We start from the raw sequence: 115343 nt of genomic DNA, 5'->3' as shown, positions 1-115343 counted from the left end.
TCAAAGGCCTTTGCGCTTCAACAGCGCTTCTGCTTGCCAGTGTTTCCATGGCAGGCGCGGCAGAATACACTTTTAAGCTTCACCATTTTCTAAGCCCGAAGGCACCGGCACAGACCAAGATGCTGGAACCATGGGCAAAGGCCGTTGAAGAGAACTCCGGTGGTCAGGTCAAAATCGAGATCTACCCATCCATGTCACTGGGTGGTCGCCCGCCTGAGCTGGTGAACCAAGCACGTGACGGCGTGGTTGATCTGGTCTGGACCCTGAATGGTTACACACCTGGCCTGTTCCCACGCACTGAAGTGATGGAACTCCCGTTTGTTTTCCTTGATGACCCTCGCGCTGCAAACCTTGCGCTCTACGACATGTTTGAGAGCGATCTTAAGGCTGACTACAAAGGCCTTGAAGTAATGTTCCTGCACGTGCATGCGGGTAATGGCTTGCAAACACGTGATAAAGAAGTGCGCAGCCCGGCAGATATGGCTGGCATGCGCATCCGTACGCCATCGCGCACCGGTGCATGGGTGATTGAAGCGCTTGGCGCATCCCCAGCTGCAATGCCGGTTCCTGAACTACCGACTGCTCTGCAGAAGGGCGTGATTGACGCGGCGTTCATTCCTTGGGAAATCATCCCACCGCTGAAAATTCAGGAACAGACCGAATACCAGATCGAAGGTGCTGGCAAAGCACGCTTTGGTACTTCTGTCTTCCAGGTTTCCATGAACAAGGGCCGCTGGGAAGGCCTGCCTGCTGACATTCAGAAAGCTTTCCGCGATGCGTCTGGTCCTGAGTGGTGGGCAAAGGTTGGTGAAGTTTGGCGCGCGACAGATGACTTTGGCATCGGCCTCGCAGTAAAGTCAGGCAACAAACACATCACTCTTTCTGACGAAGAAACAGCTGTCTTCAAAGAAGCTCTGGCTCCAGTGGTAGAAAAGTGGACCTCGGAAGTTTCCAAAAAAGGCATTGATGGCAACGCGATGGTTGCAAAAGCACAGGCATTGATTTCCAAGCACAGCGAGTAGCTATGGGCGCCTTTCAAAAACTCGGACGCACCGGCATTGCCGGTGCTTTCGAAAAACTTATTGTAGCATGGGCACTTGCCGGTGGTTTGGTTCTGCTGGCAGTTGTCGCAGTCAACATCTACTCCACCCTTGGCAATATGTGGGCGGCTCCATTTCCCGGAGATTTTGAGCTCACCGAGATCGGCGTTGCTATCGCAGTTTTTTCCTTCCTGCCGTTCTGCCAGATCACTGATGCCAATGTCACAGCGGACATTTTTACCAGCAAAGCAGGACCGCGTTTAAAGGCGCTTCTTGCATTGATCGCATCTGTGATCGCGTTTGGATTTGGGCTGCTACTGTTGTGGCGCATGTACTACGGTATGTCTGATCAACGAGAATACGAATACACCACCGCAATTTTGCAGATCCCTGTTTGGTATGCGTATGTACCTGTTTTGATTTCGCTTTTCCTGCTGAGCGTTGGCGCGATCATCACCTTGAGTGAAAACTCCAGAGATCTGATCCGGAGAACCTGATGGCGGCTAGTCTTTTTATGGGCTTCGGCGCCCTCGCCATTTTGGTGTTCCTTATTGTTATCCGTATCCCGATTGCTTACGCCATGATCCTTGTCGGCGGGGTTGGGATTGCGCTGATCAACGGCCCGATGCTGCTGCTTAGCCAGTTGAAAACATTAGCTTATGGCCAGTTCGCCATTTACGACCTTTCCGTCATTCCGCTGTTTATTCTGATGGGGGCGCTCGCCTCAAAAACTGGTTTGAGCCAGTCTCTGTTCAGAGCGGCCAATGCGTGGCTGGGCTGGATGAAGGGCGGTACTGCAATGGCCGCCATTGCTTCCTGTGCTGGGTTTGGTGCAGTTTGCGGATCCTCGCTCGCGACCGCCTCGACCATGGGCAAAGTGGCTCTGCCAGAGCTGAAGCGTTACAATTATTCAGGCGCTTTGGCGACAGGAACGCTCGCCGCTGGCGGAGTTCTGGGCATTCTCATACCACCAAGCGTTGTTTTGATCATCTATGCGGTGATCGTGGAAGCGAACATCGTTACTATGTTCGTTGCTGCGTTTATTCCGGGTATTTTGGCCGTTCTTTTGTTCTTGGCGGTCATTGCGCTCTACGTTTTCGTTAGCCCCTCCTCTGGTCCTGCTGGCGGTGCCGGAACACGTGAAGAGTTCCTCGCAGCCTCCCTCGGCGTGCTGCCTGTGCTGACGGTTTTCGGACTTGTCATCGGCGGCATCTACTTCGGCTTCTATAATCCGACACCAGCTGCTGCGGTTGGTGTTTTCCTCGTGATGATGTTCGGCCTGCTCCAGCGCAATCTGGCATTTGGAGACATGATCGAAGCGCTGAAGGAGACAGCAGCCACTTCAGGTATGATCTATCTGATCCTGCTCGGTGCTGAACTGCTCAAGATCTTCATGTCTCGCATTGGCCTTCCGCAAGAGACCGCTGCCTGGATTGCGGGGTCTGGTCTGGAGCCGATGACGGTGATGCTCCTGATCCTGTTGGCTCTGATAGCACTTGGCTGCCTGATGGACAGCATGTCCATGATGTTGCTGGTGATCCCGTTCTTCTGGCCGGTTCTGATGGAACTGAACGGCGGCATGTATCAGAGCGCAGATGGCGCCGGGTATGGCATGAGCACGGAAGACCTGAAAATCTGGTTCGGTATTCTGGCGCTGATTGTCGTCGAGCTCGGGTTGATCACGCCGCCAGTGGGCATGAACGTCTTCGTCATCTCGGCTCTGGCCAAAGACACGCCAATGAGCCAGACCTTCAAAGGCGTAGCACCTTTCTTCGGAGCCGAACTGGTACGCGTCGCCATTCTAGTCAGCTTCCCAGCCCTAACCCTCTGGCTACCAAAGCTGCTTTCTTAAAATTCGCTAAGCCACCGACGATCAATATGTTAAACGAACTGATCCTTTTGAGACACGGCGAAAGTGAGCATCTGCTGCAAGGTGTTGTGGGTGGTTGGACTGATACCGCCCTAACACCTCATGGCATTGATCAGGCAAAGCGAACGGCTGAGTATCTGGCAGAGGATGCCCGCTTTCTTTCCGCTCCTATTTTTACGAGTGACTTAAAGCGCGCATCTCAGACGAGTGAATGGATAGCCGCGAGAACTGGTGGCCCACTCGTCAAAACCCCAGAACTACGTGAGCTGAACAACGGGGTAGCAAAGGATCTGCCTAAAGCTAAAGCCGATAAAATCCGAGTTCCTCCAACTCAGCCAATCTTTGATTGGATTCCGTATGATGGCGGAGAAAGTTGGAGGATGCTGTACAGCAGAGTTGAGCAGTACATGAACCATCTGGATGCGGCCAATATTGAGAGAGCAGTGGTTGTTAGCCATGCAAACTCGATCATTTACATGATCAACTGGTGGCTTGGTCTTTCAAGTGACACCCACCTGCAGAACATTATGTATGACATCAAGCCCTGCAGCATTACACATTTAAAACGTGATGAAGATGGCTGCTCAAGAGTGGTAAGGCTCAATGATGTTTGCCATCTTCAAAGGTCAAACTAACATCGAGAGCACCTCATCAATTTCCCAAAGGCTCACATAGCAATTTCGCTATGATTTTTGCCGATAAATCAATTTTACATAGCAATCATAAACGGCAACACTGAGCACTATTCAAACGTGTATTCGCAATCCATTTTACTTCTGACTTAGCGCATATCCCAATTGCCGCGACCTGACAGATGTTTTGAACCTAAGGAATTTTTCATGACCCACCATAGAGATCGTACTCAGGTTGCGATTATCGGCGGCGGTCCGGCTGGTTTATTACTTTCTCACATCCTGAGCGAAAACGGCATCGACAGCATTGTTCTGGAACAGCGCACCAAGGATTATGTGCTCTCCCGCATCCGGGCGGGTCTGCTGGAAACAGGCACTGTGCAGCTGCTGCGCGATTACGGCTTGGCAGAACGCATGGACAAAAACGGGAAGAGCAAAAAAGGCTCATGGATTACGCGGCAGGGCTTCCCGAGCCATTTCATTGATACGCACAAATGGACGGGCAAGGAGATGATGGTCTACGGTCAGACCGACATCACCGAAGATTTGTATGACGCACGTGAGAAAGCGGGCGGCAATGTCATCAACGAAGCTGCAGATGTGGCCCTGCATGATGTCACAGCAGCCGCGCCTTATGTGACCTATGTGAAAGACGGGCAAACGCATCGTCTGGACTGTGATTACATTGCAGGTTGCGATGGCTTCCATGGTGTGAGCCGCAAGACAATCCCAGCGGACATCTTGCGCACTTATGAGCGTGCCTATCCGTTTGGTTGGCTGGGTATCATGGCGGAAGTGCCACCGCTGCCGGATCTGGTTTATGCCTATCATGAGCGCGGCTTCGCCCTTGCCTCACAGCGCAACCGGCTGCTGAGCCGCTATTACATTCAGTGTCCGTTGACAGACAGCGTTATGGACTGGTCTGATGAGCGGTTCTGGGAAGAGCTTCTGGCCCGCTTCCCGGCGGAAGTCGCATCAGAGATTGTCACCGGCCCTTCCATCGAAAAGTCCATCGCGCCGCTTCGCAGCTTCGTGGCAGAGCCTATGCAGTACGGGCGTATGTTCCTTGCTGGAGATGCAGCGCATATCGTGCCGCCAACAGGCGCGAAAGGACTCAATCTGGCAGCTTCTGATGTGTTCTATCTCTCACGCGGGTTGATTGAGCAGATCAAGAGCAATCGCTCGACCCATCTGGAGCGCTACTCAGAACTGGCCCTGCGCCGGGTCTGGAGCTCGGAGAACTTCTCCTGGCGGATGACACAGCTGATGCATGTATTCCCGGAGATGAATGGCTTTGATGCCAAGATCCAACAGAACAGCTACGAGCTGCTGCTGCAAAACGAGACCCAGCAGAGGGCTTTGGCAGAAGAGTATGTTGGATTGCAGTTTGAAGAGCTGGACGCGCTGACCTTATCAGCTGCCTGATCCAGCGATTGGAGAGAGGCCCATCCCTCTCTCCCCACCCTTGTGGCGAAGCTTAGGGCTCTGTCCGGTCTGCAATCTCAATTATCGCTGCCGCGAACGCCTCCGGGCTTTCCTGAGGCAGATTGTGGCCCACGCCATCAATCACACGGGCATCATAGTATCCATTGAAGTTGGTTTCATGCCCCCGGCTTTGGCGCGGCGGACTTACACCGTCATCTGCACCAAGCAAAGCAATGGCTGGTACGTTGATCTTGGGCTGTGCAGTCAGCAGAACCTCAATCTTCTCATAGGCCGGATCGCCCTCTACGAGGCCAAAGCGGTGCCGGTAAGAATGGATCACCGTATCCACGAAATCCGGGTTATCGAAGCTCTCGGAGGTTTCACGGAACGTGCGGCGGGAGAACTCCCAGGTCGGGGACCACTGCTGCCAGAGCAGCCGTGTTAGGTCTTCCCTATTCTCAGCCAAACCATTGCGCCCACGCTCGGTGTGGAAGTAGTATTGATACCACCACAGATGCTCATCTTCCGGCGAAGCTGGGCGATAGGCTGCCGGGATGTTCTGGATGTTGTAGGCTACACCGCCACTGACCAGCCCCCTCACCTTTTCCGGCCACAGAGCCGCTGCGATGCAAGCTGCACGGCCACCCCAGTCATACCCGGCTAGGATCGCCTGCGGAATCTCAAGAGCTACCATCAGCGAGCGCAGGTCAAACGCCAACGCTCCTTGTTGGCCTGAACGAGGAGTCTGAGGGGAAAGATATTGCGTCGGACCATAGCCGCGCAGGTAAGGCACGATGCAGCGGAAACCGCGATTGGCGAGGATAACGGAGACTTCATCATAGCTGTGCACGTCATAGGGAAAGCCGTGGAGCAGGATGGCAGGAACACCTGATTTCGGTCCCACATCCATATAGGCAACGTTCAGCACCCCGGCTTCAATAAATTTCATCAGTCCCATCCCTCATATGGTGCAGCAGCTCTTTGAAATACTATAGACCAGAGCTACAGGGAGAAAGCCATTCTTCAAACTCAGACTTAAGGCGTGTCACCTCTTCCTCATTCAGCAAGAAGCAGTCAAAACCGCCATCATAAGGTGCCAGAATCCGCGAGCTCTCGCGGTTCATCAGCAAGAAGCGTTCGTCATCATGTGCTGCATCTTTAAAGGCGCCTCGATAGACCTCAGGAAACCACCGGACTTCATTTCCATAGAAGCCAATTGTCTCCTGCTCACCGAAGGGGTCTTCCTCATACTTCCATTTGAACCAGTACTTCAGCCGGAACTGATCAAGCAGTTTATGGCTGTAGGGCAAAGGGTATTCTTCAAAGTTGGGAAAGTACTCAACGAAGAGGCATTTTTGCCCCTCCTTCAAGATCCGGTTGCCCAGAATGCGGCCCCGGTCGAAGACGATCGCTTCTTCTTCCGGTGTCTCGGCATAGCGCTTGGCATCTGGTAAGGCGTGGAACCTGACCCACCTTTCAGGCATCACATTGCGGAGATAATGGCTGTAGGGAGGTAAGTCCCCAAAATAGCCCTTCCACTCGTCAATGAACCTTTTCACAATGATACAACCCTGTCTCAACCACTCAGCAGAACAATTGGGTGATCCGATGAGACTTAGTGGAGATTGGTTCGAATTCTCCTAGGTATTTTGATGCAATCCTCTTTGAATTCGCAGGAATTACAGAAAAGCCTTCACCCGTTCTGTGCATTGCATGACCTCAGCAAAGGCTGCAAAAATGCGCGTTGATACCGGATTGTTTACCGCCTCGAACTCCGCATGCCATTGAATGCCAAGGAAGAACTCCTTCTCTGGATGATGAAAGGCTTCAATCACCCCATCCTCAGAAGTCGCATCCAGCATAAGGCCTTCCCCCAACGTGTCCACGGCCTGCTCATGCAGTGAGTTCACGTGGTGGGTGCCATCCCCCAGGATGTCGCGAAGGAGCCCGTTCTCTTCAAGGCAAAGCTGATGGGCTGCACCGTACCGCTGCTTTGGTGGCAGCTTGTAGTCGATGGGGCGGTGCAGCGCGAAGGCTTCGTTTTCATAAAGGTCGTTGCGGATCGTGCCGCCAAAGGCCACGTTCATCTCCTGCATGCCGCGGCAGATGCCGAGCAGCGGGATGTTCTTTGCAAACGTAGCACGGATCAGCGCAAAGGCTGCTCGATCTCGTTTGTCATCAAACGGGCCATGGCTCTCAACCGTACCACCGCAACGGTAATAAGACGGCTGAATGTTGGAGGCATCACCTGTCAGAATAACGCCGTCCACCAGTGACAGGACATGCGCCAGTTCTGCGTCACTCAGCAGTGTTGGCAGGATGACTGGGACAGCTCCAACGGCCTGCATGGCGGCAGTCAGGTACTTGTCGTCGATGGTCTGCGTTGTCAGACCGGCCTCTTCGGAGGAATTCGCCAGGATGCCGACAATAGGTCTTTTTTCAGCAACCGCACTCGGCAGAGTGGTGATGCCACTGTTATTTGTCATGAGCGTATCCCTTCAGGGCACTAAATATCTGCGCAGTCGCGCTCTGAAATCATTGAAAGTATAGTTATCGCTTCAGCGATTTGGCGTAATGGTTTTCGATCCGCTGTTGCACAAACTCCAACATAACGGACATCACCCAGTAGATGATGGAGGCGGTGATCAGCATCTCCAAAATCTTGAAGTCAGATCGCCCCTGCGTTCTGGCAATGAACATAATGTCCCAGACCCCAACCACGGAAACCAGCGAGGAATCCTTGAGCATGGCTATGAACTGGTTGCCCGTCGGCGGCACAATAACCCGCATGGCTTGAGGCAGAATGACTTTTCTGAAAGTCAACAGGCGTTGCAATCCAAGCGCATCTGCAGCTTCCCACTGACCGACAGAAATCGACTGAATGCCAGAGCGGAAAATCTCAGTCATGTAAGCCCCGTACACCAGCGACAGCGCAATGATGGCGGCTGGCACCGGCGAAATCACGTATCCAATCTGTGGCAGGCCGAGGTAGATCAGGAAGAGCTGCACAAGCAGCGGCACACCGCGGAAGTAGGAGGTGTAAAACGCCCCCACACCTTCAATCACGCCAATGCCTGAGAGTTTCGCCGTGGCGCCCATGAGCGCAAACGCAAAGGCCAGCGAAATGGAAATGGCAGAGACGTAGAGTGTAGTGAAGGCTCCCGTACCCAGCAGGAAGGGCAGTTTTCTACCGATGAACTCAAAGCTCAGCTCAAAACTGAGAAAGAAGCCCAACGCCCCAGTCGCCAGCAGCAGCCAGACTGTTATCAGCTGTGCTCGGCGGGACAGGCTCAGGACCAGATAGCCGAGGCTTGAGACTGCCAGGAAAATCACCATGGATACAGAAAAGCGCCCCCACCAGCCGGAGAGTGTTTCCTCGCTCATTGCAGGGCGAAGGAACGAGCCGATCAGGCCTTGATTGAAAGCCAGAGCAAACGCCAGCACGAAGGCCAGCAGTCCGAGCGTTGCTGCAGCTTTCAGGCGGGCTGGCCCCTGCCTGAAAGCACCATTGGTGAGTGTGATCATGGTCTTACTTAACGCTTACCAGATCCGCACCGTGCCACTTCTTGGAGAGGTCGGCCAATGTGCCGTCGTTCTTCATCTCATCCACGATAGCAGCCAGCTTGTCGTTGAGTTCCTTGTCGCCCTTGTCGATTGCAATCGCCAGTGGCTCGTAGAAGATCGGATCACCCAGCTGCTTGATCGGCAGGCCCTTCTTCATCGCCTGCTGAATGACAGGAACGGACTGCGCCAGCGCGTCCAGACGCACACCGTCACCAAGGGACAGCTCGTCGAACTCATTGATGTCGCTGTAAAGTTTGATCTCACCCGGTGTCACAGCGTACTCAAAGGATGGCGCACCAACCGCATCAATCTCAAGCTTGTGCTCCAGATATTTGTGGTAGGTGGAGGAGCCTACAACACCGATAACCTTGCCGTTCAGATCCGCCAGTGAAGTGGCTTTGGAGTTCTTATGAACCGCAAACGCTGCCGGGGTGTAATAGTAGACAGCCGGGAAGTCCAGCACTTGCGCGCGGGCCTTGGTTGGGGTCATGGAGCCAACCACCATGTGCCATCTGCCGTGCCAGCGCCCGGCGGTCATCACTTCCCAGCCTGGGGTAACGAACTGCACGTCCACGCCAAGACGCTTAGCGATCTCTTTGGAGACGTCAATGTCGAAGCCCTGCAGCTGGTTGTCATCTCCCATGAAGGCGTTCGGGCGATAATCGGAGTTTGATCCTACGACCAGCGTCTTGTTCTTCATGATCGCGTCCAGAGCCTCTCCAGCCTGCGCGCTCAGGCCAACAACGCTTGCAGAGACAAACAATGCAGCACCAATGATGGCTTTTCCGGTATTTTTAAACATCCCAACCCCCAATTTCGTCATTCTGACGGACAATTTTCAAAATTTTGGGCAGTTTAAAGGTGTGGTTCAAAGCAAGACAAATCAGTCTGATTGATCCATGTATAGAAAAACTCTATATATAGCCCATGGCTATCTCCCGACGTTTCGTCCCTACCCTTCAGGAATTACGCGCACTGGATGCTGTTGCTCGGCACAAATCCATCTCTGCTGCTGCGCGGGAATTGAACGTCTCTCAGCCAACTATTTCATATCATATCAAACAGTTAGAAGAGCGTTGGGATGTCAAACTGTTCCGCATGAACGGACGCAATCTGGAGCAGACGGAACTGGTGCAGGATATTCTTTCGGAAGTCTCTGCAATCAACAATGGTATAGAGAATCTCTCATACCTGCTCGCCAGCCAGACAGCGCGAAAACAGCTGACAATCGGCATCGCGCCCTCTTTGGCCTCCATTATGCTCGTCCCACGTCTGGCCGAGTTCTCCGCTCTGCATCCCAACGTGGCCATCCGCATCAGCGCTGCGAACCGCTTCGTTGACTTCGCGGAGGAGAAACTGGATGTGGCTCTGCGCCTGTTGCCGAAGACGGAAGGGGATCTTGGGGCCTCCCCTCTCATCCCACTGCCACAGGAACGGATGCGGGTGGTGTGCGCGCCCAGTTATCTGGCAGCACTAGCAGGCGAGCCGATAGCCCCGCATTCGGCCCCCGTTGAGCTGTTCGCGGAGGCGGACTTTATCCATGAAGACGAGGCGTTTCACTGGCAGAAGTATCTGGAAGCCTATTGGCCAGACTTCTCCGGCCAGATGGTCCCACAACTCACCTTCAACAACACCGACCTGATCCTGCAAAGCGCCATTGCCGGGCGTGGCTTTGCCATCCTTAGAGATCTTTACGTCATAGACGCGCTGAATGCAGGCACGCTCATCGAACCATTCCGGGAAACGCTCCCTTGCCAGCGGGCCTTCCAGTTCGTGCTGCCGGAAACGTCCATTCCCTCAGCTCAAGTGTGGGATTTCATCAACTGGCTAAGTGCTGAAATGCAGGCGATGCATATCCGCTAACAACAGATGTGCCGGGCTTATCAAAGCCCTTGGATAATCTCTGAGTAGATCACACAGGCCCGCAAACACATTGCCAGTTGTGTGCTGCGAAAGCCGTCATTTCGTCAGATGCATGATACTTTTTTGAGCAAATCGCCCTAACAAACTCAAGAATAAATTAGAATTACTCTAAGTGATCATCAATATTCCACTTTGAATCTATACAATATTCTGAAGTCATGTATTGTCATATTAAATAGATAAATCTCATGTAGTCATAAAAATAGATTTTTACATGGATGAACATAATAAAATTAAAATCACTAATCGAAATTACGGAAACAAAACTGCGTAGATGATGGTAATCACTCAAAATATTCATCAACACCACAATTTATTTTACTTATCGCGATGGAATCAATCCGCGTTCACAATAACCGGCACCCAATCTGCCTGCAGGTTCCTCACAGCGAAGCTGGAACCTCACCCGTTTCGGAGCACGTCCCCGAAAGTAGGCTTGGTGTAGCTGCAGAGTTATCGTAGGCTGATGACAGGGCATACCCTTTTAGCGGGAGCCAGCATACTAGCCCAAAGCCAACGGCTGAGCACAGTTATTGTCCTTTTCAGAGCCGAATACGTTCAAGAGACTCTTTTCTTATTGGAAGGAAAAGGATGGACATTCATCAACTCAAAACCTTTGTGACGGTTGCTCGTGAGGGCAGCATCACCAAAGCTTCTGAACTGCTTTTTCGAAGCCAACCGGCTGTTAGTGCGCACATAAAAAACATGGAAGAAACGCTGGGACTCACCCTGTTCCAGCGCACCCCAAGAGGCATGGCGGTGACGCCAGACGGGCAGCGTTTGCTGAACGAAGCCCATCAGCTGCTCGACAGGCATCAGAAGTTTCTGGAGGAAGCCTCCCGGCTGCGCGGCAGCCTTGCAGGTCAACTCTCACTCGGCGCAGGCCGCAATTCCAGCACCGGCGTGGTCAGCAACCTTCTGGCGGCTATGTCCCAGGAGTTCCCAGAGGTGGAGGTGGAGCTCCAGCATCGGGCTTCTGTCAAAGTGCTGGAAGGCATCCGCAATGGTAGTCTGGATGCAGGGTTTTATACGGAAACCGGCGAGGATGATTCCGATCTCTCCACGCTGGAGATCTCCAACTTCTGCGTTTACCTCGCTGCACCTGCCAATCTTGTGCCGTCGGCTTCTGAGGTCAACTGGAAAACGTTGGAAGACGTGCCATGGATCTACCCCAGCTGCAACTCCTGTTGCGGACGGTTGGCGCGTGATCTGTTGGAAACGCACGGTATCCGGCCAAAACGCGTGATCAACGTGGATGACGAGGGGGTCACCCGTGCTTTGATCGCCAGCGGCGTTGGCATTGGCCTTGTACACGCCAACTCAACCAACCCTCGAGAGCAGGAAGGCGATATCGTTCTGCTGACACAGGTGCAAAAATCAGCCCGCGTGCTGTTTGCGCATTTGTCCTGCCGGATCGACGATCCTGTAATCGCGGCAGTGCGCTCCATTCTGGCAACGGACAACTGCACAAGCATTCCGTTTCAGGGTGACCAAAACATAGAGGCGGCGCTAATCGCCTCCTGATCTTTTCAAGAAAACAAACACGCACGACTTCAGTCCAGCTTCTGGGCTGAAGTCCGCTGCACATTGCTTTCCGATTGGGTGGATGGCTGCTCTCCCCAGTTGGCGTCAAAGACTACAACAATCTGGAATACTGAGGAATTTTTCATTTTAATTCTCATCGGGAGAAGCCACATGCAAAGAATTCTATACAGCCTCAGCGGTGCCTCCGGGCAGCACTATTCCCCGCATGTCTGGAAGATCATCATGTCCCTGAAGCACAAGGGACTCGCGTTTGACCTAAAGCCCGTTTCCTTCGGCGACATTTCCAGTATCGAAGACGGTTCTTATAGCAGCGTGCCCGTGCTCAACGATCAGGGTACTTTACTCAGCGACAGCTTCGAGATCGCGCAATATCTGGAAACAACTTACAAAGACACGCCGACCCTATTTGAAGGGGACGGCGGCCTGCAGCTCTCGCGTTTCGTAGAGAGCTATTGCAAAACAGTTCTGCACCCGACATTGGCCGTAATTGCTGTGATGGACATGTACAACATCATGAGTGATGCAGACCGCGCTTACTTCCGTACTGCACGTGAAAAGCGGTTCGGAATGCCGCTGGAAGACGTCTACGCTAACCGTGATGCAGAGCTGGCAACCTTGCCGGAGAAGCTCAATCCGGTGCGCGATCTGCTGGCGACGCAAGACTGGCTTGGCGGCGAGAAAGCCATGCATGCTGACTATGTTTTGTTCGGCACGCTGCAGTGGTGCAACGTCTGTTGCGCAGATCCATTTTTTGCAGCAACGGACCCTGTCCAGATGTGGTTCGAACGCATGCTCGATCTTCATGATGGTGTGGGCCGCAAAGCGGTCAGCGAAGCAGTCACAGCCTAACGCTGCACACTCTTCAGGCAACGCAAAATCCATAAGATGTTCAGAAGGTATCGCATTTTCTGCGATGCCTTCTTTTTGTGCAAGTCATTGTATTATCAATAATTTAACAGAGATAAAGTTTGCTGAAGGGTGCCTCATCTATCCTGAGGGAAGCCATCAGTATTTTCATCTTGTTCTTAGCAATCCTTTCCGGCTCCATAGGGCCACACGAAAAAATATTATTGGACGCGAGGGACGAAACTTACCTCACAACCGGCAGTGACACAGCGCAGATTCGACCGGGTCTGTGAACGCTCTTTCTCTGCCCACGCATAACAAAAATGACAAGCCAACGCAGTTTGTCAGGGGCCGCGCTAAGCGCATCTCCTGAACCGGCATTTTTCAGATTTTCTTTCCAGGTGAAGGATCAGAGGATTTATGGATGCACATCTTGAAACACCGGAATATTTGGCAAAAGGAACAGCCCCACTGTCCTTTGATTGGGTCCGACAAGTGCACACACTTGGACCCACCGGCACGAACTGCGAGAGAGCTGCCCTGAGGTGGGCTGCACGCCATTGCAAGAATGCTGAGGTCTTTCTTCATGCCACGATGGAACTGGCAGCAGAAGCCGTCGCGAAATGCAGAAAATCCGTTCTGCTGAGCGTGGTGGCCTACCCCCATCTGCATTCCATCATTTACGAACACATCGGCGAGCTGAAGCTGATGGACGTGTTCATCATGAACACCGACAACATGGTTCTAGCGTCCTCTACTGGCGAAACACCCAAGGTCTGCGCCACACACCCAGCACCTGAAAAGCTGATCCCGGCCTCTATTGAGCGCAAGTTCGTCACCAGCAACGCACAAGCAGCTGCTGTCTGCGCCAGAGGCGAAGCGGATGGCTGCATCACCACGCTGTGCGCCGCCAACGAGTTTTCTCTGACAATCCTAAGAAAGCACGGTCCTGTGCCCATGGGCTTCACTATTCACGGCCCGTTACAAGCCACCCCGGCCTCCCACCCATCGTTTACGAGTGAATTTCAAAACCCCAACAGGAGGGAATTTCATGACACAGAAAGCTTATGAAACACCAATCGAAATCCGCTACCGCGATACTGACTCTATGGGCCATGTGAGCAGCCCGATCTACTACGATTACATGCAGTCCGCTTACTTAGAGTACATGCATGATCTGCTCAAACTGCCAAAGTCTGAGAAGCTGCCACACATCATGGTGAAGACCTCCTGTGACTACGTTTCTCAGGCGCTCTATGGCGATCGTCTGGTGGTGCTGAGCCGCGTGACCAAGTTTGGTGGCAAGAGCTTTGAAATGCAGCACGAAATGCGTCTGGATGATGCGGATGGCCGTGTCGTCGCCAATGCCTCCTCCACACACGTGATGTTCGACTACGAAAAGCAGTCAACCTATCCGGTGCCGGATGACTTCAAGGCTGCAGTGGCTCAACTTCAAGAACCTGTCACCATGCACCAGCCAGCATAAGATCTGTCACTTTTCTCGAAATCTGGAGATCTCTGATGGATCTACAATGGAATGAACGTCAACAGGCTCTGCGGGCAAAGTATGCCCAAATTGGCAGCCAGGTTGACCACTCCGCACTGCATGCTGGCAGACAGGCTTTTGATCAGGACACTTGGGACCGGCTTTTAGAAGCCGGTCTCTGGAAGATCATTGTGCCTGCCGAATATGGCGGTGAAGGCACCGATTGGTGGGACTTTACAGCAGCACTGGAGGGGCTTGCTTCCTCCGTGCGCACGCCGGGCATTCTGCTTTCCGTCATCGCGCAGGCGGGCATGGTGCATGCGCTCAACTTGTTTGGAACGGAAGCGCAGAAGAGGGATTATCTTGGCCGCATCCTGAAGGGCAAACTAAGCGCAACAGCGATTGCCGACCCGGACACTGGCACGGATGTGCGCTCCACATCCTCTGTCCTGACACCGGGACCGAACGAGACTTTCGTGCTCAACGGCGCCAAGTACAACATCGCCCATGCACCCGTGGCGGACTTTACGCTCGTGGTGTGCAAGCTGGATGGACATGCCCGCGATGGTATCTCGCTGATCCTGCTAGATGCTGGTACCCAAGGCCTTCAGGTTGGTGAATACGACCAGAAGCTCGGCAATTTGGATCTGCCAACAGGGCCAATGAAGTTCAACAATATCCCACTTCACTATGGCGACCTTCTAGGCGTACCCGGCAAGGGCCTGCGCAATCTCATCACCTTCGTGTCTCTGGGCAGACTGTATTACGGCCTTGTGTCTGCATGGCTGGTGGAACCAATGCTGAAAGCAGCCATGAGCTATGCGCAGCAGCGCCAGACCTTTGAGGTGCCGGTGCTTGAGTTCCAATACGTACAGAAAAAGCTGACTGACATGCGCATCTCTGCAGAAGCTGCAAAGTGGACCGCCTATGGCGCGCTTCAACAGTTGCTGGCTGGCGCACCAGAAGCAGGCATGACTTGCTCTATCGCCAAACTAGTTGGCGCAGAGGCGATCACCAGCAGTGCGATTGATCTTCTCAAGCTTTACGGCACCAAAGGCTACCATCAGGGCGAAGTTTCCACCTTCCTCCGTGATGCACTTGCCTTCTGCGCTGTGGGTGGCACCGAAGAGATGCACCGCCGCAACATCATCAGCCAGATGAAACGACTGGAAGCCAAGGCTGCGAAAGAAGCAGCAGAGCCACCGCAGGAGCGCATTCTGGAAACAGCGTGATACCAGGCAGGCCCCGATATTGCCGGGGCTTTGCTCTTTCTTTGAGCTCACAGGAGTTACTAATGGAATTTGCCAAAGTCGCACTTGCGGCCACTCTTCTGGCAGCAACAACCACAGCACCTGCACTCGCTAAAAACGGCGTAGAGCGGGTGCCAACTGCTATTGACTGGTCCGCCGCCAAGATTGCTGCAAAACGGTCGCTGGCACGTGATCCGGAAGCCGTCGAAAAGTTCGTCGCCGCCGCCAACGGAGCACTGCGAACCGTTGAACTGCCTGTCCTGATTTTCGGCAGCGATGCCAAGATGGAAACACCACAGTTCGCCAACCAGAACTCAGCCTATGTCGCCTTCTACACATTGGAAGGCGCGCAGGTCAGTATTCTGGGGTCGCACACCGTGCTGACAGGAACTGAGGATCTGACTGGCCATCATCAGGCCGTTGCTTATGAAAGCATCGGCAGCGGTGCGGATTACAACCTCAACCGCTACGGCGCGCATTACACCATCCGCCTGACCTGCGACAACCCAATCAAGGATGTGCGGTGTCGTAAGCCGGAGTTCCTCAACAGTATCGTTCAGACCCTTCTTGTCGTGAATGGAGCGGCCCAATGATGCGTTTTATCTCTCTTTGTCTGGCACTGGCTTTCAGCTTCTCCGCTCAGGCCGACGACACATCCCGCTTCATGATGCCGGGAGATCTGATTGAAAACACCGGTCAAGGTGTTGCCAGCCACGCCATCTACTTCCCGCAGATGCGCTTTCCGGTGGAGTCCGGGCCAGCCTACGCCAACTCCCACGCTTATGCGCCCGGCGGGTTCAAGGGCAACGGTGGGTCTGAGTGTGATCCGGCCAACTATTCTTATCCATGGCGCGATAACTTCTGTGAGTTCCGCAAAGCTGATCTGCCGCTGTGTGCCTCAGGTGGTCACCAGGGACAGGACATTCGCCCCGCATCTTGCGAAGCCAGCAAGCATTGGGCAGTGTCAGCCGAAGATGGCATCGTGGCTCATGTGGGCCGGTTTGGTGTGACCATCCAGAGCCCGACCGGCACACTGTATCGTTACGTGCATCTGGATATGAAAACACTTCAGGTAAAGCCGATGGACAAGATCGCCAAGGGCAGCCGCATTGGCAAGATCTCCAACAACTGGCTTGGCCCGCTTCCGATCCATCTGCACTTCGATGCCAAAGATACGATCATGCTGAATGGTGAGCCAAAGGCCGTGTTCTTGCCGCCTTACACCAGTCTGGTTGCCTCTTATCAGTTGATCATGGATTGATCCGGCAGACCACGAATACCAAAGGGCGCCTCACAAGGTGCCCTTTTTGCTTTTCCGTTGAACCCTGAAAGGGAAATGAAATGACCAACATTCTCTGGGTCTTTGGCTACGGCTCCCTCATCTGGCACCCCGGTTTTGAGCCTGTTGAGCAGGTGCCAGCGCGTCTGGATGGCTGGAAGCGGAGGTTCTGCCTTTGCTCCCTGCGCTACCGCGGCACCTTCGACCATCACGGCCTCGTCCTTGCCCTTGATGCGGCACCAGAATCCTATTGCAGCGGCGTTGCCCTGGGCATCCCGCAGGACAAACAAGAAGAAGTGCTGGAAGGTTTGCGGGCACGAGAACTATTTAATCCGGCTTACCGGGAGATCATCACAACACTTCAGCTGCAAGATGGACGGCAAGTGGAGGCGCTGACCTATGTGGTGAACCGGGAGCATGAGCAGTACGGCTCCTTCAACGCTGAGGAGCAGGCGCAAATCATCGCCACAGCAGCGGGCGAGAAAGGTCCTAACTGCGATTACCTCTGGAACACCGCGGATCATCTACGAGAGCTGGGCATTGCTGATCCGGATCTCGACTGGTTGTCAGATCGTGTGCGCACCATCCAGGCCTCAGAAGTCATCACAGCCTGACAAACCCGGCACGCCAATTTCAGCGGCGTGCTGGCACTTTTCAACTCGCCACATTCGTTGCAGGTGCCTCACTGCAAATGAGAGAGCCCTGCTCCAGATGGCATACTTTGTCGGCAAGAGATCGTGCAGCAGCCTGATCATGCGTGAAGAGAACCAGCGCCGTTTTGCGATTGCGCATCACACCCCGCAAAATCTCCAGTACATGACTGCGCGCCTGCATATCCAGTGCGGATGTGGGCTCATCTGCCACTAGACATTGAGGACGTGTGGCGAGTGCGCGGGCAATCACCAGCCGCTGTGCTTCACCGCCAGAAAGCTCACGCGTTTTGCGGTTGAGGAAATCGGTATCTGTCGGCAACCCCACCCGGTCTAACAGCCGGTTCGCCTCTGCCTGATCTCCGCGAGACAACATCAGCGCTTCTTTCAGCACATCAGACACCGAGAAGTGGCTTGCCATAGCGCGGTGAGGGTGTTGCGGGATCAAAGCGATGACAGATTTTTCGCGCTCCGTTCCGTTCTGCCAGTAAACGTAGCCTTCCTGCACTTTCTCATAGCCACTCAGCAATCGCGCCAGCGTGGTTTTCCCGCTTCCGCTGCCTCCCAGAATAGCAAGGCAACTCCCTGCAGGCACAAAGGCGGATATCTTGGAGAGTAGCCCTCTGTTCTCAATGGAATGGCTGAGCTTATCCATGACCAACCCATTGCCAGAACGTACCTCCAACGCGGGATTGTCACCGCTGGAAGAAATCGGCAATGGCACCGGATTGCCGGCATTGCGGCGAAGTTTGAGGAGCTGCTGCGTGTAAATGCTGCGCGGCCTGTCTAACACGTCTTCAGAGGGGCCAATCTCCGTCAACCTACCTTTGCGCAACACACCAACATGGGTGGCCAAACGTCGGGCCAGCTCGATGTCATGGGTGATCAACATCTGACAGCGCTGCTCAGAGCCGTTTTGGAAGGAGCGGATCGCTATCTCCCGGTTAAAGCTGTCCAGCGCTGCTGTTGGTTCATCCATAATCAGAAATTCAGGAGAGTTCGCTAAGGCAAGCACGGTCAGCACCCGCTGTATTTCGCCTCCACTCAAGGCAGTGGGATAGCGCGGCAAGAGCCTGTCAGGAATGTTTCCAATGACGCATTCTTCGCGGGCATCCCTCTCACTCAAGCCGTGCGCCCTTAACATCTCCTGCACATGCTGCAGTACCGTCAGGTGCGGATTGAGGGCATCAGAAAGTGCCTGCACAATAAGGCCTGCCGACCGCCCACGCATCGCTTGCAGTTGAGCGCGGGAAGAACGCAGCACGTTCATCTCACCAAGCCACGCGTCACCGCTCCAGCTGAAATGGTTGGAGGGTAGCGGCTTTTCTTGCGCCGCCAGTCTGCGCCCCTGGATCAATCCCATCAGCGATCGGGCAAGGCTCGTCTTACCACCGCCCGGCTCACCAATGACCGCAAGCGTCTGGCCTCGGCCAATCTCAAAGGATACATCCTGCAATAAAGGACGCTCTCCGAAAAACAGATTCAGCTGCTCAACCCGGATCATATTGTTCCTTTCCGGTGAGCCCGCCGCTTTGCGAGTACCCTTCACCAATTATGAGGATCCCGATGAGAAAGAGAGACAGCGCGCCTGCGGGGGGCAAAAGCAACCATGCCCAGGCATCTGTATAAAGATGCTCCATCGCATCCTGCATCATGCTGCCCCACGTGAGCAGGCGTGGATCAGTCAGGCCGAGGAAGCCAAACCCGGCGCTTTTCAAAGCAGCCTGTCGCACATTTTGTAAAAATAGTCCCACAATCGCAGGCCAAATGGCAGGTAGGATGTGATGACGCAGACAGTAGGTGCGACTGGCGCCCATCCGCCGTGCGAAATGCACGTTCTCGCGTGTCAGTTCCCGCAGCAGGATCGGCAGTGCCACACGAACATCCTCATGCCATCCCGTCAGTGCGAGCAGCACCACAAGCCCAAGGAACCCCGGCTGTATCCAGGCCGCCAAAAGCAGCAGTAACAAAATGGACGGGATCACTTGCAGCACATCCACCACGCGCAGAACTGCACCGCGCGCCGCCGGGCCACCAAATGCCGCCAGACTTGAGGCTGCCAAAGCCAGCGCCAGAGCAGCAGTTGCTGTCACCAAGGCAAGGAAGATTGTGACAGGCGCGGCACGCACCAGACCGATGAACACATCCTGCCCGATCCCGTTGGTACCAAGCCAGTATTCCGCGCTGGGAGGATGCAGCACATCCGGGCTGGTTTTGTAAGCAGGTAGGCTTTCCGACAGTGTGAAGCCAGCCATCATCAAAATGACGGAGGCAGCTAATGCGCCTTTGGAGACAAAGCCTGCACTTTGGGTAATCGGAGACCAGTAACCAAGCATCAGCTCATCCTCTCCGCGCCAGACTTGTTGCCACTGCATCGATGATCCAGTTGAGCAGCAGCACAAGCCCCGCCATCACAATCACCGCCCCCTGCAACAGCACATAATCACGGTCCAAAATGGCGTTATAGATCAGGTGCCCTGTGCCCGGATAAGAGAAGACGATCTCAACAAACAACACTGCCCCAAACAACCCCGTCAGCGAGTCACTCATACGTGCGAGAAAGACCGGAAACAGGCTTCTTCCGTAGTAGGCTATCCGCAGCCGCCAACCTTTGATGCCGCGGCCACAGGCATTGATGATGAAAGGCCGCTGAGACAGCGTGATCGCTTCACCCCGCGCCAGAAAATAGAAGCGGGACACCTCATGCAGCGACAGCGCCAGCACGGGTAGAACGGCGTGGCGGGCAACATCAAAGTCGCGCTGCAAAGGGTTATCACTGGGAAACAGAGGCTCCGCTCCACCTGCAGGCAACACCGGACACAATATGCCAAAGGCCAGCAGCAATAGGACTGCAGCAGTAAAAGGCGGAATACTGGCAATTACAGTAACAGTGCCCGTGGCGACACGATCAAACAAAGCCCCCGGCGCTTTACCTGCTTCGATTCCTCCGGCAGCTCCTGCAATCAAAAACAGAGGCGCTGCGCAGGCAATCAAAAGCAGTGTCCAGGGGATCGCTGCTTTGAGCAGTTGAGAGACAGGAGCCGCATGGGGGACGGAGTACCCCAAATCACCGACAACCAGATTGGATAGGTACTCCCCCAATTGCTGAAGCCAGCCGCCAGCCACACCAAATTGGGAGCGCAACTCTTCCGCTTCACTTCCGCTCAAGTCCCGCGAAAGGTCGGAGGACAGGAAGATTGCAACAGGATCACCCGGCAACAAGCGCGGCAGAATAAACACGAGCATAACCAACAGGAAGAACACCAGCAAACGGACGCTAAGACCGGACAGAAGATTTATAAGTATCGGGGGAACCACAAGAACGGCCTACCTGTTTTATGTTTGCCTTTTGCCAGCTGCACAAAGGCAGCTGGCGTTGGGTGAACCAAGCTGGTCAGTTAACCAGATAGGATTTATGCAAAGCCGAAGGCACGCCAATCGCAACGCCGCCCGGCATGAACTCAAGAGAGGAAAGCTTGTCGTTGTACGCTGTCACCATGTACGGGTTGGCGATGGCATAGGCTGGCAGCTCCTGCGAGTAGACTTCCTGAAACTCATTCAGAATATCCTGCCGCTGCTGGCGAGAGGTCGCCACGGATTGAGCATCCGCAAGCGCTCTCAGCTTTTTGCCGGAGTATCTGTCGCTGGCCCACTTCTTCCCAAAAACGCGGCGCAGAATGCCGTTTGGATCACCAAGAGTACTGGACGCATAAAGCGCCAGATCATAGTTGCCCTCGCTCAGACTGTCCTGCAAAGCCGCACGCTCCATGATGCGCACATCCAGTTTGATGCCGAACGTCTCCAATTGCTCTGCCAGAACCTTCGCCGCCTTGGTCTCTCGCTTGCTGGCCAGCACGCGCAAAACAACCTGCTCACCATCGATGTACCAAAGCTGATCCTCTGCGCGGGCCCAACCCTGCGCTCTTAGCAGATCTGCTGCCTTACGTGGACTGAAGGCATACGGCGGGTGAACATCATCAGAATGCCAAGGTGATGCTTCCTGAAAGAAGCCGGTATCGGCCACGTCTGCTGTGTCCTGATAAGCCGTCGAGATCAGTGCTGGCCGATTGATGGCATAGGCAATGGCGTGACGTAGGTTCTTATTTCCAAACCGGCCTGCATGATTAAAGCCTAAGCGAACAGAGTGATTGCTAAACGCCTTTACGACATTGAGGCCGTTCTCTTTGGCTTGTTCCAACCGCTCTGGAGGCAGGTAGGAGATAATATCAATCTCTTCGGCCTTGGCTGCCCGAAGCGCGGCGTCCGTTGCCATCTTCACAATTGCGATGCGCTTGAACTTAGGCGTGCCGAGGTAATAGTCAGCGTTCGCTTCCAACACATAGCGCCCCTGTGCCTTGTTGTAGTCCGCCAGCTTATAGGGACCACTCCCGATCACAGCCTCTGGCTCCGCAAAGCGCTGCGGTTCTGCAATATCTGCATACACATGTTTGGGCAGGACAGGCATGGAAAGCAGCATGCCGGTCAGCAACCCGGCATCCGGCTTTTTAAGCTGCAGACGCAGGTGGTCGTGAGAGAGTACTTTCGCCTCCTTCACATTCCTTACATCTGCAAAAACATAAGGATGTTCCTGCATATAGCTGAAGGTGAAAGCAGCATCTTCTGCCGTTACCGGCTCTCCATCATGCCAATGGGCACGCAAGTCGATGTAGATATCGCAAATGAGACCGTTGCGGGAAATAGTCCAGCGTTTGGCCAGAGCAGGTGTCACATCCCCGTCTTTCTTCTGGCTCAGCAGACTGTCAAAAACGTAGGTAGTGTAAAGATACCCGATGCCGTTTTTGCCATGAATGTAGGGCGCCAACATACCACGGTCGCCACGGGCATCGGTGATCACCAGCTGGCCAACGGGTCCGGCCATGGCCGCTGCAAGAGTCAGCAATAAAGCTGCGAGAGTCGCGGCAGCAACGCGCACAAGGGGTTGATGGATAAGGTGCATGTCTCAGACTTTCTGAGCGGGACGCACGGCAACATGCGCATCCTCAGGTTCCTGATCATGGCTGCCACGCAATCTGCGCGGTTGGCTGGTGGTCTTCTATAGGGACATAAGGTTTCAGGTCCAGAATGGGGGTGCCATCAACACAATCCATTCCACTCACCGTCAAAACGTTGCCGTCCCGTCTAATCAATTCAACCGCACTGAGCCCGATCGGGTTGGGTCGGTTGGGTGAACGGCTGGCAAAAACACCACGGGCAGCTTCATCTCCACGAGGCCGCCGGATCAGAGCAGTCCCGTCAGAATGATGCAGCCAGTACAGCACCCACAGATGGGAGGCCATGGTGATGTTCAAAAGCGCATCCGCATAAGATGAGGAGATGTCCAGCTGACATTGGTCAGGATTACGTCTGCTGGATTTTGGACATTGGCGCACCTCTGAAAAACCAGTTCGGATGAAACCAACCGGGTTTAGGGAAATGCTGGAAGACATAGAGATCTCTTGCTGATTACTCATTTTTTGAAGCCGTAATAGGTTGCAAAATTAAACACTTAACGCCCCCAAAGCCAAAGCCCGCCTCAACACCAGATCGATACTTGGTGACGATATCCGAGTAAATTCGATTTATCCGATAGCCTACCTCAGAATTTCTGAGGCGTCCTTGATCAGCATATTCGAAAATGCTGAGGCTATGCCTCTGATAAATCGATTGGATTATTGGCAGCGGCAAAAAACATAGTTCTGGCACCTCATTAGGATTAACTCAGAATCACAGGTCGCTATGACAGATCACACCCAGCACAACCCGCAGCCGGCCTCCGGCCTTCAACCTGCACCGGAGACCGTCAAATCCCCCTTTAACAACAAGCAGACCTGGCAGTTCATTGGCGTCGCCATTGCCGCAACGCTTGCTGGCTTTCTCGCTTCCGCCTACCTGCCCGCTGGTATGACTGTTGCTGCGGTCTTATCCGTTGGCTGTCTGGGCCTTTGGGCCACGGGCGTGGTGCCGGAATACTGGACGGCACTTGCCTTCTTCTTTGTGGCAATCGTCATAGGCATCGCGCCGCCGGATGTGGTGTTCTCCGGCTTTCAAACTTCCACTTTCTGGCTGTTGTTTGCAGGCCTCGTGCTCGGCGCCTCCATCAAGCACACCAAGCTTGATAAACGGGCTGCAGTTTTGCTGATGCGGTTGCCGCTTAACAGTTATGCAGGTCTGATCTCCAGCATCGTGGCCTTCAGTGTGGCGCTGGCATTTGTGGTGCCCTCTTCCATTGGCCGCATCATGATCCTGTTGCCAGTGATCTCAGCCCTTGCCGCGCAGATCGGGTTCAAACCCGGCTCCAACGGACGTACTGGCATGCTCTGCGCAGCTGCATTCGCGACCTTTGCGCCTGCCTTCACAATCCTGCCGGCCAACGCCCCCAACATGATCCTCGCAGGGATGAGTGAGAGCCTGTATGACCTCAGCATTTCCTATTGGGACTACCTGCGCCTGAACTTCCCTGTTCTGGGTATCCTCAAGTCCCTCATTCTGATCGGGCTGACGCTGGTCCTCTTCCCGGACAAACTGCCTGAAGATGCCCATGAGGATCCAGAGGAGGCAACGCCGGTTAGTGTTCAGGAGCGGCGCTTGATGATCATTCTGGCGCTGTGTCTGCTGTTCTGGCTAACAGATAGCCTGCACCCGATTGGTCCTGCCTGGGTTGGTCTAGCTGCAGCACTGGCGTGCTTCTGGCCGAATGCGAAGCTGACCTCCAAAACCTGCATCAATCAGGATCTCAGCTACGGCTCTTTGATGTTCGTGGCAGGTATTATGGGATTAGGTGCGGTGATCTCCGTCGCCGGTCTGGGAGAAGCAATTGTTCAGACCATTGGCGGACAAGCAGGCTTCTCAGAAGACAGTCCAATCTGGAACCTCTCCGTCCTCACCGGCCTGTCAACGCTGGTTGCTATGGCAACAAACTTACCCGGTGTGCCTGCTGTGATGACGCCGGTTGCAGGTGATCTGGCAGAGGCGACCGGCCTTCCCTTGCAGACCGTTTTGATGACGCAGGTAATGGCGTTTTCCAACGTGTTCCTGCCGTTTCAGGCCCCTCCACTGGTAGCCGCCATTCAGGTTGGCAATCTGCCACCGAAGGCCGTGATCAAGCTGTGTCTGACGCTGTTTGTCATCAGTCTGTTTCTACTCGTACCCATCGATCTGATGTGGTGGTACCTGCTCGGATTTCTTTAGGTCTCGGCAGGCGGGCCCACACAAATTCTGAGGCCCGCCTTCCATTCTTTCGATTTGTGCAAACCGAATTTCCATCCCTAGCTATAGCCGTTTTCAAATTGCGAGGTTTTAGTATGACCACCCGATTTACATGGTTGAAGACAATTGCTTACAGCGGCGCTCTGGCGCTTGTGATTACCGGCGGAGCCGCCAAGGCAGAACTGGCTGCCGACTGGCAGGGCACCGCCATTGAACTGTTCAACGCTGAGAAATGGCCGGGCGCCAAACGTCAGCGCACATTGGCTATCTTGCACACCGCCATGTTCGACGCAGCAAACGCAGTCGAAGGCATCTACACCCCTTATGCTTACACCGGCCCAAACAACCCGGATGCGTCCGCTGAAGCAGCTGTGACCCAGGCTGCCGTTCATGTGCTCTCTACCTTGATGCCAGAACGCAAAGACGAGTTGTTGGCCGCTGCTAAACAACGCCTCGCAAACCTGAAGAACCCACAGTCCGGCATGGCATTAGGGCAAGCTGTTGCTGAGCAAATTCTGGCAGCGCGTGCATCAGACAACGCCGACTTCTCGACCGAGTACACTCCGGGTCCAGCAGAAGCTGGCGTCTATCAGCGCACCTCCTCACGCGAGATGGTAGCTCCGAAGATCCGCGAGATGACACCGTTTGTTCTGGCATCCGCAACTCACTTCCGCGTGCCACCTCCGCCAGCGCTGGACAGCATGCAGTATCAGCGCGGTTTGAGCGAAGTGGTTGAGCTGGGTGGCAAGGAAACACAGACCAACGAAGAGAACGTCTTCATTGCCAAACTTCATGCGGGATCCGGCTCCGGTGCGTGGAACCAGATTGCACTTAAAAGCAGTGCGTCCTGTAATCTGTCCATGCTGGAAGAAGCCCGCACCCTCGCGCTTCTCAACCTGGCGTTGACAGACGCTCTGGTGGCTGGTTTCAACGCAAAATATGAGTACGCGCTATGGCGCCCGCAGACAGCTATGGAAGCACTGGGCAAGACCTACAAGCATCCAACTCTGAAGACCAATGTGGAGTGGAGCTCGCTGGTGCCTGCACCGATGCATCCTGAATATCCATGCCAGCACTGCACCAGTGGCAGCGCGGCTCAGGAGGTTCTGGAATCCGTCTTTGGCGATGGCGAAATGGCCTTCACTTTCAACGGCAAAGGTGGCCTTTCCAAGGATTATGTCAGCTTCCAGCAGTTTGCAGAGGAAGAGTCAGAGTCCCGCGTTCTGGGCGGTGTTCACTACCGCCGTTCCAACGCTGTAGGCGACATGCTGGGCTATCAGATCGGCTCCTATGTGGCTGAAACGGCTCTGCAACCGCTGAAACCAATCAACACAACAAACAAATGTGCAAGCAGCCGCTAAGTCAGCTCCTCCTGACTTAGCTTGCACTCGCAGGCCGCACTCCAATCCCCTCGCGGCCTGCTTTTTTTATCACCCCAGAAAAGGGAGCACATGCAAGCGCCACTTCCGGCAAAGCACCCGCAGATCTAAAGGAACAGGTACTATGGAAAATCGAACAGGTTTAGCACTCCGCATTCTCTTTGTTGGCATTGGCGCCACGCTCTTCATGGATATCTGGGCCGTAGCAGCAGATAGCCTTTTTGGCATCCCGCAGAGCAACTTCTCGGTCGTGGGCCGCTGGATGGGGCATATGCTGGATGGGCAGTTCACGCACGAAAGCATCCGCCGGGCCGCTCCCATTGCGGGAGAAAGCGCCATTGGCTGGACAGCACATTACATCATCGGTGTCATCTTCGTGGCCGCGTTTGTGATGATCTTCGGCACACGTCAGTTACAGAAACCGTCTTTGATCCTGACCATCCTGTTTGGCGTAGCCATGATTGTGTTTCCGTTCTTCATCATGCAGCCAGCGTTGGGCGCAGGCATCATGGCGTCCAACCGGCCAAACCCGGACTTCGCCCGACTGAAGAGCCTGATGACGCATTTCTCATTCGGATTGGGAATGTACGTGGCGTTTTGGATCCAAACCAAGGTTTTCAAACCAGTTGAAACCCCTGTTTCCTCCGCACCCTGATAGTTTCAGGATCACGAGAAAGCCCGCCGTTCTTCGGAACGGCGGGCTTTTTGTTGGTCACATCCAGCTCTTAACTGAGCTCAAGTTCTCTACGCACCTGATACTGCGGCAGGTGCTTTTTGACCTGCTCCACCACCACCTCAGGATCAGGTAGTGACTGGTGGCCGTGGATCTTGCCCATATGCGGATCAAAATTCTCGCGCCATACCGGATCACACACCTCGTAGCCATCCTCGCGGATCTGCGCCACGTTGCGTTTCACAGAGGCCTTCTTCCACATTGGACCGCCCATCACCGGGAAGAACAGCACTGGAAACTCCGCTGCCAGAATGACTGTGGTAAGACGGTTCAGAGAAGAACCATGCGCCACGGCAGAGAGCGTGTTCGCAGTGGCTGGCATGACGGCGAGAATGTCGTGCTCCGCTGCAATTCGGCCTGGCTTGTCTGTCGCCCAGTCCTTCGGATCATCACCGCAAATCACCCGATCCACAAACAGCGCGATGCTGTCCATGTTCACAAAGTTGATGGCATTGGGGGTGAACATGGCGGTGAGCGTGCAATCAATCGAATTCTTGATTTCTCGTAGGTAGTTGGGCAGCAGTGTTGCATCCAGAGATGCGCTGGCACCGATCAAAATGCGGGCTTTGTCGGGAGTCTCATTGGTGACCATGGAAATATCCTCTCTGTAGAAATTCATTTCAAAATGATGGAGGTCCCGCGCGATTGGCGTCATTGCGGAGTCTGCTGAACCCTAGGGGAGGTTGTTGTACAGCTCAGCCAGCTCATCGCGCGGTGTCTTTTTCTGGGGTCAGATGACCTCAAATCAGGCCTGATATTCCAATTGTTTCTTTGAATTGCTCTCCTCAGGTTTCTTGAGGGCGTGCCCTCAGCTCCTCTGATACCCAGCCTCAGAACTTCCTATGTGCAATGAGAATGTAGTGCTGGCACAGTTCCGCTCAGCAAGAGCCGCGAGGCTGCTGGATCTGGAGGGTTTGATGTCGAAAGCGGAAGTCAAAACCATTTGCATAGCAGGCGCCAGCGGGTTGGCCGGGGCCTATATGGTCAAAGAAGCCCTTGCTCGCGGCTACCGCGTCAACGGCACCCTGCGCGACATCTCCCAGCTCGATAAAGTCAGTGGCTTGATGCGTTTGCCCGGCGCAGCAGAGCGGCTTCACCTGTTTTCGGCAGACACCTCAGAGCCTGAGAGCTTCGATGCCCCGTTAACGCAGGCTGAAGCCGTGTACATCGCCTGCATTCCAACACTCAAACACGGAGCAGATGGAACGCCTGCCGCTGAGCTAGATCGTGAGCGCGGCATGAGCGAGATCATTCGCCCTGCTGAGCAAGCCTGCCTAAACATCCTGAAAGCCGCACAGAGACAAGGGGCAAAGACTGCTGTTCTTTGCTCCAGCACCGCTTCTGCAGAGCCAGCCACACCGTCTTTTGAAAAGCACGAGGACAGAGACATTTCTGACGCTGAGATGCAGATCCAGCAGAAGAAGTATGCTCAGGCCCAAAAGACCGTGATGGAGGCAACCGCAGAAGCCTTCACCGAAGAGCATGGCATGCGGCTCTGCACGTTTTTGCCAAGCATGATGGTCGGAGCTCCGCTTCTGCCATCCCATCTGAAAGGCCATGTTCTCAGTTTTCTGGCAAAACTGCGCCACGGCAAAGCCGGTTGGCACAGCACTGTCCCGGCTGGCTCCATGTCGCTGACCTCACCAGATGATCTGGCGAAGATGTCCCTGGCTGCACTGGAGAACCCAAAGACTGCAGGCCGTCACTTTGCGCTCAGCGGAAGCTGGAGTTGGGCGCGGATTTATCAGGAGATTGCGGAGTACGTGCCACTGGAGGCACTCCCTGCTCCGCTAGGCAAAGACCCGGAGCCACCGACGCACTTTGACTTCAGCAAACGCGACAGCCTAGGGGTTCCGGTGCGAGGCATTCAGGAGATGTTCGCTGAGTTTTATGAAACCTATGAGCACGTCAGGCTCGCACCGCAAGCCTGATCTCTCCTACTTCAACGGGATGCGTGCTTTCTGCACGCTGTTGCGCCAAACAAACTTGGCAGGCAGTTTCACCGTCTCGGTATCTGGTTGCTCTGTGGTGCACCATTCCAGACACTTCTCGATGATCTGATCCGTCGGCTGCGCAAAGGTGGTCAGGTCATAGCCTTCCCATTCTGCCTGCGCGATATCGTCAAAGCCGATGACAGATAGATCATCCGGCGTGCGCAGGCCAAACCGTTGGCGTGCAGCATCAATCACACCGCAGGCAATCAGGTCAGTGGTACAGAAAATACCGTCCGGACGATCCTCTCTATCCAGCAGCGCAGTGCCCAGTTCCAGACCGGCTTGATAGGACGTGAGCCCTCCTACTTCGCTCAGAACTTCAACCCCAGCTTCTTCAGCTGCATCCACAAAGCCTTTTTGGCGTTCAAGGATGCTCCAGGTAGCGTTTGCCGAGATTGCAAGGGCGATTCGCTTGCATCCTGCACGCAAAAGAGCCTTCAGTGCGGTCTTGCCAGCTGCCCTGTTATCCGGCCCAATCTGCAAAGAACCGGGGAAGTCTTCCTCACGGTTGATCAGCACCAGCTTCATGCCATTGCTAAAACATGTATCGGCTAAGGAAGGGTCCGGTGCACCGGACAAAATGATCGCTGCTTCTGTGCGAAAACTGATTGCTTGCAGCAAAGCATCCTTCACACGCTCCTCATATCCACTGGTGTTGATAAGCATTGTTACCTTACCAGCGGCCTGAAGCTTGTCAGAGAGTTCAGCGATCATCGCAGAGCGGTGCGGCGTATCAATCTCAGCAGCGATGAGCGCCACGATGCCACTCTCGGAGCGGTTGAGGCTGCTTGCAAGGCGGTTTACGCGGTACCCTAGTATTTCTGCGGATTTCAATACCTTAGCGCGTGTAGCGGCGGAAACACTGGCCCCCGGAGTGAAGGTTCTGGACACTGAAACACGGGAGACACCTGCGTGGCGCGCCACGTCCTCAGCCCTGACCTGCTGCTTTCTTGAAGACACTTTTTCCGACATCAAATTTCGCTGATTTTTGTACACGGTTGCATCTCCATATCAGGAAATATCCATAAAATAAATTAGTCTTTCTTGGAATAAAGTTGACATTGCAAAAATTTAGCCGACTATATTATGTACACGTGTACACAACGTGTTTGGGAGGAGTTATTATGAAATCCATTAAGACAGCTTTGTTGGGTGCAACCCTTATTGTGGGTGCAGGTGCAAGCGCAGCTTCAGCAGATGAACTGAGCATGATCTGCTCTGCTGACAACGCACTTTGTGAAAAGCTCGCAGCAAAGTTTGAAGAAAAGACAGGTACTGACGTCAGCATGATCCGTCTTTCTTCAGGTGAAGCTTATGCAAAGATCCGTGCAGAAGCTCGCAATCCGCAGACGGACGTATGGTGGGGTGGTACCGGTGATCCGCATCTGCAGGCAGCAAACGATCAGCTCTCAGTGGCTTACAAGTCGCCAATGCTTGAAGAACTTCTTCCATGGGCTGTTGCTCAGGCAGAAACTTCCGGCTACCGCACTGTAGGCGTGTACTCCGGCGCACTTGGCTGGGGCTACAACAAAGAGATCCTCGCGAAAAAGGGCATTGAAGGTCCTAAGTGCTGGTCCGACCTGCTCAACCCTGCTCTGAAGGGTGAGATCTCTATTGCAGATCCTAACTCTTCCGGCACTGCTTACACCGCGCTTGCTACTCTCGTTCAGCTGATGGATGAAGAAGAAGCCTTCGAATACCTGTTGGCTCTGGGCAAGAACGTTTCACAGTACACCAAGTCTGGCTCCGCACCTGTTAAGGCTGCAGCCCGCGGTGAAGCAGGCCTCGGCATCGTGTTCATGCACGACGCAGTAAAGCAGGCAGAAGCAGGCTTCCCAATCGAGGTTGTCGCACCATGTGAAGGCACCGGTTATGAAATCGGCTCCATGTCTCTCATCGATGGTTCGCCAAACCCAGATGCTGCAAAAGTATTCTACGATTGGGTGCTCACTCCAGAAGCACAGAACCTGATGGCTGAAACTGGTTCCTACCAGATCCCATCCAACAAGGGTTCTACTCAGCCAGAAGCAGCTCCTAAGCTCGAAAACGTACGTCTGATCGACTACGATTTTGCTGAATACGGAAGCAGCGACCGCCGCAGAAACCTGCTGGCACGCTGGGACATGGAAGTTGGCGCTGCTGCAAACTGATTGAGATCGGGGCGGGCTGAAGCCTGCCCCGTTTCCCCAAAAAATCTGGTTCTTTCCAAATGACAAATGAAAATCGTCGGCTGGACCTCGCACTCATATGCGGCGTCCTTGGGTTGTTTATATTGCCTTGGTTCCACATTCGCAGCGGCTTTTTTGGCGGCGAGTGGGTTCTGGATTTCCTGAGCAAAGAGCGCTATTGGCCGGGCTTTTTCCAGCTTTTCCTTGGAAAGCTGCAATTACTCCCAGTATTTGTTCTTGTTGGTGCTGCAGGTTATCTGCGCTTGAAGGCTAAGCCGGGTCGCCGTGGCAAAACCATTGCCATAATCGGTGCTCTGGGCTTGTTCTGGATGGTGCTGGAAGGTCTCTCCATCGGCCTGCGCGGCTGGAACTGGAGCGTGCTGGAGGCAATGTTTGGCCAGGTAAATGGTCAGCCTGCGTTCGGTGCCGGTGCGGTTCTTCTTGCTCTCACATTCACCACTTTCATTTCATTTGGTCTTGCTGAAAAGGGCGCTCTCAAAGGCGACGCGATCGTTCTGACTGCCGTCTCCCTTCTGATCCTGCTTGTAGCGACCTTTGTTTTCTATCCAATTCTGTCCATGTTCGCCGGTGCCTTTCAGGATTTCCGCGGCAACTTCTCGACAGATGGTGTGGCCCGTAACATCGTTGATCCGCAGATCTGGTCGCTCGGCTGTCTGGCTGGCAAGTCCTGCGGTATCGCGTGGCGCACACTGTTCCTTGCACTTGCGACAGCTGCTGGTTCTACCCTGCTGGGTCTTGCTTTCGCGCTGATCGTGACACGTACGCAGATGCCATTCCGCAAAGGTCTGCGCATCCTCAGCATTCTGCCAATCATCACCCCTCCTTTCGTGATTGGTCTGTCCCTGACACTGATGCTGGGCCGTACAGGTTTTGTAACTGAAGCTATTGAAACTGCAACCGGACTTGAGCTAGGCCGCTGGATTTACGGTCTACCAGGTATCTGGATTGCGCAGATGCTCAGCTTCACTCCAATCTCCTTCCTCGTTCTGGTTGGCGTTGTTGAAGGCATCAGCCCGTCACTGGAAGAAGCAAGTCAGACCATGCGTTCTGGCCGCTGGAGAACCTTCCGCAAAGTGTCCCTGCCGCTGATGGCACCGGGTCTGGCAAACGCCTTCCTAATCGGCTTCATCGAGTCCATGGCTGACTTCGGTAACCCGATGGTTCTGGGCGGCAACGGCGGTGTGCTCTCAACTGAAATCTTCTTCGCGGTTGTTGGTGCTCAGAGTGATCCATCCCGTGCAGCTGTTCTGGCGATCATCCTGCTTGGCTTCACACTCTCCGCGTTCTTTGCGCAGCGTATGTGGCTTGGTAAGCGTAACTTCGCGACTGTAACCGGTAAGGGCGATGGTGGCCGCTATGCGAAACTGCCAAAGCGTATCTCTATCCCAGTCGGCACAATCGTTGCCCTGTGGAGCCTGTTCACCGTAGCTGTTTACGGCCTGATCCTGTTCGGCGGCTTCGTGAAAGTCTGGGGTCTGGACCACAGCGTGACGCTGGCGCACTACATCACCGCATTCTCCATCTCGTTCGAAAATGGCTTTGCCTTCACCGGTGTTGCGTGGAACAGCTTCTGGACCACAATGTGGATCGCTCTTGCAGCAGCTCCATTGACTGCCGCAGTTGGCATCCTGTCCGCATGGCTCATTGTTCGTCAGGACTTCCCAGGCAAATCCGCCTTTGAATTCGGCCTGATGATGAGTTTCGCAATTCCGGGCACCGTGATTGGTATCAGCTACATCCTCGCGTTCAACCTGCCACCGCTGCAGATGACTGGTACAGCTCTGATCCTGATCTTCTGCTTCGTATTCCGTAACATGCCAGTGGGTGTGCGCGGCGGTGTGGCAGCGATGTCCCAGCTAGATAAGAACCTGGATGAAGCATCCCTGACACTGGGTGCAAACAGTGCCCGCACGCTGAAGAAAGTGATCCTGCCGCTGCTGCGTCCAGCCATTCAGGCGGCACTGGTGTACAGCTTCGTGCGTGCAATCACATCCATCTCTGCGGTCATTTTCCTTGTGAGCGCAAAATACAACATGGCGACGGCCTATGTGGTCGGTCTGGTTGAAAACGGCGAATACGGCGTGGCGATTGCCTACAGCTCCGTCCTCATCTTCGTGATGGTCACCGTCATTCTCATCTTCCAGCTGCTGGTTGGTGAAAGAAAACTCCGTCGTCCAGAAACTACTCAAAAATCTCCTGCTCAGGGTAAACTGAAGGAAGCCGCAGCATGACACATGCAAAATTTGGTCAGGTCCGCTTCGAAAATGTCGGCAAAAACTACGGCGACTTTACTGCAATCCCGGATCTCAATCTGGTTATTGAGCCGGGCCAGCTGGTAACCCTTCTGGGGCCATCCGGATGTGGCAAGACAACAACCCTGCGCATGATTGCAGGGTTGGAGACCCCAACATCTGGTCGCATCATGATTGGGGGGGATGACGTTACCCGTCTTCCACCAAACCAGCGTGACGTTTCCATGGTGTTCCAGTCCTACGCTCTGTTCCCGCACATGACTGTGCTGGAGAACGTGAAGTACGGTCTGGAGTCCAGTGGCTTCAAAGATGCAGAAGAGATGGCTCTGAAAGGGCTGGACCTTGTAGGCCTCCGGGAAAAGGCACCGCGTCTTCCTTCCGAGCTTTCCGGTGGTCAGCAGCAGCGTGTAGCTGTGGCGCGCGCACTCGTTCTGGAGCCGCAGGTTCTGCTACTTGATGAGCCGCTCTCCAACCTGGACGCCCGCCTGCGCCGTCTGGTGCGTACCGAGATCCGGGAGATCCAGCAACGCCTTGATTTCACAGCTGTTTACGTAACTCACGATCAGGAAGAAGCGCTTGCAGTTTCCGACCGTATCGTTGTGATGCGCGACGGTATCATCGAGCAGGATGGCACGCCATACGAGCTCTATGAGAGCCCAGCTTCCGAGTTCATCGCAGACTTTATTGGTGAAGCAAACATTCTCGACTGTGACATCAGCGCTGTAAACGCAGACACCGCGAATGTTGTTGTTGGTGGCAAAGGCTTTGACCTGCGCAGCCGGAACCATAGCGTTGGTAAGGGTAAGCTGGCAGCGCGTGCGAACTCCATCAAGCTGAGCAAAGAAGTGAACGGTGGTCTGACCGGCAAGATCAAGAGCGCGGCTTATCTGGGGGATCACTTCCAGTACGAAGTGCTCAGCGATCTCGGCCAGCTGTTCGTGATTGACAACAACACCGATGAACTGCTCGGCAACGGAACCTCTGTTGGCATCGACTTTGATGCACGTGGTCTTGCACTGATTGGCGGTAAGTAATGTTGACAGATGCCGTTCTAGACCAAGCTGCAGAGCTGGAAAAACGCTTTAATGCAGCCCAGAAAATGGCTGATGAAGCAGCAGCGCTCGCGCTTGAACACTTCGCCAATCGGGATGATCTGAACATCGACACGAAGCGGCATCCTCAGGATGTCGTTTCAGAAGCTGACAAGGCTGTGGAGCAGAAAATCCGCGGTCTGATCGCCGAGCACTTCCCTGAGGATGCCTTGCTCGGTGAGGAGTTCGGCTTCGTGGAAGGGACAACCGGTTACACCTGGGTCATCGATCCAATTGACGGAACTGCTCCTTTTCTCAATGGCTTACCGGGATGGTGCGTGTGCATCGCCGTCACCGACAAAGACGGTGCTGCCATCGGCATCATTGATGTTCCGGTCCTCAAGGAGCGCTTTGCGGCCCTGCGCGGCAAAGGCACCACTCTCAACGGTTCCCCTGTGCGGGTGACCGATCGATTTAACCTGCAGACCGGCATGCTGGGTGTGGGCGCGAATGATCGCGTGGCACCTGCGCAGGTCGGTAAAATGTTCGAAGACCTGATGTCCGCAGGCGTGAGCTACACTCGTTATGGCTCCGGTGCATTAATGTTGGCATGGGTCGCTGCGGGGCGCTTGGTTGGCTACGTTGAGCCGCGCATGTCTGCCTGGGACTGCATGGCTGCATACTGCCTTATCACTGAAGCTGGCGGAAAAATTCTCCCATTTCCGGTCGCTGAAAACCCAAGTGCCCCGTATCCTGTTTTGGGCGCTGCCCCGCAGGTTTTTGATGAGGTTCTGGACCTCACAAATCTAACTCAGTTCGCCTAGTCTCCCGAGTAGTCAATGAGTTAGACCAAACTTACAGGCGCTGTTCACCCAGAGCAGCGCCTGTTTTTTATTGTGGTCAGATAAACAGCAGTACCCCGCCACCACCGATCAGCCCACCGCGGATAAGTGGCGAGAACGGTGCAATCACACCATACGAAATCGCTGAGAGCGCAAGCCCCACTTTCACCGTAGCCAGCAGCGACCAGACTGGTGAACTCACCAGAGTGATCAGTGCCGGATTTGCTATCATTCCCAATGGGATAAGATAGAGTCCAATCCCCAGTGCCATGGCGAACAAGGCCACCTTCAGCCAATTCTCGTTGACCATGCCAGCGGCGATAAACACCGCCCCGCAAACTGGAGGCGTGATGGTGGATAAGAGCGCGAACCAGAACACGAACAGATGTGCCTGAAGCGGTTCCAATCCGATATCAATCAGCGCTGGACCAGCAACGGAAACGCAGATCACATAGGCCGCCGTTGTTGGCACTTCCATGCCTAATACCATGCAGGCCAGAGCTGTCAGCAGCAGCGCAGGCCACAACATGCCGCCGGAGCCGGAGAGGATAAGTGAGGTGATCTTCACCCCAAGTCCCGTTACGCCCAGTGTGCCGATGATGATGGAAGCACAGAGGATAATCGAGGCGATCATCGCCACCTGCTTGCCGGAGTTCATCAGCGCTTGCTCATAGCGCGCACCGATTTTCCGCAGGTCCAGCTTGAAGTTCTTGTCGATCAGCAGAAGCGCCACCGCCACCATGATGGACAGGCACGCCGCATACTGAGGGGTATAACCCAGCACGAACATGGCCCAGAGCAGCACAGTAAACGGCACAAGGAAGAACAGCGACGTGATGATAACCGAGCGCGTGTCCGGCTGATCTTCTGGCGCCAATCCCTTCAGGTCATAGCGCCGGGCAAAGGCATTAATCCCCATCCAGACCGCGAAGAAGTACAGAAACGCTGGCAAAATCGCAGCGGCCATGATGCCGGTGTACGGCACGCCGGTCAGCTCCACCATGACAAACGCCCCTGCTCCCATGAGCGGCGGCATGATTTGTCCCCCTGAGGAGGCCACAGCTTCCACTGCAGCAGCGAGTGCGCGCGGGTAGCCCAGCTTGGTCATGGCAGGCAGCGTAATCGCGCCAGTAGAGGCCACGTTAGCAGACGCAGAGCCGGAGATGGACCCGAACAAAGCCGATGAAATCACTGAAACTTTTGCCGTTCCGCCTTTCAGTTTGCCAGCGGCGGCAGCGGCCACATTCATGAATCCAGCGCCTGCTTCACCGGCATTGAGGAACGCACCGAAGATCACGAAGATCGCGACAACACCAACAGATACTCCCGTCAGCTTGCCCCATAATCCCCCTTCGGCAATGGTCATGGTGCCGAGGAAACTTTCCAGCGGAACGCCAGCGTAGCCAAACTCACCGGGGATATGTTGACCAAACATGCCATAGGCCAGCGCGATCAAAGCCACCAGCGGCAGCGGCCAACCGATGGCACGCCGCGCCATTTCCAGCACCGTGATCAGCAGGCCAAGCGCCAGATAAACCTGAAAGTCATCAATAAGATAGCCATACTGATCACCAAGAGCAGAGTGGTTCCACGCAATCCAGCCAGCGGCAAACACACCGAAGGCTGTGAGCACATAGCCCGTCACCTTCTCAAGGGGATTACGTGCCATCAGGATCAGCGCCCATGGCAGAGCCAAGGCCATATGCAAAGGACGGCTGACCAGGTTGGGAACCAGACCGGAGAAGATCAGACCCAGATGAAACAGCACGGTGGCCAGACCGAGCACCAGCCAGACGGAACGGTGAATTCTATTCAACGAAATAACCTAGAAAGAGAAAGGCCCGAAGTGTACTCCGGGCCTGAATGTTTGATGAAATGAATGCGCTTAGCGCTGTGCGTCAGTAATGGTGTAACCGACTTCATCGTAGAACTTCAGCGCACCCGGATGGATCTTGCCGCTGACGTTGCTCAGCAGATCCTTGTCTACGCCGTTCCACCATGCTGCGCCCTTGCCCATTTTTGCCTTCTGATCCCAGAAGCTCTTGGTCAGCGCGTAGGCGGTATCGTCATCCATCTGCGTTGTTGTGTAAGCCACCACTGGCAGTGAGGTTGTTGTGATATCAGCATCCTGACCAGCATAAGTACCAGCCGGGATCATCAGTTTGGTGCGCTTGGTCTGGGCGATCTGGTCATCAGAAAGCGACAGAACATTCACGCCAGTACCCGCAGCCGCTTCAATCACGTTTGGTGCCGGGTAAGACCCTGCAGTCACGAAGCCATCGATCTGGCCGTTTTTCAGCGCAGGCACAGCGTTGGAAAGTTCCACGTCTGCCAGTTCCACCTGACCTTCAAGGCCAAACAGTTTCAGGTACTTAGCGCCTTCTTTTGCGCCAAAGGAGCCTTTACCGATAAGGATTTTCTTACCCTTCATGTCAGCAAAGCTCTCAATGCCGCTGTCTTCGCCAACCACAAAGTGCATGGTCAGAGACGGGATTGGGAACAGCGCGCGGATTTCACCGAACTTTGGATTGGCGCGTTTTTCAAACATCGCCTTGCCGCCCTTAGCGAGCTTAACCAGCACAGGCGGTGTGGTGAAAACGTAGTTGCCAGGACGAACGGCGGCTTCCATCACGTTCTGAACAGAACCCTGACTTTCTTCAACGGTGACAATGATATCCCCGTTAGAAGCTTCCTTCATCGCTTCGGCAATCTGAACCGCCATCTGGTAATAAGAGGATGAGGTTTTTGCTGACTTATAAGTAACACGGGTTTCTGCCTGAGCACTGAATGAAAACGCGACAAGTGCTGCAGCAGCCACGCAGGAATGTAATAGTTTCATGGATCATCCTCTGGAACGACAAATGCTTAAAATTGCTGAGAGATTTTATCGAGTATATGAGGTCTTTCAAGTAGGGGGATCAGCTTACCATCGCTCTGAGACGGAAATTTTCTCATGAATGCATGACAGAACGAACAGCTTGCGCGATTTTGCGCAGTTTTGCGTTTTTTACGCGAAATCAGCGTTCCTACGTTAAATGACAGGGCAATCATATCAGGAGACCGTTTCGGTCCAAAGTCTCCTGAAACGCATCCTTCGGTAACAGACGAAAATGCTCTCCAGTCATGTCAGCGGATAAAATCCGGTCTGCCCGAAATGTGCGTGGTCCGTTCCTCAGATGGTCAAAGGCGATCACATACCAAACCGGATAGTTGAGCATCAGGTAGTGTGGTTCGATGGTACGTTTGGACACCGCCAGATCTTCACGCTGGTACTTGATGACCAAACTACCCTGATCAATGAACGCCTGATGCAGCGCCTGCACAACATGCTTGGGCGGCGGGTTGATCGTCCGCTGCACATAGGTGGAGGCTGTGGAACCAATCAGAATGCGCGCCTTCAGCCGGTTCACCTTATGCCGCTTTTCCGGCGAGAATGACGCCACCAATTGCCGCCGGACAGACCCCAGGCTCGCCAGAAACATGGGCGAGTCCATCTGCTCGGCCACTGCAATGCTGATCAGCAGGTCGACTGCTTCCGGGTATGCCAGGTTCATCCGGCCAACACCCCAGTTGCGGTCCAGACGAACGCCGCCGCCACGACCGCGATCCGCATCAATAGGCAAGCCCTGCTCCCGCATCAGCTGAAGGTCTCGGGTAATCGTCCGCTCGCTGACGCCATGTTGAAGCGCCAGATCTTTGACCGTGCAAAGCTCCTCTTGCTTCAGCTGAACAGCCAGCAATTCCATCCGTCTCAATCTGCCATTTGAATTTGTGCGCGCCATCGAAAAAATAGGACATTAAATGTCCTATTTGTCAATAAAGTCGAGGCGACCTGAGTACAACACATAGGAAACACAGGATGAAAATTGGTTATTTCACAGTAGGCACCAACGACCGCGACGCCTCTACAAAATTCTATGACTCCCTCTTTGAGCAAGCCGGGCCAAAACGCATTGCCGAAACAGACAGGCTGACCTACTGGCAGAACGAGGAGTTCGCTTTCGCAACCGCTCTGCCCATTGATGGCAAGCCCGCCACAAACGGAAACGGCACCATGGTCGGCTTTGGGGTGGGCTCTGCCGATGAAGTCAAACGGCTCCACAAACTGGCCATTGAACTGGGCGGAAATGACGAAGGCGAGCCAAACCAACGCGGCCCTTACTTCTCCGCTTATGTGAGAGATCTGGACAAAAACAAACTCATCTTCTTCACCGAAGCCTTTAGCTGAATTCAGCTCTCCTAAGCAAGTAAATTCAACAGCTTACCTGCAAAATGACGCCATCCCCTACGGCTTCGCCCTCATCAAGCTGACCCTTGATGGACAGATCACAGAGACCTTCTATGAAGTCTCCGATGGATCAGAGCATCCTGTCGAAGTTTGGGCCTCATCTGACCAAACAGCGACGGTCTAATCAAACCACCGCCTCCATGAGAAAGCAGAGTGCCCGATCATGGAGGCGCATGGCTTCAACGCTATCGCAGCACGCGCTCCACGGCACACCCTGCCGCCAGCACCAGCTCATCCTGCGCGGCAGCCCCGCAAATGGAGATGCTGTGCGATGGCTTTTCCAAATCAACCGGCAGAGCCAGCGATGGCATGTTGAGGAACGCGGTGATCATGGTCAGCCGCAAGGCCAGGGCGTTTGCTTCCTGAAACGCCTCAACGCTTTCCTCCACTTCGGAGATCAGAGGCGGCACATCCGGCACTGTCGGCATCAACAGCAGGTCACCTTTCAACTGCACCTCAATCTCGGACTGAAGCACCGCCCGCTGCCGCCGCAAATACGCCAGCTTCTTCGGCGTCATAGGCAAGGCTCGCTCCAGACGGGCTTTGATCTGCGGATCGATTTTATCCTTGCTGACGTCCACATACTGCGCAATCTGCTCCCGCGCTTCCACGCTCACCAGCGTTCCATGCTCCGCAAACAGCAAATGCGCTTTCAGGATTGGCCGCAGATCTCTCCGCACGATCTGGATGCCCGCCGCCGAGAGCATATCGATGCTGTGCTCAAACATCTCCATGATCTCAGTGGAAATGCCCAGCCCGTCCAGATCCGGCACAACAAGGCGGAACGTACGTTCTTCTGCCGTTGTATCATGAGTGGAATGCTTGCCGCACATCACCGCATCCAGCGCACAGATGCCCTCAACAGTTCGCGCCATGGGGCCGAGCACATCCAGGCTCGCCCCAAGCGGCACAACACCTTCCATGGGATAGCGCCCCATGGTCGCCCGATACCCGCAGATGCCCTGAAAGGCAGCGGGCACACGCGTTGAGCCGGAGGTATCACTGCCAATCGCTAAGTCACAGACACCATTGGAAATCGCCGCCGCACTGCCGGAAGAAGACCCGCCCGGCACCCGCGCACGGTCCAACCCATTGGGCGCATTGCCGTAATGCGGATTGAGGCCGATGCCGGTATAAGCAAACTCAGCCAGATTGGCAGGGCCAATGGGGATGCCACCCGCCTCAATCACCCGCTGCACCACAAGCGCATGCTCATCCTCCACTTCAGTAGAATACGCCACCGATCCGGCCGTCGTCTCCCGCCCTTTCAGTGCGATATTCCCTTTGATCGCAACCAGTTCCCCATCAATTGCGCTCAGCTTCTCACCAGAAGCCCGACGCACCTGCGCGGCCACAACCAGTTCCTCAACCAGTTCCCGGTTCAGCCCAATAAAAACCCCGCGAAGTTCCTCCCCCTCAAGCCTCTCCCAAAGCCCTTCAACATCATCCACCACCATTCCAACACCCCTCCATCAACTCTCACCACGCATACTAAAGCCGAGTTTTTCAACCTGTCAAAGCTGGAAACTAAGAGAGCAACATGCTGGTTTTAAGACACCTCAACGTTCTACGCCCACGAAAAAAGGCCTCTCGTGGTGAGAGGCCTTTTGTGGTTGGGCTTCCATGATATCAGGACGGTGGGACATCAGGGAGGGACGGTAATCTCCCCTATGGATTTACAACCACATAAACTGTTTTGCCGTCTTCGGTGATGGCCTGATAATACGTGCCGCCGCAGTTGTAGTAGCCGTTGTATGGAGTACAGCCTGCGATGTTGTGGCGGCGGTTAACCCGGCGGGATGTGCGGCGCGCTGTCCGGCGAGCGGCGTTTTGTGAGGCCGTCTGGGCATTGGCTTCGCTCACCTTGAAGGAGATTGGTGAGATGGACTTGGTGCCCGGCTGAGACGGTCTTGGGTTATAATCAACTGTGTAACCAACGGAGAGGGCGACTGCTGCGATTGTCAGGGCTTTAACGTTCATTTTTCTTCTTCTTTTTGTTTGGGTGGTCCCGAGAGGCTCTCTGCTCTTTGGGGTTCTCTGCAAAGAACCTCTCGTATGGGACCGTGGGTTTTGATGAAGAGAACGGGTTGCTCAGATTGCCAGTTGGGGCTGCTCTCTTCTGTGATACTCCCGAGCGGAACCAGTCCGGATCCATGTCTGCTTGATCGGTTTGCTTTCCGTCTTCGGGAGAAACTTGATTGTTTTGAGTTTGTTAGCTTGCTTGCTCTTAGTGAGCAGATCCTGCCAGACCAATTCCCATCGCCAGGCCGAGCCATGCTTTGACACGCAGACCGACTGCTTTGATAACGCCGAGGGCTGAGATCACGTGGGATGTAAAACCGCCTGCCATGTCGCCTTTCAGGTCTGTTGTATAGGCTTGCACAATGCATCCGCTGCCAGGAACCAGATACTTCTGGTGTTCGGGGTAAACCAGATCGAGGTGAGCGACGACCTGACCACGTTTTGCGCGTTCTCCCGGTTCCATCAGTCTTCCGGAGGGAGCCATCTGACCGGCGGAGATTGACTTCTGGATCCGTGTGATCCGTGCAGGCAGAACAGTGTGGTACATTGCGATGTTGAAGTTGCTCTCACAAGCGATCTCAGCTGCCATGCCTTCGTAAAGTTCGGTGCGGGACACCTGGGAGAAACCTGCAACCACTCTGGAGCCTTCCTTCTGGGTCCGGTCTGGGATGATCACCATCGCCGGGGCCATCGCGGCCTGAGCTGCTCGTGCTCCAACATGCAAGGTAACTTGCTCAACCACACCATCTACCAGACTGTAAACTCGTGTCTTTTTCAGTTCGATTTCGGCCTGCTCAAGAGTAGCTTTTGCGCTTGCCAGCTGGGATGGAAGAGTGGAGTACGCCTGCACTTTTGCCGCTTCCAGTTTTGCCTTTGCTGCTTTCACATCAGCCACGCTGGTATCTCGCTGAGAGATGGCACGTTCCAATCGGGCACGCTGGAAGGCTGCGGAGTTTTTCATCTTAAGCTCTTCGTGATCAGCCAGTGTCATTTCAGCCTGATTGAGGCCAGTCTTGGCGGCATCCAAGGCTGCATCTGCTGTTTCCACTTCCAGATGCGCTGCTTTGATGGCGCTTCTGATTTCGTCAATCTTGCGGTTTGCATGATCAACCTTGGCCTGCTCCATCGCACTTTCCGTGCTGAACAGAGGGTCGCCAACTTTGACGCGGTCACCACCTGTCACGAAGACTTCAGTGACTGTTCCGCCGTTTTCAGCAACAACCGGAACCGTTTTGAAGGGCACGATGCCTGTGAACGACTTTGGGTAGTAGTAGAACACCGCAAAGAAGACGGCGAGAGCCATGAACACCCACAAAACCAAGGCATAGTGCACGTTGTACAGGGTAACCGGGATCCCCTTCCAGCGCAGGTACCAGACCCGCAGGACGAAGGGAAAAGAAGTAACAAGAAGCTCAATCATTTTTCCGCCTCCTGCATCTTCGGGTTCCACCACAGCATGAAATCACGTGCGATTGCTGTGAGGATCAGCGCAGTTGGAAGCAGAATGCTGAAGTGAGACAAGGCTGGCATCACTTCATAAGCAAGGGCCACGGTCAGCATCACCGGCACAGTAGTGCGAAGCGGTGTTCCCTTTGCTTTGTGTTCCGCATAGCGGTCAAAGCGGGAGTAAAGATGCACGACCAAAAGAAAGGCCAGAAAGAAAACAACAATGCTGACAATGGAGTAACTGTCAGACTGTCCTGGTGGAACCCACCAGCGTGGTTCACCGCCTGCCGCTGAGGCTTTGGTGGTGAATGCGCCCATTACAATGACGCTTGAAAGGATGATCGACTTCACGGTGAATGTCCTTTGCTTCGTTTAGAAAGCTACCGTCCTAGGCAGCACCGTTTGTTGATGTTCGTAAATTAACGTATGAGCAAAGGACGTTCTTTAGAGTTCTGGTCATCGGTTTTTGATTTCTGGACATTTGAGAGGCTAATCAACGCAAAGAACGTTGAGGCGCCCCTCTCAAACAGAGTGGAAGTCGCCATGACACGCATCAGCGCCTATCGATTGCGCCATGCAGCTCAGGTTTATGGGCAAGAACCCGCCGCCGCTTTGGGCTTTGATAAAATCCTCGAAGCTGTCGGCGTAGCACCCAACGTTTTGACGGATGCCAATGGACGGGTCGATCTGCAGCGCGAAGCTGCGGCACTGGAAACAGCCTGCGATGCCTTGCAAGACCCAACCTTCGCCGCCCGCGCTGGTCTGGCCTCTCCGGGGGCAAAGACATTATTGGCGTATCTGGCGCAGGCTAGTGACAATGTGGGGCAAGTGTTTCGGTTCGCACAGCGCTTCTATGCGCTGGAAGATCCTGACCTGAGTTTTGAGCTGGATGGCGATGAACATCACCCGACCATATGCCTGAAGAGCGATATCATCGGCGCTCATCAGTTTCCAAGGCACCGAGAGTTTCTGGTGTTTGGCCTGCTCAAACGCACGGAACAGATTGCCGGTCCCGGTTTTGGGCAAATGTCTGTGCTGCTGGAGTGTGATGACACCGATCACTGCGCAACACTGGCAGAATTGGCCGGATGCGAAGTCTCTTCAGCACAAAAGGCCAGCGGAATACAGCTGCCAGAGGGTGGTTTCGATTTTCCGATAGCCACTTCAGATGCCGCTTTGCGCGATCACCTTCTCAAACATGGCGAGGAACGGCTCAGCCAGATGCCGAAAAGCCGGACCGGTATGTCTGCCAAAGTGATCGAGCTCGTCCGCTCTCGGTTGCCCGGCAACTTGCCAAGTGGGGATGAGGTGGCCGAAGAACTGTGCATGACCCGCCGCACACTGACACGCAAGCTTTCCGAGGAAGGCACCAACTTCAAGTCACTGGTTGAAACAGCACGCTGCGATCTGGCCAAGCGCCTGCTGCTTGGAACCGACAGCATCGCTCAAGTCGCCTTCCTCCTCGACTTCGCCGATCAAGCCGCCTTCTCCGTCGCCTTCAAACGCTGGACCGGCGCAACCCCCGCGGTGTTTCGGAAGTCCAAACTTTAGGTGTCAACTTGAAATCGCTACGCACGAAAAAAGGCCTCTCGTGGTGAGAGGCCTTTCTTTGTTCGCTAGGGAAACGCAGCGGGGTTTAGTCGTAGAGGACGGCTGCGATTTCTGGGGAGTCCATGTTGGAGGCGTCGTAGTAGTAGAAGCCGGTGTCGATGTTGGCTGGGACTTTTTCGCCTTTGGAGGCCATGTAGGCTGCCTTGACGGTCTCATAGCCGATGCCAACCGGGTTCTGGGTGATGGCGCCTGCCATCAGGCCGCTGCGGACGGCGTCTTTCTGGGCGCGGCCAGAATCGTAACCGATGATCACAACGTCTTTGCTGCCCATTTCACGCACGCCGTTGGCCACACCGATCGCAGAGCCTTCGTTGGTGCCGAAGATGCCTTTGATGTCCGGGTTTGCGGTCAGGATCGCTTTGGTCAGCTCGGTGGACTTCAGCTGGTCACCGCCACCGTACTGTACGGTCACAACTTCAATTTCCGGATAGTTCTTCATCTGATTGAGAAAGCCATCACGGCGGTCGATGCCGGTGCGGCTGGTCTGGTCGTGTGCGACCACGGCCACTTTACCGCTCTTGCCGATCAGCTCTGCCATTTTGTCTGCGGCCAGGCTTGCGGCTGCCACGTTGTCAGTTGCAGCCAATGCCAGCGGGATTTCGCTGTCGACACCGCTGTCAAATGCAATGATCGGAATGCCAGAGGATTGTGCCTGACGCAGCAGCGGAATAGCGGCCTGACTGTCCAGTGCGGCAAAGCCGATAGCTGCCGGGTTCTTGGCCAGTGCTGCGGCCAGCATGTCGATCTGTCGATCCACCATGGCTTCGCTGTCCGGGCCTTCAAAGGTGATTTCAACGTTCAGCTCAGCGGCTGCGTTGTCAGCGCCTGCTTTCACAGCCTGCCAGAACTGGTGCTGGAAGCCCTTGGAGATCAGCGGGATGTAGACCTTATCCGCTGCCAGTGAAAGCGAGCTTGTTGCAAGCAATGTTGCTGAGGCCAATGCGCCAATCAGAGTACGTCTTGTAAACATATGTATTTCCTCCCGATAAAAATATGCAGCTGGGGCAAAGGTGCCCCAACCAATCTTATGCATGAGCTTTTTTCTTGCGGGCCATGTCCGCATAGACGGCCAGAATAATGATGCCGCCCGTTACAACCGTCTGCCATTCCTGAGCAACGGAAAGCACGCGCAGATCGTTGGTCAGCACGGCCATGATCAGAGCTCCGATCAATGTGCCCATGATGGTGCCGCGTCCTCCGGCAAGAGACGTTCCGCCAATCACCACAGCTGCAATGGCTTCCAGCTCGTAACCGAGACCGAGCGCAGGCTGTGCAGAGTTGAGGCGGGATGCGATGAGAATGCCAGCGATGCCGCAGATCCCACCTGCGAGCGCGTAGATTCCCATCTTCCAGGCATCCGTGTTGACGCCGGACAGGCGCACGGATTCCTCGTTAGACCCAAGTGCGAAGGTGTAGCGGCCCAGTACAGTTCGTCCCAGAATGTAAGAGGCTGCAATCGCAACAAGGAACAGGATCAGCACACCATTGGGGATCTGAAGACCCGGAATGATGGCGCCAATGACGGACCCACGGGAAATGAGGTCAAACCCCGGAGTGTCATTGAAGTAGATTGGGCGTGTGCCGGAAATGACGAGGGACAGGCCCTTCAGGATCAGCATCATGCCAAGCGTTGCAATGAACGGTGGCACCTTCATCTTGGCAACGAATGTGCCGGAACACAGGCCGCAGAAAGCACCGGTGGCAATGGCAGCTGCCACACCCAGCGGCAGCGGCATGCCCCAATAGGTGAGCACCACACCGGCAATCACGGCGCAGAAGGTCATCATGGTGCCGATGGACAGATCAATACCGCCGGTGATGATGATGAGCGTTGCGGCAATGGCCAGAACACCGTTGACCGAGGTCGCCTGTAAAATGGCGATCATGTTGGACATCTGCATGAAGTTTGGCGAGGCCAGACCAAAGCCGATAAGCAGGACAATCAGGCTGGCGAAGGCGAGCAGCTTCTGGTGTGCGCCCGAGCTCACAAAACGACCGATCAGGTTCTTTTGCGGAGTTAAGGTGGTGTCTGTCATTGTACTTCACTCACAATTTGCGCTGCCGGGTCGCGTTGTGTTGCGAGGCGCATAATGTCTTCCTGGGTTGTTGAGCTGCCGCCGGGCAAAATGCCGGTTAAGCGACCTTCGCACATCACCGCGATGCGATGGCTGAGGCGCATCACTTCCGGCAGTTCGGAGGAGATGACGATGATCGCGCAGCCCTGCTCTGCCAGTGAGTTCAACAACTTGTAGATTTCGGATTTTGCTCCCACGTCGATGCCGCGTGTGGGTTCATCGAAGATGAGAATGTCGCAATCACGCAGCAGCCACTTGGCGATGACCACCTTTTGCTGGTTGCCACCGGAGAGGAACTGGAGCTCCTGCTTGTCGGAGGGCGTTCTGATTTCCAGCTGCTTGATGTACTTGGCGGCGGCCTCTGCCATGCCAGCCTCATTCATCACACCAAAGCGATTACAGAACTGGTCCATGCTGGCCATAGCCACGTTGGCCCGCACATCCATGCCGGTGGCTAGCCCGAAGTGTTTGCGATCCTCCGACAGATAACCAATGCCAACCTGCACCGCATCAGACGGGCTGTTGATCTTACAGGGATGACCATCCACCCGGATCTCGCCGGAATCCAGCGGATCAGCGCCGAAGATTGCGCGAGCGACTTCCGTGCGACCAGCGCCCATCAGGCCTGCAAAGCCGAGGATTTCGCCCTTTTTCAGCGAGAAACTGACATCGCGGATCTCCGTGCCGCGGTTCAGCCCCTTCACTTCCAACGCAACGTCTGCGGCAGAAAGGTCTGGCACCACAACGGCTTCGTCCTTCACTTCGCGACCAACCATCATGGAGATGATCTCGTTGACCGGTGTGTCAGCAGCTGGAACAGTGCCCACATACTCGCCATCGCGCATAACAGTGACGCGGTCGGAGATCTGCTGGAGCTCGTCCATTTTGTGGCTGATGTAGATGATGCCCACGCCTTCCGCTTTCAGGCGGCGGATGATGGTGAACAGCTCGGCGATTTCCTTGTCGTTGAGCGCGGCTGTTGGCTCATCCATGATCAACACTTGTGAGCGGTAGGACAGCGCTTTGGCAATCTCCACCATCTGCTGCTTGGCGATGGTCAGGTTGCCGACAAGCACATCAGGACGCAGGTCCAGCGCCATGCTCTTGAAGATCTCAGCGGTCTTCTGGTTGAGGGCGGCCTCATCAAGACGTCCAAATCGCAGGCGCGGCTCACGACCAATGAAGATGTTCTGTGCCGCCGTCAGATCATTCATCAGACTCAGTTCCTGATGGATGATGCCTATTCCGAGTTCCTGCGCTTCACGCGGCCCTTTTGGGTCAGCCGCTTTTCCGTTGATTTCGATGCTGCCGCCGTCACGGGTGTAAACACCGGAAAGCACTTTCATCAAGGTGGATTTGCCTGCTCCGTTCTCTCCCATCAGGGCGTGAACTTCACCGGCACGCAGATCAAACTGCACATTTTTAAGGGCGTGCACACCCGGAAACGTCTTCTCAATACCCGTCATCCTGACGATGGTATTCATTTATTTTCTCCCCCCAGAGCTGGCATGCACACCTCAGTGGGAACGCACAGATCCCAACTGTTGCTGCGGTATGCAGATCAGCAAAATGATATGGCCGAGACATCCGGTTGTTACCTGACTGATGACACGGCCCCTCCCCGAGCCACGCCTCAATCACCGCCGTCTCATGTCACGCGCAGTCCCATCCGAAACCGGATCCACTTGCAGAGCTGCGCTTTAGCCCTGGATCACGCCCTTTTTGATGATGACGTTTCCATATTTTCGCGTGGTGCCTGTTACCACCACGCAGTACGCCTTCTTCGCCTTCTCATAGAAAGCAAAACGCTCGACAAAGGTGATTTGCGCACCTGCTGGCAAAGCGTTCTGATAGTCGTCGACCAGTCCATCCGGCAGCTGATCGCCTTCTACAGCGGCCATCATCATGACGTTCTCCGGGTCGTATTGATCCAACTCCCAGAGAGGCATGATGGCTTGCAGAAGGTCGGTTGCTTCGCACCCATCAGCGCGCAGCACCTTGTCGCAAACGGAATAGGCCGGGAAATGCGCATCGCTGAGTACCAGCTCATCTCCATGCCCCATCTCGTGCAGGATCTTTAAAAGTTCCGGGAAAATGATCGGGTTGATCCCTTTAAGCACTTGAGCCCCCACTCACAACACGCCCGGCAAAGCCGGACTGACAAAGCAAACTTTCTGACGACTGACAGGGTTGAAGAAAGCTCAGAAGTCCGCCGCAAATAAATGTACTATGAAGAAGCAGAGAGACCTTCTGCCCCCTGATTCCGGTGTTTGGCTGATGCTGTAGTGTTCCGGTATTCCCTTCGGGAGACAGCCCCCTGAATCTCTCGGAAAATGCAGCGCCGAACCATTGCTAATTCGTGTTAGCAGGTTAGCAAAGCTTTCCGTTTAATCAAGAGCATTTTTTCATTTTGCGGAATTTGAGCGCATTTTAGAAAAGCGCCCTAACGTCAGATTTACCCGAATTTTTGATTGGTCCAAAACCAGTAAGATTGGTTTCAGAGGCCCGCTTTATACTGTGCAAAGACATGCAGATCTGCGCTCTTTCTGGTCGCTTGAATGGACCGGAGGCAGATGCAAAATGGTGCTTTGAGAACGAAAACAGATGGCAAAAGCGTATTGGGTTTCCCGCATCAACATCAAGGATCCAGAGACCTACCGGTTCTACACCGAGGCTGCCCCAAGCATACTGCGCAAGTATGGCGGCACCATTCTGGCCCGCGGTGAAAAGGCCGAGCAGATGGAAGGCGAAAAACACCACCGCCACGTGATTGCCGAGTTCGAAAGCATGGACGCCGCCATGACCTGCTACAACTCCCCCGAATACAGAGTCGCCAGAGATTTCCGGCGCGGGATTGCCGATGTGGAGACGGTAATTGTGGAAGGGCTGGATTAATTTGCTGCTGAGCTCAGACACAAAAACGGGCTGCCTTGCGGCTCGCCCGTTGGTGGTTTGCTGCTTGCTGACGGCTTGGACTAGCCGAACTTGGGAGCCTTGAAGGCGGATTCGGTGAGGTGTTCCAGCAACAAACCGGATTGCTTGACGGCTTCCTCTTCATTGCCCATGGCAACGGAGCGCATGATGGCCTCGTGGAAGCGGGAGCACAGCAGGTTGTCGGATTTGTCTTTGTTGGCAAACCAGAACCGGCGCGACTGGCTTTGCACGCGGGCAAGGGAATGGTGGAAGTATGGGTTGTTGGTGGCTTCCGTCACGATGCGGTGAATATCCTGCAGGTTCGAAAGCAACGACTTCTCATCCTCATCCTTCGCGCTCTGCACGATCAGTGATCCAAGCGCCAGCATTTCGCGGCGCTGGTCGGTTGAGGCGCGCATAGCCGCAAATCTCAGGCAGATTGGCTCGATCTGCTTGCGCACTTCCAGCAGCTGCAACTGCTGTTCTGCGGTGATGGAGAGGAACTGCACGCCTTTGCGCGGATGAATGGCCAACATCTCATCCTGCTCCAGCGCCTGCAGCGCTTCACGGACGGGCGTTCTGCCCAGATCCAGCAGGGAGGCGAGTTTGTTTTCAGAGTACAGAGCTGAAACATCAAGCTCGTTGAAAAACAGTTTCCGCTCAATTTCCGTGCGAGCAAGCTCCGCCTGCGTTTTCTCGTGAGGCACGGTTACCCCCTGTTTTAAAAGCGTTATTTCTGCGTCAGTTGTATCACAGTGTAGCACAGTGCATTCCCGATTTGCCAGCAATCTCTTATTTTCTTTTCCTGCTATGTCAGTGAAACAGGCCTTTATCGGCCCTTTGGCAATCTCCTGACATGTCAGCCCTGGACGCCTCTTACATACCGTAATCTATCAGCTGCCAGCATTGTGTCATTCTGTCACGCGAAAACTACATAGAATTCCGGCAGTTGCTGCGCTTTGCAGATTTGAGACAAACTGAAAAAGCCAAAGTAATGAGCGCTTTATCGCATTTTGATAGTCTAAAACTGGCATGATTTCACTGGCATGTCAGGCGGATTCAATTGCCATATCAGCGCCGTATATTTGGCAAAAATCGTCGATTTCTAAGGGTTATTACCATTGCCACAGCCTCCTCATTTTGCTTTTAAGGTTGCTAATATGTCAGATTTGAGGATATGTTTACCCAAACGGTCCTCATGGACTCAGAACTAAAGCAAACAGCCATAAACCGTGGCATACAAGGTAAGCACCCATGAAAAACTGGAAAGAGACTGCCCTAGCAGAAACCGCATCTCCTGTTCTTGCTGAAGCAGATGTTGTTGTTTGTGGTGGCGGACCATCTGGTGTTGCAGCGGCTGTTATGAGTGCACGCAACGGCTTGAAAACTATCCTCATCGAGAAAAACGGGTTTTGTGGAGGCGGAGCGGTCGCTGGCCTCTCAGGTACCATCTGCGGTCTGTTCCTCACCCAGGACGACATCGAAAACAAAGACGCCAAGCAAATCGTTTTCGGTTTCGCAGAAGAGTTTCGTGCTCGCCTGCAGGCAAAAGGCGGTGCAACGCCTCCACAAATCTACGGCAATACCCACGTGGTGACCTTTGATCCGCTGATCTGGCGGGAAGCGGCCGATGACCTTCTTGAAGAATCCGGCGTTCAGTGCCTCTACCACACCTACATGACCGAAGTGGTTCGTGATGGAGACGAGATCACCGCGATCCGTGTGGAATCCAAAGCAGGCAGCACCTTCCTCAAAGCAAAAGCATTCATTGATACGTCAGGAGATGCGGCTCTCGTGACGAAAGCGGGGTGTGCGTACAGCTTCGGCGATAATGGTGCCATCCAGAACCCAACCATGATCTTCCGTCTGTCAGACGTGGTGGAAAGCGATTTCTACGATTACTTCGGCCAGAACACCATCTGCCCACCTGACATGATGGATAAGCTGAAAACTGCTTATGAAAGCAGAGAGTACGACACACCTCGCAACAAGGTCTGGGTGTTCCCGACCCCGCAGAAGGGCGTATTCCTGATGAACTGCACCCGTCTGGCAGGTCAGGACAACCGCATGCTGAACGTGGTGGACCCTGCTGACTTCACATACGCGGAAGTCTATGGCCGTCGTCAGGCCCGCGAATATCACCGCTTCTTCAAGGACAAGATCAAAGGCTTCGAAGAATCCCAGCTGATTGACATGCCACCGGAAGTGGGTATTCGCCAGACACGGACCATCAGCGGCGAAAACACTCTGACCAACGACCATGTTGCGAACTGTGACAAGCCAGAGGATGGCGTGGTCCGATCCTCCTGGCCGATTGAAATGCACGCCGGTGAAAAGAGCAAACTGCACTGGCTGATGGAAGATTACTACGAGGTTCCATACGGCACGCTGGTGCCGAAGGAGCTGGACAACGTGATTGTCGCGGGACGGTGCCTGAGTGCTGAACATGAAGCCCTCGCTTCTGCCCGCGTTACTGCCCAGTGCTTTGAGCTGGGCCATGCGGCGGCTGTGGCGACAAAACAGAAAATCGAAAAAGCGATCAATTACAGAGACGTAGACACAAAAGAGTTGCGCGAGGCGATGCGTGCGGCTGGCAGTGCTCTGTAACAAGTCGGGCAATAAGGAAGGTGCCTCAAGGCACTCTGGGAGTTAAAAATGGAAGACTGCAGAATTAGCCGTGTCGAGCTTTATGCTTTGGCTGATGAGAATGCGCCCCCTATTCCCTGGGCGGATAATCAGGAACCTCTGCTGTACACCAACAACATTGTACGCCTGTTCACCGAGGACGGAACCGAGGGTCTGGGCGCAACTATGAGCTACACAGAGAACTTCTTTGATCGGTGCATCATTGAATCTCTGCGCACAATCGTTCCGGGTCTCATCGGCAAAAATCCGCTGATGACTCAGGAGCTCAACAACTGGCTTGGAGCACGCTGCACCTGGGGTGGACTGCCAGCGAAGTCTCCAATCGACATTGCAGCATGGGACATTAAAGGCAAGAAAGCCGGAATGCCGCTTTACATGCTGCTTGGCGGCGCGCGGACCAAAATCAAGTCCTACGCCTCCACACCAATGTTCGACACTGTAGAGGAATACTTCCCTTACATTGACGACTGCATTGAACACGGCTTCACAGCAATCAAACTGCACTGCTACTGCGTCTACGACAAAGACGTGGCACTGGTGGAAGCTGTTGAAGCTAAATACGGCACATCCGGCATCCGTTTCATGCTGGATACCGCGGGCTTCTATACACCTGAACAAGCCATGAAAATGGCCAAGTGGATGGAACGCCACAACTGGGAATGGCTAGAAGCGCCAGTTTCCGACTACGACTTCAAGACCTATCAGCGCCTCGTCGCCAATACGGATCTTGAAATTTCCAGCCATGGCAACTGCCTGCTGACACTGCAGGAAGTTACGCACGCACTGAGCACTGGGATGTGGTCAGACGTGCGTCAGGACGCAACTGTTTGCGGCGGCATTACTCAACTGAACAAATGCTTCGCGATCGCGGCCGGCCACAGCAAGAATCTGGAAATCCAGAGCATGGGGTACACCCTTACGCAGGCTGCCAACCTGCATGTCGCTCTGGCTCACGACAACTGCAACTTCTTCGAGCAGTTCTACCCTTACGAGGCGTTTGAACTGGCGAGCAAGACCCAAATCCGCACAGACAAAGAGGGATATGTGCACGCGCCGGCGGGCAACGGGCTCGGCGTGGAAATGGATTGGGACGCAGTGAAAGAAGCAAGCTTTGCTTCTTACGTCTTCGAATAATAAATGGGGGCATCCATGGCTAAACTACAACTGGATAAGACGAACTTCTTCGTCGGCGGCATTGCGGTTCTTCTGCCGACAATGGGCATTCTGGCAGCAGATATTGCTGCACCGGGTTCGGGTAAAGCATTCATCTCTTCTCTGAAGAGCTATCTGACCAATGAATTTGGCGCGTTCTACATGTGGGCAGCGATCCTGTCGCTGATCTTCTGTCTGGCCGTCTCATTCAGCAAATACGGCAACATCGTCCTTGGTGAGGCGGATGAAAAGCCGGAATACAGCACAATTTCATGGGTCGCCATGATCTTCAGTGCGGGCATTGGCGCCGGCATCCTCTGGGGTGGTGCCAGTGAGTGGATCTATTACATGTCCACACCACCGCTTGGCCTTGAGCCAGGCACCGAGCTGGCAAAGGAATGGGCCATCACAACCGGCATGTTCCACTGGGGTCCAAGTGCCTGGGCGTTGTACTCTGTCTGCTCCATCACCATCGGTTACTACTACTACGTTCGCAAAGACCCTGTTCTGAAGGTTTCAGAATCCTGTAAGGGTGTTCTGGGTACACGCGCTAAAGGCCCACTGGGCAACGTGGTCGACATCTTCATCATGATCGGTCTGGTGACTGCAAGTGCGACCAGCCTTGGTCTGGGTACACCTGTTGTTGCTGCCGGCATCTCCAAAGTACTGGGTCTGGAACACGGCACCGCAATGAACCTTGCTGCACTGGCAATCGTTGTTGGCCTGTTCACCATCAGCTCCGCACTGGGCCTGAAAAAAGGCATGGCGAAGCTTTCCAACTTCAACATCTTCCTGGCGATTGGTCTTCTGGTGTTCGTGCTGTTCTTCGGCGGCTACTTCCTGACCACCATCAAGTCCTTCACCACTTCAGTTGGTTCACTGGTCACTAACTTTGTTCGTCTGAGCACCTATATGGAGCCATACGCAGAGAACTCCACCTTTGTGTCTGACTGGACAATCTTCTACTGGGCATGGTGGGTTTCCTACGGTCCGTTCCAGGGTCTCTTCTTCGCGAAGATCTCCCGTGGCCGTACAATCCGCGAAATGGTTCTGGGCACCCTGCTGTTCGGTTCCCTCGGCACCGCAGTGTTCTTCGCAATCTTCGGCAACTACGGTATCGGTCTTCTGGACGCAGGCATCTTTGATGCACCAGCAGCGCTGGCTTCCGGCCAGACTTCCTTCACCGTGATCATCGACATGTTTGCGAACCTGCCACTGGGCACCCTGTTCATCATCGGCCTCTGCGTTTCCGCAGTCGTCTTCATGGCAACCACCTTTGATGCGGCATCCTTCTCTCTTGCAGCGATGACCACCAAAGAACTGCCAGATGGTGCAGACCCAGCCCTGTGGAACCGCCTTGTATGGGCACTGTTCCTCGGCATCATTCCAATCGTGATCAACCTGATTGGTGGTGACCTTGGTACCATCCAGATCTCTACCGTGGTTGGTGGATTGTTGATGGTCGTCATCCTTGGCATCGTGGCTCTTTCCTTCATCAAGGAACTGAAGAGCGACATTGCCAACGGCGTCGAACTTCCAATGCGCAAAAAATAAAAAGCACACGAGGGCGCCAGTTACAAAACTGGCGCCTTTCTTACAGGAGCTACAAAAATGTCACTGGCACTCAATCCTGCTGTTGCGCCCATCAAATCCATCGAATTCATTCCGGTCAATTATCAGGCCAGCAACTGGAGCCAGAACACGGTTGTCGTCAAAGTAACCGACGAAAACGGTGTCTACGGCCTTGGCGAAGCTGACGGATCCCCTGACGCGATCCTCGCCTACGCCAACATCGAAACAGAACACAAATGGCTGACCAACATCACTGAAAAAGCGATTGGTCGCCTGCCTATCGAAATCAACGCCATTTGGGATGCCATGTATGACGCCACGCAGTGGCAGGGCATGCGCGGTCTGGGCATGTTCGCCCTGTCCGGCATCGACATGGCCCTTTACGACCTTGCGGGCAAACAACTCGGCATCCCGGCGTACCAACTGCTCGGCGGCACCAACAAGGACAAGATCCATCCATACCTGACGCTCTATCCAGCCATTCCGGTGGATGCGTCTCTGGACGTGGCCATCAAAGGTTACGCGCCGCTGCTGGAGAAAGCCAAAGCCCACAACATCCGCGCGGTGAAAGTCTGTGTGCCGATCAAAGCAGACTGGAGCACCAAGGAAGTCGCCTATTACCTGCGCGAGCTGCGTGGCATCTTGGGTCACGACACCGATATGATGGTGGACTATCTCTACCGTTTCACCGACTGGTACGAAGTGGCACGCCTGCTCAACTCCATTGAGGATCTGGAGCTGTACTTCGCAGAGGCGACGCTGCAGCACGACGATCTCAGCGGTCACGCCAAGCTGGTAGAAAACACCCGCTCCCGCATTTGCGGCGCAGAGATGAGCACCACCCGCTTTGAAGCCGAAGAGTGGATCACCAAAGGCAAGGTACACCTGCTGCAGTCAGACTATAACCGCTGCGGCGGCCTGACAGAGCTGCGCCGAATTACCGAGATGGCAACCGCCAACAATGTCCAGGTGATGCCGCATAACTGGAAGACCGGCATCACATCCGCTGCCGCGATCCATTACCAGTTCGCAGTGGGCAATGCGCCATACTTTGAGTACGTGCATCCTGAGTTCTCTGATGGAGAGCTGCGTAAGTATCTTGTCACTCCGGAAGCCGAACTGGTGGACGGCGGTTTTGCCAAACCAACTGCTCCGGGTCTCGGCATTGATCTGAACCAGGAGTTCATGGCGAGCCTCTGATGCATTTCCCCGGCTCGCACCCCTAGACGGGCCGGAGATTCGCACAGCAAACAGGCAAACCCCTCTCCGCCCCGCCTCCATCTGCACTTTTTCGGGTTCGCGTACTCACAAAGTGCCCTTAGGGGCGGAGAATCCTTTCTGAGCCATTCAGGAAAGAAATTTCCCCTGGGTAGCAAATTACCCTGCCCACAACTCACCCTGGTCAAGCCCAATTGACCGGGGTGTTTTGTTAGCTGGCTTCAGCAACGCAAGTTACCTTAAGGTCATTTTGCCGGATTAGCTCCGTTAATGTGCCGACTTACCCCGTCAACCCCACTCAGATCCACCGGTGGCCCTGTGAATTTCTATCGATTTTACGTAGTTCCGGAAAATCTAAAGTTGCAGAATCACTAAATAAAATTAAGTATTAAATATCTATTTATTAGAATAGACCGCAAGAAAAACATACTACAATTATTTGATCAACTGGTCAGTTTTTAGAATTTTTTATCAGACGGCAAAGTGTTTTTATCTAATTATATTAGGTTATTGAATTGAAATTACGGAAAAAATCAAATGTTTTAAGCATGAAATAATATATCACGTATTCTATTTGCACACCTGAAACTCGTCAAGGTTTCAACTATTGATTGTGTTGATATTACTTTCATCTGTGAATCCGACAAAAATCTATATTGCCTTCGAGTGCACGTTTCATACGTTTAAATGGTTTACTACTGTTATTACTCTAGGGGAGATAATATGTTTAGAGATTACCATGGTGAGGAAGCCAGAGTTATTGAAGGTGGCGATGCGCCTTACAGCACATCAACACCTTACTCCATTTCATCGGGAGATACCTTTGAAGGAACTTTGAGTTTCTCCGGCGATAAAGACGCAATCAAACTCGAGGTGCAGGCAGGGGTAACCTACACCATTTCTATGGATGGTATCGGAAGTGGGGGCGTTTCCGACACATATCTGTACCTTTACGATTCCAACGCAAACGAAATTGCTAAAGATGATGACGGTGGCAGCGGACGTAACTCCGAAATCACTTTCACCGCAACAACCACCGGCACCTACTACATCGGCGCAGCTTCCTATAACGACCGTTACAGCGGCGACTACAGAATCTCTGTTGATGCAGATGGCGGCCCAACCGATCCACCAACCGATCCGAACGCATTCACCAACGATCAGATTGCAGCTCAGCTGACAGATGGATACTGGAACAGCACAGGCCGTGGTCGTCGCGCATTTGACGTGAGCCCAGGCGAGTCCCTTACCGTGAACCTCAACGGTCTGAACTCTTCCGGTCGTGAGCTTGCAACCAAAGCTCTCGAAGCCTGGACAATGGTCACTGGCATTGAGTTCCGCACTGTCAGCTCTGGTGCTCAGATCACATTTGACGACAACGACAGCGGCGCTTACGCAAACTCGACCACTCGCGGCAGCACCATCCTTTCGTCAACCGTAAACGTCAGCACCGATTGGGTTGCCCGTTATGGCACTGATCTGGATGGTTATGCGTTCCAGACCTATGTGCATGAAATCGGCCATGCCCTCGGCCTTGGTCACGCTGGCAACTACAATGGTGCAGCCACCTATGGTGTAGACAACCACTACTCCAACGACTCCTGGCAAGCGACAATCATGTCCTACTTCGATCAGGTGGAGAACACTAACGTGGACGCAAGCCGCGCCTATGTGGTGACTCCGATGATCGCAGACATTCTTGCCATGCAGGACCTGTACGGCACAGCAACCGATCTGCGCACTGGTTCCACCGTTTACGGTGAAAACTCCACCGCAGGCGGTTACTACGATGACATCGCCGACCTGAACCCGGCAACGTTCACCATCATGGACAATGGCGGCAACGACAGCATAAACTTCAGCTCCGTTCGTGCTGACCAGAAGATCTCTTTGGTCGCAGAGACTTACTCTGACGTGAATGGTCTGACCGGTAACATGACCATCATGCGCGACACCGTGATCGAGAATGCTTATTCTGGTTCAGGTAACGATGAGCTGATCGGTAACGATGCTGACAACGGCCTTTATGCCAATGCTGGTAACGACACCCTCGAAGGCGGTCTCGGTGACGACACCCTCTCCGGCGGTTCCGGCAGCGACACCTTCGTGTTCAACATCAACTGCGGTGCAGACACGATCATCGACTTCTCCAATGGCCTTGATTTCATGAAGTTTGAAAGCGGTGCAGACAGCTTTGCAGACCTCTCCATTCAGGACACTGGTGCAGACACAGTGATCAACTATGACGGTGGCTCCATCACCCTTTCCGGTGTTGATTCCAGCGTCATCAACGCAGACGATTTCGTCTTCGTGTAAGCTCCCAAAAAACGTGCAACCTGCCCTTATGGCAGGTTGCATAATTATTTAATTAAATCATAAGTTTGCGGTGTTCGCCTCAATTTGAATGGATGAAAAAATTTTAGTGTCTTTGCCCTTTCAAATAGTGTGCGATTTACATACTATAGGCACCTCAAATTTTATTGGGGCATAACCACGAGTTTTGCAGCATCTAGGCCTCTGACCAACCATGTCAGAATATGCTGCGCACTTGAGTTGGGGTCAGGTGGTTTCGGGAGTATCCATGAGTACAACGAAGAACGGGCAGCCTAAGCGCCCGCTGGTATCTGAGGCGTTTGGTGCGTCGCGGTCCGGGTATGCGGGCGTTGGGGTTTTAAGTCTGGTCATCAACCTTTTGATGCTGACAGGCCCAATGTTCATGCTGCAGATCTATGACCGGGTTCTGGCCAGCCACAGTGTTCCAACACTGGTGATCATCGCCAGCTTCGCCGGTATCCTCTACCTGTTCTTCGCCCTGCTGGAAGGCATTCGTGCCCGCGGCCTGTCGCGTATCTCGCAGGAGATCGACGCCCGCTTGTCGCGTACCGCGTTTCTCGCCAACCTGCGCGTGCCGCTACGCATGGGCAATACCGGCAAAAACGTCGACCCGATCCGCGATCTGGAGACCATGCGCCAGTTCTGGGGTGGTCAGGGTCCAGCCGCGCTCTTCGATATTCCATGGATGCCGATCTATCTGGGTCTGGTGTTCGTACTCCACTTCTGGCTTGGCATTCTGGCACTGGCCGGGGCCGTGATCATCCTGTCTCTTGTGCTTGCCAACGAGTTCATGAGCCGTGCGCCTGCCAAAGAACTGGCTGCGCAGAATGCTCAACGCAGCAACACCCGCACTGGCGCCCGCCGCAATGCGGAAGTGGTGCGCGCCCTTGGCATGAGCTCCACGCTCACCAACAAGTGGGATGAAGCCAACGCCCGTTTTTATGATGCCCAGACCAAAGCCGGTGACCGCGCCTCCCTGTTTGCCACCGCCATCAAGGCCTTCCGCTTCCTGCTCGGCTCTGCCGTTCTTGCTGTTGGCGCCTGGCTGGCAATCCTTCAGGAAGTCTCTCCGGGTGTTATGATTGCAGCTTCCATCATCACCTCCCGCGCCCTGTCTCCTGTTGAACAGGCCGTTGGCCAGTGGCGCGTGTTCATCGCCGCCCGTCAGGCCCGTGCCCGTCTGGAAAAAGCGCTGGAAGGTCTGGATGAAAGCGCACCGGAAACCGAGCTGCCTCTGCCAAGTAAGACCCTTAATGTTCAGCAGATCGCAACAGCTCCTCCAGGAGCGCGTGCTGTCACATTGGCTGGCGTCAACTTTGAGCTCAAGGCCGGAGATGGCATGGGCATCATCGGCCCGTCCGGGTCCGGCAAGACCAGTCTGGTGCGCGCGCTTGTGGGCGTATGGCCAATCCATCGCGGCTCCGTGCGCCTTGATGGCGCCGAGCTGGGCCAGTGGTCTGAGGACCGCCTTGGCACCGCCATCGGCTACCTGCCGCAGGACGTGGAACTGTTCGACGGCACCATTGCTGAAAATATCTCGCGCTTTGCCCCTGAGCGCAATGACGAGAAAATTCTTGAAGCGGCTCAGCTTGCCAATGTGCATGAGCTGGTGACCGGCCTGACAGATGGCTATGACACGCAAGTTGGCGAAGGCGGTGCTCTGCTTTCTGCCGGCCAGCGCCAGCGCATTGGCCTGGCCCGCGCGCTTTACGACAGCCCCTTCCTGATTGTGCTGGATGAGCCAAACTCCAATCTGGATGCAGAAGGCGAAGCGGCGCTGACCCGCGCCATCAAACTGATGCGTCAAAACGGCAGCATCGTGATTGTTGTGGCGCACCGCCCAAGCGCGATCTCAGCCGTTGAGCTGCTGCTTGTTGTAAAGGATGGCCAGCAGGCCGCCTTTGGCCCGAAAGAAGAAGTCCTGCCAAAAATCAGCGCCCCAACCGGCGTGCCTGCACCAGCCGGTGCCCCGGCACCCGGCGCTAAACCAGCGCCAGCAGCTGCAAAAACAGGACCATTGAGCGTGGTGCCACATGCCTGAGCAAACAACACTTTCCTCCATTCAGTCCTCTCGTAAGAAACATCTGCGCTGGGGCATCGCCCTTGTGGGCGTTCTGGTTCTCGGCCTTGGTGGCTGGGCCTCTGTTGCCAAGATCAACAGCGCGGTGATCACCTCCGGCTCCATCGCGGTTGATGGTCAGGCCAAGAAGGTCCAGCATCAGGAAGGCGGCATTGTCGGTGAGATCCTCGTCAAAGATGGCGACGAGGTCAAAGCCGGTGACGTGCTGTTCCGTCTTGATGAGACCGTGGTCAAAGCCAACCTTGCCATCACCCGCAAGCGTCTGCACCAGATGCAGGCTCAGGAGGCCCGTCTTTCCGCCGAATGGCGTCGCGAACAGCGTGTGATCTTCCCGGAAACTCTTGTTGAGCTTGCCAAGACTGACGAGATCGCGGCCACAGCTCTCGATGGCGAACAGGCTCTGTTTGACGCCCGCCAGCAAGGCATCAAGGGCCGCAAGAAACAGCTTGGCGAGCAGATCGCTCAGCTGGAGCAGCAGATTGAAGGCCTGCAGGTGCAGCGCGATGCCAAGGCAGAAAGCATCGATCTTGTCACCCAGCAGCTCAGCGACTTCTCCTCACTTTTAGAAAAGCGCCTGATCAACGCCTCTCAGGTCACTGCCATCAAACGCGAGCGCGCTGAACTGATCGGTGATCGCGGCGGACTGATCTCCCAGATCGCCCAGACCAAGGAAGCCATCAGCGAAAAGCGCGTGCAGATCCTGCAGCTGGACGAGGAGTTCCTTGAAAAGGTGCTCTCTGACCTGCAGACTATCCGCTCCCAGATTGCTGAGTTGGAAGAGCAGGAAGTTGCTGCACAGGATCGCCTGAAGCGCATCGACATCCGCGCGCCGCAGTCTGGCTACGTGCATCAGCTTGCAGTTCACACGGTGGGCGGCGTGATCGCACCGGGCGATACCTTGATGCTGGTGGTGCCGGAAGACAGTGAACTGGTGATCGAAAGCCGGGTGCAGCCAATCGACGTGGACCAGCTGCAAGTGGGACAGGACGCTTATGTGCGCCTTGCCGCCTTCGACCAGCGTACCACGCCAGAGCTGGGTGCTGCCGTGCTCAACGTCTCTCCAGACCTGACCCGCGATGAGGTCACCGGCGAGCCGTTCTATCTGGCCCGCCTCAAGATCCTGGAGAGCGAGATGCCAAAGCTGAACGGCCAGACCCTTGTCCCAGGCATGCCCGTCGAAGGCTTCATCCAAACCGGCGAACGCACCGTCCTCTCCTACTTCGTAAAACCCCTCCAGGACCAAATCGCTCACGCGCTCAAGGAGAAGTAAGGGACCCTTATTTCCTCGGAGGGCGGCTTCATTGATTTTTGAAGTCGTGAGGACTAAAATACCGGAGTAGGAAGGGAACTTTAGGTCCCCTCCCTTTTGCTTATAAGCTGAAAGTGACCCGTAGCGCGATTACCAGCCGGCTGCGGGTCTTTTTCATTTTAAGCGTGAGTGAAATGGGGAATAACCTCATCTCATCACCTCCGGTTTGAAGGCAAGGCTGTTGCCTCAGTCGGATAAGCCTATCTTGTCCGATGCATTGGCTGGCACAACACAGCTGCTTTCGCCCTCAAAGAGCTCCCAGCTTACCACCAAACATCGCGATCTTTATCTCCCCGATTTTGGGAGTCGCAAAACTGCAAGATGAAATTAAAGCTCAAGTTATCGCAGTAAATAAAGCTAACACTAACCTACACGAATATGCATAAATCATGAATTTATTTCATTGACACACATATATGCTTTAACATTACTTGGAATTATTATGCCCTACATACATAATCAAATAATAGTTTTAGGATTTAAATTATGTCTGTAGTAACCAGCAATTCCAGACTTGAACTACCTACGAACTTGCCAACACGCACGCGGCTTGAAAACGCTCAGATAGATGCGAAATCTCTAACCTCCAAAGCGATAGATCTTTCAGTCCACAAGCCTCAAGAAAACCTTGTTATAATCAGTCCTGAACTGAGAGAACTGAGCGAGAAGGCCTCAGTTGAAAGCGATCAAATTCCATCAGGATTCAACGAAGTGACGGAGGTATTAGCGCTAATGCATGAACACGCTGAAGCATTGAGTGCTGCTATGAATTCTAGATTTGAAAAATTAAAAGCTCATAGCGTTTTGGTCCGTGATAAATTTAACAATTTTTGGGCTGATTACTATCAGAAGTTTGTAAACACAGAGCCTGTTGCTCCGGTAAGGCTGAATGATGAGCAAGTTAGCTGGATCACAAAAGAGCTAAGCAAGCAAGGAACAAGAATTAACGCTTCAACTGAAGAACATTTTGTATACTTCGAAGATCAAATATATACATTCAAGCCCGATGGCAGTGCTTATGTTCAAGATCAAGGTGTTCCCACAAGCGAAGAGGATCGACTTTCAGGAGTGAGGCGTCTTCAACAGCTCCTGTCAGATATTGAAGAAAACAAGCAAGGCAAATCGATAGATTATTGGAGAGAGATCGAAACCTCATCTACGGCAATGATTGATGAGCATATGGAAAGAGCAGAGCATCTTGCTGAAGTAATTGATGCCCGACGTAAAGATCTCACGAGCTCTCAAACCAGGCTGGGGGAAACAGTCAATATAACAGCTTAACTGCCGAAAACTGGCTCATCTAAGGCAAAGGCCCTCGCGTACCTGCGAGGGCCTTCTTTTTTGCTTAAACCAGCATTTCGCTTGGGCTGCTGAGGTCCAGACCGATGATGAGTGGGTCGTGGTCAGAAGCGCCGTACTGGTCGTCGTTGTAGAAACCAGCGTCGGTGAAGCGGCTGTTGTAGCTGAGTAGATCTGGCTCATCTGCGTTGATGTGCCACTCAGCAAGACCAGTCACCTGTTCAGCAAGGCTGTCGGATGCCAGAGCGTGGTCCAGAGAACCGCGCTGACCATCAAACACGAAGCTGTACGCTTCATCGCCCAGGTACTGAGAGAGAAGATCGGTCATGTCACCGCCTTCGATCAGTTCCTGTACGGAGTCGCCTTTGCCGTAGGTGTTCAAGTCACCGATCACGAGGATGTCCGGATCAAGACCCGCACCTGCGTACTCAGTTCTCAGCCACTCATGCAGCTCTTTTGCTGCATCTTCACGTGCCTGAGCCCAGAACGCCTGTCCGTCACCCTGATCGTAGTTTGGATCAGCGATCAGAGCATCAAGATCTGCCTGCACCTGAGCAACATCAGCTGCCGGAATGGTACCTGCATCCAGCTTGCCCTGAATGTCTTCCACCAGATCGCTCAGGCCGCTTGGACCTTTGGACTTGTAGTGGTTGACCGCAAGGGTAAAGCGCTCACCATTTGCATCCTCAAAGGTGGTTGCAACGGTTGGGCGGTTACGCTGGAAGTCACCTACGTATGAACGATCAGCAAACTCCTGCAGACGGTCCGCAATTGCGTAAGTCGTAGCAGCACTTGTTTCCTGATAGGTGTAGGTTTCTGTCTCGATGACAGTCAGCTTGCTTGGACGGTAGATCATACCAGTGGTGATCGCATCAGAGCCAATCGGAGCCCCATCAGTCGGGTTCACGAAGGTGTACAGCTCGTCCGTCCGGCCCTGAGCAGTCAGTTCTGCATTGAGGGCATCAACAAGAGCGCTGATTGCAGATGCATCATCAAAGCCGTTGTTCTCCAGTTCCTGAAGACCAAAGACATCCGCATCGATATCAAGCATTGCCTTGACGATCTTGTCAGTCTGACGTGCAAGGTCTGCCTCGGTGCTCGCACCGCGCTGGCCAAGGGTGGTGAAGTAGTTCAGCACGTTGAAGCTGGACACTTTCAGTTCACCGCCAACATCAGCAGGCTGCTCAGGACGTGCACCGGAGTTGGTGCTCTCGTCGATGGACAGCTGACCGTCAACAACAAGAGTATGACCGTCGAAGCCTTCTGTCAGAACACCCTCAATCGGAGCATCGATTTCCGTGCCGAGACGCAGAGTTGCGCCAGCGGAGAAGTCGTCGTCCTTGTCGAGATAACCGTTACCGTTGTCGCCGTTTTCAGCGGTCACAGGAACGTAGGTGAACTCGTCAGGGTTCTGCTCAGAAGAACCATCATCAATGAGGATGCGGTTGTTCTGGTTCATTTCCTGATGTTCGATGATCTGGTCCAGCTCGTCCTGCGGATCATACAGGTGAGTTGCCTGATACTGGGAGCCAGCGGAAACTGTAATCTGACCGTAGCGGTCGAAATTGAAGTTTTCGATGACAGTCAGAGCATCGTCTGTGCCGGAAGCAATGCTGACGCGCATGCCTTCCAGAGCTTCCAGGTTATGCTGGTTTGTCGGAGACAGAAGCACCTGCATGTATTCTGGAAGTTCGTTACCGGAAGACAGAACGTTCAGATCAGCAATGTTTGTCAGCTGGGTCTGGCCGCCGAATTCAGCAACTGTACCGCCGAAGGACACTGCATCACCAACAGCAACGGTTGGAGCCGCGCCGGTGTAAACGAAGATACCTTCAGAGGTTGCTGCGTTACCGTCACTGTCAGTGGTTTCTTCCTGAAGGTAGAAGCCATTGCTGGTCAGGCGGGTCACAAGCGCGCTCACGTAAACGAACTCACCAACCATGTCGGATTCTGCACCTTCACCCTGAATGGTAGAGATGAGAGTAGGCGCTGTGTCGTCGTTCTCAACAGTGCTGGTTGCGCTCTTTGTTGTGATCTTGCCACCGGTTGGGTTGCTCAAGGTCACGGTCAGAGCTTCGCTCAGTTCTGTTGTTTCATCACCAGTGATGTTGACTGTGATGGTCTTGGTGGTTTCGCCAGCTGCAAACTCGATGCTGCCAGATGGCAGAGTGCCACCAAAATCAGCTGCATCAACGTCACCGCCAACAGCAAAGTCAACAGTACCAGCTTCAGACAGATCACCATCACGGGTCACGGTGAACTCGAAGGAGGTTACGCCGCTGTCGCCTTCAGCTTTGGAGTCAGCTTCAGCCGCAATTGCGTAGGTTGTGGAAGTACCACCGCCACCTGTTGTATCACCTTCGAGCTTCAGGTTCTGCAACACGAATGCTTCGTCGCCGCCGTTCGCTGAGCCTTCAACGGTGATGGTCAGTTCAGAGCCGGAACCTTCCAGATCAGCCATCAGCGTCTGCAACTCGTTGGTGAGAACCAGACCGGATGTGGTTTCAACCATCGGGTCGTTCAGATCAACAGTCTTACCGCTGGCAAGGGTGTAGGTCTGTGCGCCATCATTGTCAGATGTGAAGGAGAACAGGGTCTGCTCTTCACCGCCGTCAATGGAGTAACGGATGGTCACAACATCATCGGACTCGAAGTCACCCATAGCACCGGCATCCAGAGACAGGCTGATGTTGCTGTAATCTGAAATGTCGAAGCGCCAGGTTGCGACCAGCGGGTCACCATCTGGGTTGTCATTGTTGACGGTATCAGCCAGGCCGAAGAACTCACCAGTGTTGGTCGCTTCATCGATCACGCCAATTGAGTCATTCTCGAAGCTGCCATTGGTGGAGTCGACCATGGAGAACGGCGCATCACCGGCAGTGTATTTGCCGAAGCCGTCTGCAGCACTGGAGAAGTCTGGCGCAGTGCTGGTGTACTCGATCAGACGATCGTTCTGAGAGTCTACCATGTCAAACGCGAAGGTTTCGCGCACAACTGCAGGGTTGCCAAGGATCTTCAGGTTCTGCATTGCGAATGCTTCAGAACTGCCGTCAGACTTGCCTTCAATGCTGATAGTCAGCTCAGAACCAGTGCCTTCCAGATCAGACACGAGGGTCTGCAGCTGGTTGGTCAGCACAATGCCTGCATCTGCATCGGTGAGCGGATCATCCAGATCAACAGTCTTGCCGCTGGCAAGGGTGTAGGTCTGTGCGCCGTCATTGTCAGATGTGAAGGAGTACAGAACCTGCTCTTCGCCACCATCGATGGAGTAACGGATCACAAAGGTGTCTGTACCTTCAAAGTCGCCCATTGCACCAAGATCAAGAGAAAGACCTAGATCTTTGTAACCAGCAATATTGAAGGTCCAAGACGCAGTCAGTTCACCATCGTTGTCACCGTTGATGCTGTCGGTTACGCCGAAGAACTCACCGGAGTTGGTGGATTCATCGATGATACCCAGAACGTCATTCTCAAAGCCGCCATTGGTGGAATCCACCAGTGAGAACGGTGCACTGTCTGCAGTGAACTTGCCAAAGCCATCAGCAACGCTGGAGAAATCAGGCGCGTTGTTGGTGAAGCTCACCAGACCTTCGCTCTGAGAATCCACCATGTCAAACGCGATGACATCACGGGTCACTTCGTTTTCGTCTTCAACAGTGACGGAAACGCTCTTCATGTCAGTACCGCCATCAGCGTCGGTTACAGTGACCTCAACCTGATAAACGTTATCGCCGTCTGCATCTGCAGGTGCTTCAAAGTCAGGTGCTGTCTTGAAGCTCAGCTGGCCGGTTTCAGCATCGATTTCGAACAGATCTGCATCAGTGCCGGAAACGGAGTAGGACAGGTCTGTGTTGTCTACATCGGTTGCGGATGCAGTTGCCACTTCAGTGGTGTTTTCCGCAATGGAAACATCAGAAGCAACAGACAGAACAGGAGCCTGGTTGGAACCTGTCACAGTTACAGTCACGGTGACGTCTTTGGTGCTGCCGTTGCCGTCGGTAACTGTGTAGGTGAAGGTATCTTCAGCGGTCTCACCTTCACGCAGGCTGTCAAACACGTTGCCTGGGTTATAAGAGACCTGACCGTTCTCGAGAGAAACAGTAGCGCCAGATGTGCTGGTTGCGGAAACGCCAGTGATAGACAGGGTGTCGCCGTCATAATCCTTGTCGTTTTCCAGCAGTGTTGCTGCGTCAATAACCAGACCTTCATCGCCGGATGCAACAGCATCTTCGCCAGCGCGGATCTCGTTGTTGCGGCCATCCAGATAGTAGGTGTAATCGTCAGCCTGGAAGTAGACCGCCTCAACATTCATCAAGGTGTCTTTTTCAGAGCCGTCGTTTGCGATGACTTTGGTCTTCGGGTTCCACCAACGACCACGCTGCTGGAATGAGTAATCGTCGATTGAGCCTTCATAAACGGCTGTATCGAAACCACGACCACCATTGATGCTGTCATTGCCTGCACCACCGTGGATGACATCGTCGCCACCAGCTGCGCTGATGCGGTCATTACCTTCACCAGCAAAAATAAGGTCATTGCCCTTACCTGCACGGATCCAGTCATTTCCAGCATATGTGGAGATGGTATCGTTACCGTTGAAACCCCAGACCCAATCAATGCCATCGGTGCCGTTGATGACGTCGTCCCACCACGTGCCGAATTTTACGTTGATCGAATAGAAGTTAAATCGAGGAAAGAAATTGAACATGTATCAACCCCGTTACAGTTCATCTTATCCGTATTCGCCACTCCCCTCCCAGTTAGAGCCAGGAGCCAAGGCGAACGTTTATTTTTGCGATATGCCCGAATGAAATTCTGCAGCATGCATCGCTAGTTTTCTCGATGTAAGAGATGACGTAAAGGCGCTATTGATCAATTTTTCACTTTTTGCATATTATTTCGAATAATATTTTCTTTTGTGAAATTTTTTTCAACTTCGCGTTGCATATCTATGTCGTCGCGATGAAAGATTACCCGGTGCTGTGCATAACCCGGGATACTTTTCAGCCCTGTTTGGCCTCTGCGCGACTCACATATCGCAAAACCGCACTGCGAATCCATAGATACAATTAAAATTTAATTATCAAAATTACGTTTTTTGGTGGGTTTTTGACGGTCTTCATTTACCGCTTGAGCAAACCCATTATCATTCTACATATTATCTCATTTAGAGTATCATTTTCTAACTTGACTATTATCTATAGCATGTAGTTTCTTATATGAGATCTTTTCAGCAAACCAGATGAACTTGGAGAGGGTTCATCAGAACCAAAAACTGAAGAGGCGGCAGAAAAGAGCGGGACAAACATGTGTAATTTGATCGATAAAATAAGAAACTCGGTGATCGGTGAGGACGCGGCCATCACCACAGCGTTTGGTCGTAAGCCATTGGTTTATGCGGATTACACAGCGTCAGGACGTTCCCTGAGCATGATTGAGGACTACATCCGCGATCACGTGCTTCCCTACTATGCCAACACTCACACAGAGACCTCCTACACCGGTGCGCAGACCACAGCTCTGCGCGAGCAAGCCCGCCAGCAAATCCGCTCTGCGGTGAATGCAAACGACGATCATTCAGTGATATTTTGCGGTTCCGGTGCAACTTCTGCGATCCATAAGCTGATCGACATTCTCAACCTGAAACTGCCTGCTGACCTGAGCGCACGCTACAAGTTTGAGCAGCAAATTCCAGCAGAAGAACGCCCCGTTGTTTTCATCGGCCCTTACGAGCATCATTCCAATGAGCTGCCATGGCGCGAGAGTATCGCAGACGTGGTTTCCATTCCGCTTTGTGAGGGCGGACAGGTCTGTCTGGACGATCTTGAGAAGCAGCTGATCAAGTACGCAGATCGCCCCCTTAAAATCGGCAGTTTCTCAGCAGCCTCCAACGTGACCGGCGTGAAAACCGACGTTGACACCGTTGCCCGCCTGCTTCACAAACACGGCGCTTTGTCCTTCTGGGATTACGCGGCAGCAGGCCCATATGTGGGCATTGATATGGCGGGCGAAGAGACGGAAGAGGGAGATAGCTCCAAAGACGCTATCTTCCTGTCGCCACACAAGTTTGTCGGCGGACCCGGCACGCCGGGTGTACTGATTGTCAGCGATGCTATCCTGAAGAACCGCGTGCCAGCCATGCCGGGTGGTGGCACCGTGATGTACGTAACGCCGGAAGATCACCGCTATGTGGCTGATGCTGAGCGCAGGGAGGAAGGCGGAACGCCCGCCATCGTGGAATCTGTGCGCGCAGGCCTCGTGTTCAAGCTTCAGCAAGCGGTTGGAACTGATGAGATTGATCGGCGGGAAGAGAGCTTTGTTTCCAGAGCTGTGGCGCGTTGGTCAAAATGTGAGAACATTGAGATCCTCGGTAACACTGAGGCGCCGCGCCTGTCTATCACCTCGCTCAAGATCACCCACAAAGGCAAAGACCTGCACTACAGCTTTATCGTGGCGTTGCTCAACGACCTGTTCGGTATTCAGGCGCGTGGCGGCTGTTCTTGTGCTGGCCCTTATGGTCACGCTCTGCTGGGCATGGATATGCATTACAGCAAGGCGCTGGAAGAACAGTTGGTTGAAGGCCACATGATCCTGCGTCCGGGTTGGATCCGTCTCAACTTCAACTACTTCATTGATGAGGAAACCTTCGAGTACCTTGTCCGCGCTATTGAGCTGGTCGCAGAGCACGGTTGGAAGCTGTTGCCGTTCTACCGGTTTGATCCAAATGGCGCTGTCTGGCGCTATCAGAACCACAAGGCCGAGCTGGCAGCATCCCTCGACACACTCGACTTCACCGCGATGCCTGCCCCGGCGCCCAAGTCTGATCGCCCCTCACTGGCAGAGACTATGGAAGCGGCAGAAGCCGAACTGCTTCGCACGCACGGTGCTGAACAACGCTACAATGTGGTTCAGCCTGAAAAGGTGGAAGAACTACGCTGGTTCGTCCGCCCACAAGACGTGGCCGTGGCTTAAAAAACTGGAAGGCGCCGGAGATATCTACGGCGCCTTTGTTGCTCTTACAGGCGTTTGACCCAGTCTTCGTAGCGCCGGTCAATATCCGGCATGTCGGCAGCGTGTGTCCATGCAACGCCTGCGGAGTTCCGGGCTTCTGTAGGTGTAATGGAAAAGCGCTTCTTGAAGGCACGGCTAAAGGTGCTCTCGTACGCAAAGCCGAAGGAAAAGGCGATTTCGGCATTGGAACGGTGAGCATTGCTGTTGCTGATAAGGGCCATCATAGCGCCTTTCAGCCGCTGCTCCAGCACGAAGCTCTTTACCCCACCATAGCTGCGGAACATTTCATAGAGTTTGGACCGCGAAATGCCTGCCTTGGAGGCCACCACCTCAGGCGTAAGCGCTGGGTTCGACAGGTTTTCATTGATTGCACGTTTTGCCAGCATGATCTGCGCAGCATGACTGTTGGCATCTGAAATAACAACACCATCAGCCGTGCTGTTAAGGCATGCAGCAACAAGAGAGAGAGTTGCCGGATTAACGTCAGCTGCCTGAGACAGGCTGAGCTGATCCGACAACTCTTTCAGCGTTTTAATATGACTGTACAGAAGCTGAACCATGGGCTGCGAGGCGGGCAATCTCCTCATATGCTGCCCATCTGGATAAACCAGTTTTGGTTCAAGCAACTCCCTGGGAATGATCAGGGACAGGTTTGAAAATGTATTGGTCCAGGATTTTGACGTCCTGGCTAAATCAAAAATGATAAGGCCATCTTGTGCAACAGAATGCTGTGTACCGTCATGCTCATAGAACATGTCGCCGGTTTCAAATAACTGGATCATGAAATGGTCCATCCCATCTCTTGCGATGGTCAGTTCACTCCGTTCCCAGAATTGTTTTCTGCTTTTTGTCCGGGCCAGAACAATTTGCCCGAACATGTGAGCATCAACTTCAGCGGTGAAATTATCCGTCCTGACGGCATGGTCTGCTTCCACCTGAAACATGAAGGAAATGCTCTCTTTCCAGAGAGAGAAGCGCTCATCGGGAGCCACACCGTCGACAGAAAACACAGCCTGAGGAATAGGCTGCGAAATCTCCGTTGGCTGAACTCCTTTTTTGAGATCCACCTCTCCCAAGAAATGCATCCTCGTAAAGTCATGCACTTAATACGTGCTTTTACTAAAACCTTATTCCATTTGTATACATCTTCAGGTGCGTTGCAAACAATGACGCAGCGTCCAGATCAATGTGCATTTTGTTTGAGATTACCCGAAATCTGGTTTTTTTCCTGAGTTTCTTGCATTGATGCATGACGATGGCACAATCACCGATTCTGGCATTGGTGTGTTGCCACACCTCGCAGATGCTCGCGCACTGCTGAAATTATTGTGATGATGAGATGCAGGCTTCAGCCTTGTAGCAGCCCTATTCAAGGCACACCTTCAGGAGAGCTCCCCACTCCCCTATGAGCCTTCGAAGGATCACCCATGCCCCTGCAGTCGTCAGCCGCCAACTCCCACTCTCTCAGAGTTCTCCTGCCCGCCGTCGTGTTGGCAGGTGTTGTCGGCGAGCTCGCTTTTGAAGCATATGCGTGGTTCGTCTCGCCAATCCTGTTCGGGCCTGTATTGGAACCTGCCAATCTCGTGATCGCACTGACATCCAAACTCTTTGGGCTGTCCATTCCCTACAGTGCAGCGTTTGCAATCCATTTCTCAGTGGGTGCAATCGCCTTCCCTGTGGCCATACTGGCCGTGCATCTGATGACCAGACTGAAGTTCCTGATTGCCGGTGTCGTGGCAGGTGTACTGCTCTGGTACATCGCACAGGGCATGCTTGCGCCCTTCATCGGCAGAAGCTTCATGATGGACTTTGGCGCCTATACCCAGTCATCATTCGTCGGCCACGTGGGCATGGCAATCGTGATGGCCCTTGTGTTCTCTGTGCTCTTTGGAGAACGCAAAGCCAAACGCTAGAACCGGAGAGAGCTGTACGCCCTCTCCTTCGTTTCTTGTTGTTAAGCCGAGTATTTTAGCCGGATTACGGGCTGTTGTGTCTCTTCGCTAAAGGCTTCATGCATCTCCTCAAAGCCGTAGCGCGCATAAAAGCGGCGGCCAATGGGATTATGCTTGAAGACTTCCAGCTCTACGCTGCTATGGAGAGAAACAGCCTGATCCATCAGAGCCTTCCCGAGCTTGCGCCCGTGAAAGTCCGGATGCACAAACAGTCCGCCCACTTCATTGCCCAGCAATGAGATGAAACCGACGACAGACCCGTCTGCTTCCACCACCCATGTATCAGCAGATGGCAGGTACATATTGCGGATGTTGTTGGTCTCATTTGCGAGGAACGCATCACTCAAAAAGGTATGCGCGTACTTGCTGGCCTTCAGCCAGACGTCAACAATGGCCTCGGTGTCACGAGTTTCAAATTTACGGATCATTGGAATATCCTGAAGAATGCCGCTGAGCGGCCTATGATGTTCGGAGAATTAAAGGCATGCGAAAGCAGCCGCGCGAAGTCATGCGGTCTTATGGTTTGAAACATGCATAGGGGTTCTTTTTGCGAGCCCTCAGATCCGGGACATCAAAACTCCTCTGAGACACTTCAGGAGCTCTTACGTTAAGCTCATCGCGCGCAGTGTCAAGCCAGCAGGATCACCCATCACACCCTCTCCTGCACATCTGTTGCACGGACAACACGTGTGCGTTGCATCTCTCTATTTCCGGAAAATATGCGCTGCTTGAGGGACTTGATGGTGAAGACGCAACCGATGCCCGTTTCCCATTCCGGACGCGTCTTCACCATCGAGAAGGCTCTGTTTCACAGTCAACATCGGGCAAAAAATATTCCCGGAGACAGTTTTAAACATATATTTGAGCCAAAAAGGCAAGTTTCGCCACGACGCGAAAACTTTACCTTAAATGGACCCTAATCCCATGAGTTCTCTAGCTCCTTGATTTTCGTTAGGTCCATTTGTTTTCAAGAGGACAACTCCAAGATGCCGATTGCGCAAAAACACTTGCGTTAGATCAACGTCCTTCATCTACGCAACAGTACGATTGTGCTGATCGTGGGAGAGGTCTGTAAAAATGTCTACTACTATAGTTAGCAGTGAAGTGGAGAAGCTCGCTGAAATTCCCTTGCTTAAACGGTTGAGTACCGAGGCAAGAGAACAGCTGCTTCGGGGTGCCACTAAGAAATCTGTCTCGCGCGGTGAGATGATATTTTTTCAGGATGATAAAGCAGACGCGTTTTTTATCGTTCTGGAAGGATGGGTCAAAGTTTTTCGCGCGACAAGCAGCGGCGATGAGGCCGTTGTAGGGGTATTCACCCGCGGGCAAACCTTCGCAGAAGGAGCAGCCTTTACAAACTCAAACTATCCAGCTTCCGGCGAAGCGGTCACCGATAGTGTTGTGCTTTGTATTCCTGTTGCCCATTTGGCCAAATCTATTGCAGCTGATCCAAACATCGCACTGGCAATGATGTCGTCTCTGTCCATGCACCTGCACCAGCTCGTGCTGCAGATCGAGGGCCTGAAAACACACACCGGTGCACAGCGAGTGGCTGAGTTCCTTCTGAACCTTAGTTCCGAACCTGCCGGTTCCTGCACACTGGTACTGCCCTACGATAAAGCTCTGATTGCTGGTCGTTTGGGAATGAAGCCGGAAAGTCTGTCCCGCGCCTTCCAGAAGCTGAAAAGCTACGGCGTTGAGGTCAAACAGAACCGGGCTATCATTTCAAACGTTCAGGCTCTGCGCACACTGGTAGAACAGGAACGCACAGTCGTTATGCATTCAAGCCACGGTTAGGCGAGAAGTCATCTTTTTGATTTTGGTTTCCGGGTCAGGTCTCCTGCCCCTCGTAGATTTGCTTTATGAATTCTCCGAGCTGTTTTAGCTCCTCTCCACGTGGTGAGCTTTTTCGCCACGTTAGCGTGATTTTTCTTGGCAGTGCCTTGTCAACATCAACGAGATGAAGATCATACTTGTCGGTCAGCCCGGCCTTGATTGCTATGTCAGGCAGAAGCGTTGTTCCAAGCCCTTCTGCCACCATACCAACCAATGTGGAAAGGCTGGTCGCTTCGAAGGTGCTGTCTTGTACAGGTCCGATTGGAGTAAATGCGGAAAGGGCATGCTGTTGTAAACAATGCCCTTTTTCCAACAGCATCATCCTGGTGCCTTCCAGATCAGCCCCGTCAGCATGCTTCAGTTTTGCAAGCGGATGGTCTGGGCCAACGGCCAGCTTGTATCCATCCTCAAACAGTGTCTCATAAGCAAGATCGCCAATCTCAAATGGCAGAGCCAGTAACACTGCATCCAGATATCCATTTTGCAGGGCTAAAAGCAGATCGCTGGTCATTCCCTCTTTGATAAACAGGCGTAGCTCCGGAAACTTCTTGCGTAGGTGCGGCATGATGCCGGGCAAAAGGTATGGCCCAACTGTTGAGATGACGCCTAGTTTCAGATCACCAGCCAGAAACCTGGAATTTGCCGAAGCAAAGTCTACAAAAGCCCTTGTATCAAGCAGAATGCGGCGCGCTCTATCTGCCAACGCATTGCCCAGAGGCGTGATGGTCACGGATCGTTTGGTTCGTTCCGCCAGATGAACACCAAGGTTCTGCTCCAGCTCTTTCAAAGCTGTGCTTAATGCGGACTGACTGACATTACATTTCTCAGCTGCACGACCAAAATGCTGCTCTTCAACCAACGCAACCAGAAACTCTAACTGCCGCAAACTCGGGAGATGACTCATAGATTTTCCAGATTACTGTTTTCCGATAAATCAATTTTACTAATTATTTTAGATCGCTAACTTGCATTTATCAAATCAAATGAGTTTGAGGAAAATAAATGACTGAAGAAACCATGATCACACTGCCACAGCTTAACAGACCAGCTCCAGATTTTACCGCACCGACAACCGATGGCGTCAAATCATTGAGTGATTACAAAGGGCAATGGTTGATCCTCTTCTCCCATCCAGCTGATTTCACTCCGGTTTGCACCACGGAATTTATAGCCTTCGCCAACGCTGCAGATGACTTTGCAAAACTCAACACAGCCTTGCTGGGTCTCTCCATTGACAGCCACTACTCCCACATCGCATGGGCGCGAAACATCGAAGAGAAGTTTGGCGTGCACGTACCGTTTCCGATCATCGCCGATCTCTCCATGGAAGTCGCTAAGGCCTATGGCATGATCCAGCCGGGCGCTTCCGACACATCAGCTGTCAGAGCAACGTTCATCATCGATCCTGAGGGTGTGTTGCGGGCAATGGTGTATTATCCAATGACCAACGGACGCTCAGTAGATGAGTTCCTGCGTCTGGTAAAAGCGCTGCAAACTTCAGAGGAACACAAGGTCGCCACTCCAGAAAACTGGCAGCCGGGAGATCAGGTTATCGTGCCTCCCCCAGCAACTCTTGAAGAAGCAAAAAATCGCCAGTCCGCCGGCTACGACTATGTAGACTGGTACTTCTCCAAGAAAGACATGGCTGTATAAAGAAGGCAGCACACAGAGAGGTTCAGGCGTTTTATCTGCCTGAACCTTAAGCCAAAATTGCGCCGTACTCAGAGTTCTAGGAAACTCTTCGCCCGCAATCCGCACCACCTTTTGGAGGTGTGTTACCGGTTAAGGCTGCAAGGGGTTGTTTCGCGCCAGATACCAGTACCGTTTCATGCAAATAGCTCTCAATATGTTGAGCCAGTGCATGTTCGCAGCCAATGACGGGGGCAAGTTTGCAGCCAGAAGGTGCGCTCTTCATCATTTCAGCGATATCGTCATGGCCATGCAGACCACCGCTAGCAAACAGCGGAACGACAATCGCATCTTCAGAGAGCGTGAGAACGGCTTTTTCGACAAAGGGTTCCTCAGAGAGGAACGCAACACGCAGGTTTTTATAGCCGTAACGGCTTTCCAGTTGATCCTTGAGTTGAAGTGCACATAGCCGTGATTCCGGCCCTACCGTGGAGCCGTGGGCGACAATCATCACTTCCCGGTCAAGGTCCGGTTTGATCAAGGTACTTTTGCTGTTTGGTGCCAGCGTACTTTGAATGCTTTCGGAAACCAGATCAGGTAGGAAAGGCAATACACCAAGAGGGGGTAACAGCTTGATGTACTGCCCACTTCGGTTCAGATTCTGCCATTCACCTTCTTTCTGTTGTTGGTGGTCCGGGTCCAGCCCCAATCTGCGAGGCAGGACAGTTTTGCAGAAGTAGCCGTTACTTAAGAGGAGAGGTAGCACGAGCACATGCTCGTGCGGGAGGATTTCGACCACTTCCTGCAGCGGTGGGGTCCCTTTCATCACCCCACTCACCACATCCAGTTCGGGCAGTAAGGGCGCCAGAGCATTCTTCAGGCGCACGTGGCCTGGTGTATTGTCGGCGCCCTTGCCGCCCAAATCGCCATGAGCAGCAAGAACAAGTGCCAGATCGCTAGTGACTTGTACCAGCGGAGAAGGTGATCTTGTTCCAGACATTGTACTTTCCAGATGGCTTGCTCATTGGAATACGCTTCACTTCTTCAAGCGTCTTCGCGTCGTAGATGATGATCATGCCGTCATTCTCCCAGATGGAGAGAATGGCGTGGCTGCCATCACGGTCAAACTCAATATGAGCAGCGGTTTTACCCGGGAGCGGTTTCAGCGTCTTTACGATCTCGAGCGTTTCTTTATCGATCACGTACATCTGATCCTTGTTTGGACCAAAGAACACGTCCGCCCAAGCGTACTTGGAATTTTCGTGGGATCGCATGAAGAAGCCCGGTCCAGCCGTATCGAGTGTCTTCAATACGGACCAGTTGGACATATCGATCACAGAAATCTTGCTCTCACGCAGGTGCGGGGTCACCATCACTGGCTTACCTTCCCACTCCCAACTGATGCCGGAGCCCAGATGCGGGAAGCCTGGCAGGTCGATCTTGGCGATGGTGGAACCTTCATCCATATCAACCACGACACCACTCTTACCATCACGGGAAGACCCCATCAGGTGCTTGTAGGACTGGTCGAAGAAGAAGTCGTCCATCGGCGCATCAACTTGGATACGACGCAGAGCGAACAGACCTTCTGAAGTTGGTTTCGCACCATCCTTGCCGTAGTTCTCGGAGTCCACGTAAGCATTGAACTCAGGATCTGCGTTTGGATTGGTTGAGACTTCCCAAACCTCAGGTGTATCCTTCATAGCGACAACAAAGCTGTCACGTTCAGGAGCCTGATAAACCGCGGAAACGCGAGTGGTTTCACCGCCTAGTGACTCTGCATCAAAGATCTTTTCAACGGACAGGTCTTCAGCAGACAGCATCACTAATGAGTGCGGCAGGTAGTTTGCCAGCGCGATGTGCTTACCATCGCGTGAAAGCGCAATGTTACGGGAGTTGATGCCGCCACGCACTTCGCCAACCACTTTCAGCGCCCACATATCGTACTTCGTGATCCAACCATCTCGGGACATGAAGTACACGTAGTGACCGTCCGGTGTGAACTTAGGACCGCCATGCAGCGCAAACTGGGTTTTGAAGCGTGTCAGCGGCTCGAATGTATCGCCATCCATGACAGTGGCGTAGTGATCGCCGGTTTCCACCACCACGAACAAGTTAAGCGGATCGGACTCGTAGACTGGCTTTTCAACGGGCTTGTAGTCCTCGTTGAAGATCCGTGTCTCCATGATCTCCTTCTCACCCCAAACCGGCATTGCGCCGAGCGGGGTTTTGATCATGTTCACCAGATCCGCGATCTGCTGATCGTTCAGCTGATCACCAAACGCAGGCATCTGGGTGTGAACGCGGCCTTCCTTAATGGTAGACGCCGCAGCACTTGCACGCAGACGCTTCAGGCTTTCCGGCAACAGTGCCGGGCCAATGCCGCCGAGGCGGTCACCGCCGTGGCATTCCGCACAGAGTTCCTGATAGGTGCCTTTGGTGGCATCGGAAACCGGATAAAGTTCCAGTTTTTTACCGCGCGCTTCAGCAGCACCTGCCAGCATGCAGGTTGCCAATAAAACACCGGCGAGTTTAGGCATAAACGTGTTTGGCTTCATGACGAGCTCCCCGGAATGGTGTTGTTTCAACGCGCTGGTGGTTTGTATCTTCCAGACCGATCTCTTCATCCGTCAGGTAACAGGATGGATCTTCCGCCCAAGGATCGCCGGTCAGCTGCAGCGCTCTTACACGCGTATTGCCGTTACAGATGTTGAAGTACTGGCAAGAACCACAGCGGCCTTTGATCTGACGCGGTGTCTGCTTCAGCCCCGCCATCACAGGATCGGATACATCCTGCCAGATCTCGGAGAACTTGCGCTCTTTCACGTTGCCGATGGTGTAGTGCCACCAGAAGCTGTCCGGATGCACCTTGCCGGTGTTGTCGATGTTGCCGATGTTTACACCAGAAGCGTTGCCACCCCAGCGCTCAAGCATATCTTTCAGATAGCCAGCTTTCTCCGGCATATTCTCACGCACCCATTGCAACAGGAAGATGCCATCCGCATCGTTGTTGCCGGTCACGTACTCTTTGGAGCTTCCAGCCAGCACATCTTCCCAAGCCTTTTCAATCAGGCGGGTCATGGCTTTGCGGGTCACGTTCAGGTGCGCATCTTCACCACGGTTCTTGTTACCACGGCCTGCGTACACCAGGTGAGACAGGTAGATCTTGTCTACTTCCTCACGATCGCACAGCTCCAGATAGTCATCCAGAATGTCAGCGTTGTCTTCTGTCAGCGTAAAGCGCAGGCCAACTTTCACGTTTTCCTCACGCAGGTGACGAACAGCCTGCAAGGACAGGTCAAACGCGCCATCCATGCCGCGGAAGTCATCATGCACCTTGCCGATGCCATCCAGCGAAATGCCAACGTAGTCGTAACCGATGGTGCCGATCTTGCGCGCCATCTCTTTGTCGATGAGCGTGCCGTTGGTGGACAGGGCGGTATAGAAGCCGAGCTGCTTGGCATGTGCCGACAGCTCCAGCATATCCGGGCGCATAAGCGGCTCACCACCAGAGAAGATGATGACCGGTACGCGGAAGCCTTTCAGGTCATCAATAACCTCATAGGCCTGCTCTGTTGAAAGCTCGCCGGGAAAATCTACATCGCCTGAGGTTGTGTAACAGTGCTTGCACTTCAGGTTACAACGGCGGATCAGGTTCCAGATTACGACCGGTCCAGCAGGTTTACGCGCTGGTGGAAGTGGATACGGATCCGCTAGAGCTTTGAGATAATGGGTCAGACGAAACACGCGGGCTCTCCCCTCTGCGACGAAGTCTAAGTCCTGTTTTTTTCAGGGTTTTTGTCGAAAACAGGACGTCATGTCCCTTGCATGATGAACCCACGAGAGCCTCTATTTCCTTGACTAAAGTCAGACACTCTTCGCGAGTTTTTCCGTGCACCATGGCGAACACATTGTAAGGCCATGTGGGCATCCATCTGGGGCGCTGATAACAGTGGGAAACGAAGTCAAGCGCGCCCATAATTTGGCCAATACGCTCAACATCTTCATCAACGATATTCCAGACGGACATTCCATTTGCACGCATGCCCAGGGCGCGATGATTTGGCACAGCTGCGATACGACGAATTGCACCGTTTTCTTTCATGGATGCAACGCGTTCCAGCACCAGCTCTTCACTAACGCCAAGCTGGCTCGCAATCTGCGCATAAGGCTCGGAGACCAGCGGCAACCCTTCTTGCAGCGCTGCGACCAAAGCACGATCAAATTCAGAGAATTCTTCAAAATTATGCGTGCTCATGCCGGGACCTTAAACTCAATGAAAAACTCGCGTTCTTTCGGGAACAGCCGAACAGGAATACCTGTCAGCTCCTCAATGCGTTTCCCGCAAGTCTCAATTTCTTCAGGGGTTTCCGTGGCCAGAACGAACCACATGTTCAGTTCGTGATCACGGGCATAGTTGTGCGCCACCTCGCTCAGCGAGTTCACCTGCTCGGTCACCTCATCGTAGCGCTCTTCTGGCACAGCCATCGCGCACAGACAGAACGCACCGCCCATCTGGGCAATATCGAACATGGGACCGAAACGGGTCAGGATGCGCGTCTCAAGCAGCCATTGCAGGCGCTTCAGGAGCACGTCTTCCTCTATGCCCAGCTCTTCGGCGACGGCCGCGTACGGCTCGGAGACGACCGGGAGGCCATCCTGCAGACGATTGATCAGCTTGCGATCCAGATCATCCAGATGCACCCGCGCCGGTTCATTCAAATGAGCAATATCTGAGCTCATGCGCTTACTCCAGCGTTGTAGGCAAGACGGGCACCACGCTGTTTAAAGCACTTGGTGGAGAACAGCACGTCGCTGCTCATCACATGCTGCGTGGCCATGGTGGAAAGCCGATTGATGACCTCAAGCGCCTCTTCTCGGCTGTTTGCGTGGGTCATGGTGTAAAGGTTGTATGGCCAGAGCGGCATCTCTCTGTTGCGCTGATAGCAAAGACTCACCATCGGATCGGCAGAGAACATGGCACCGACATCATCGATGTGCTCATCGCGCACGTTCCAGACAGACATGGCATTGGCCTTGTAACCAATGGAGCGATGGCGCACGACAACGCCGAAGCGGCGAATAATGCCAGCATCCTGCAGTATCTTGAGGCGCTCCAGAACGGATGTTTCCGAACGACCCAGCTTCAACGCAATGCGCAAGAACGGGCGGTCTGAAAGCGGAATGCCGTCAGAAAGTTTTTCCAGCAGACCGATGTCACCCGGCTCCAGCACTGACATGTCGACAGGTGGCAGCACCGGGGTTTTCTTTTCCAACCGCTTCTCTGTCAGAGAAAATCCCAGATCCAGGTGGAAAGCCTTTTCCATCCGAAAAGCGTGAACCACGAGATTGGTGGTCCGTTCTATACGGTCAAGTGTAGCCTCCAGGGTCGCCCGGTCTCGTTCAACAACCACGAACCAGATGTTCAGGTCATTTTCACGCAGGTAGTTATGGTTGACCCCCGGCTCATCATTGATGATCTGTGCCGCGGTTTCCACAAAGTGTGGAGGCGCAGAAACCGCAGCCAGACAACTCGCGCTGACTGTGTTCGGAGCCAGCACAGCACCAATGCGCGAGATAACGCCATTTGCCACCAACCGTTCGTAACTGCTGATCGCATCCAGGGCGTCCACCCCGGTTTCCCGGGCTATGAGATTGAATGGCTTTGGAACAAGTGGGAAATTATGCTGCCACTTGTCCACCAGTACGAGATCAATATCACTCAGCTGTGCGCTCATATCGCAAACTCCCCAATCGCTCGGGCGGCCACCGCCGCCCTGGGAAAGCCGGGACTTAAAGCCCCAGCTGGTGTGCACGTGAAGTAAAGAAGATGCCGCTTGGTTTTTCCGCTGGCAGAACCTCTTTCAGGGAGAAATCCGTTGTGTCGTAGACGTGGATCTCGTTTTTGTCGCGAACGGACATCCAGACTTCCTCGCCGCGCGGAGTGAACTCCATGTGCAGCACGCCCGGTCCTGGCTTCAGGGTCTTGATGATCTTGCGGTCCATAATGTCGATCACCTGAATGGTGTCGTTATGTGGGGGCGCAAAGTTAACCCAGATCTGGCGACCGTCAGGGCGCGCCATCGCGAACACTGGCTGGCCATGCACGGCGACACGGTCCACTTCGGTGAACTCACGTTCATCCATGAACAGCACTTCGTGGCGGCCAATTGCTGGCAGTGCAAACATGCCGTTGGCTTTCGCCCAACCTTCAAGGTGAGGCATCTTGTAGACTGGCAGAGGCTCTTCACCCTTGCCGTAACCGTCCATGATGCGCTCTACTTTCAGCGGCTCTTTCCAAAGGTCCACATGAGCCAGACCATCTTCGCCAAACAGGCCAACGATGTAGTGGCGGCCATCACCGGTCACCAGCGCATCATATGGGAAGACGCCGATATCGGTGAGTTTGGTAACTTCAGGCTTCAGGCCCTTGGAGTAATCAAGAATCCAAGTTTGCTCACCATCCCAAAGGGAGAACGCAAAGCGACGGCCCGGGAGGTCCACAAGACCGATGGTCTTGGACTGGTTGCCTTCTTCGTCGTAGATCGCAGGCACTTCGGAGACGAGCTCCAGAGTTTCTGCGTCAAACACGTTCACACCACCTGGCTTGTAGTTGGCAACAGCGATCAGTTTGCCATCATCGGAGATTGCTCCACCGATGGAGTTACCAGCCTGCATGACGCGACCTACGAGCTTGCCAGTGAGCATGTCCACTTTGGACAGGCCACCATCACGACCAAACACAAAGGCATAACGCTCATCACGGGAATACACGACGGAGGCGTGCGAGAGGTTGCCCAGCCCTTCCACCTGCGCCAGCACAGTACGGTCTGTGCTTTCAACAATCAGGGCTGTTCCTGTGGCTCGTTCGATGATCAGACCCAGGTCGCCCGTGGCGCGCAGGTCGTCAGAACTGGCTGCAGAAGCAAATAAAAGACCCGCACCTAAAGCTGCGGCAGCAAATAACGTCTTCACTTGAATGCTCCTGTTTTCAGACCTTCAGCAATGAAGGCTGCTTCAGTTTCGTTGAGGAAGCCGCGCCATGGAGGCATCGCCGTTCCCGGCAATCCACCAAGGATCACTTCCTGAATGACATCAGCGTCCATATGTTCCAGATTTTCCGGAAGGATTGGCCCGCCCAGACCGCCTTCAAGCGTCAGACCGTGGCAGGACCCGCAGTCCTGCTGCACAAAGTCTGTCAGCTTTTCGCGATCGATGATCTTGAGAGCCTCTTCATCGGCGAGAGCTCCAACTGGCACTCCAGTCAGTAACGGAAGCGCCAGCAACCCGGCCTTCAGAAAAGAACGCAGCGGGTTTTGCGCCATCCGCTCTGTCCTAGCCATTGATTACCTCCAGATGAGGTCTTTTCTCACCCCAGTTTCCTTCACTGCCGGTGATTTCTGGCAGTTCCAGAGTTTCTTTCAGACCCACAACATCACCAATCATGAACAGGGTTGGTGCTGGCAGCTTGGCTTCTTTGGCCAACTCACCAATTGTGGTGAGTGTGCCAAACACTTTCTGTTCTTCCGACGTGGTGCCCTTGGAGATCGCGACCGCTGGCATTTCCGCTGGCATGCCATGCTCCACCAGCTTGGTGGAGATTTCCGCAATCGCGGCCAGGCCCATGTAGATCACAAGGGTGGTGTTAGGGTCCGCAAGGCTGGCCCAATCCAGATCGAGGGGTACATCTCTCTGGCAATGCCCGGTTACATAACGCAGCCCCGTTGCTAGACCGCGATGCGTGAGTGGCAGGTTGAGGCTTGAGGCACAGCCTTGCGCAGCTGTGATACCCGGTACGACTTCATATTCGACACCGGCTGTGACCAGTTCAGCAGCTTCTTCGCTGCCGCGGCCAAAAATAAATGGATCTCCGCCTTTCAAGCGCACAACGCGCTTACCTTCTTTGGCGAGATCAACAAGCAACTGGTTGATTTCTTCTTGAGGAATTGGATGGCTCTTCGGCTTCTTCCCAACTGGGTAAAGCGCGGTCTTAGGAGGAACCAGATCCATAATTTCTTGAGAAACCAGACGATCATAAACAACAACTTCAGCGTCTTGAATACGCTTCAGAGCTTTCACTGTGAGGAGGTCCGGATCACCCGGTCCTGCGCCGATCAGACTGACCTTACCAATGCCTCTCATAACTCATTCCTCAAATCGAAACTGGCGAAAATAGAGGAGCAACGGGAGCTCCCCTGGTGATCTGGAGTGTTGCCGAACCGATGTCTTTTAAGGTGTTGGAGACATAGAACATGCCCGAAGGAGTAATCAGGCGTTCGTCTTTGATGACACTTATAGAATTCAGATTATGGCCATCAATCGCTGCGCACTTCTTGTGAGCACCTACAGCAACGGCGTTGGCTGCGCATTGCTGCGCGGCGTTAGCCGAAAAACGGAGAATTGATTTAAACGACACCATAAACTCCAATGCTGACGAACCTTACCCGGCATCGTTATGTAAGCTCGCCCTTTCGTCTCTCACATTGACCATCGTCAAGTTATTGTGAGGCACTCGTAAGAGGTGTTTTTTACTATATATATCAATAGGTTGATGTGTGTAGAAATTTCACAGAACTGCAACCAGATGTGGTGATATTCTAGGCAAATTGACATAGGTCACGCTTGGGTAAGAAATACGTAGACTTCCCACAACAAATAATCATTCTAAATCCGAGAAAGAGATTCTGATTCAGGTATTTACTTCTCAGCAACGGCAAGTTGCCCCCTTCAGAAAGCTGCACGGAGTGCGCGTTTGGGGTTTTAACGTAACACCCGTTGGAAACGAGCAAATACCCTAACGTTACTTTAACCGCGATACGAAGCAGAGATTCCACCTCTCCTCCATCCTCAGTAGGTTTAAAGCAAAACCACAACAAGCACCCAAGTGCTGCCCGACCTGAGGAGCCGCTACATGAGTGAGGCGAAGCCCTTTTCCTTCCTGAGCCCTATCAAAAACCCACCAGCTTATGTAATGGACCCTGACAAGAAGCACCTGGAAGTTACGCTGGATGTGGAATACGACACCAACAATGTTTTCAGCTTCGAAAAGCCTCACAACGTTCCTACCCATACACGGGTCTTCACAAGCGACATCACCAAGGAAGCAGGCAACACGCTCACTGGTCCGACGATCGAAGTGCGTCCCGGCTCCAAGCTGCAGATCCACACGCACAACAAACTGCCTGAGCAGGATCAAACCGAGCCGGACGACATCAACTTCCCTTACGGCTTCAACAACTACAACATCCACACCCATGGCCTGCATGTGACGCCTGAGTCCCCCGGCGATAACGTTTGCATGACCATTCGCCCCGGCGAGGAGTACCACTACGAGTACGACATTCCCGCAGACCATCCACCCGGCGTCTACTGGTACCACCCACACAAACACGGCTCTGTAGCCCTTCAGGTAGGTAGCGGGATGGCGGGGATGATCATCGTGCGTGGTCCGTTTGATGATCAGCTGAAAGAGATGGGCGTGAAGGAATACTGCATGGTGTTCCAGAACATCGCCGTTGATGCGGAAGGCAAGGTAGAAGACCAGAAGCAGGTCGCCAAGTTCCCCAACAGCGAATACAACATCACCGTCAACAGCCAGTACTGCCCGATCATCAAGGTGAAACCGGGCGAGCTGATCAACCTGCGCCTGCTGAATGCGACAACGCGATCTTCCATCAACTTCGAGTGTCCGTTCTTCGCGCAGATGTTCATCTACGGCTATGACGGCAACCCTACAGAGAATTATCGCAGGCAGGGTGGTGTGAGCCTCGCTCCGGCCAATCGCGCGTCTGTGCTGCTTAAAATCAGCGAGGGGGCCACTCCGGGCGCCTTCTATTACGTGCAGAACAACTCGGTCGAGTACCAGTTCATTCCGCACTACAAGTACCACAACAACCCACCTCTCTTCGCGATTGAGGTGGAACGTGGTGAGGAGATTGGTGCGGCGATCTACATGCCAACCGAAACCGCCGAACGCACAACACCGCCTCCGTTCCCAGAGAGCCTGCGCGGAGGACTGCTTGAGCCGATCCGTCCGGAAGAGGTAACCAATAAACGCACACTCACGTTCCAGGCCAACACGCTGGATAATCCCGAGAAGTACTATCGAGGGGTGAACGTGACCATCGACCATGGCCAGTTTGGCGGCTGTGAAGTGGTGAACCATTGGGTTGAGCTGGACGCCGTGGAAGAATGGACGCTGGAGAACGAAAGCGAGTTTCCGCATCCAATCCATATCCATGTGAACCCCATGTATGTCTATGAGATTGAAGGCGATGACCCTCTCGATTACACGCTGGAACTCCCCTTCTGGGCTGATACCATTCAGGTTCCACCTCACGGGCATGTAAAATTCCGCATGCGGTTCAAAGACTTCGTCGGAAAATATCCGTTACACTGTCACCTGCTCTATCACGAAGATGGCGGCATGATGCAGCATGTGAAGGTTGTTCGTGATCTGAAAGAAAAAGACGACTGGAACAACAATCAGTAGCGGATCAAAGAGCCGAAAAGACCAGATGATTGACATTGACGGCATCAGCCCAAGCAACGAGCGGAAGCCAAAAGGAATGCGCAGCTTTTCATTAAGCCACTTTCTGCTTTCCAGCCCCGTCGGCTATGGGATGATGCTTGTCTTTCAGCTGATTGCTGTCTCGCTGATTACGCGGCCTGACACGTTCCATGTTTTTGAAGTTGCGTTCATTCTCAGCATATTCTTCGTTGGCATGGTCAGCCTGCAACGAACAGTTCTGCCCGACTATCTCTTCACTTACTTCTGGAGTGGATTTGTCTATGGCGGGTTTGGCATGATCGTCGGCCACCAGATCGACCTCTCCATTGACCATGACGTTGCCATGCAGCAGATGAACAGCCTTGCGCTTGCAGCGGTTTATCTGAACTGGATGACCCTCATCATGGTGTTCGCCTGCATTGTCACCTGCTTTTTTGCTGACCATTGTAAAGGCCATGCGGGGACGAAAAGCGCGAAGGTACTCATCCATATCTTCGCAATTTCCATGATGATGTTCGGCGTTTACGTAGGCCATGCGCTTAACCTGATGCTGCACAAGAACACGTTTGACCGGTTCTATCTGCAAGTGCTCTCCATGAGCCTCTTCTTCACCATAGGCTACTACTGCGCGATCAAATGCCATGATCTGTTGCGCGACAGAAAGAAGGCCTGAGCGGCCTCCCTCCCCCTCCTAACCGACACGCTTCTGCGAAGTCGCAAACCGCTTCTCCAGCCGTGCCTGTATCATCTCGAACACGAAACTCACGGCCCAGTAAATCAAAGCCGCGCTGATGAGCATCTCGAAGTGTTTGAACTCCGAGCGGCCAAGGGTGCGCGCCAGATACATGAGCTCCATGATGCCCATGGCAGAGACCAGCGAACTGTCCTTCAGCATGGAGATGAAATTGTTGCCGGTCGGCGGAATGATGATGCGGATCGCTTGGGGCAGAACCACCTTCCACATGGTCTGCCATGGCTGCAACCCAAGCGCAGCCGCTGCCTCAGATTGCTCCCGTGGCACAGCTTGAATGCCAGCCCGGAAGATCTCCGTCATATACGCCCCGTAGCTTAGCGACAGAGCAAGAATACCCGAAGGGATCGCATCCAATGTTATCCCAAGCTGTGGCAGCCCGAGATAAATCAGATAGACCTGCAACAACAATGGCGTACCGCGGAAGAACGAGACGTAGAACGTTGAAATCGCATAGGCCGGACCGGAATTGGAAAGTCGCATCAACGCTCCGACAAATGCCAGAATGCTCGCAAAAATGATCGACGCGAACGAAACGAAGAGCGTGTAGAACAGCCCTTTGTAAAGCAGGATCGGCAATCGCTCGATGATGAATGGAAACGACAGATCAAACGAATAAAAGAAACCCAGAAACAGCGCCAGCAACTGCGCCCAGTAGATTGGCACCTGCACCTTCATGGGTAATTTGGATACGAACACCACATCCGCCGTGATCACGGCTGAGATGGCAAAGGCAGCAAGCACAGAGGCAGTATCTGGCGCAACATCCAGATTGAGCAATGTCGACAGGTACTGACCCACGCTGCTCAGATCAAACGCCATAAGCAGAGCAGCCAGGACCACGAAGAAAGCCAGGCGCCGAGAAGGCGCATGACTAAACAGATTTACGAGCAATGTCATAGGACAACCGATCAGTGCGACGTGGTCACAAGATCAGCACCAAACCACTTCTTGGACAGCTCCACCAGCGTGCCATCTGCCCGCACTTCCTCAATGATTTCGCCAACTTTCTTGGAGAACTCAGGATCATCGCGAGACGTCACAACAGCCAGCGGCTCAAAGAAAACAGCTTCACCCAGAATGCGGATCGGGTAGTTCGCTTTGATCGCCTCCAGAATGGTCGGAACCGATGTAATCCCAGCATCCAGTCGTTTGCCATCGCCTAAGCGCAGGTCATCCAGAACGTTAGAATCGGCTTCATATGTACGGACTTCGCCCGGTGTCACTGCAAACTCGAAAGCTGGCGAGTAAGCCGGATCCAGCTCCAGTTCATGTTGCAGATAATACTCAAAGGTCGAGCCGGTGCTAGCACCAATACGCTTGCCGTTCAGCTCAGACAGCGTCTCGTAGGACGAGTCTTTGTGCACGTAAAATGCAGCTGGCGTGTAGTAGTAAACGGCTGGAAAATCGAGCACTTTTGCGCGCGCAGGTGTTGGCGTCATGGAGCCGATGGACATCTCCCAACGCCCGCCCCACTTGCCGGATGTGATTGCCTCCCACGCCGGGTTCAGAAACTCCGCTTTCGCGCCCATGCGTTTGGCGACTTCCTTAGACACATCAATGTCATAGCCTTCAAACACGCCGTCTGCGTTGAGATAGGATGCAGGCGGATAGCCGGAGTTGGTTGCGACGCGGATCACCTTGGTTTCCATGACACGGTCCATCACCTCACCCGAGAAAACCGGCTGAGATACGGCCAGCAATGAAACGCCGACGATGGAACCAATACTCGCGATTGACTTAATAATATTCATTTCCCCCTCCAAATAATAATATTATCCGAATGATCCTAGGCAACCAAACTGAGGGAAACAAGAGATTCTCATTTATTCATATATGAATACATATCAGTTTCACTGAGTGAAATCTTCAAATTGCTTTCAGGCATCTGAATGAACACATGACCACTAATATAAATGTGCGGCAACACAATATAGTCACCGCACATACATCTACGTCTACTTGTATAGAATATGACTACCTTCCGAGATCAGATCCAAATCTGACGCATATCCGTCCATGGCCTGCACCAGCTTCCAGATAGGTTCGAGAAACAGCCCGAACGTGGAATGGTGGATTGGCAGAACGGCCTTTGGCTTGAGGCGGCCCACCATCTTCACCACATCCTCAGCGTCCATGCTAATCTTGCCGAGCGCGCCGGTGGTGCCCACACCACCCACATGCGGGATGAGAACATCAATCTCTCCAAGGGCTTGCACGGAAGCCATCACATCATCTACCGGGAAGGTATCCCCCGTCCAATATACGGTCTTGCGATAGTCCCCGGCTTCAAACTCCATGAAGTATCCATTGCCTGGACCGAGGATCTTCAGGATCTCGGGGTTTTCGGAGTGTTTTGCTTCCACCGCTGTGATGGTGATCTGACCTGACTTTGTCGGAAACACCACCTGCTCGCCCCAGAGCAAGACGGATATGTTCAAAAACCCTTTGCTTGCAAGCTCTTGCTTATCATGATCCGTCGCAATCATCGGCATGTCAGAGGCAATCTGCACTTCTGCGGCTGCATCAAAATGGTCTGGATGCGAATGACTGATCAGAGTGGCTGTAACAGTGCCAAGATCAAATGCAGGCAACGCACCGAACCGGGGTTGCGGTTTGAGATTTGGCCCCTTGGCAAGATCAAACATCTCATTAGGGTTTGGCATCACAATCGCCTGCTCGCCAATGCCAAATGCAGGATCAGTTAGGAACGTCACGCCATCAAAACTGATGAGCATCGTCGCACCGCCAAGCCATTGTATTTGAAGCGCTACCTCCGTTTCATCAGAGGCTTTCGATTGCGCCTTTGCGTGTGCTAATACAGGCAAACCAACCGCAGAAACCAGCGCTGTAGTCCCGCTGAAACCAAGAAACTTTCGTCTGTTCATCATCTCACCTATCTCAAGAATGAGCATAGGCCTAGCAAAGCCAGTAAGATTGGAGTATTCAGATAATATTGCCTGTATTATCCGATTGAATTGCATAATGACAAACATCACTCAGCTGCAAACCTTCGTGGAAGTCGCTCGTTTGAACTCCTTCGCGGAGGCAGCAGAACAGCTTCATGTTCCGCGCTCTACGGTTACCGCCCGTGTTCAGGCTTTGGAGGAACGGCTTGGCGTTCAGCTGCTGCATCGCACGACAAGGCGTGTATCATTAACGTTGGAAGGCGAGCGGTTTATGCAGCAATGTGAGCCGGCTCTAGAGGCTTTGCAGCAGGCAGAAAGCGATTTGCTGGAGAAGGACGAACTCTCTGGAAACATTCGCCTTTCTGTTCCAACAGACTATCCTGCCCATACATTAGAACACCTGCTCAGCAGCTTTACTGAGAAGCATCCGAAGGTGTCGTTCTACGTTGATATGAGTGACAGTCCGGTTGATCTGGTCGCCGAGCATTTCGATCTGGCCATCCGCGCCCGCAAGCCGGGTGAAGACGCGCTGATAGCACAGCGCTACACCTATGATCACATTGGACTTTTCTGCCGCAAACCGCAGAAAACCATCACCGCAAAAAACATCAGTACCTTCGCGCTTTTAGACCCCGGCGGTTTTCTCTCGGAGTACTCAGCGGGCAAAACGCCAGATCACTACATAGAAACAACAAACTTCCGTTTGACGAAACAGTTCGCATTATCAAGGGATTGCATTGTTGTGCTACCGCTCTCTCTTTGCGAGCAGGAAGTCGAGCAAGGTCTGCTCCATCTCCTCAAAACCACGCTAGAAGTCCCTCAGGTACCTCTGTACATCGTCACCCCTGCCCGCAAGCATCGGCCCAAACGAACGCGTGCGTTTATCCAACACATCGTTGAAGCTGCAAAAGCTGCTCAGTAAGACCAAATGGCTTATGGGCGCGCCCTCGGCAATTCGCTAGTATCCCCGCAGATTTTGCATTTGCACGGCTACGGGTGAGAGAGAATGGCGCAGGAAACTCTTTTAAAAGAACAGTTTGACGGTGTTTTGAGGCTGACCCTGAATCGCCCGGATAAACTCAATGCCCTCACCCCGGAAATGCGTCAGGAGCTGCTCACCGCACTGAAGGACGCCCACGATACCCCTGAGGTGCGCACCGTTATCCTCACCGGCTCTGGCCGCGCTTTCTGCACCGGACAGGACCTCAACGATATCCTGCCGGACAGCACTGGCGAGAAGCCGGATCTGGGAGATGTGCTGACCCAGCATTACAGCCCCATCATTCATGCGATCCGCCAGATGGAGAAGCCGGTTCTGTGTGCCGTCAACGGCGTGGCGACGGGTGCAGGTGCGGGCCTTGCCTTCGCCTGCGACATGGTTTTTGCCGCCAAGAGTGCCAAATTCATTCACGCATTCAGTCGGTTAGGCCTCGTGCCCGGCGCAGGCGCCTCCTTCCACCTGCCGCGCATGGTTGGTGAGGTGCGGGCCAAGGGCCTGATGCTCACCGGTATGCCGCTAACCGCCGAACGAGCTGCGGATTGGGGGCTGATCTGGGAAGCCATTGAGGACGATCAACTTCAGGATGAAGTACTAGATATTGCAACTGGACTTGCAAAAGGCCCAACATCGGCGTATGCAATGACCAAACACCTCATTCATGCATCTGCTGATAGCACGCTGGAAGACCAGTTGGTCCGCGAAGCGGAGATGCAGCGTCGGGCTGGAAACTCGGAAAATCACACTGAGGGCCTGAACGCATTCCTAGAAAAACGTTCACCCGTTTTCAAATAGCGCCCGCCTCCTCCCGGGTGGTTGTGGCGCTTTCCATAACCATAATTGAGGAGATTGCTGATGGGTATTATTGCACTCGATCACGTTCAGATGACCATGCCAACAGGCCAGGAAGTAGCAGCACGCGCCTTCTTCATCAACCTGCTAGGTTTCACCGAAGTGGAAAAACCCGCGTCTTTACAAGGACGTGGCGGTGCTTGGTTCACTGCGGGTGCCGTTAACCTGCATGTGGGCGTGGAAGAACCGTTCACCCCAAGCAAGAAGGGCCACCCAGCGTTCCTGTTGGACAACCTGCAGGAAACCGTTGATCGTCTCGCCACTGCTGGTGCTGTTTTGAAAGACGACAAACCGCTGCCGGGCTACATTCGCAAGTTCACCGAAGATCCATTTGGCAACCGTATTGAGCTGATGCAGAAAACGGCATAACGCCTGAGACGACCCACTAAAAAGAGAATTCCATTTTCTTCTTTAGACATTGATAAATAAACGGAAAATCTTCCGCTTTTCGAAAACCTCACGATATCCTGTGTGTGTTAAAGGGTGAGTTTATCAAGCAAGCTCACCTTGGCACAGGAGCCTTCGCACATGACAATCCTCAGTTTGCAACACTTCAACCTTCCCATCGCGCCCGGGGGGGATAAACTTGCCCGCGAATTTTACGTGGATCTGTTGGGCTTTGAAGAAGTTGAGCGACCTGAGAGCATCCGGCACCGGCCAGGTGGTTGGTTTTCAGTGGGTTCCATCAATCTGCACCTGAGCGTGCAAGACCCGTTCGTGGCCAACAAGGTCGGCCATCCGGCCTTTGTGGTGGATGATATCATCAAGCTGGCACAGCGCCTGCGCGACGCGGACTATGAGGTCTCCGACGATGCTATCTTCATCGGCTACATCAGAAAAACCACCCACGACCCCTTTGGCAACCGCATTGAGTTGATGCAGCCAGAAGACATGGTGCAGCACAAACTATAGCTTTTTCAGCTCCTGAAGCAGCGCGTTGGTGAGCCCAAGCAGCGTACCTTCCGGCAAGATATCCTCGTGGTTCCACGTCAGTGCCACCTGCCAGTGTGTACCATTCAAGCCTTTGAGATCATATGTGAAATTGAGCACACCGATCTCACTTCCCGCCTTGAAAGCAATCCGCTGCCAATCCGTCTTTTCCGCCAGACCCGGGTTGAACTGCATGGCCTTGTCATCTGCGATATCGGCAATCACATCGCACAGTTCCTCAGCACTTGCGTACCATTCCACGCCTGTCAGATAAGGGTCTGCTACATCCTCAATCGCAGGCAGCGGACGTTCCTCGATCTTTTCCAGAATTTTCCGTCTCTGAGCAGCATCTGCCTGCCCATACTTCTCAGCCAGTTTGCGGTCTGCCTTGAGCTGATAGAATTGGCGCGAAGTTAGAAACGGCGTCCGTTCCTCACGTGTTTCCAAAGACTTAGTACCGATGTGATTGAGTGCAACATCCGCAGCGGAGTTGTCTGATGCCGCCATCATATGCTGGGCAATTACCTGCAAGGTAACCAATCCGCCTTTCATCTTGGTGTAAAGGCTGCTCACCGGATGAGATTCCAGATCTCTTTCCAGCCGAACTTTCTGGTTCCACTTCAACTCACCGCTTTTCACACGGTGCACCAGTTCCTGCATCACAAACAGTTTGTAGGCAGGCCCAATCGCGAGCGGCTTGTCAGCGTCATTACTGAAAAATTCTACACCATCTTTGCGGATCAGCAGACTGGACGAAGACGCCACTTCTTGCATGCGCGACAGACAGTCTTCAAGATTCTCAACCAGATACAGCGCAGGCTTGATGAACAAGCCTTTGATTTTACCTGATCTTTCCCGTTCCAGCAGCACCGTTACGTTAAAGTGCGTTGTTTTGACGAGAAATGCGTTTTTTTGCGTTTCTTTGCTGATTTCCTGCGTTGCTCCGTAAGCCGCCAACGCATCCTCCAAAGACCGGCGCAGCCCCTCTTTTCCGACCAGCGACAGGAACCCATCGGTGAACATGGAAAGGTCTTCACCATTCCCGTTCCAGACCTTGAAGAGCAGATCCGCATCAGAGGTGTTGCGCAGCTCGATCATTTCCGGTGTGATGCGCTTGGCCGGAGAAAGGTTCTCCAGTGCATCCTTCACGCTCAGGATCGGATCAAGAAACATCTCTTTTAAGGTGCGCATTTCCATTCGCCTCAAATCAGCAAGCCGCAAATCTCCTTCTCTCTCTTAAAGAGAGCTTTCAGAGTTGGCAAAGCCTGTCTGGCTGCCTTGGCAAAAAGCCACAGATTGTCGGTGTTTAAACCTGCGCATTATCCCCCTCGGAACAAATCATACCTCGCTCAATAACCAAGCAAATCTGCCAGAATAAACCCACTGCGGAAGCTGGTAGATTTGCCCGGCATGTCTTTTGCCAGATTCCCGAGCACTCAATGAGGTTGGTATTGTGGAGATCAGTGTCGTTCTTCCGGTTCACAATTGCGGAAAGTATCTGCTGCCCGCCTTGCAGAGCATAAAGTACCAAAGCTACCCGCATTTCGAAGTGCTCATGGTGAATGACCATTCCTCCGACGGATCCGAGGATGTGTGCGCTGATATTGCGTCCGTCGATGACCGCTTCAAACTGCTGCACTCACCGCATTTTGGCATGGCAGGCGCTTTGAACTTCGGCATCTCACAGGCTAGCGGTGTTTACATCGCCCGCATGGATGGCGACGACCTGTGCATGCCCGAACGCTTTGAAAAGCAAATCGAATTTCTGAAAGAAAACCCAGACATATCCTTCCTCGGGACCTTCGCTGACCACATCAATGAAAGCGGCAAGACCAAAGGGGTCTTTGAATATCCCGAAGACGATTTCGAGATAAAAGCGCAGCTGGACCGCGGGCAAAACACCTTTGTGCATCCCTCCATGATGATCCGCCGCAAAGCTCTGGTTGACCTTGGTGGATATCGGGAAATCTTCAGCATCTGTCAGGACTATGACCTCTGGTTACGTGCGCAGGACAGATACTCCTTCGCCAACCTGCCAGAACGACTTGTGGCCTATCGCGGGTTTCCGGATAAGCGCGACCTGACCAACCGTTTCTGGAAGCACTTCTACATCACCCGGCTGGCAGAAATCAGCGTACAGCAACGCCGTGCCGGACACCGCGACCCGGTTGACCAGATGGCCGATGAGTTTGATCTGGAAGCTGTTGATGAACGATTGGTGAGAGAGCGCCTGATGTCAGCGCGGCAGGATTACTACTGCAACAAAAAGGCCTTCGTGGACGGAAAACCGCTGAACTCCATGGACATAGAGCAGATCAAAGCCTTTCTGCTCAACCACAAGGAAAAGTTCAACAAAAAAGACCTGGGCCAAGCTTTCGGCCTGCTCTTCGATCAGGCCATGCGCATCCAGGATTCCGAGAGCGCTGAAATCCTCTACAACCTCCAACGCGAAATCTCAAAAAGTCGCCACCTAAAATCCCTCCTTACCAAACCCGACAAACTCGTCAGGTACGCCCTGAGGAAACGCATGGAAGAGGCGTAGGGTGCTACGCCTCTTCGTGAATCTAAGAGTTACTTCTTCTTGCCGCCCTTGGGCTCGATATCATCGCCAAAGAAGTCTTTCTTCTTCTTTTTGCCGAGTGCGGCTTTTGCTTTTTCGGATCTGGTTTTTGGATACTCATCTTCCATCTTCAAAGCAGCGGCTTTGATCTTAGGAATAAGAGCCCAAGCTTCGTCGATTTTTTGAGCACGATGCAACTCGCCGATCTCAACGATAAGTGCCTTAAAGGCTTCTCTGTTGTTGTAGTACAGCGTAAGAGGCTCATGCTCGTTCTTAAGCTTCTGTTTTTCCTTCGAGCTCTTTGCAGCTTTCTGCTTCTTTTTCAGGACCTCTTGTGCTGCTTCAAACTTCTTGTCCAGGCCAACCATAAGCTCACAGGCCTTATAGACAATCTGCTCCATATCGAAGATTTCTTTTTTGATAGCCTTTGCTTGCTTTTCTTCTTCGCTCAAATGCTCATCAGAATCTGCACGGCGTTCGGCTTCAGCAGCTTTTTCCGCTTCAGCTTCCGCCTGTCGCTGTTGCATGGCAGCCAGCTCATCTTCGAAAGTGCCTTTGCTCTTCTTGCCTAGAGCAGCCTTTACCTTTTCACTTCGGGATTTCGGAAAGTCCTCTTCCATCTTCTGAACGGCGGCCTGCAGTTGCGGAATGATGTCTCGGATCGGCTTGATATCCTCTTGGCCGATATGCTTTCCAACCTCACCTATCAGCTTTTTCACCTCTGCGCTGTTCAACACAAATGTGTTACGCTGTGGCCGGGTTTTAAGGTTCTCGTCTTTAGCTTCCAGATCAGCCAGTGACTGTTTCGCCATATCAACGATATGTTCAAACTCTTTCACTTCTCTCCGGGTCGTAGCAGCTTGTTTAAGGGACTCATCAAGGCTCTCAAAGTAGACCTCAACCTTATCGAGCTCAGCTTCACCTTTTGCATCCTCATCCTTGTAATAGAAGTCAGAGGCCGTCAGCAGGCATTCTTTGAGGTTGGCAATTGTGCCTTTGAAGAAGTTCTTCTCACCCAAATCCAAAAACTGGCCAGTTTTGTCCTGATACTTGGTGATCTCAGGATTGTAAGCTCTGATGCGTTCCAGAAGGTCTGACTTCTCAGTGAGCTCGTCTGCAACAGCATCAGCGCCTTTGAGCTGCTCCATCTTCTCTTTGGCTGCCTGGAAGATCGTGTCCATATCATCCAGATCTCTATCAATGGCGCGTAAGGCATTTTCGACCACTTTAGGATCCATATTGCCTAGCTCGATCAAGCCGACGTTGAAGACCTCTGAATGCTCCTGAGCATCGGCATATGTATCATCGAAATCTCCACAGAGGCCTTCCACCTCTGGGTTTTCATTGGCCCATTTTTCAAGTTGCTTCAACTGGCTAAATCTGTCTCTCACAGCCTGCAGCAGTTCTTCTCTGCGGCCTGAAGCATCATTTTGAACGCCACCTTCTCCGGCATCGGGCATACCAAGCAAGTTGCGCATTTTTCCGAGTGCAACTTCAACACCCGCCAACAGATCATCAGCAGCCTTTTTATCCTGATTGGACAACACCGCCTGATCCTGCGTGATCAACGTAAAGGCTTCGTTGTTTGCCTTGTAGAACTCAGCAAACTCCTTCGGCTTCTTTTTCAGCTCTTCTTTACGCGCTGCCAGATTAGCAAACACACTTTTGATGTTCTTGAAGCGGAACTTCATATCTGCGCCGACGCGTTCAACCTCGATTGCAGCTGCATCAAAAGCTTCCTGCAGATCAGCAATATGGCTGTTGAGCGCACTCAACTCACCAGCTCCCCTGATCGCGCTTTTGTCTTTTACGGCAACATTGAGAGCTTGCAATGCTTTTGCCGCTGACGTGCCTGCCTGATCAAAGGCGCTAAGGTCCACATTCCACGCTTCAATCTCAGACCGACGCTTGACCAGACTCTGCAGCTTTTCAGTAGATTCCTTTGCCCTGGCATTGATCTCAGAAATGTCTGTTTTGCGGGTTTCCTGAGCTTTTGCAAAAAGCTGCTGCATCTGCGTCAAACCAGACTTGACCTGGGAGACGAGTTGCTGAAGCTGCTCACATTGAGCCTCTTTATCGTCTCTACTCTCCTGCGCACAGGCCACTCCGTTTTCATGGTGCCCAAGTGAGGCCTGATAGATTGCATCAAACTCGGCCCCATTCACATCCTGACAAATCGGCCGCCAGTTTGCATTGCTCGTGTTGAGGGCAGTCCTCAGGCTATCAAGATCACTCGTCAGTCTGGCAAGGCGGTTTTCGAAGACATCGCCTTGGGATTCTTTATCTGCCGCAATGACTTCATCCGCTTCAGCCGTATTAAGTCCTTGCGCTGCCAAACCAGCTTTCTTCATGCGCATGTGCATGGTTCGAGCAGTTTCAATCAGACTATCAATCTTCGGCAGGGCTTTTTTGACATCTGAATCAAGCCAGAGATCTGACGTTGCCATTTCCTGGGCGCCATCCAAGGCATTCCTGGCCAACTGATAAGCATCTGCAAACTCGGTCACAGACTTCTTTGACCATCCAGACTGATCCTGCTTATGGTCTGCTTCCACCTTCTGGTTCAAAGCAAAAATCACATCTGTTCGCTCTGCAAGTGCAATTTCTTCTTCAAATACATCCCCAAACGCATCATCATCCGGGATAGCGCGCGCATTTCTTGAAACCAGACCGTACTCGACGTCATCTGCGCTTGCTTTCTTCGCATTTTTGGCGTTCTTCGGCTTTTCAAAGCACTTGGGCATATTGCCAATTGCAGTCTTCATCTGCTCGATGGCTGTCTTGGCATCAGCAATACGGTTTTCAGAGAGAAACAGTTTGGCCTCCTGCCCAAACGTCTCGACCATGGTCTGATAGCTCAAAAGGTCAGAAAGCTGCTCTTCATACGGAATCTGATTACGCTGCTTGTAATAGGTACCAGCCTCTTTGAGCAGATCGCTGACTTCCTGTACGTAACCATCTATTCTGTTTGCAGTTGAAGATCCACGCTCAAGCGCTGCGCGCATCCCATCCATATTGCGGTGAGCGTTTTGAAGACTGTCATCAATCCCAGTATAATCAATCTTAGTATAATCCTTGCCGTCGAACAGCTGTTCTGCGTCCAGCAGAGAATCGTTGGCCTCTTGCTCAAACTTCTCGAAAACTTTGAGCTCTTCACGGTCGACAATAAGATGGGCCTTGTCAGTGATAGCACCAAAATCCTTGAAGGCTTGCTTGATTGCGTTCAGAGAAATATCTCTCAGATCGCGGGGAGAAGTGGGAGTCTCAACCGGTTGGACAGCTTCAACACCAGCCTCAGAAGGGTCGATGCTGCAAACCTTAAGCATGGCATTCGCCCACGCATCAACATCACCGGATTGTTTTGGAGTACCAGTAGCTTCATTTGAACCGGAAGGGGTATCAGAACCAGCCATAACAGACCTCTTGGCGCACTATATTTCCTAGGTGCGGGATATCACTTACGCCATGAGATAGTGTTTCACTAATCCCCCTCTATCGAGCGAATATTTAATAAAATGAGGAGTGGGATGAGGCAGGCTTCAAAGCAGATTATGACAACACAAAACTATCGGCCAAGAAAAACACAAGGCCGCTAACGATCGTTAGCGGCCTTAGGAAACGAAATTATCAGTTTTGGAAGTGGATGTTCCCACCGCTACTGTTTGACCTACCCGCCAAACTTAAGCGCATTCACGGCTGTCAATACGTTCTCAGGAATTCCGACGCCCGGATTGCTGGCAAACAGTTGTACGGATGGAGCCGTGCCAATGCCATTTTGTGCATCGTAGAGGATGACGAATTTCTTGACGAACTTGTCGACTTCAGCAGGATCTTTAAACTTCTCGACGTCGAACTTCTCGTTTATCACCGCGGCTTGGTTGTCGATATCCGTTCCAACCATCTCCTCAGGCATTCCAAGAACAGTTCTCACAACTTGATAAAGAGCTGGTGAACCGAGAATCTCATAGGCATCCGTGATATCTTTTGCAGTTCTTTGGAAGTTGAGAGCTAGTCGAACGCCTTCATTCTGCTCACCTTCATCTTCTTCAAAACTGACCTGAATGTACTTTTCGACAATATTTTTAGTGCTCTCAACGCGCTGCGCCTCCAGCCCGTCTTTAAACTTCTCAACTGCATCTTTAAGTTCAGAAGGCTTTTTCATCTCATCGAGATCAAGGTTTTTGTCAAACCATTCAATACGTTCTTCCTTGGGACCATCAATGATCTCTTGAGGAATATCGTAAGCTATCGTAACTACTTTATACAGAGCTGGATCTGCTAGAAGCTGAACAGTCAGACCAACATTTCGCTGCATCTTCTGCTGGTAGTAGTCGGCAAGTCGATCGATGTCCTCAACTTTCTCACCCGGTACATTTGTGTAGCGAACAACTTTCTCATCCAAAGCCTCATTCGTCCAATCGAATGTACCTTCGATGGTACCATCTTTATTAAACGGAAATGCTTCGGCCAGTTCCTTGAAACGAGCATCGTTTAGCGTATTCGCCAGCGCTTTTTCATCTGTCGTGCCTTCTACAAGCACTTTACGAACCATGCCCTTTGCGTAGGCCATGTCTTCAAGGCCCATTGTTTTCATCATAAAATTATAGAGGCGATAATCATTCAGAAGATCGTCAACGGTCTCAACGTTCTTGAAGTTTTCTTCGTAATACTGGATCTCGCGCGCAATTTCTGGATCTTTCGCAGTTCGATCTTTTGCAGCCGGCAAGTCGCGATTGAGCACACTAAATCGAAGATGAGTATCCATTGAATTGAATCCGATTACACAAAACAGTTAGAGGCAGTCTGACTCAGGTGTCTTGTCTGAAGCTGATGATGGCCTTTGTGGGTGATCGCGGCAGAGTTTTGCATTTAAGCTATTGAGAAGACTGGGGCTCATTGGATGGTTGGGTGGCATCGTGATGAGAAATCGGCGTTGAATAGAGAGGCATATCGAGCGTTTAGGGCCGCTTTGGTGCCATTCAGAGAATCGCTACAACTCAATCCCCCAAAAAAACAGCTCCCGTCTTCATAACGGGAGCTGTGTTAGGTGGGTGGTGGCCTCATACCGGTTTGGAAGGCCTTTGGCTTCGGCTGTTTGGTGTTGGCATCAGGCACCGCTGGGGGGCGGGGGCTGATGGGTTGGGGAGCTGGCGCTTTGGTTGTTGTTATGTGGCCAGCTCCAAGTTTTGTGGCTGGACTAGCTCCAAGGGTGAGAGCTGATCCAGGATGGTGAACCTTCCCTAACTCATCTTTTCAATGCGGGCAGGCAGAGCTTGGCGGGCTATGCTGCCGACGACGGGGTCGGCGAGCAGGACCGGACGTTGACTTGTTGGGTCGGTGTACCCCAGATCATTGCTGTTGGTGCCGAGGCCTCGGTTTGAGTGACCTTCCAGAATGACATTGCCGATCTTGTGGGTGCGCGTGCCCAACTCGCGGTGGCCATAGCCGTGCTCAATGCCGATGGCCCCCCGTGCAATGCCTTGCCGAACCAACGCTTGCCCGCTGATGCGGTTGCTTGGGGAGATCACGTTGATCCAGTCGCCCGTCTTGATGGACAGCTGCTCTGCATCCACTGTGTTGATAGCGATGGCGTTGGAGAGCTTCAGATCATCCAGATACGGATTGCCGCCGGTGCTGGAAGAGCGCAGCTGGGATTTGGTGCTGACAACGCGAAATGGCCATAGATCCGGTGGGAAGGCTTTATCTACCTTGGTGCCATCGGCAAAACTTGGCGCCTGCCATGTAGGGCAGCCAACAAACTTTTTGCCGGTCATGGAGTTACGCGCCATGCCTACTGTCTCGTTCCAGACCTGAATGCCCTTTTTGTAGGAGCGTGCAAAGGTCTCTCCCTTGTAGGTTTTCGCCGCATCCTCATAGCGGCCACCCCGGTTGTAAACGTAGGCCACCCGGCGCCACTCATCAGGCTTCAGGGTGCTTTCCAGATCAGCACGGATGCGATCCACACCGGTGATAGCCATATCGGCGTCATCACTTTCCGGCACAGCACCGCCATCAAACGCCACGTTGGCACCGGCGCGCAGCCAGAAGTCCTCAGAACGGTGCAGCGGGTGCAGATTGCCGTCAGCATCCGGAATGGCTTTGTCACCAAATCCCGGCAGTCCCATGCGTTTGGCCACATCAATGAAGAAGTTGTCCATGTCCATATGTCGGCCATCCGGAGTTGTGCCGGTCTGGCAATCCACCACCGGCCAGCGGGCCGTGGAAACCCTGGTTGGCACGCCGCCCCAGGCAGAAGCCCAGCCCCATGCCTCGTAGAACACACGGTCCGGCACGATGTAATCGGCGAAGCGTGACGTTTCGTTGATGAATGGATCAATAGCGATGAACAGCGGCAAGCGCTTGGTGTCTTTGATCTTCTCCTTAATGTCGTTTTCCATGCCCGCAACACCGTAGACGGGGTTGGAGGACCATGTGATCACCGCCTTGGCCTTGTAGGGATAGCCTTCCAGCACGGAGGTGAGCCATTGTGCGCCCATGGGCTGGGTGAAGGAATGCCATGGAGCTTGTGCAGGGTATGGGTTCTTGCCCTCTGCGACCAGTCGTTTGAATTCGCTGGTTTTCTCGTAGGCGAAGCCACCGCGGCCTGCGTCTACGCCCTTCACCTTCACCTTGCCGGGGAAGGCGAGCAGGTTATAGCGTAGGCCTTTCTGCACATCTTTGAAGCGACCGCCACCGGCAGTGGTGCCACCTTTGGTGTTGAGGTTGCCGACAAGGGCGTTGAGCATGACGATGGCGTAGGCAGTGTAGAACCCGGCGGTGTGCATGGTGCCGCCGTGGCAATCCGCTGCGGCCTGTTTGCCAACACTGGTGAAGTCGCGGGCCAGAGAGATGATGCGTTCTTCCGGCACGCCGCAATCTGCAGAGTATTCGGCGAGTGTTTTGCGCAGTGCCTCCCGGCGCAGCAGGCTGAGGCTGGTGGCTACGGGCACAGTTGAGCCATCCAGAAGTCTCACGGTTCCCTGATGGAACAGTGTGGCAGGGCGGCCCTTTGCAGGAGAGAGCTCTCCCGTCTCCGCATCCAGGCACATAGGTGCCTTTTGAGCATCTTCGTCCAGATCAGCTGTCACCATTCCTTGCGGCAGGAAGGAGCCGCCTTTGGGGTGCTCGGGGTCATCAATGACCAGATGCGTTGCATTGGACCAACTGGCCTCCCCTGCCGCCTTTGCTGCTGCGCCGGACGGTTGAGCCAGAAACTTGGCGTCGTATCGTTCGTTTTCCATGATCCAGCGGATCATGCCCATCACCAGCGCTCCGTCGGTGCCCGGTCTGATAGGAACCCATGTGTTGTCTTTGCCAAACGCATGGTTTTGAGAGTTGGTGAGCACAGGGTCCACCACCGCGTACTTCACCCCATCACGCCCACGGGCAGCACCCATCAGTGTGCCTTGCAGTTTGTAAGGATTGCCTGCATTGCCAGGGGCTGTGCCAATGAACAGCATGTATTTAGCGTGACGATAGTCCGGCTTCAGGTGCGGCTGCTTTTTCAGGTTGTCCAGCATGGCCGCATACCCAGCGCGCATGGACAGGCCGCAGTAAGAGCGGTGCCCCACGAAGTTGCGGGTGCCGTAAGCCATTTTGGCGAAGCGAGCGGCCATCATCAGGCGACCGTTTTTGAAAACCGGGATCACCACCAGTTGGTTGGCCTTTGGGCCGTATTCTGGATTTTCCGGATCAAGCGGGGTCTTCAGGTCGCGGATGGCGCGCAGGCCTTCCACTTGGCCTTCGCCAAACAGATCACCACCCTCTACGGTTTCCTCAATCAGCTGGTCCCAGGAGATTTCCTTCCACTGGCCGCTGCCACGCTCGCCAACACGTTTCATCGGCTTGAGGATACGCTCCTTGCTGTTCTGCTTGGCAATGGCAGCATTACCGCGACCGCAGGCGGTGGAGCGTCCGGCAAGGCCCTGCTCGCCATAGGCAGACAAGCCGGTGATCGCGTCTTTGATAGGCGTATCATACGGAATGTGTGGATTGGTGGAGAGTGGGCTGTATGGGTTGCCGGTGGCGCGCAGAATATCGCCAGAGGCTTTGTCCACCCGCACACGGATGCCGCAAACGCTGGTGCAGCCCATGCACATTGTGTAGCCAACCCGTTGATCTGGGTTGAGGATCACCTCTCCGCTGGCTGGGTCTACCTTGTATTCCGGTGGCAAAGCTCCACCGGCAATGCCTTTGGCTTTCGCAGTACCCAGCACGCCCTGATAGAAGTTTTTGCCCGTTTCAGCAAAGCCCCAGAAGGCAGCGCCAGCTGCGCCAAGAGCGGTTGCGCCTTGAAGAACACCACGGCGAGAAATAGTCATAATTGGCTCTCCTTAGGCTTGAGTTTGCTTGCTGGCGCGCACGGCCAGCAGGTTGATGAGAAGGGTGACAAAGATCAGGCTGAGGATCAGCAGGCCTGCGGACCCGGCCAAGGCTTGCAGAGCATCGCGAGAAAGCGCGGCTTCATGGCCATAAAACGCCGTCTCGGTTTTGGACATCAGCTGCGCCCCGTTGAACGTGGACCAGCGGAAGGCCAGTGCACCGAACACGGCCAGCGCTCCACTCACACCACGCAGCAGCAAGGAGGTCTTTGCGCTCACAGCCAATGCGACCGGCAACACAACACCTGCGATGATGAAGCCACCGAGCAAGCCAACAGGGGCATAGTCTGCCGCCAGTGTTGAAAGGCTGGCATCGGTCAGCATCCAAAGGCCAAAGGCAACTAGTGTGGCAGCACCTGTGACCACCAACATGTAACGGCCCTCGCCCTTTTCTCCATTGAGGCTGTCAATGGTCATGGTGGCACCGGCGCCGCTCATCAGAGCTGTCAGAATAAGCACCACGGGGAAACCGAGGGTGTTCCAGACTGGCCGAGCAGCAACCACGCTCATTTCACCGGCGGTATAGCCCAGTATGCAGAGGGCCAGTACGCCAACAATCATGGTCAGCGTGCGTTCACCTGCACACATGGGCGCGTTGCCACGGCGGCCTGTCATGAACGCCAGCAGAAGAGTAGAGCCGATGAACAGCGGCAGGAACCAGCTGCCCCACCACATGATGGATCCGGGTGCAGCACCGCTGTAAAAGTGCATAAAACGTGCAGGCTGGTGCAGGTCCGCAAGCAGTGGCAAACCAGAGGCGAGCGCAAAACTGGCGGCGACAATTAGAGCGCCTTTGGCTTCTGCAACACGCACAAGACGGGCATATGCCAGCAGCAAGGCAGCTCCTGCCCCTGTGCCCACCAGCAGGAAGTAAGCGACCGCCCAGGGCCGCCAGACGGCTTCGTGATCAAAAGACATCAGATCGACAGCAGGCATAACTCACACCTCCCCATGTGCAGGCGTTTCAAGACCTTGGCGCAAATCACGGGCACCGCCACCAACCGCAACGGTTGAGGCGAGCCTGTCATCCAGCCCGATGTAATAGACGTTTGGTCCTGTCTTGAACTCAGGGCGCAGGCCCTTGGTCTCATACTGCGCCATCAGCTTGCGGATATCGCTTTCCGGATCGTTCAGATCCCCAAACACACGGGCGTTGCCCACGCAGGTTTCAACGCAGGCCGGCAGCAAACCGACAGAAGTGCGATGCACACAGAACGTGCACTTATCCGCAACACCGGTTTTGTGGTTGATGAAGCGCGCTTCATAAGGGCACGCCTGCACGCAGTAACCGCAGGCCACGCATTGCTCAGCATCCACCACCACAGCACCCTCATCGGTTTTGAAGGTGGCGTTGACCGGACACACCGGAATGCACGGCGGCTCGTCGCAGTGGTTGCACAAGCGCGGCAACACGGCCTGACTCGGGCCATCCGGGCCATCCAGCTCATAGACTGGCACGGCTGTGCGGTGCTGGCCTTCCGGCACATCGTTTTCAATGGTGCAGGCCACGGTGCAGGCCTGACAGCCGATGCATTTGCGCAGATCCACCAGCATGCCCCAGCGCTTGGGTTTCGCCTGCGCACTTGCGGCCGCCGGCGCCGCCACCGCAGCCGTTGAGCCTGCCATGGCCAGTTTGAGGAACTCACGTCTTGAATTCATGTCTCCCCCCGGAGTGTCACGGTTTGGGTTGTTCCCAAGCTACCGGGAGGCCAGCAACAAAAATATTGGGGAGGTTATCTGCCGGTTTAGGGGAGTTCCCCTAGATGGGGCGGGAAGAGAACAATCGACAATTTCGTAAACCGCTCTTCACAGCAAAAAAGCAGAGAAGTTTGGTCTCACCACAATTTGCCCGTAGGTTGCTCCCATTCGATTTGGGGGTTCATTTGAGCATATTGATCATCGCGCTTTCGGGCATGTTTGCTGGCGTTTTGTCCGGCATTGTTGGCACAGGATCGTCGATCATTCTGCTGCCTATTCTGGTGGCTGTGTTTGGCACCAAGGCGGCCATTCCCATCATGGCCATTGCGGCGCTGATCGCCAATTGCGGGCGCGTGATTGTGTGGTGCAGTGAGATCAACTGGCGTGCCGTGTTTTTCTATGCCGTGCCCAGCATTCCCATGGCAGCCCTTGGGGCGAACCTGCTGATTGCCATACCGGAATCCGTTGGCAGCACCATCCTTGGGCTGTTCTTTCTCGTGCTCATCCCCGTGCGCTATCTGCTGCGCTCCAGAAACATCGGCTCCAAACCAGCCCACCTTGTGCTGGGCGGAACGCTGATCGGGTTTCTCACCGGCCTTGTTGCTTCCTCAGGCCCGTTGAGCCTTGCGGTATTTTCTTCCTTCGGCCTCGTCAAAAGCGCGTTGATTGCAACGGAAGCGGCGGCCTCCCTGTTCGTGTTTGGCTCCAAGGCCGTAACCTTCAGCTATCTGAATGTGATGAGCACGGATATTCTGATCGGCGGAGCGTTGGTGGGCGGGTCTATTACGCTTGGTACGTATGCCGCCAAGGCGATCCTCAACAAGCTCAGCTCCAAACAGCATGACCGCATGATTGATCTGGTTCTGGCTGGCTCTGGCATTTCCATGATTATGCCTTGAGTATCGCAAGTTGCGCACTACAATCCGCGCAACACCTGATCTAACCTTGCGGTCCGTCTCCTGCTTTGAGTTTCACCATGCTGCCTGCTGATTACATCGATCTTTACTGCGAGCGAACCGCACCGGGGTTCTGGAATGAACCACTGAACGCACTGAGCAATCTCAGCTTTATCGTTGCAGCACTGGTGGCTCTGTATCTGGTGCGCAGGCGAGGCAACGCGGATCTAGCGGAACTTGTGCTTATCACTCTGGCTGCGGCTATTGGCGTTGGCTCATTCCTGTTTCATACATTTGCGAACACATGGTCAGAGCTGGCAGACGTCATCCCGATCTGGAGCTTTGTTGCATTCTACATCATTACGGTGATCTATCGCGCGACCGGTGAAAACCTGTTTCGCACGCTGCGCGCCAGTGCCATTGCAGTGGGCCTGACTGCCCTCATCTTCTGGTTCAGCTCAAGTGCAGTGGTGACAGGTCTGGAGGCAGGACCTGATCCTCTCAACGGTTCCATGCAGTATCTGCCTGCGGTCGTCGCACTACTCGTCGCAACCGTGCTGATGCACCTGCGCAAACACCCTGCCCGCACGTACATCACGTTTGCAGCAGCCACCTTTGTAATCTCGCTGGCCTTCCGAACCATCGACATCGCCCTCTGCTTTTCTATCAGCTTCGGCACCCACTTCATGTGGCACCTGCTCAACGGCCTCATGATTGGTCTGCTCCTCGCTGCGCTGGTCCTGAAGATGAAGCCCAAAGGAGCCTCCTGATGATCCAGCTCAGCGACTACTTTGCCAACTGGCAGCAAACAGAACTGGCTGGCATCGACGCTTCACCATGGGAGCTGACCAGCAACGCAGCTGATATCATCAAAGGGATGCTGTCTCAGCTCACGGATGGCTACCGCATCACTAACACGATCGCCATTCATGAAAGCGCAACGGTGGAAGATGGAGCAACGCTGAAAGGTCCGATGATCATTGGGCCGAGTGCCTTTGTCTCCTCCCGCAGCTACCTGCGTGGCGGTGTTTACATGAGTGAGGGCTGTGCGGTTGGGCCGTTTTGCGAGGTTAAGTCCAGCTTCCTACTGAAGGGCTCCAAGCTGGCCCACCTTGGGTTTCTCGGAGATTCCATTCTGGGCGAGTATGTCAATCTGGAAGCAGGCGTTGTGGTCGCGAACCATCGCAATGAGTGGGCGGAAAAAGAGATCAAGCTCATTGAAAACAGACGAGAACTGCCAACAGGCGCAATCAAGTTCGGGTCTCTGATTGGAGACCGGAGCAAAGTCGGCGCAAACTCAGTGCTGGCACCAGGAACGCTGCTGAAGCCCGACACCATCATCCCCCGGCTCACCTCCGTCGACCAGCAAGCTGAGCACCTCAGTCTAGCAACGCAATAAGCTTGTCTCTGGCCTCAAACCTGCTGCCAGAGGCAATCGTGCGGAGGATCTCCGCAGCGCATTGCTCTGGAGACAGGATGGACGTGTCCAGCTCAAGATCATAAATCCCGGGTTCGTGAACTTCGTCCTGCCAGTGTTGAACGGGGAGCGGAATATCTCCTTGAGTAGTGGCAGTGAGATAGTCTCCCTCACTTACAGCCCTCCTCCGCATGATTTCATCGAGAGGGCAAAACACTCCGACGATCAACACACTCAGCCCCTCAAGCTCTTTCAGGTAGTGTCCCCAATGGCCATCAAGCATGGCGTAGCTGTTGTGGTGGCCGAGATCAGCGACCACGTTCATGCCAAGCGCGGCGTGTGCGGCGATGCTTTTGTAAAGCGCGCTGTAAGAGCGGAAAACAAAGTCCTCCAGATCAGGCCGCTCCCCACCAGGCCTCAGCCCGATCCCCGGCTTCTGCTGGTCCGGTGTCATGTGTTTGATGACAACATCCACGCCGAGGTTCATCCAGTGTTCTTCGCCGGAACTTTGCAGTCCGGAGACAATAGAACTCTTCCCCGCCCTTGGAGCTCCATTGAGCAGAACAACCCAGCCTGATGTCATCGATAGCCTCCCGTTTTGGAAAGCATAACAGACTTAGGCAGAGAAACTGCGGAAACCGAGGGCCTACCCCAATAAGCCCTCGGCAATAGGCAGCGACCAGCCCTCCCCCGCGTCTTGTTACTTCTTGCCAAGCAGGCTCATGCGGCCCATCACGTCGTGGCCATCCCAATATTTGTGCTTGAGAACAGCTGCCACGTGCACGGCGACCAGTGCCAGCAAAGACCATGCAAGCAGCTCGTGCGCAGTTGCTGTGGCATCTTCCAGTTTGATGCCTGCAAAGGTTTCCATAGTTGGGAAGATCTTTGGCATTGCGATGGTGAACCACTTCACACCATGACCGCCAAAATCAACCTCCGCCCACGCAACCAGCATGGTGACCAGCGGCAGCACATAAAGGCCCAGATGCCCCAGATGGGAGCCGATTTTCTCCCAAGAGCTCAGACCAGCAGGCAGTGCAGGTGGCTTGTTGAGCAGGCGAATGGCTACGCGCAGCAGCAACAGACCCAACAAGGTCACGCCCAGAGAAATGTGAATATCAAACAGGCTCTCTTCCAGCGGAGTATCTTCCAGAGAGTCCATCTTCATGATGTATCCGGTCGTCCACATGGAGAGAAAGCCAAGGGCCATCAGCCAGTGAAGGATGCGGGCGGAGCGCACATATTGTTGATCAGTCATAGTTTCTGCCAGTTCTTCTTATGGCAGCAACTCATTCTTTGCCTTGTGCTTCAGGAGTGCCATCAGCACCCTGGTTGCCGCCTCGTAACGCCGACACAACACCACGCGATCCTGAAGGTAACCTGAAATTTTGAGTTAAGTTTGGGGGATGGTCTTAAGGTTCCACCCCACAACACCGGCCAGAGCCCGTGGCACGCTCGGCGCTTTGGGTGAGTTGGTAGACGTCGACGAGGGTCTGGACTTCCAGTTTAGTGAGAACGTTGTGGCGGTGGATCTCTACGGTTTTGACACTGAGACCCAACGCATTGGCGATGCTTTTGTTTTGCAGGCCCTGGGCGAGGTAGCCCATTACCTCACGTTCGCGGTTGGTGAGGCGGTCGACCTTCATTTTGGCCTGAGCAGTCAGGCAGCACTGGCTGGCCCGGTCCCGCGTTTCGGAAATCAGATCCTGCAGCTTGTCGAGCAGGCTTTGCTCATCGAACGGTTTTTCTAAAACATCCACCGCACCAAGGCTCATGGCGCGGACACCATCTCGCAGGTTGGCGAAGGCTGAGATAACGATGACCGGTAGATGTTGGCCGGAGGCGCGCAGTTTTTCCAGCAAACCGAGGCCACTGGTGCCGGGGATGCGCATGTCGGTGATGATCACGCCAACACAGGGGCGCAGGTCAGACTGCAGGAAGTCATCGGCCCGTTCAAAGTCCACGGCTTTGAGCCCAACAGATTCCACCAAGCACACCAGCGCTTCCCGCATGGCATCGTCATCATCAATGATGATGATCACAGGCTCGGCCTCTGGTCCATAAAGCGGTTTAGCGGGTTGTTGTGTCATGGTTTCCCTCTGTTTGTGGGCCTGCCAGTGGCAGCATCACCGTTGCGCAGGTGCCCGCGTGTGGCGCAGGGCTCAGGGTCAACTCGCCTTCATGGCTGTCGACAATGCTCAGAGCTGTGGCCAACCCCAGACCCAAACTGCCTTTGCTGGAAAAGAACGGCTCAAACACCTTCTCCTCCAGCTCTTTTGGAATGCCGGAGCCCTGATCGCACACCATCAAAGCGCAGCTGCCCGCGGAGCTTTCCAGCAGGATGGAGATCACCCCGCCCTCAAGTCCGGCCTCGACTGTGGCATCAAGCGCGTTTTGCAGCAGTACCACCATGACCTGCCGCAATTGCACATCATCACAACAGACAAACACGGGCTCTTTGGGTGGGTCCCAGTGCAGCTGGCAGTCATGCTTGGTGGCAAAGGTGCGCATGAGCATCACGGTTTCATCCACCAGCTCGCGCAGGTCCACCCGGCGGCGCGCTTCCGGTTGTTTATTGAGGAAGCTGCGCATGGAGTTGATAAAGTCAGAGGCCCGGTTAGCTTGCTCGGATATGCGGGTGAGCTGCTTTTGCAGGGTCTCCTCATCCGCCGTCCCCCGATCCAGCCGCTTCCGCAAACTATGGGCGAAGGTGGAGATGGCGCCAAGCGGTTGCTTGAGATCATGAGCTAGACTGCCGGCGAGGATGTTCATGGAAGAAACGCGGCCAGCGTGGGCTAGCTCGTTTTCCAGCATCAGGTTGCGCTGCAAGGCGTCGGCCAGTTTGCCACTCGCTGCTTCCAGCTGCTGTGAGCGGCGGCGCACCAGAAACTCCACATGCCCCACATGCAGCAGAAACGCGCCGCTGAGCACGATCACCACGCCCAGCAAAAAGTAGTTGCGCTCCACCCAATCCTTCAGGATTTGGCGCAAGTCCTTGTTGTAGGGATAGAGCGCCAGATCACGATAGACCCTTTCTACGGCGGCGTAAGAAACCGGTGCAATCCAGTTGGCATGGCCCAGCCATTCATCCGTGCACGCACCATCCGGCATGGAAAGCAAGGCTTGCGTGATGCGTGTTGCCAGTTGCGGTGAAACGCCCGGAACTTTCAAGAAGGCCCAGCCCGGATAAAGCTCTGTGGTTCTGGCGCAGGCAAACTCCGGATCGTACTGCTGGCCAAGAACGCGGATCTGGGATTTATCCAGCGTGCCAGCGGCACTCATGCTCTCCAGCAAGCAGGCGCGGACAATGCCCACTTGCACGCCTCCATTCACCACCGCATCCACCACGGTTTGCTGCGGAAAGCCCAGAGGTTTCACCTGCAGCTCAGCCTCCTTGCCAAGACTCATTTGCAGGCTGTGCTTAGCTGCCAGATAGCCACCAAATGCTTCTGTTGAGACAACCCCGGCAGTAACGCCCCTCAAGTCCATCAGGGTAGAAATGCCGCTGTCAGTACGGGTGAAGATGACAGAGCCAAGATCCTGCATCTCGCTCTTATTCACGTGCGAGCGCGCACTGGCGATGCGGCTGACGCCCGCAATACGTTCCAGCTGAAAAGAGTGGCCGGGATTGGTGATGATGAAGTCCAGTTGTTCTGCCTGCTCAGCAATTTGCTGAAGGGTCAGAGGCAGATAGGAGAACTCCACGTCAGGCAGCTCGCGCTGCAAATGCTCAATGGTCGGCGCCCATGTGCGCTGCGTTTCCAGACTGCCGCGATAAGAGAGGATGCCCACACGCACCATCTCAGACTGCGCGTGTACAGGTTCTGCCACCACATGCAGAGCAAGTAGCACAATCACAGAAAACGCAGCATAAACAGCGCGCTGAAGGTAGCCTCCCATACAGAAATCCCGAGTGCAACGTATATTAGATAATTCGAAACAACCAGCGACCCCGCTCGATTGCAATAGGTATTTCACCTAGGGCGACGAAGGGCATCAGCCTCTTGCTCTTCTGCATTTACTTGGAGCTATCGCTGTAGTTTACTCAAGGGAATGAAACCCCAACCTCTACAGATTTTGAACGCTCTGCAATTCATCGCAATCGATTAGGATCAAGACACCATATGATCGGCTACATTACATTGGGAACCAATGACCTTGAACGCGCCTGCTCCTTCTATGATGCCATTTTGGGCAAGATGGGTGCGACACGAGTCTTTGAAAACAACCGGCTTTATGCCTGGAGCTTTGGCGAGGGCAAACCACTCATCGTCCTCAACACACCTTACGACGGGCAGGAAGCTTCCATCGGCAATGGCACCATGGTGGCTTTGCGGGTGGAAGACCGCGAAACAGTCGAAAACCTGCATGCTCTTGCTCTGCAATTGGGAGGCAAAGACGAAGGCCCTCCCGGCCCGCGCGGAGAGGCATTTTATGGAGCCTACTGCCGGGATCTGGATGGCAACAAGCTCAACTTCCACTGCTAGCTGAACTCAGATGTATCACATAGCACAAAAGGCTTGGCGAACTTGCCTATAAACGGCATTTGAATAAGATATACTTTCAAATGCCATTGAGGATATTCGCCAATGCTTCGTTCACGTCTTCTCGCTGCCACCTGTGCAGTCTCACTGCTCACACCTCTTGGCGCGCAGGCGGATGAAGCAGAGGACGCCTTTGTTGAAGCCAACATCCTGTCCATCTTCTATCACGAGATCGGACATGCTGTGATCGACAAGATGCAGGTGCCGATCTTCGGGCAGGAAGAAGACGCGGCAGACGTGCTCTCCGTGATGATGATCGACTGGCTCTATGAGGAAGAGGCCGCGCAGGAACTCGCTTTCAACAGCGCGTTTGGCTACATCAATGACCCGGATGGCGTTGAAGAAGTGGCATGGTGGGATCTGCATGGCCCAGACCAGCAGCGCTATTACAACCACATTTGCCTGTTCTACGGTGCTGATCCAGAAAAGCGCGAGGATCTGGCTTATGATCTCGGTCTGCCAGAAGACCGCGCGCAGATGTGCCCGGTGGAGTATGAGCAAGCTGCCAACAGCTGGGGTGCCGTGTTTGACGAAATGTCCCCGGAATCCGGCGTCCCGTTGGTCTTCCGGGAAGGGAGCGGCAAAGAAGCTGAGCTGATCAATCAGGTGCTTTCTGATGAAGTCAAAAACCTTGAGCAGGATATGTCTTTGCCAAGTGAAGTGATCGTAAAGGTAGACAGCTGCGGCGAGCCCAACGCGTTTTATGATCCAGAAGAAGCGTCCATCATCTTCTGCACCGAGTTCATCCCGCATCTAAGATCAATCTACCAGGCAAACCTAAAGAACTGATTTGAGGCATTTGCTGGGGTTTACAGCTTAAGCCCCAGCTTGCTGATCCAACTGCGGCGCATATCGCGGAGCACCCATTTCAGCTTATCGCTCGGAATGAAATACCCGCCGATGCCCGAGGAAAACAGCAGGTCAAACGTGCGCTCGGCAGACTTGTGCAGCGCCTGCTCAATCTGCGCCTCATCCCCCTTCGGCCTGATGGGGATCATCATGCAGATGGTATCCGGCTCCTGCTCAATCACCTCCACACGCACATCCTCTGGGAACGTGTAACCTGTTGTTTCTGAGAGGGTTCCTTTCGGATCTTCAATCAACCGCTGGCGATAATCAGGATCATTGATCATCCGACGATAATCCTGCTCCGCGAAGGCGTTATTGTCCTGCTGGCTCATGCGTCCCCCTTCCCTTTTGCGATGGAGGCGCGAATGCCGAGCAGCTTGACCTTGTTGTAAACCGAAGACAGCCAGACAAACATATCCCCGCTGGACCACAGATCCATCTGGTTCAGATCCAGCGTCGCATTCAGCTCATCCTCCGGCTTGGCAGGTGGAATGGTCAGATACAGAGTATCCTCGCGCTGCTGAATGATCCGAACGTTAACAGCAGGATCAACCTCCACGCCCAACTGCTTCAGTGCGGCCCCGGCATCCCTCTCCGCCAGCTCCGCAAACACCGGATCCTCCCACATCCGCCGGGTCAACAACAACTCAAAGTCCCTCTCCATCACCGCTCATCCTTGATACCGGGAACAAGATGAAAGCCAGTCTAGGGGATGGGGCTTAAGTCTTTGTGGCCGCGAGGTTTGCGTCAGATAGCACGGCCTCAATCACCGCTTTGGCGGCCTGTTGCTCCTCTGGGATGTTGTCTTGTTTGGCGTAGTAGAGGGTGCGGATGGCTTTCCAGAGGGTCCAGCCCATGGCGCGGTGCCAGGTAGGTTGGTCCATATCGACCATGGTTTTGAACAGCTCCCGATTAGCGCCAGAGAAGAACTTCCAGGTGATAACTAAGTCACACGCGGGATCGCCAATGGTGCATAAGCCGAAGTCGATGACAGCACTGAGGCGGCCATTCCGTATGAGGATGTTTCCTGTTGAGAGGTCGCCTTGCACCCAGACGGCCGGTTTTGTCCATTTAGACTGAAGAGCCCGCTCCCAGATCATCAGCGCGGCTTTGGCATCAATATCACCCGTCACGCCAGCAAGACAAAAGCGGGTCTCTTCGTCATAAACGCTCAGATCACCACCGCGGTGGAAGTTATGGTCCCCCGCGACCGGCCCGCCAGTCGTGTCCGCAGCCCAGAGTGCGTGGAGGTAGCCTGCCAGATCTTTCGCAAACACGTTCATGTCGCTGATGGTGGCAGCGGAAACCGTCTCACCCTCAATCCAGCGATAAACGGACCACGGCCACGGATAATCTGCTGAGGGTTTGCCGAGAGCGACTGGCTCAGGAATGGCTACGGGCAGCTGATTTGCCAGCTTTGGCAGCCACTTAAACTCCTTCTCAACCTGCGGAACATAACCCGCTGCATTTGGCAGACGCACCTTCAGCTCATCGCCGAGACGATACGTTTTGTTGTCCCAGCCCTCGTTCTCAACGCATCTGAGAGGCAGGTCCTTCCATTCAGGAAACTGCTCATCAAGCATTTTCCGCACCACTTCTGGCGCTATAACCAAACGGTCATCACTCATAGAAACTCGCAATCACACTTAAAAATCAGCAATAAAAAAGGCGCGGTTGAGACCGCACCTTGACTTAAACAGAACTGAGTGAGCTTGCGAAGGGAAAGCCTCAAAACTGAGGCAATCCCTCAAAAACTGTCGCTCGAATGAGACACTAGGCCACGAACATCAGGTAGAGGCCAAAAAGCGCTGTGATGGCTCCAAGCGCACGCAAGAACATGCGGCCGCTGTTCCACTCGGTCAATGAACCAAGCCCGATACCAGCCAGACCCAGCGCGAAAGTGGAAACGGAGAAGCCGAGCGCGTAAATCAGCAGGCTGCTCGCATTGGCCTCAACAGCGTGGGCTGCGCCGTGGAACACCGCAAACACGCCAACAATCAGCGCGCCCACGACCACAGGCAGTTTCAAAGCAAACGCCACAAGCAAGCCAACCACGATGACAGAAGCCAGAATGCCGGTCTCAACATATGGCACAACAACGCCCATGTAGCGCGCCCAAAACGCCATGAACATGACGAGCGTGAACACCAGTGGCCAGATCAGGCGCTTCTGGTGCAGTACCAGCGCGGCCCAGACACCAACGCCAACCATGGTGAGGATATGGTCCAGCCCGCCCAGAGGGTGCCACAGACCGTGAAGGAAATCCGCCTTGGCTTGTGCCGTAGAAAATGCGGCAGCCTGAGCGGGCAAAGCAATCAACATCAATACTGCCAGAAGACCTGTTAAACCGGCAGTTTCTCTCAATTTCATCAGTGCAATATCCAATATTGGGCGCGCAGCAGCACGCGCAGTCCATGTCGTCAGTTAGGGTGCAGGGTGACCGCACAAGGTGACGCCAAACTGACTTGTTTTCCGCAGGCAAGCAATCAAACCGCGTTCTTTTGGGAAAATCACACCAGA

General features: G+C 53.8%; 104 protein-coding genes (1 of these 104 cut by a window edge). 49 read left to right on the top strand and 55 right to left on the bottom strand.

From position 1 onward, the window contains the following. From PSE_RS11080 to pobA, 5 genes are all read left to right on the top strand, one after another. Positions 1-1022: the 3' portion of a TRAP transporter substrate-binding protein gene (locus PSE_RS11080; protein WP_014284942.1), read on the top strand. 13 nt of this gene lie to the left of the window's left edge; the window shows 1022 of its 1035 coding nt (coding positions 14-1035); its start codon lies off the left edge, out of view; the stop codon is at positions 1020-1022. 2 nt (positions 1023-1024) lie between these two features. Then, entirely contained in the window at positions 1025-1537 is a 513-nt protein-coding gene (locus PSE_RS11075; protein WP_014284941.1) for a TRAP transporter small permease, read from the top strand. Beyond that, the gene (locus PSE_RS11070; RefSeq protein WP_041768338.1) at positions 1537-2892 is read left to right on the top strand and encodes a TRAP transporter large permease; all 1356 of its coding nucleotides are present in this window, start codon (positions 1537-1539) and stop codon (positions 2890-2892) included. Before PSE_RS11075 ends, PSE_RS11070 begins: the two co-directional genes overlap by 1 nt. A 26-nt stretch (positions 2893-2918) precedes the next feature. Further along, on the top strand, positions 2919-3545 hold the full coding sequence (locus PSE_RS26675; RefSeq protein ID WP_014284939.1) for a histidine phosphatase family protein: 627 nt from the start codon (positions 2919-2921) through the stop codon (positions 3543-3545). Positions 3546-3749: 204 nt separating this feature from the next. Then, positions 3750-4967 (top strand): 4-hydroxybenzoate 3-monooxygenase, encoded by a 1218-nt coding sequence (gene pobA, locus PSE_RS11060; RefSeq protein WP_014284938.1) that lies wholly within the window; start codon positions 3750-3752, stop codon positions 4965-4967. Between the two features lie 52 nt (positions 4968-5019). On the opposite strand, the gene PSE_RS11055 is transcribed toward pobA, so the two are convergent. The 5 genes from PSE_RS11055 to PSE_RS11035 form a co-directional block, all read right to left on the bottom strand. Beyond that, entirely contained in the window at positions 5020-5916 is an 897-nt protein-coding gene (locus tag PSE_RS11055; protein WP_041768336.1) for an alpha/beta fold hydrolase, read from the bottom strand. 40 nt (positions 5917-5956) lie between these two features. Then, entirely contained in the window at positions 5957-6526 is a 570-nt protein-coding gene (locus tag PSE_RS11050) for a hypothetical protein (protein WP_008549443.1), read from the bottom strand. 120 nt (positions 6527-6646) lie between these two features. After that, entirely contained in the window at positions 6647-7453 is an 807-nt protein-coding gene (locus PSE_RS11045; protein ID WP_014284935.1) for a gamma-glutamyl-gamma-aminobutyrate hydrolase family protein, read from the bottom strand. A 64-nt stretch (positions 7454-7517) separates the two neighbouring features. Further along, positions 7518-8492: an amino acid ABC transporter permease gene (locus PSE_RS11040; protein WP_014284934.1), complete on the bottom strand. Its 975-nt coding sequence runs from the start codon at positions 8490-8492 to the stop codon at positions 7518-7520. A gap of 4 nt (positions 8493-8496) precedes the next feature. Further along, positions 8497-9333: a transporter substrate-binding domain-containing protein gene (locus tag PSE_RS11035; RefSeq protein WP_014284933.1), complete on the bottom strand. Its 837-nt coding sequence runs from the start codon at positions 9331-9333 to the stop codon at positions 8497-8499. 125 nt (positions 9334-9458) lie between these two features. Here PSE_RS11035 and PSE_RS11030 point away from each other — a divergent pair, with 125 nt between their 5' ends. The 9 genes from PSE_RS11030 to PSE_RS10990 all read left to right on the top strand — a co-directional run bounded on the left by PSE_RS11030 (position 9459) and on the right by PSE_RS10990 (position 17474). Continuing rightward, positions 9459-10394, top strand: coding sequence for a LysR substrate-binding domain-containing protein (locus PSE_RS11030; RefSeq protein WP_014284931.1), 936 nt, complete (start codon positions 9459-9461; stop codon positions 10392-10394). 651 nt (positions 10395-11045) lie between these two features. After that, complete coding sequence (locus PSE_RS11025) at positions 11046-11978, top strand: LysR family transcriptional regulator (protein ID WP_014284930.1); 933 nt, start codon at positions 11046-11048, stop codon at positions 11976-11978. 171 nt (positions 11979-12149) lie between these two features. Continuing rightward, complete coding sequence (locus tag PSE_RS11020; RefSeq protein WP_014284928.1) at positions 12150-12848, top strand: glutathione S-transferase family protein; 699 nt, start codon at positions 12150-12152, stop codon at positions 12846-12848. 417 nt (positions 12849-13265) lie between these two features. Beyond that, a complete protein-coding gene (locus PSE_RS11015; RefSeq protein WP_014284927.1) occupies positions 13266-13916 on the top strand; it encodes a prephenate dehydratase in 651 nt (216 codons plus the stop codon). Further along, positions 13897-14331 (top strand): thioesterase family protein, encoded by a 435-nt coding sequence (locus PSE_RS11010; RefSeq protein WP_014284926.1) that lies wholly within the window; start codon positions 13897-13899, stop codon positions 14329-14331. Before PSE_RS11015 ends, PSE_RS11010 begins: the two co-directional genes overlap by 20 nt. Positions 14332-14366: 35 nt before the next feature. Continuing rightward, a complete protein-coding gene (locus tag PSE_RS11005; protein ID WP_014284925.1) occupies positions 14367-15563 on the top strand; it encodes an acyl-CoA dehydrogenase family protein in 1197 nt (398 codons plus the stop codon). Between the two features lie 62 nt (positions 15564-15625). Continuing rightward, positions 15626-16174 (top strand): hypothetical protein, encoded by a 549-nt coding sequence (locus PSE_RS11000; RefSeq protein ID WP_014284924.1) that lies wholly within the window; start codon positions 15626-15628, stop codon positions 16172-16174. Next, a complete protein-coding gene (locus tag PSE_RS10995; RefSeq protein WP_014284923.1) occupies positions 16171-16842 on the top strand; it encodes a M23 family metallopeptidase in 672 nt (223 codons plus the stop codon). The genes PSE_RS11000 and PSE_RS10995 overlap by 4 nt, the downstream gene beginning before the upstream one ends. An 80-nt stretch (positions 16843-16922) precedes the next feature. Then, complete coding sequence (locus PSE_RS10990; RefSeq protein ID WP_014284922.1) at positions 16923-17474, top strand: gamma-glutamylcyclotransferase; 552 nt, start codon at positions 16923-16925, stop codon at positions 17472-17474. Between the two features lie 40 nt (positions 17475-17514). Here PSE_RS10990 and PSE_RS10985 read toward each other — a convergent pair whose 3' ends face one another. From PSE_RS10985 to tsaA, 5 genes are all read right to left on the bottom strand, one after another. Further along, entirely contained in the window at positions 17515-19014 is a 1500-nt protein-coding gene (locus PSE_RS10985) for an ABC transporter ATP-binding protein (RefSeq protein ID WP_014284921.1), read from the bottom strand. Then, positions 19001-19885 carry an ABC transporter permease gene (locus PSE_RS10980; protein ID WP_208998151.1) on the bottom strand — a complete coding sequence of 295 codons (885 nt, stop codon included), beginning with the start codon at positions 19883-19885 and terminating at the stop codon, positions 19001-19003. Before PSE_RS10980 ends, PSE_RS10985 begins: the two co-directional genes overlap by 14 nt. Then, a complete protein-coding gene (locus tag PSE_RS10975) occupies positions 19851-20828 on the bottom strand; it encodes an ABC transporter permease (RefSeq protein WP_244421374.1) in 978 nt (325 codons plus the stop codon). The genes PSE_RS10980 and PSE_RS10975 overlap by 35 nt, the downstream gene beginning before the upstream one ends. A gap of 76 nt (positions 20829-20904) precedes the next feature. After that, a complete protein-coding gene (locus PSE_RS10970; protein ID WP_208998150.1) occupies positions 20905-22389 on the bottom strand; it encodes an ABC transporter substrate-binding protein in 1485 nt (494 codons plus the stop codon). Between the two features lie 133 nt (positions 22390-22522). Continuing rightward, the gene (tsaA, locus tag PSE_RS10965; protein ID WP_148266132.1) at positions 22523-22957 is read right to left on the bottom strand and encodes a tRNA (N6-threonylcarbamoyladenosine(37)-N6)-methyltransferase TrmO; all 435 of its coding nucleotides are present in this window, start codon (positions 22955-22957) and stop codon (positions 22523-22525) included. Positions 22958-23246: 289 nt separating this feature from the next. On the opposite strand from tsaA, the gene PSE_RS10960 reads away from it, so the two are divergent. From PSE_RS10960 to PSE_RS10950, 3 genes are all read left to right on the top strand, one after another. Next, positions 23247-24698: an SLC13 family permease gene (locus PSE_RS10960; protein ID WP_014284916.1), complete on the top strand. Its 1452-nt coding sequence runs from the start codon at positions 23247-23249 to the stop codon at positions 24696-24698. 113 nt (positions 24699-24811) lie between these two features. Beyond that, positions 24812-26077, top strand: a complete 1266-nt coding sequence (locus PSE_RS10955; protein ID WP_014284915.1) for a vanadium-dependent haloperoxidase — start codon at positions 24812-24814, stop codon at positions 26075-26077. A 142-nt stretch (positions 26078-26219) separates the two neighbouring features. Continuing rightward, positions 26220-26750 (top strand): DUF2938 domain-containing protein, encoded by a 531-nt coding sequence (locus PSE_RS10950; protein WP_014284914.1) that lies wholly within the window; start codon positions 26220-26222, stop codon positions 26748-26750. Positions 26751-26820: 70 nt separating this feature from the next. Here the strand turns inward: PSE_RS10950 and PSE_RS10945 are convergent, their stop codons facing one another. Next, the gene (locus tag PSE_RS10945) at positions 26821-27420 is read right to left on the bottom strand and encodes a flavoprotein (protein WP_041768955.1); all 600 of its coding nucleotides are present in this window, start codon (positions 27418-27420) and stop codon (positions 26821-26823) included. A gap of 325 nt (positions 27421-27745) precedes the next feature. On the opposite strand from PSE_RS10945, the gene PSE_RS10940 reads away from it, so the two are divergent. After that, positions 27746-28759, top strand: coding sequence for an NAD-dependent epimerase/dehydratase family protein (locus tag PSE_RS10940; protein WP_208998149.1), 1014 nt, complete (start codon positions 27746-27748; stop codon positions 28757-28759). 6 nt (positions 28760-28765) lie between these two features. Here the strand turns inward: PSE_RS10940 and PSE_RS10935 are convergent, their stop codons facing one another. Then, positions 28766-29794: a LacI family DNA-binding transcriptional regulator gene (locus PSE_RS10935; RefSeq protein WP_041768332.1), complete on the bottom strand. Its 1029-nt coding sequence runs from the start codon at positions 29792-29794 to the stop codon at positions 28766-28768. A 152-nt stretch (positions 29795-29946) separates the two neighbouring features. Between PSE_RS10935 and PSE_RS10930 the strand changes: the two genes are divergently transcribed. From PSE_RS10930 to PSE_RS10915, 4 genes are read left to right on the top strand one after another with little or no spacing between them, the layout of a single operon-like run. Next, a complete protein-coding gene (locus PSE_RS10930) occupies positions 29947-30972 on the top strand; it encodes an ABC transporter substrate-binding protein (protein ID WP_014284910.1) in 1026 nt (341 codons plus the stop codon). 59 nt (positions 30973-31031) lie between these two features. Continuing rightward, positions 31032-33242 (top strand): iron ABC transporter permease, encoded by a 2211-nt coding sequence (locus PSE_RS10925; RefSeq protein ID WP_041768330.1) that lies wholly within the window; start codon positions 31032-31034, stop codon positions 33240-33242. Continuing rightward, the gene (locus PSE_RS10920) at positions 33239-34297 is read left to right on the top strand and encodes an ABC transporter ATP-binding protein (protein ID WP_014284908.1); all 1059 of its coding nucleotides are present in this window, start codon (positions 33239-33241) and stop codon (positions 34295-34297) included. The genes PSE_RS10925 and PSE_RS10920 overlap by 4 nt, the downstream gene beginning before the upstream one ends. Next, entirely contained in the window at positions 34297-35118 is an 822-nt protein-coding gene (locus tag PSE_RS10915) for an inositol monophosphatase (protein WP_014284907.1), read from the top strand. Before PSE_RS10920 ends, PSE_RS10915 begins: the two co-directional genes overlap by 1 nt. Before the next feature lie 76 nt (positions 35119-35194). Here PSE_RS10915 and PSE_RS10910 read toward each other — a convergent pair whose 3' ends face one another. From PSE_RS10910 to PSE_RS10900, 3 genes are all read right to left on the bottom strand, one after another. Further along, positions 35195-36952, bottom strand: coding sequence for a TRAP transporter fused permease subunit (locus PSE_RS10910; RefSeq protein ID WP_041768329.1), 1758 nt, complete (start codon positions 36950-36952; stop codon positions 35195-35197). Positions 36953-37021: 69 nt separating this feature from the next. After that, on the bottom strand, positions 37022-37975 hold the full coding sequence (locus tag PSE_RS10905; protein ID WP_041768327.1) for a TAXI family TRAP transporter solute-binding subunit: 954 nt from the start codon (positions 37973-37975) through the stop codon (positions 37022-37024). Positions 37976-38183: 208 nt separating this feature from the next. Continuing rightward, positions 38184-38882, bottom strand: coding sequence for a YafY family protein (locus tag PSE_RS10900; protein ID WP_014284904.1), 699 nt, complete (start codon positions 38880-38882; stop codon positions 38184-38186). Positions 38883-38995: 113 nt separating this feature from the next. On the opposite strand from PSE_RS10900, the gene PSE_RS10895 reads away from it, so the two are divergent. Beyond that, the gene (locus PSE_RS10895; RefSeq protein ID WP_014284903.1) at positions 38996-39364 is read left to right on the top strand and encodes a VOC family protein; all 369 of its coding nucleotides are present in this window, start codon (positions 38996-38998) and stop codon (positions 39362-39364) included. A 245-nt stretch (positions 39365-39609) separates the two neighbouring features. Here PSE_RS10895 and PSE_RS10890 read toward each other — a convergent pair whose 3' ends face one another. From PSE_RS10890 to PSE_RS10875, 4 genes are all read right to left on the bottom strand, one after another. Next, positions 39610-40881, bottom strand: coding sequence for an amidase family protein (locus PSE_RS10890; RefSeq protein ID WP_014284902.1), 1272 nt, complete (start codon positions 40879-40881; stop codon positions 39610-39612). Between the two features lie 211 nt (positions 40882-41092). After that, entirely contained in the window at positions 41093-41404 is a 312-nt protein-coding gene (locus tag PSE_RS10885) for a hypothetical protein (protein WP_014284901.1), read from the bottom strand. Between the two features lie 247 nt (positions 41405-41651). Next, a complete protein-coding gene (locus PSE_RS10880; protein ID WP_014284900.1) occupies positions 41652-42866 on the bottom strand; it encodes an HlyD family secretion protein in 1215 nt (404 codons plus the stop codon). Then, positions 42863-43243 carry a hypothetical protein gene (locus PSE_RS10875; protein WP_148266131.1) on the bottom strand — a complete coding sequence of 127 codons (381 nt, stop codon included), beginning with the start codon at positions 43241-43243 and terminating at the stop codon, positions 42863-42865. The genes PSE_RS10880 and PSE_RS10875 overlap by 4 nt, the downstream gene beginning before the upstream one ends. Positions 43244-43435: 192 nt before the next feature. On the opposite strand from PSE_RS10875, the gene PSE_RS10870 reads away from it, so the two are divergent. Next, the gene (locus PSE_RS10870; RefSeq protein ID WP_208998148.1) at positions 43436-44443 is read left to right on the top strand and encodes an AraC family transcriptional regulator; all 1008 of its coding nucleotides are present in this window, start codon (positions 43436-43438) and stop codon (positions 44441-44443) included. Between the two features lie 85 nt (positions 44444-44528). On the opposite strand, the gene PSE_RS10865 is transcribed toward PSE_RS10870, so the two are convergent. The 4 genes from PSE_RS10865 to fucU form a co-directional block, all read right to left on the bottom strand. Continuing rightward, the gene (locus PSE_RS10865) at positions 44529-45473 is read right to left on the bottom strand and encodes an ABC transporter substrate-binding protein (RefSeq protein WP_008549402.1); all 945 of its coding nucleotides are present in this window, start codon (positions 45471-45473) and stop codon (positions 44529-44531) included. Positions 45474-45528: 55 nt separating this feature from the next. Further along, positions 45529-46539, bottom strand: a complete 1011-nt coding sequence (locus PSE_RS10860) for an ABC transporter permease (RefSeq protein ID WP_014284897.1) — start codon at positions 46537-46539, stop codon at positions 45529-45531. Continuing rightward, complete coding sequence (locus tag PSE_RS10855; RefSeq protein ID WP_041768325.1) at positions 46536-48062, bottom strand: sugar ABC transporter ATP-binding protein; 1527 nt, start codon at positions 48060-48062, stop codon at positions 46536-46538. Before PSE_RS10855 ends, PSE_RS10860 begins: the two co-directional genes overlap by 4 nt. A gap of 216 nt (positions 48063-48278) precedes the next feature. Continuing rightward, positions 48279-48698: an L-fucose mutarotase gene (gene fucU, locus PSE_RS10850; protein ID WP_041768324.1), complete on the bottom strand. Its 420-nt coding sequence runs from the start codon at positions 48696-48698 to the stop codon at positions 48279-48281. Positions 48699-49182: 484 nt separating this feature from the next. Between fucU and PSE_RS10845 the strand changes: the two genes are divergently transcribed. After that, entirely contained in the window at positions 49183-49473 is a 291-nt protein-coding gene (locus PSE_RS10845) for a DUF1330 domain-containing protein (RefSeq protein WP_014284894.1), read from the top strand. An 80-nt stretch (positions 49474-49553) separates the two neighbouring features. Here the strand turns inward: PSE_RS10845 and PSE_RS10840 are convergent, their stop codons facing one another. Further along, positions 49554-50198, bottom strand: a complete 645-nt coding sequence (locus PSE_RS10840; RefSeq protein WP_014284893.1) for a GntR family transcriptional regulator — start codon at positions 50196-50198, stop codon at positions 49554-49556. A gap of 547 nt (positions 50199-50745) precedes the next feature. Between PSE_RS10840 and PSE_RS10835 the strand changes: the two genes are divergently transcribed. The 8 genes from PSE_RS10835 (at position 50746) to PSE_RS10800 (ending at position 63083) form a co-directional block, all read left to right on the top strand. After that, positions 50746-52098 (top strand): FAD-dependent oxidoreductase, encoded by a 1353-nt coding sequence (locus tag PSE_RS10835; RefSeq protein WP_014284892.1) that lies wholly within the window; start codon positions 50746-50748, stop codon positions 52096-52098. Positions 52099-52146: 48 nt separating this feature from the next. Beyond that, the gene (locus tag PSE_RS10830) at positions 52147-53271 is read left to right on the top strand and encodes a mandelate racemase/muconate lactonizing enzyme family protein (RefSeq protein ID WP_008549394.1); all 1125 of its coding nucleotides are present in this window, start codon (positions 52147-52149) and stop codon (positions 53269-53271) included. 15 nt (positions 53272-53286) lie between these two features. Then, positions 53287-54843, top strand: a complete 1557-nt coding sequence (locus PSE_RS10825) for a BCCT family transporter (RefSeq protein ID WP_008549295.1) — start codon at positions 53287-53289, stop codon at positions 54841-54843. Positions 54844-54900: 57 nt separating this feature from the next. Further along, the gene (locus PSE_RS10820; RefSeq protein ID WP_014284890.1) at positions 54901-56061 is read left to right on the top strand and encodes a mandelate racemase/muconate lactonizing enzyme family protein; all 1161 of its coding nucleotides are present in this window, start codon (positions 54901-54903) and stop codon (positions 56059-56061) included. A gap of 741 nt (positions 56062-56802) precedes the next feature. Then, positions 56803-58395 carry a M10 family metallopeptidase gene (locus PSE_RS10815; protein ID WP_014284889.1) on the top strand — a complete coding sequence of 531 codons (1593 nt, stop codon included), beginning with the start codon at positions 56803-56805 and terminating at the stop codon, positions 58393-58395. Positions 58396-58660: 265 nt separating this feature from the next. Continuing rightward, positions 58661-60454, top strand: coding sequence for a type I secretion system permease/ATPase (locus tag PSE_RS10810; protein ID WP_041768322.1), 1794 nt, complete (start codon positions 58661-58663; stop codon positions 60452-60454). After that, positions 60447-61763, top strand: a complete 1317-nt coding sequence (locus PSE_RS10805) for an HlyD family type I secretion periplasmic adaptor subunit (protein ID WP_014284887.1) — start codon at positions 60447-60449, stop codon at positions 61761-61763. Before PSE_RS10810 ends, PSE_RS10805 begins: the two co-directional genes overlap by 8 nt. 525 nt (positions 61764-62288) lie before the next feature. Then, the gene (locus PSE_RS10800) at positions 62289-63083 is read left to right on the top strand and encodes a hypothetical protein (RefSeq protein ID WP_014284886.1); all 795 of its coding nucleotides are present in this window, start codon (positions 62289-62291) and stop codon (positions 63081-63083) included. Between the two features lie 64 nt (positions 63084-63147). Here the strand turns inward: PSE_RS10800 and PSE_RS10795 are convergent, their stop codons facing one another. After that, positions 63148-67809 (bottom strand): ExeM/NucH family extracellular endonuclease, encoded by a 4662-nt coding sequence (locus PSE_RS10795; protein ID WP_014284885.1) that lies wholly within the window; start codon positions 67807-67809, stop codon positions 63148-63150. Between the two features lie 599 nt (positions 67810-68408). Here PSE_RS10795 and PSE_RS10790 point away from each other — a divergent pair. After that, positions 68409-70073, top strand: a complete 1665-nt coding sequence (locus tag PSE_RS10790) for an aminotransferase class V-fold PLP-dependent enzyme (RefSeq protein ID WP_041768320.1) — start codon at positions 68409-68411, stop codon at positions 70071-70073. A gap of 44 nt (positions 70074-70117) precedes the next feature. Here the strand turns inward: PSE_RS10790 and PSE_RS10785 are convergent, their stop codons facing one another. Continuing rightward, entirely contained in the window at positions 70118-71197 is a 1080-nt protein-coding gene (locus PSE_RS10785) for a helix-turn-helix domain-containing protein (RefSeq protein WP_014284883.1), read from the bottom strand. Between the two features lie 342 nt (positions 71198-71539). Here PSE_RS10785 and PSE_RS10780 point away from each other — a divergent pair, with 342 nt between their 5' ends. Continuing rightward, positions 71540-72025, top strand: a complete 486-nt coding sequence (locus tag PSE_RS10780; protein WP_051125903.1) for a hypothetical protein — start codon at positions 71540-71542, stop codon at positions 72023-72025. Positions 72026-72066: 41 nt separating this feature from the next. Here the strand turns inward: PSE_RS10780 and PSE_RS10775 are convergent, their stop codons facing one another. Further along, positions 72067-72492 carry a GNAT family N-acetyltransferase gene (locus PSE_RS10775; RefSeq protein WP_014284881.1) on the bottom strand — a complete coding sequence of 142 codons (426 nt, stop codon included), beginning with the start codon at positions 72490-72492 and terminating at the stop codon, positions 72067-72069. Positions 72493-73141: 649 nt separating this feature from the next. Between PSE_RS10775 and PSE_RS10770 the strand changes: the two genes are divergently transcribed. Continuing rightward, entirely contained in the window at positions 73142-73861 is a 720-nt protein-coding gene (locus PSE_RS10770; protein ID WP_208609206.1) for a Crp/Fnr family transcriptional regulator, read from the top strand. 34 nt (positions 73862-73895) lie between these two features. On the opposite strand, the gene PSE_RS10765 is transcribed toward PSE_RS10770, so the two are convergent. Next, on the bottom strand, positions 73896-74804 hold the full coding sequence (locus PSE_RS10765; RefSeq protein ID WP_041768319.1) for a LysR substrate-binding domain-containing protein: 909 nt from the start codon (positions 74802-74804) through the stop codon (positions 73896-73898). A 98-nt stretch (positions 74805-74902) separates the two neighbouring features. Between PSE_RS10765 and PSE_RS10760 the strand changes: the two genes are divergently transcribed. Next, the gene (locus PSE_RS10760; protein ID WP_014284877.1) at positions 74903-75553 is read left to right on the top strand and encodes a peroxiredoxin; all 651 of its coding nucleotides are present in this window, start codon (positions 74903-74905) and stop codon (positions 75551-75553) included. Between the two features lie 76 nt (positions 75554-75629). On the opposite strand, the gene PSE_RS10755 is transcribed toward PSE_RS10760, so the two are convergent. Genes PSE_RS10755 through PSE_RS10710 form a run of 10 tightly spaced genes read right to left on the bottom strand, consistent with a single transcriptional unit; the run spans position 75630 to position 83948 of the window. Further along, positions 75630-76529 (bottom strand): CbiX/SirB N-terminal domain-containing protein, encoded by a 900-nt coding sequence (locus PSE_RS10755; RefSeq protein ID WP_208998147.1) that lies wholly within the window; start codon positions 76527-76529, stop codon positions 75630-75632. Further along, positions 76486-78087: a nitrite reductase gene (locus PSE_RS10750; protein ID WP_244421373.1), complete on the bottom strand. Its 1602-nt coding sequence runs from the start codon at positions 78085-78087 to the stop codon at positions 76486-76488. Before PSE_RS10750 ends, PSE_RS10755 begins: the two co-directional genes overlap by 44 nt. Continuing rightward, on the bottom strand, positions 78062-79276 hold the full coding sequence (gene nirJ / locus PSE_RS10745; RefSeq protein WP_014284874.1) for a heme d1 biosynthesis radical SAM protein NirJ: 1215 nt from the start codon (positions 79274-79276) through the stop codon (positions 78062-78064). Before nirJ ends, PSE_RS10750 begins: the two co-directional genes overlap by 26 nt. Then, entirely contained in the window at positions 79212-79787 is a 576-nt protein-coding gene (locus PSE_RS10740; RefSeq protein ID WP_008548901.1) for an AsnC family transcriptional regulator, read from the bottom strand. Before PSE_RS10740 ends, nirJ begins: the two co-directional genes overlap by 65 nt. Continuing rightward, the gene (locus PSE_RS10735; protein WP_014284873.1) at positions 79784-80272 is read right to left on the bottom strand and encodes an Lrp/AsnC family transcriptional regulator; all 489 of its coding nucleotides are present in this window, start codon (positions 80270-80272) and stop codon (positions 79784-79786) included. Before PSE_RS10735 ends, PSE_RS10740 begins: the two co-directional genes overlap by 4 nt. Continuing rightward, positions 80269-81267: a transcriptional regulator gene (locus tag PSE_RS10730; protein WP_041768315.1), complete on the bottom strand. Its 999-nt coding sequence runs from the start codon at positions 81265-81267 to the stop codon at positions 80269-80271. Before PSE_RS10730 ends, PSE_RS10735 begins: the two co-directional genes overlap by 4 nt. A 55-nt stretch (positions 81268-81322) precedes the next feature. Then, positions 81323-82504 carry a cytochrome D1 domain-containing protein gene (locus PSE_RS10725; RefSeq protein WP_014284871.1) on the bottom strand — a complete coding sequence of 394 codons (1182 nt, stop codon included), beginning with the start codon at positions 82502-82504 and terminating at the stop codon, positions 81323-81325. Then, entirely contained in the window at positions 82501-82872 is a 372-nt protein-coding gene (locus PSE_RS10720) for a cytochrome c (RefSeq protein ID WP_008549007.1), read from the bottom strand. Before PSE_RS10720 ends, PSE_RS10725 begins: the two co-directional genes overlap by 4 nt. Continuing rightward, a complete protein-coding gene (gene cobA, locus PSE_RS10715) occupies positions 82865-83671 on the bottom strand; it encodes a uroporphyrinogen-III C-methyltransferase (protein WP_014284869.1) in 807 nt (268 codons plus the stop codon). The genes PSE_RS10720 and cobA overlap by 8 nt, the downstream gene beginning before the upstream one ends. Before the next feature lie 10 nt (positions 83672-83681). Next, entirely contained in the window at positions 83682-83948 is a 267-nt protein-coding gene (locus PSE_RS10710; RefSeq protein ID WP_014284868.1) for a hypothetical protein, read from the bottom strand. Between the two features lie 492 nt (positions 83949-84440). Here PSE_RS10710 and PSE_RS10705 point away from each other — a divergent pair, with 492 nt between their 5' ends. Together PSE_RS10705 and PSE_RS10700 are read left to right on the top strand one after the other, a co-directional pair. After that, positions 84441-86021, top strand: coding sequence for a multicopper oxidase family protein (locus tag PSE_RS10705; RefSeq protein WP_008549006.1), 1581 nt, complete (start codon positions 84441-84443; stop codon positions 86019-86021). 25 nt (positions 86022-86046) lie between these two features. After that, entirely contained in the window at positions 86047-86712 is a 666-nt protein-coding gene (locus PSE_RS10700) for a hypothetical protein (RefSeq protein ID WP_014284865.1), read from the top strand. 18 nt (positions 86713-86730) lie between these two features. Here the strand turns inward: PSE_RS10700 and PSE_RS10695 are convergent, their stop codons facing one another. From PSE_RS10695 to PSE_RS10685, 3 genes are all read right to left on the bottom strand, one after another. After that, on the bottom strand, positions 86731-87690 hold the full coding sequence (locus tag PSE_RS10695) for an amino acid ABC transporter permease (protein ID WP_008549004.1): 960 nt from the start codon (positions 87688-87690) through the stop codon (positions 86731-86733). An 11-nt stretch (positions 87691-87701) separates the two neighbouring features. Further along, complete coding sequence (locus PSE_RS10690; protein ID WP_014284863.1) at positions 87702-88544, bottom strand: transporter substrate-binding domain-containing protein; 843 nt, start codon at positions 88542-88544, stop codon at positions 87702-87704. 204 nt (positions 88545-88748) lie between these two features. Continuing rightward, entirely contained in the window at positions 88749-89681 is a 933-nt protein-coding gene (locus PSE_RS10685) for an MBL fold metallo-hydrolase (protein ID WP_208998146.1), read from the bottom strand. A gap of 94 nt (positions 89682-89775) precedes the next feature. Between PSE_RS10685 and PSE_RS10680 the strand changes: the two genes are divergently transcribed. From PSE_RS10680 to PSE_RS10665, 4 genes are all read left to right on the top strand, one after another. Beyond that, complete coding sequence (locus PSE_RS10680; RefSeq protein ID WP_014284861.1) at positions 89776-90621, top strand: LysR family transcriptional regulator; 846 nt, start codon at positions 89776-89778, stop codon at positions 90619-90621. A gap of 84 nt (positions 90622-90705) precedes the next feature. Next, positions 90706-91491, top strand: a complete 786-nt coding sequence (locus PSE_RS10675; protein ID WP_014284860.1) for an enoyl-CoA hydratase-related protein — start codon at positions 90706-90708, stop codon at positions 91489-91491. A 60-nt stretch (positions 91492-91551) separates the two neighbouring features. Further along, entirely contained in the window at positions 91552-91917 is a 366-nt protein-coding gene (locus tag PSE_RS10670) for a VOC family protein (protein WP_014284859.1), read from the top strand. Positions 91918-92076: 159 nt separating this feature from the next. Further along, a complete protein-coding gene (locus PSE_RS10665; RefSeq protein ID WP_041768313.1) occupies positions 92077-92460 on the top strand; it encodes a VOC family protein in 384 nt (127 codons plus the stop codon). On the opposite strand, the gene PSE_RS10660 is transcribed toward PSE_RS10665, so the two are convergent. Next, positions 92455-93669 (bottom strand): serine hydrolase, encoded by a 1215-nt coding sequence (locus PSE_RS10660; RefSeq protein ID WP_148266129.1) that lies wholly within the window; start codon positions 93667-93669, stop codon positions 92455-92457. The two genes, PSE_RS10665 and PSE_RS10660, sit on opposite strands and share 6 nt — an antisense overlap. Positions 93670-93895: 226 nt before the next feature. Here PSE_RS10660 and PSE_RS10655 point away from each other — a divergent pair, with 226 nt between their 5' ends. After that, a complete protein-coding gene (locus tag PSE_RS10655; protein WP_208998145.1) occupies positions 93896-95020 on the top strand; it encodes a glycosyltransferase in 1125 nt (374 codons plus the stop codon). Positions 95021-95049: 29 nt separating this feature from the next. On the opposite strand, the gene PSE_RS10650 is transcribed toward PSE_RS10655, so the two are convergent. From PSE_RS10650 to dsrO, 5 genes are all read right to left on the bottom strand, one after another. Beyond that, complete coding sequence (locus PSE_RS10650; RefSeq protein ID WP_014284855.1) at positions 95050-98451, bottom strand: hypothetical protein; 3402 nt, start codon at positions 98449-98451, stop codon at positions 95050-95052. Positions 98452-98705: 254 nt separating this feature from the next. Then, positions 98706-99803 carry a DUF1217 domain-containing protein gene (locus PSE_RS10645; RefSeq protein WP_041768312.1) on the bottom strand — a complete coding sequence of 366 codons (1098 nt, stop codon included), beginning with the start codon at positions 99801-99803 and terminating at the stop codon, positions 98706-98708. Positions 99804-100278: 475 nt separating this feature from the next. Then, entirely contained in the window at positions 100279-103359 is a 3081-nt protein-coding gene (locus PSE_RS10640) for a molybdopterin-dependent oxidoreductase (RefSeq protein ID WP_014284852.1), read from the bottom strand. Between the two features lie 12 nt (positions 103360-103371). Then, a complete protein-coding gene (gene nrfD, locus PSE_RS10635) occupies positions 103372-104355 on the bottom strand; it encodes an NrfD/PsrC family molybdoenzyme membrane anchor subunit (protein WP_014284851.1) in 984 nt (327 codons plus the stop codon). A 3-nt stretch (positions 104356-104358) separates the two neighbouring features. Next, positions 104359-105078 carry a sulfate reduction electron transfer complex DsrMKJOP subunit DsrO gene (gene dsrO, locus PSE_RS10630; protein WP_014284850.1) on the bottom strand — a complete coding sequence of 240 codons (720 nt, stop codon included), beginning with the start codon at positions 105076-105078 and terminating at the stop codon, positions 104359-104361. Positions 105079-105302: 224 nt separating this feature from the next. On the opposite strand from dsrO, the gene PSE_RS10625 reads away from it, so the two are divergent. From PSE_RS10625 to PSE_RS10615, 3 genes are all read left to right on the top strand, one after another. Next, the gene (locus PSE_RS10625) at positions 105303-106016 is read left to right on the top strand and encodes a sulfite exporter TauE/SafE family protein (protein ID WP_158309186.1); all 714 of its coding nucleotides are present in this window, start codon (positions 105303-105305) and stop codon (positions 106014-106016) included. 77 nt (positions 106017-106093) lie between these two features. Continuing rightward, positions 106094-106783, top strand: coding sequence for a ceramidase domain-containing protein (locus PSE_RS10620; protein ID WP_014284848.1), 690 nt, complete (start codon positions 106094-106096; stop codon positions 106781-106783). Beyond that, a complete protein-coding gene (locus PSE_RS10615) occupies positions 106783-107412 on the top strand; it encodes a transferase (protein ID WP_014284847.1) in 630 nt (209 codons plus the stop codon). Before PSE_RS10620 ends, PSE_RS10615 begins: the two co-directional genes overlap by 1 nt. Here PSE_RS10615 and PSE_RS10610 read toward each other — a convergent pair. The 4 genes from PSE_RS10610 to PSE_RS10595 form a co-directional block, all read right to left on the bottom strand. Next, positions 107393-108013 carry a chloramphenicol phosphotransferase CPT family protein gene (locus PSE_RS10610; protein WP_014284846.1) on the bottom strand — a complete coding sequence of 207 codons (621 nt, stop codon included), beginning with the start codon at positions 108011-108013 and terminating at the stop codon, positions 107393-107395. The two genes, PSE_RS10615 and PSE_RS10610, sit on opposite strands and share 20 nt — an antisense overlap. Before the next feature lie 117 nt (positions 108014-108130). After that, positions 108131-108688, bottom strand: a complete 558-nt coding sequence (locus PSE_RS10605) for a cytochrome b (protein WP_008548919.1) — start codon at positions 108686-108688, stop codon at positions 108131-108133. 154 nt (positions 108689-108842) lie between these two features. Then, the gene (locus tag PSE_RS10600; protein ID WP_014284845.1) at positions 108843-109520 is read right to left on the bottom strand and encodes a response regulator transcription factor; all 678 of its coding nucleotides are present in this window, start codon (positions 109518-109520) and stop codon (positions 108843-108845) included. After that, positions 109501-111330: a sensor histidine kinase gene (locus tag PSE_RS10595; RefSeq protein ID WP_014284844.1), complete on the bottom strand. Its 1830-nt coding sequence runs from the start codon at positions 111328-111330 to the stop codon at positions 109501-109503. The genes PSE_RS10600 and PSE_RS10595 overlap by 20 nt, the downstream gene beginning before the upstream one ends. A 224-nt stretch (positions 111331-111554) precedes the next feature. Between PSE_RS10595 and PSE_RS10590 the strand changes: the two genes are divergently transcribed. Together PSE_RS10590 and PSE_RS10585 are read left to right on the top strand one after the other, a co-directional pair. Beyond that, positions 111555-111917, top strand: coding sequence for a VOC family protein (locus PSE_RS10590; protein WP_008549070.1), 363 nt, complete (start codon positions 111555-111557; stop codon positions 111915-111917). A gap of 102 nt (positions 111918-112019) precedes the next feature. Continuing rightward, positions 112020-112763, top strand: a complete 744-nt coding sequence (locus PSE_RS10585) for a DUF4344 domain-containing metallopeptidase (protein WP_014284843.1) — start codon at positions 112020-112022, stop codon at positions 112761-112763. A gap of 20 nt (positions 112764-112783) precedes the next feature. Here PSE_RS10585 and PSE_RS10580 read toward each other — a convergent pair whose 3' ends face one another. The 4 genes from PSE_RS10580 to PSE_RS10565 form a co-directional block, all read right to left on the bottom strand. Beyond that, on the bottom strand, positions 112784-113155 hold the full coding sequence (locus PSE_RS10580; protein WP_014284842.1) for a nitrile hydratase subunit alpha: 372 nt from the start codon (positions 113153-113155) through the stop codon (positions 112784-112786). Then, positions 113152-113487 carry a hypothetical protein gene (locus PSE_RS10575; RefSeq protein WP_051125902.1) on the bottom strand — a complete coding sequence of 112 codons (336 nt, stop codon included), beginning with the start codon at positions 113485-113487 and terminating at the stop codon, positions 113152-113154. The genes PSE_RS10580 and PSE_RS10575 overlap by 4 nt, the downstream gene beginning before the upstream one ends. A 55-nt stretch (positions 113488-113542) precedes the next feature. Further along, the gene (locus PSE_RS10570) at positions 113543-114451 is read right to left on the bottom strand and encodes an aminoglycoside phosphotransferase family protein (RefSeq protein WP_014284840.1); all 909 of its coding nucleotides are present in this window, start codon (positions 114449-114451) and stop codon (positions 113543-113545) included. A gap of 145 nt (positions 114452-114596) precedes the next feature. Next, positions 114597-115193, bottom strand: coding sequence for a HupE/UreJ family protein (locus PSE_RS10565; RefSeq protein WP_051125985.1), 597 nt, complete (start codon positions 115191-115193; stop codon positions 114597-114599). Positions 115194-115343: the final 150 nt, after the last annotated feature.

It is taken from the genome of Pseudovibrio sp. FO-BEG1, from assembly GCF_000236645.1.
Classification (GTDB): domain Bacteria; phylum Pseudomonadota; class Alphaproteobacteria; order Rhizobiales; family Stappiaceae; genus Pseudovibrio.
Note: the sequence above shows the minus strand (reverse complement) of the source record. Positions and strands in the feature narration are given on the sequence as shown.

Excerpts from the sequence above, each read along its gene's own strand:
- PSE_RS10750 (WP_244421373.1), bottom strand. The coding sequence starts at position 78,087 with ATGAAGCCAAACACGTTTATGCCTAAACTCGCCGGTGTTTTATTGGCA.
- PSE_RS10765 (WP_041768319.1), bottom strand. The coding sequence starts at position 74,804 with ATGAGTCATCTCCCGAGTTTGCGGCAGTTAGAGTTTCTGGTTGCGTTG.
- PSE_RS10620 (WP_014284848.1), top strand. The coding sequence starts at position 106,094 with ATGCTGCCTGCTGATTACATCGATCTTTACTGCGAGCGAACCGCACCG.
- PSE_RS10770 (WP_208609206.1), top strand. The coding sequence starts at position 73,142 with ATGTCTACTACTATAGTTAGCAGTGAAGTGGAGAAGCTCGCTGAAATT.
- PSE_RS10610 (WP_014284846.1), bottom strand. The coding sequence starts at position 108,013 with ATGACATCAGGCTGGGTTGTTCTGCTCAATGGAGCTCCAAGGGCGGGG.
- PSE_RS10645 (WP_041768312.1), bottom strand. The coding sequence starts at position 99,803 with ATGGATACTCATCTTCGATTTAGTGTGCTCAATCGCGACTTGCCGGCT.
- PSE_RS10885 (WP_014284901.1), bottom strand. The coding sequence starts at position 41,404 with ATGAACGTTAAAGCCCTGACAATCGCAGCAGTCGCCCTCTCCGTTGGT.
- PSE_RS10800 (WP_014284886.1), top strand. The coding sequence starts at position 62,289 with ATGTCTGTAGTAACCAGCAATTCCAGACTTGAACTACCTACGAACTTG.
- dsrO (WP_014284850.1), bottom strand. The coding sequence starts at position 105,078 with ATGAATTCAAGACGTGAGTTCCTCAAACTGGCCATGGCAGGCTCAACG.
- PSE_RS11015 (WP_014284927.1), top strand. The coding sequence starts at position 13,266 with ATGGATGCACATCTTGAAACACCGGAATATTTGGCAAAAGGAACAGCC.
- PSE_RS10785 (WP_014284883.1), bottom strand. The coding sequence starts at position 71,197 with ATGCATTTCTTGGGAGAGGTGGATCTCAAAAAAGGAGTTCAGCCAACG.
- PSE_RS10690 (WP_014284863.1), bottom strand. The coding sequence starts at position 88,544 with ATGAATATTATTAAGTCAATCGCGAGTATTGGTTCCATCGTCGGCGTT.
- PSE_RS10895 (WP_014284903.1), top strand. The coding sequence starts at position 38,996 with ATGAAAATTGGTTATTTCACAGTAGGCACCAACGACCGCGACGCCTCT.
- PSE_RS10845 (WP_014284894.1), top strand. The coding sequence starts at position 49,183 with ATGGCAAAAGCGTATTGGGTTTCCCGCATCAACATCAAGGATCCAGAG.
- PSE_RS10880 (WP_014284900.1), bottom strand. The coding sequence starts at position 42,866 with ATGATTGAGCTTCTTGTTACTTCTTTTCCCTTCGTCCTGCGGGTCTGG.
- PSE_RS10695 (WP_008549004.1), bottom strand. The coding sequence starts at position 87,690 with ATGACATTGCTCGTAAATCTGTTTAGTCATGCGCCTTCTCGGCGCCTG.
- PSE_RS10780 (WP_051125903.1), top strand. The coding sequence starts at position 71,540 with ATGCCCCTGCAGTCGTCAGCCGCCAACTCCCACTCTCTCAGAGTTCTC.
- PSE_RS10740 (WP_008548901.1), bottom strand. The coding sequence starts at position 79,787 with ATGAGCACGCATAATTTTGAAGAATTCTCTGAATTTGATCGTGCTTTG.
- PSE_RS10575 (WP_051125902.1), bottom strand. The coding sequence starts at position 113,487 with ATGGAGAGGGACTTTGAGTTGTTGTTGACCCGGCGGATGTGGGAGGAT.
- PSE_RS11035 (WP_014284933.1), bottom strand. The coding sequence starts at position 9,333 with ATGTTTAAAAATACCGGAAAAGCCATCATTGGTGCTGCATTGTTTGTC.
- PSE_RS11030 (WP_014284931.1), top strand. The coding sequence starts at position 9,459 with ATGGCTATCTCCCGACGTTTCGTCCCTACCCTTCAGGAATTACGCGCA.
- PSE_RS10815 (WP_014284889.1), top strand. The coding sequence starts at position 56,803 with ATGTTTAGAGATTACCATGGTGAGGAAGCCAGAGTTATTGAAGGTGGC.
- nrfD (WP_014284851.1), bottom strand. The coding sequence starts at position 104,355 with ATGCCTGCTGTCGATCTGATGTCTTTTGATCACGAAGCCGTCTGGCGG.
- PSE_RS11025 (WP_014284930.1), top strand. The coding sequence starts at position 11,046 with ATGGACATTCATCAACTCAAAACCTTTGTGACGGTTGCTCGTGAGGGC.
- PSE_RS11005 (WP_014284925.1), top strand. The coding sequence starts at position 14,367 with ATGGATCTACAATGGAATGAACGTCAACAGGCTCTGCGGGCAAAGTAT.
- PSE_RS10835 (WP_014284892.1), top strand. The coding sequence starts at position 50,746 with ATGAAAAACTGGAAAGAGACTGCCCTAGCAGAAACCGCATCTCCTGTT.
- PSE_RS10665 (WP_041768313.1), top strand. The coding sequence starts at position 92,077 with ATGACAATCCTCAGTTTGCAACACTTCAACCTTCCCATCGCGCCCGGG.
- PSE_RS10915 (WP_014284907.1), top strand. The coding sequence starts at position 34,297 with ATGTTGACAGATGCCGTTCTAGACCAAGCTGCAGAGCTGGAAAAACGC.
- PSE_RS10755 (WP_208998147.1), bottom strand. The coding sequence starts at position 76,529 with ATGTCTGGAACAAGATCACCTTCTCCGCTGGTACAAGTCACTAGCGAT.
- PSE_RS10960 (WP_014284916.1), top strand. The coding sequence starts at position 23,247 with ATGACAGATCACACCCAGCACAACCCGCAGCCGGCCTCCGGCCTTCAA.
- PSE_RS10650 (WP_014284855.1), bottom strand. The coding sequence starts at position 98,451 with ATGGCTGGTTCTGATACCCCTTCCGGTTCAAATGAAGCTACTGGTACT.
- pobA (WP_014284938.1), top strand. The coding sequence starts at position 3,750 with ATGACCCACCATAGAGATCGTACTCAGGTTGCGATTATCGGCGGCGGT.
- PSE_RS10705 (WP_008549006.1), top strand. The coding sequence starts at position 84,441 with ATGAGTGAGGCGAAGCCCTTTTCCTTCCTGAGCCCTATCAAAAACCCA.
- PSE_RS10660 (WP_148266129.1), bottom strand. The coding sequence starts at position 93,669 with ATGCGCACCTTAAAAGAGATGTTTCTTGATCCGATCCTGAGCGTGAAG.
- PSE_RS10675 (WP_014284860.1), top strand. The coding sequence starts at position 90,706 with ATGGCGCAGGAAACTCTTTTAAAAGAACAGTTTGACGGTGTTTTGAGG.
- PSE_RS11075 (WP_014284941.1), top strand. The coding sequence starts at position 1,025 with ATGGGCGCCTTTCAAAAACTCGGACGCACCGGCATTGCCGGTGCTTTC.
- PSE_RS11055 (WP_041768336.1), bottom strand. The coding sequence starts at position 5,916 with ATGAAATTTATTGAAGCCGGGGTGCTGAACGTTGCCTATATGGATGTG.
- PSE_RS10970 (WP_208998150.1), bottom strand. The coding sequence starts at position 22,389 with ATGGCCGGACCCGTTGGCCAGCTGGTGATCACCGATGCCCGTGGCGAC.
- PSE_RS10955 (WP_014284915.1), top strand. The coding sequence starts at position 24,812 with ATGACCACCCGATTTACATGGTTGAAGACAATTGCTTACAGCGGCGCT.
- PSE_RS10860 (WP_014284897.1), bottom strand. The coding sequence starts at position 46,539 with ATGACAGACACCACCTTAACTCCGCAAAAGAACCTGATCGGTCGTTTT.
- PSE_RS10805 (WP_014284887.1), top strand. The coding sequence starts at position 60,447 with ATGCCTGAGCAAACAACACTTTCCTCCATTCAGTCCTCTCGTAAGAAA.
- PSE_RS10935 (WP_041768332.1), bottom strand. The coding sequence starts at position 29,794 with ATGTCGGAAAAAGTGTCTTCAAGAAAGCAGCAGGTCAGGGCTGAGGAC.
- PSE_RS10605 (WP_008548919.1), bottom strand. The coding sequence starts at position 108,688 with ATGACTGATCAACAATATGTGCGCTCCGCCCGCATCCTTCACTGGCTG.
- PSE_RS11070 (WP_041768338.1), top strand. The coding sequence starts at position 1,537 with ATGGCGGCTAGTCTTTTTATGGGCTTCGGCGCCCTCGCCATTTTGGTG.
- PSE_RS10710 (WP_014284868.1), bottom strand. The coding sequence starts at position 83,948 with ATGGTGTCGTTTAAATCAATTCTCCGTTTTTCGGCTAACGCCGCGCAG.
- PSE_RS10900 (WP_014284904.1), bottom strand. The coding sequence starts at position 38,882 with ATGGAATTGCTGGCTGTTCAGCTGAAGCAAGAGGAGCTTTGCACGGTC.
- PSE_RS10730 (WP_041768315.1), bottom strand. The coding sequence starts at position 81,267 with ATGAGCGCACAGCTGAGTGATATTGATCTCGTACTGGTGGACAAGTGG.
- PSE_RS11010 (WP_014284926.1), top strand. The coding sequence starts at position 13,897 with ATGACACAGAAAGCTTATGAAACACCAATCGAAATCCGCTACCGCGAT.
- PSE_RS10930 (WP_014284910.1), top strand. The coding sequence starts at position 29,947 with ATGAAATCCATTAAGACAGCTTTGTTGGGTGCAACCCTTATTGTGGGT.
- PSE_RS10615 (WP_014284847.1), top strand. The coding sequence starts at position 106,783 with ATGATCCAGCTCAGCGACTACTTTGCCAACTGGCAGCAAACAGAACTG.
- PSE_RS11045 (WP_014284935.1), bottom strand. The coding sequence starts at position 7,453 with ATGACAAATAACAGTGGCATCACCACTCTGCCGAGTGCGGTTGCTGAA.
- PSE_RS11020 (WP_014284928.1), top strand. The coding sequence starts at position 12,150 with ATGCAAAGAATTCTATACAGCCTCAGCGGTGCCTCCGGGCAGCACTAT.
- PSE_RS10865 (WP_008549402.1), bottom strand. The coding sequence starts at position 45,473 with ATGTTTACAAGACGTACTCTGATTGGCGCATTGGCCTCAGCAACATTG.
- PSE_RS10940 (WP_208998149.1), top strand. The coding sequence starts at position 27,746 with ATGTCGAAAGCGGAAGTCAAAACCATTTGCATAGCAGGCGCCAGCGGG.
- PSE_RS10990 (WP_014284922.1), top strand. The coding sequence starts at position 16,923 with ATGACCAACATTCTCTGGGTCTTTGGCTACGGCTCCCTCATCTGGCAC.
- PSE_RS10870 (WP_208998148.1), top strand. The coding sequence starts at position 43,436 with ATGACACGCATCAGCGCCTATCGATTGCGCCATGCAGCTCAGGTTTAT.
- PSE_RS10925 (WP_041768330.1), top strand. The coding sequence starts at position 31,032 with ATGACAAATGAAAATCGTCGGCTGGACCTCGCACTCATATGCGGCGTC.
- PSE_RS10950 (WP_014284914.1), top strand. The coding sequence starts at position 26,220 with ATGGAAAATCGAACAGGTTTAGCACTCCGCATTCTCTTTGTTGGCATT.
- cobA (WP_014284869.1), bottom strand. The coding sequence starts at position 83,671 with ATGAGAGGCATTGGTAAGGTCAGTCTGATCGGCGCAGGACCGGGTGAT.
- PSE_RS10855 (WP_041768325.1), bottom strand. The coding sequence starts at position 48,062 with ATGAATACCATCGTCAGGATGACGGGTATTGAGAAGACGTTTCCGGGT.
- PSE_RS10920 (WP_014284908.1), top strand. The coding sequence starts at position 33,239 with ATGACACATGCAAAATTTGGTCAGGTCCGCTTCGAAAATGTCGGCAAA.
- PSE_RS10565 (WP_051125985.1), bottom strand. The coding sequence starts at position 115,193 with ATGAAATTGAGAGAAACTGCCGGTTTAACAGGTCTTCTGGCAGTATTG.
- PSE_RS10890 (WP_014284902.1), bottom strand. The coding sequence starts at position 40,881 with ATGGTGGTGGATGATGTTGAAGGGCTTTGGGAGAGGCTTGAGGGGGAG.
- PSE_RS10585 (WP_014284843.1), top strand. The coding sequence starts at position 112,020 with ATGCTTCGTTCACGTCTTCTCGCTGCCACCTGTGCAGTCTCACTGCTC.
- PSE_RS10980 (WP_208998151.1), bottom strand. The coding sequence starts at position 19,885 with ATGCAGTGGCAACAAGTCTGGCGCGGAGAGGATGAGCTGATGCTTGGT.
- PSE_RS11000 (WP_014284924.1), top strand. The coding sequence starts at position 15,626 with ATGGAATTTGCCAAAGTCGCACTTGCGGCCACTCTTCTGGCAGCAACA.
- PSE_RS10760 (WP_014284877.1), top strand. The coding sequence starts at position 74,903 with ATGACTGAAGAAACCATGATCACACTGCCACAGCTTAACAGACCAGCT.
- PSE_RS10985 (WP_014284921.1), bottom strand. The coding sequence starts at position 19,014 with ATGATCCGGGTTGAGCAGCTGAATCTGTTTTTCGGAGAGCGTCCTTTA.
- PSE_RS10600 (WP_014284845.1), bottom strand. The coding sequence starts at position 109,520 with ATGACACAACAACCCGCTAAACCGCTTTATGGACCAGAGGCCGAGCCT.
- PSE_RS10810 (WP_041768322.1), top strand. The coding sequence starts at position 58,661 with ATGAGTACAACGAAGAACGGGCAGCCTAAGCGCCCGCTGGTATCTGAG.
- PSE_RS10700 (WP_014284865.1), top strand. The coding sequence starts at position 86,047 with ATGATTGACATTGACGGCATCAGCCCAAGCAACGAGCGGAAGCCAAAA.
- PSE_RS10640 (WP_014284852.1), bottom strand. The coding sequence starts at position 103,359 with ATGACTATTTCTCGCCGTGGTGTTCTTCAAGGCGCAACCGCTCTTGGC.
- PSE_RS10590 (WP_008549070.1), top strand. The coding sequence starts at position 111,555 with ATGATCGGCTACATTACATTGGGAACCAATGACCTTGAACGCGCCTGC.
- PSE_RS10580 (WP_014284842.1), bottom strand. The coding sequence starts at position 113,155 with ATGAGCCAGCAGGACAATAACGCCTTCGCGGAGCAGGATTATCGTCGG.
- tsaA (WP_148266132.1), bottom strand. The coding sequence starts at position 22,957 with ATGTCTTCCAGCATTTCCCTAAACCCGGTTGGTTTCATCCGAACTGGT.
- PSE_RS10570 (WP_014284840.1), bottom strand. The coding sequence starts at position 114,451 with ATGAGTGATGACCGTTTGGTTATAGCGCCAGAAGTGGTGCGGAAAATG.
- PSE_RS10995 (WP_014284923.1), top strand. The coding sequence starts at position 16,171 with ATGATGCGTTTTATCTCTCTTTGTCTGGCACTGGCTTTCAGCTTCTCC.
- PSE_RS10790 (WP_041768320.1), top strand. The coding sequence starts at position 68,409 with ATGTGTAATTTGATCGATAAAATAAGAAACTCGGTGATCGGTGAGGAC.
- PSE_RS10820 (WP_014284890.1), top strand. The coding sequence starts at position 54,901 with ATGTCACTGGCACTCAATCCTGCTGTTGCGCCCATCAAATCCATCGAA.
- PSE_RS10735 (WP_014284873.1), bottom strand. The coding sequence starts at position 80,272 with ATGAGCTCAGATATTGCTCATTTGAATGAACCGGCGCGGGTGCATCTG.
- PSE_RS10945 (WP_041768955.1), bottom strand. The coding sequence starts at position 27,420 with ATGGTCACCAATGAGACTCCCGACAAAGCCCGCATTTTGATCGGTGCC.
- PSE_RS11040 (WP_014284934.1), bottom strand. The coding sequence starts at position 8,492 with ATGATCACACTCACCAATGGTGCTTTCAGGCAGGGGCCAGCCCGCCTG.
- PSE_RS10775 (WP_014284881.1), bottom strand. The coding sequence starts at position 72,492 with ATGATCCGTAAATTTGAAACTCGTGACACCGAGGCCATTGTTGACGTC.
- PSE_RS10595 (WP_014284844.1), bottom strand. The coding sequence starts at position 111,330 with ATGGGAGGCTACCTTCAGCGCGCTGTTTATGCTGCGTTTTCTGTGATT.
- PSE_RS10795 (WP_014284885.1), bottom strand. The coding sequence starts at position 67,809 with ATGTTCAATTTCTTTCCTCGATTTAACTTCTATTCGATCAACGTAAAA.
- PSE_RS10825 (WP_008549295.1), top strand. The coding sequence starts at position 53,287 with ATGGCTAAACTACAACTGGATAAGACGAACTTCTTCGTCGGCGGCATT.
- PSE_RS10670 (WP_014284859.1), top strand. The coding sequence starts at position 91,552 with ATGGGTATTATTGCACTCGATCACGTTCAGATGACCATGCCAACAGGC.
- PSE_RS26675 (WP_014284939.1), top strand. The coding sequence starts at position 2,919 with ATGTTAAACGAACTGATCCTTTTGAGACACGGCGAAAGTGAGCATCTG.
- PSE_RS10720 (WP_008549007.1), bottom strand. The coding sequence starts at position 82,872 with ATGGCTAGGACAGAGCGGATGGCGCAAAACCCGCTGCGTTCTTTTCTG.
- PSE_RS10905 (WP_041768327.1), bottom strand. The coding sequence starts at position 37,975 with ATGAAACTATTACATTCCTGCGTGGCTGCTGCAGCACTTGTCGCGTTT.
- PSE_RS10685 (WP_208998146.1), bottom strand. The coding sequence starts at position 89,681 with ATGATGAACAGACGAAAGTTTCTTGGTTTCAGCGGGACTACAGCGCTG.
- PSE_RS10830 (WP_008549394.1), top strand. The coding sequence starts at position 52,147 with ATGGAAGACTGCAGAATTAGCCGTGTCGAGCTTTATGCTTTGGCTGAT.
- PSE_RS10680 (WP_014284861.1), top strand. The coding sequence starts at position 89,776 with ATGACAAACATCACTCAGCTGCAAACCTTCGTGGAAGTCGCTCGTTTG.